We start from the raw sequence: 109959 nt of genomic DNA on the forward strand, positions 1-109959 counted from the left end.
CAATCATAACTTATATCACATATTGCTTAAACGACTCAGAGACGATCCGCTTTGACTCGTTTGCTTCATAAGACCCTTATTTAAAAGATTTAGTAGAAGCTATTCACAAAACCTACACCGATAATGATGAAGAAGTAGATTTAGAATTTGAACTTGAATCCGTAGAGCTTTCAGTGGATAAAACGGTGGTGAGCGGTCTGCTTGTAAATGAGTTAGTTGTGAATGCCTATAAGTATGCATTTGAAGGTAAAGAAAATGGTAAGCTTTCAGTTGAAATTAAAAATCTACAGGATGAGATATTTTTACGGATAGCAGATAATGGTCCGGGTTTGCCCGATGATTTCAAGAAATTGCAGGGAGAAGGATTAGGATCCATGCTAATTCAAAACTTTTCCGATCAGCTTGAGGCAGAAATGAGGGTCAACTCTGATGAACAGGGCACCGAATTTTCTTTCCGTTTTAGTGATTCGGATTAACTGCTTAAAAGCTTATTGATTTCAAGAATCTCATCCCTTGTAACGGTATGTCCCATTCCCGGGTACAATTTTTTATTTACATTGGCATTAAGGGACTTGAGCATATCTGCTGATTCATTGACCCTTTCTTTAGGAATATGGGGATCAATGTCACTGCAGCCCATAAATATCGGGGTGTTTTCAAGATCACCACTGTACTCATCGTGTGGAACAGATGTGCCAGTACCAATTAGGCCACCACTAAGAGCTATCAATCCGGCATATTTTTTGGGATGGCGAGCCACAAATTCAGAAGCCAAGCACGCGCCCTGAGAAAACCCCAGGATATAAATCTGATCTTCAGAAATTCCTTCTGCTTTTAAGTCCTGAACAATGTCAAAAATCTTTTGCAACCCGGATGACAAACCCGGCTGATTCTGATCTGATGGTGCCATAAATGAATTTGGATACCAGGTATTTCCACTAGCTTGCGGAGCTCGGAGCGTAAGTTTCAGATCGGTATCTAATTCATTAGCCAGCGGAAGAATACTTTGTGCCGTTGCACCCCGTCCGTGAATCATGATCATGGCAGCGTCGGCTTCAGATGTATCAACGCCACCTGTTACTATTTGGGTTGTTTGATGTGGGCCTTCAAATTTGGTGCTTTCTGTTGCTCTAAATAAATTCATGAGTGTGGCAATTTGATTTAAATTCTTGGGAATAATTCACTCTGACGCTGAGCGTCAGGAGCGAGTTTACAGTGCTGTACTTTTGACTTGATTCATGCTTTGGTGGCCAATTTAATTTCAGGTAGCATTTGCTCAATACGATCCCTTTTGGATTCCAGCCATGGTGGCAGTATCAATGTTTCGCCGAGATGTTCGAACTCTTCATCAACAGTATAACCGGGATCATCCGAAGCCATCTCAAATAAAACGCCGGCCGGAATTCGATAATACACTGAATTAAACCAGTGACGATCAATGATCTGTGTAGGATTCAACCCTTTCTTACCTACTTTTTGGCGGAGCTCATCCAGCTCTTCTTTATTCTCGGCACGGTACGCAATATGATGAACGATGCCCCTTCCATTTTTACCGTACTCAGGTTGCTTTGCTTTCTCGATAATTACATACCGGCCAATGGGAGCATCGGTTTCATAGAGCGTTTGATTACCATTTTCGGCAGTTTCTTTAAAACCAAACAAATCACCCAATAAAATTGCAGTATGCTGTTTTTCAGTGAGCAACATCCGTGCCCCCCAGAAACCCCGTATGGTATGTTCGGCAGGAACGATGTAGTCTACATTTTCTACCTTGGGTTTTGCCTCACCCTCAAAAACAATATCCAGTTCCAATCCATCCGGATCTTCAAAGCGGAGAGCTTTGCGTCCGAATACATCAACCACTTCGTAAGAAATGTCATTTTCACTTAGGCGAACTTCCCAATAATCTTCGGACCCTTCAGGCACTTGTAGTCCAACATTTATCACTTCTCCAACTCCTGCTTCTCCTTTTTGAGCATTTGGCCACGGGAAGAAAGTCAGGCTTGAACCGGGTTCGGCCGCCTGATTTCCATAAAACAAATGGTAAGTACCGGGATCATCTTGGTTTACGGATTTCTTGACCAGCCGCATTCCTAAAATTTCAGTATAAAATGCAGCATTCCGTTGTGCATCCCCGGCAAGTACGGTAATGTGATGTATTCCTTTATGATGTTCCATAATTATGATGTTTTGTTTGTTTTGCTATCACAACGCTAATATACGATTTATCATTCATTAGTTTAATGTTAAACTAATTTGTTTTATTTATGGAGTTGATAGGGTGTATGAGCTGAATCTTTGGCTTACCAAAGTTGCCGAGGAAAAGGGTGGGGAATATGATGGATGGGGTGCACCAATTTAGTTCCAATCTTCATACCTTTTGATAACAATAAATATGCCATCAAAAAAATTAGTAAATGAACATTTACGCCGTCATTATTCTGGCAACCATTGCCATTGATTTTATTCTTGACCTCACCTCCAATTATCTAAATCTCAAATCCCTTTCCAAAGAACTTCCTGATGAATTTGAGGGCGTATATGACGAGGATACCTACGCCAAATCACAGGAATACACTAAAGTGCGGACTAAGTTTGGCTTCCTTACCGGTGGATTTGATTTGGCTGTTGTATTGGGATTCTGGTTTTCCGGAGGGTTCAACTGGCTGGATGAGATTGTACGGGCCTGGGGCTATGGAGAGCTGGTAACCGGCTTGTTCTATATTGGCATATTGATCTTGGCAAAAACCATCATTAACCTGCCATTTAGTATCTATTCTACTTTTGTGATCGAAGAGCGATTTGGCTTCAACAAAACAACTCCCAAAACTTTTGTCATGGATATGGTGAAAGGAGTTGGTTTGAGTTTGCTAATCGGGACCCCACTTTTGGCCGGTATTTTATGGTTTTTCATGTATGCCGGAGATTTGGCTTGGCTATATGCCTGGGGAGTGGTTACCGCTTTTACACTCATTATGCAGTACGTGGCTCCGACTTGGATCATGCCGCTCTTCAATGACTTTACACCCTTGGAAGAAGGTGAACTGAGAACGGCAATTGAGGAATACGCGGAGAATGTAGACTTTCCGCTTCAGGGGCTCTTCGTGATTGATGGCTCCAAGCGTTCTAGTAAGTCAAATGCGTTTTTTACAGGATTTGGAAAGAATAAAAGAGTGGCATTGTATGATACGCTCATCGAGAATCACACCAATGATGAGCTGGTGGCTGTACTCGCACATGAAATTGGTCACTATAAGAAAAAGCATATCGTAAAAGGCATGGTGACAAGCATTCTGCAAACCGGGGTAATGTTTTTCCTGCTTTCCATTTTCCTAAATGCGGAAGGATTGTTTGAAGCATTTTATATGGAAGAAATCTCGGTATATGCCGGACTCATTTTCTTCGGAATGCTTTATGCTCCAATTGATATGATCTTGTCCGTTTTCATGCAGATCCTATCCCGTAAACATGAATTTGAGGCGGACGAATTTGCAGCAGTTACGACTGAAAAACCGGGCGATATGATCTCTACATTGAAGAAACTCTCCAAAGACAATCTCTCAAATTTAACACCACACTGGTTTTATGTATGGCTGAATTATTCACATCCACCGGTTCTGGAGCGCATCAGGGCAATAAAAGAGTTATGAGCTGCTGCTTCCGGGTGAGTTAGATAGCGTGAACTTTAGTTCGAACATAGTTCCGGTACCATTACCTCTGGAGCCATATTTATAATCAGCGCCCAATTGTTGTGCAAGGGTATCGATCAATTCCATACCAAGGGAAGTCTTCCCCTCAGCTGGCGTTGAATCATCAAAGCCGCTTCCGTCATCTAAAAGACGTAATAAAACATTATCAGATGAATACTTAAGCGTAATAGCGATTTCTCCCTTTTCCCGGTTTTCAAAGGCGTGTTTAAGAGAATTTGTTACCACTTCATTCACAATTAAACTGCAGGGCACCGCTTGATTGATATTGAGTTCGACCGGGTCAAGGTCAAATTCGGTATGAATCCTATCACCATTTCCAAGCGTTTCTATAATGGTTTGAGTAAGGTTTATGAGCCCCTCATCAAAGGAAATATTGGAAAAACTGTGAGCTTTATATAGTTGCTCATGTATGCCGGCCATCGATTTTATTCGGAGGGTACTGTCCAACAATTTCTTTTGAAATTCTTTATCCGTCTCTTTAAAAGCCTGTAATTGCAGCAACCCCGAAATAACAGCAAGGTTGTTTTTTACCCGATGATGGATTTCAGCCAATAGCGTTTCTTTTTCTGTTAAGGAGTTTTCAAGTTCTTTTTGATGAACCCTTAATTCCCGTTCAAGACCATGTTGCTCGATAATGGTATTCTGCAAACCACTAAAAAGCATGGGCATAAAAATTACGGCCATTATACTTAAGAGTATGGAATTTCCTGATATCAAAATCCAGGATATAACCTGGAAGCTATCTCTGAGTGGATATTCCACCATGTTATTATAAATGAAGAATGCGTGTAATACGCAAATGCCTACATTGACACCAATCGTAATTTTTCCGGCTTTGGGGGGTAGAATTAGCAAAGCAAAAACAGTGACTCCAAATAAGTAGGTAATCCCGGCACCGTGTTGACCCATAAAAAATATCAGCGATGTGGCTACGATATAGAGAAGCCCAAGGAAAAAATATTTCCGTACCGTAATACCGATATTTTGGAAAAGTGCGACAAAAATAATGGTAGCTGAAAAAACAAAATACGCAATAGCCAAACCGGTCAATTCCATGAAGTAAGTCATAATCATGGAGGGGATCAGTAGAATCAGCGCAAGTGGCAGCAGGTAAAGGATGATGGTGTAGAAGAGATTATTTCTCCAATAATCGAGTCCATCGGCGAGAGTAAGGCCTCTCATGAAATTTCTTCGAACTATCAACTTATATTTTTGCCATAACCTAACCATAAACCAATGTAAAATTCTTAGCGCTAACTAAACAAAGAAACTGAATTTTTACCGATTTCATTTAAAATATTACCCAAGTTTTCTATGAAGCATGTTATAACAAATAAAAGAGGATGGTTTAAAAATTGTTTATTTTTGTAGGGAAATAATTAAGACGGATTATGAAGAAAAGACACATAGAGACGATCGCCATTCATGGGAGCATGAAAGTTGAAAAAAGGGAAAACGATACCGTTGTTCCCGGAATTGAGGTTTCAACGATTTATGAACATCGGGGTGGGGGCTACACCGAAGGAGACGATAAATATATTCGGTTGTCTAACCCAAATCGTACGCAGTTAGAAAATGTAATTGCTGAATTGGAGGCGGGAGATCATAGTGCTGTTTTTGCTTCAGGGATGGCTGCAATTTCATCGGTATTCCAAACGGTAGAACACGGAGCTCATGTATTGGTAGCCAATGATGTGTATTTTGGAACAAGGAAACTGATGTGGGAGTTTGCTGAAAAATGGAATCTGAAGGTGGATTTCATAGATATGACGGATTTAGAAATAGTGAGTTCATCTCTAAAAGAAAACACAAAATTACTTTGGCTGGAAACTCCCTCAAATCCACGCCTGCTTATCACGGATGTGCGGGCTGTAAGTAAATTAGCCAAACAAAAAGGAGCTTTAGTTGCTGTAGATAATACCTGGCCGACTCCCTACAATATGCGTCCGCTGAAATTGGGAGCAGATATTTCGGTTCACTCCACCACAAAATACCTGGGCGGACACAGTGATATCTTAGGCGGAGCAGTTATCACGAGTGATGAGGAACTTTTTGAAAAAATCAGGTTGGTACAACGGGTTCAGGGAGCAGTTCCTTCACCAAGAGATTGTTGGTTGCTGAGTCGAAGTATCCGGTCTTTTCCCTATCGGATGCGGGCCCACAATGAAAACGCCCGAAAAGTAGCTGACTTTTTAAGTAAGCATCATAACATTGAAGTCGTCTATTATCCCGGCCTTGAAACCCATGAAGGACACGATATTGCCAAAGCACAAATGGATGATTTTGGCGGCATGATTTCTTTCTTGATTGAAGGAGGTGCGAAAGAAGCGGTAGAAATAGTAGGGAAATCAAAACTTATAAAAGCGGCTACCAGTTTAGGTGGTATCGAAAGTATTTGGGAGCACCGGAAATCGTCAGAAGGTGAAGAATCCCCTACACCGGATAATTTAATTCGCTTGAGTGTTGGCCTGGAACATCCCGAGGATATAATTGCCGATCTTGAACAGGCGTTATCGTAATTGAAGGCGAAATAATTTTAATCTATTAAGTAAACCCGATGATTTTTAAGAAAACACTAATAACCGTTTTTACACTTTTTATTTCAGCTGCCGGTTGTGCTCAAGATGTGCAAGAAACATCCCAATCCACTGAAGAACAGCAAGTAAATGCCAAAGAATTATTTGATTGGGTTTCTATGGAAGAAGCGCAAAAATTGGCTGGAGAACATGACAAAAAAGTGCTGGTTTATATCAATGCCACTTGGTGTGGTTACTGTAAAAAGATGGAACGTGAAGTATTTACAGTAGAAAAAGTTCAAGAGAAAACCGAAGAACACTTTTACCCGGTATGGATTGATATTGATGTTGAGGATGAGTTTTTAACCTTTCGGGGAAGGGAACTGAGTCAAAGAGAATTTGCCGGTGCGATGCGTGCTACAGGCACCCCAACTTTTATTTTCATTGATTCGGAAGGAGAAATTATTGCGGGTCAGCCCGGTTTTATCCCGGAAGAGATGTATGTTCAGATTTTAGATTATGTTGGTACAAATGCTTATCAAGATCAAAGCTTTTCCGAATTTGCAGAAATGCAGTCCGATAGCTAACCAAATCCTTTAAACAAAAAAGGGAAAAGCGACCAAGCCTTTCCCCTTATCTCTATGGATCTAATAAGATAATTGTTTATTCAGATACAGCTACTTCATCATTAAGTGCATTTCCTTTGATAGTATATAAGAGGGAGACGGCTATAATTAGCACTTGAAATTCCATTCCTCGTCCGCCGTTGTTACCCATATTTATAGAATTCCAGCCGTATTGGGCATGGACCATGGCAATAGCTCCAATCATAACTATGGTAAAGATGATGCCTGCTACACGGGTAGCCCATTCAGGTCCGAAGCCACCCCATAACATTAGTAATGCACCACCAACTTCAACAATACCTAACATTAAGACCATAGCAGTGGGCATTCCCATTGCTGCTGCCATATCACCAGCGGCGGTTATTTTTGGCAGCCCGTGATAAATAAATATAGCTGCGAGTGAAAGTCTTGGTAACCAATGTGCTATTCCGGATAATTTGTTTAACTGATTCATATTTAACTCCTTGTAATTTCTGTTAATAGTTTGAGTAACAGACGTTTTGGAGATGGAAAGTCTTAAAAAAAAGCTAATTAGTAGAAGATGTGGTGTTGAATCAATTCAAATTAAAATCATTTGATAATAGATCACATAAATACCGGCCAAGATCAGCAAAGAGCCGGTGATTTTGCCCATATGGGGAAGCAGCTTTCGCAAATACTTCATAAAAAAATCTTTAGCAAAGGTGGAGAGTAGTATAGCAGTAACCATCATAAGACTAATTCCCACAAAATAGGCGAGAATATAACTTCCACCTAAGATAATGGAAGGAGCCGTCAGGGCTTGGGTAGCAACGGCAAGAAACAGGGGGAATAGACACCCAAGCGCGCCAATAGCATATCCAATGCCGAAAACGAAAGCCTCTTTAGTTTCAGAGTTTTGGTTTCGCTGATTTATATTGACTGAGAAAGCTACATTTTTACCTGCAATCATGAGTATTCCAAGAATGATGAGGACCACTCCCATCCCTATAGTCACCCATTTCATATAAGCTTTCAAAATTTGACTGGCAACGATGATGAGTATACCTGCGAGGGCATAAACGACTAATATTCCCAAAATGCTAATTCCGGCTAATTTTAAGCCGCGATAAAGCCTTGCCTTGAATTCAGGTTGGTTTTGGGAATTTCTTGAGATATAGGACACAATATATCCGGGAAGCAGTGCCACTGCACAAGGGGCAAAAAAAGCGACTACCCCCTGAAGAAAAGAAAAATAGATGAATTCCATCTGTTGGGTTTAAAAGGTATTGGTTTGTTGGTTAATTGGCAGCCATTGATTATAAAGTACCAAATAACCAACAACCATTAACGAATAACTAATTTAAAAGCTCATCAAACAGCGTACGATATTCATCAGCGCTAAGAGCCATTTTGTTTTTACGGAAGGCAATTTCTCCGTCACGGTTCACCCCAACGGTTGTGGCCTGACTTTCTACGCCATAGTCGAGCATAATATTGGGCAATCCTCGTGTAACCGGAAATGTGAATCCTTTTTCCTCGGCCAGTTCGCGCATAGTTTCTTCATCGTCGGTTGGGTCTATACCTATGGCAACTAAGGTTAGCCGATCCTCATACTCAGGATATACTTCGGTGAGCACCGGCCAGTTTTGTGCACAAATAGGGCACCAGGAAGCAGTAAAATAGATAACAACAGGTTTTCCTTCTTGCAGAGATTCGTCTAAACTAATGGTGTCTCCTGAGACCGTTGTAACTTCAAAAGAAGGCACTTTTTCAGCTTCGGAGTTTTCAGAATTTGATTTTTCTTGCTTTGTGTTACAGGCTCCAAGTAAGAGCAAAGTGGCTGTAATGAAAAAGGTGCTTCGTAATAATTTAGTGGTCATAAGTTAAATCCAGTTTTTAGGTTTAAATGGTTTGATGAGGTGGCCATTAACAATCTTACTTAAGAAAATTTTATTGTAAAAAAGGAACCTGCCTTTCCATTGTATTTTCAGGAATAAATTTTTTAGATGAAAAGCCCAAAGTAGATCCATAGGCAAGGTGAACAGCCAAAGTCACAATTAAATAATGGAGAGTAGAAGAGAGATAAAGAGGGTGAGAGCTATCCAGTAACTGGGCATTACCAATTCCAAAAAATCCCCAGCCAATTACAGGACTGTAAACAAGCATCATGAAAAGCCATAATACCAAGGCAAAAAGGATGCCTCTGATAATTGAAAAGTTACGCTCAAAGGCGTAGACAAATACCAATGCCCAAAGTGTTCCATAAGAATAATGTAAAATTACAGACAAAACCTTACTCTCTATCCCCAGGTTAAATAGAAAAGCTGCAGCCGGATGTATATTTGTTGGCGAAAGGCCAAATACCATCATCAAGACATTCATGACTATATCCATTGCAAAGGTCGCAATAATTCCTATAATAATTGTTTTAAACCATTTCATATTTGTATTAATTAATCAGGGTACTGCTCGACCCTTTTTTGATGTTGGGTGAAAACTCTATTTCAATAGACAGATGATCAGATTCCGGCATTATCAACTCCCCTTCAATTTGGGCCAGTAAATTTTTGATAAGGCTAATTCGCAACGTTGGTTTGTCGGTGGTATTCAGGGGGTTTGAAACCCCGGGCTGTTCCGAGGTGATTTTAAGACAAAGCGAATCGTTTTTGGATATGATCTGCAATTCTAATTCCAATCTCTTGTCATCTTCTGATCGTTCAGTGCACAGGTAAAAAGCAATTTCATTGAGTAAAAGTCCCAGCGGAACAGCTTGATTGATATTCAGTGATTGTGAAGTGTTTTGATCCTTAACCTTAACAGATGCAATATTTGATAAAGATAGTCTTAGATGTTCTCCAAGTTTTGCAAGGTATTTTGAAGTATCAATTTCAGAAAATGAATCTGATTGATATAGGAGTTCATGAATAATTGCCATCGACTTAATTCGGGAGCGACTTTCTGATAGAGCAGGATGCGTACTTTCACCCATCATTTCCTGTAGTTCGAGAAGCCCGGTAATAACAGCCATGTTATTTTTAACTCGGTGATGTACCTCAGACAGTAAAGTCTCTTTTTCCTTAAGTGTATGGGTTAGCTTAAACTGTTTCTCTTTCAATTCTGTAATATCAATAGAGTGAACGTGAAGCCCCTTTTCTTCCGATAGAAAGTGCACGGCCTGTTGGTAGTAACTTTCATCCACCTCAACTTCATAAAGCAAAGTTTTATCGGATCCTGAAGTTATATCGTGTAATCGAGATCCCAGTTCTTTTAGAAATGGATGCGAAAGCCCTTGTTTCTTCAAATTTGGAAACAATGCATTAGTAGCTTGATTAACAAAATCCACTTCACACCTGACGTTCAGGTTAAGAACCGGAAATTGATTTAGTTTGGGAAACATGGCCAGGTAATCCCGTTCCTCCAGCAGGCTCTGCATATTTTTAATATTCTTTATGCCTCTGACGGTATATATCACGCCAATCAAAACAATTAAAATTCCTAAAAGAACGGTAAACCAAAGTGAGTACCGCTTTAGTAAAAATAGAATTCCTGAACTACCGGAGATCATTGATCTTACATAGTTGTTCAACTTTTGATTCTTTCTTTGCAATAAAGCAACAGGGTCTTGCTCTGAGGCTCCGGCTACGTTTGATGTTGCAAGAAGTGAGTCAATAAGGGCCTTTCTCTCATTGGTTACTGCCATTATTTGGCTCCATGTTCCCTTTATCTGTTGAATTTCAGAAGTGTGTCCAAAGAAAGAAAAGATTCTAATTAGCCCTGTAATTTCATTGGGATGAATATCCTCAGGGTCAAATTCACGAAATATTAAATCAGTATTAGGATTGTCACTTAGTAATTCATTGATTACCTCGGTAGTATTTTCTCTTTCTTTTACTGATGTTTCATAGTCTTCTAAAAATTGCTCATCTCCAGATTCAAAATAGTTAAGCACAGATTCTACACTCTCTCCATTACTTTGAGACCAGCGGACCAATATTTTATTTAGATCGCCGGTAGAAGTAAGCATATTGATGGCAAAAGTAGTCAAGACAACCAATAAGCTGGCTGCTACGATGAATGTGGTAACAACCATTAAGTGCCGTTGGGATGTCCCAGTATTTTGACTTGGTACCGGGGATTTGTGGTCCATAATAAAGTAGCTTCCAAAAATGAATATATTATATTGATGAGGGACTGCACGTTATTCTTACTTTATTTGGAATTTGAATTCTAAAAAGATAGTTATCTAAGTAAGAATGAAGATATTCAAGTCGTCAATAAATGGAATAATAACACACCAGCTTAGCAATGGAAGAAGGAGCTACTACACAAAAGCCGGCAATTGAAAACACGGACAAATATAGTTTTCGATATAGTAGAAAAGAGTTGACTGAAAAATTCAAGAAAGTCAGGGGTTTTACGGAAGAAATTACAGGCCCGCTTGAAATTGAAGATTTTGTGATACAGGTAACGGAAAATGCAAGTCCGGCTAAATGGCACCTGGCTCATACCACCTGGTTTTTCGAGACTTTTTTGCTTGAGAAAGAACTTGATGACTATGATCCTATTCATCCCCAATACAGTTATTTATTCAATTCCTATTATTTGCAAACCGGCGTGCCCCATTGCAGAGCCCGGCGCGGAAATATTTCACGCCCCACGGTAAAACAAGTTTTTGAGTATCGGGAAAGCATCAATGAGCATGTGGTCAACCTTATCAAAAATGCAACTGACCAACAATACGAAAAATGGGCTCCTATCATTGAGATTGGCATTCATCACGAGCAGCAACATCAGGAATTGCTGATGACCGACCTGAAATATATGTTTGCCCAAAACCCGCTGAATGTTGCATACAAAAAAGTTGAAAGACCAAGAGTACAATCAGTTCCGGAATTAAGCTGGACCTCATTTAAAGAGGGAGTATATGAAGTCGGCCATAAGGGCAATGATTTTGGATACGACAATGAATTCCCCCGGCATAAAACGTATATCCACGATTTTGAATTAGCCAACCGTTTGGTGACTAATGCAGAGTTTATAAAATTCATTGAATCTGGGGTTTATAGTGAGCCAAAATGGTGGCTGGATGAGGGATTCTCAACCGTACGGGATGATAATTGGAATGCCCCATTGTATTGGGAGAAGAAAGACGGCGAATGGTGGCATTACACACTATGCGGTATGCAGAAAGTTGACCCAAATGAGCCGGTAACGCATGTCAGTTATTTTGAGGCCGATGCCTATGCTCGTTGGAAAGGCTGTCGATTACCCACCGAACAAGAATGGGAGGTGGCAGCGGAATCGTTACCGATAAATGGAGCTTTTGCTGACGCTGGCAATCTCCATCCGGTAGCACTACAAAATGCCGACGAAGGATTACAGCAAATGTTTGGTGAGGTTTGGCAATGGACACGAAGTTCGTATGCTCCATATCCTGGATATAAACCACTGCCGGGTGCACTGGGAGAATACAATGGTAAATTTATGTGTAACCAATACGTATTAAGAGGCGGTTCTTGTGCTACCTCAAAATCTCATTTCCGAAAAACATATCGGAATTTTTTCCATGCTAATGAGCGCTGGCAATTTACCGGCATTAGATTAGCTAAATAATTAGTACACGAAATTTTTAAAAAGAGGCATATGTCCATAGCAGTTTTGGAAGGGGTAAAGAAGAAGTCTCAATTTTATAATGATGTAATTGAGGGACTGCAAAAATCTCAAAAAACAATACCGAGTAAATATTTTTATGATAAGTGGGGTTCCGAGCTATTTGAAAAAATTTGTGAGCTTGATGAATACTACCTAACGCGAACTGAGCTTTCCATTATGAAGCAAAATATAGATGAAATTGCCAGAAAGCTCGGTTCCGATATTCAACTCGTTGAATTGGGAAGTGGAAGTAGCCTGAAAACCAGGATGTTGTTAAATAACTTGCCGAATATTCACTCTTATGTCCCTGTAGATATTTCTGATGATTTTTTAGCTGATGTAGCTGACGAACTTCAGGCTGAATATCCTGAGCTAAATATCATTCCGGTTGCGGCTGACTATACCCGCCCTTTTGAACTTCCTGTTAAGGAATCACAAACACGACGCATTGCTTATTATCCCGGCTCAACCATCGGAAACTTCACTAAAGAAGAAGCCGGTAGATTCATCGCTTTGATTGCGGACTTAATTGAGGATGAGGGGGGACTATTAATAGGCTTTGATTTATTAAAAGATGAGGAAACCCTGATAGCCGCTTATGATGACAAACAAGGTGTGACCGCCGAATTTAATAAGAACATTCTTCGAAGAATAAATAATGAACTGGAAGCAGATTTCGACCTGGATGCATTTGAGCACAAAGCGGTTTTCAATGAAGAAAAAAGCCGAATTGAGATGCATTTAGTCAGCATCACTGATCAAACAGTAGAGATCCTAAATTCAGCGATACATTTTGAAAAAGGCGAGACCATTCATACTGAAAACTCGCACAAATATTCCTTAGCGTCATTCAGGAAACTTACCAAAGGTCACTTTCACCCCGTAAAAACATGGATGGATAAAGATGAAATGTTTGCGGTACAGTTTTTGGAAAAGTGATTCTTAAAAATTTCAGTAAGAATATTGAAATAGGCAGCTTCCATAATATTCAAATACTAAATAGATAATGGATAAAAGATGACTGATACAAATTCAGATTTTTCAAAATTGAAAGCTTTATATGTAAACTGCACACTAAAAAAATCGCCAAAGGAAAGCCACACCCGGACACTGATTGATGTTTCCATGAATATTATGGAGAAAGAAGGAGTAGATGCAGAGTGCATTCGGTTGGTGGATCATGATGTGGCCTTTGGGGTATATCCGGATATGAAGGAACATGGAGCAGACAAAGACGAATGGCCGGAACTTTGGAAGAAAGTGGATGCATCTGACATCTTAATTATTGGAACCCCTATTTGGCTGGGAGAAAAATCATCGGTGGCTACACAGCTGATTGAACGTTTATACGCCATGAGCGGCCTGCAAAATGAGAAAGGCCAATATAAATTTTACGGTAAAGCAGGAGGATGCTTGGTGACCGGGAATGAAGATGGTATCAAACATTGTGCGATGGGAATTTTATATGCCCTTCAGCATGTAGGTTACAGCATTCCGCCACAGGCCGATGCCGGTTGGATCGGGGAAGCCGGACCTGGACCAAGTTATGGGGATGAAAGTGAAAATGGCCCGGTGGGTTTTGATAATGAATTCACCAAACGAAATACTACTTTCATGACCTACAACCTGTTACATTTGGCTAACATGTTAAAAGAAAATGGCGGATATCCGAGCTATGGCAATTCACGACAGGACTGGGATGACGGTACCCGCTGGAATTTTGAAAATCCGGAATACAGGTAGAAATAATGAAAAGCAAAAAAGTTGAATTTGAAGGAAGTCAGGGTGAGAAACTTTCGGCTCGAATTGATGAACCTGATGAAGGAGTAAAAAAAGGAGCGGTTTTGTTTGCTCACTGCTTCACGTGCAGCAAAAATCTGAAAGCCGTCGGAAGAATAAGTGATGCTTTAACCGATCAGGGAATGGGGGTGTTTAGGTTTGATTTTACTGGCCTGGGCGAAAGTGAAGGAGATTTTGCGGATACTAATTTTTCCTCAAATGTGGAAGATTTAATTAAAGCGTCGGAGTATATGGCTACAGAATTTCATGCCCCGCGTATGCTAATCGGACATTCTTTAGGTGGTGCGGCTGTGTTGCAGGCGGCTGGATTGATTAACTCTGTGGAAGCAGTTGCCACTATTGGTGCACCTTGCAATCCCAAACACGTAGCACATCATTTAGTAGATAAAAGGGAAGAAATTGAAGAGAAGGGAGAAGCGAGAGTGAACCTTGCAGGACGTATATTCACCATAAAAAAGCAATTCCTCGATGACCTGAATGAGCAGAATATGGATAATATCATCCAAAACTTAGGAAAAGCTTTATTGATTTTTCATTCACCTATAGATAAAACCGTAGGGATCGATAATGCTGCCCATATCTACAAATTAGCCAAACACCCCAAAAGCTTTATCTCCCTTGATGATGCAGATCACTTATTGACCAACGAAGACGATGCACGGTATGTGGGAAAAGTTGCCGGTGCCTGGGCTGAGCGTTATTTATGATCTGTTCAATAATTAGCCAATCGCCAATCAGGTAAAGTAGGATTTTTGAGGCTCAGCGATCATTTTTATCACCTGTTAGTTAGAATAAATAGATGATCCGGGATAAAAATCAGCGAAAGCAAACCAATATCCATTATATGATTTTGTAGATTTGAGTTTTTCACCCTCTCTGGGACCACTTACAGCTTCACCAAAAATAGTCCAATGGTTGCCTTCACTGTCTTTCATAATTACAGGCAGTTCATCTTGAACAGGTTCAAAGCTAAGCTCAGTACCATCGCTCAGGGTTCTTGAGAAAGAGGCTACAAAATTAAGATCAGAACTACCGGCAATAACCAAATTTCTGTTGTCATAACTTTCTTGAATAACTTCAATATCACTGCTTAAATCTTTGATCGGGTATATTCTTGGTTTCGTGTCTTCACCCTTAAAAGTTTTAGGCATTATAGCATGAACTTGTGCTTTATTTGGAAGTCTGTTGTCAAATCTTTTGGGTTCAAAAATGAAACGGCTATTATCGGTTATATACGACTCTCCGTAAGCAAATCTATCATACGGCCTACTGAAACCGGTTTCAGTGCTTAATACTCTCGCATCAGGATATAGCTTTTGCCAAGTTTTCCAGTCAGTTTGTATAGTTTGAATGAGTTCACCTTCCTGGCCAATTAATTCACCATTCACTGATCTCATTTGCATTTGAGACCATCTTGAACCGGTATTCCGATCGTACATAATTAAGTTATTTCTGAACAACAGCCCTGAGACTCCAAATTCATTTACCTGGTTGTTGATTTCTCTTTTATAGGTGATGCCTGTTCCCGTCAGAGGACAATAGGTTAGTGAATAATGCAACTCACCTGCTTGGTCATTTACTATTTCATGCCAATCCATTACTTCATGAGGATAAAGCCGTACCTCATTACCAACTTTAATGCCAAGAACCAATCGGTCGTCGCTAACATAGTCAGCTTCGAAAGCATTTATAAATTTAGGATTATCAATAGATGGAATGCCATCTTGACCTGGGCCGCCATCAATTACTTCATCCTGAGGAATCAGCCACTCTCTATCACCATTATTGTTGTTATTATTATCATTATCGTCTACAACTCGCCGGTTATCAGATTCTACTGTATCACAGGCAGTAAACTGCATGAAAATTAAGGCAAAGAATAGAAGGAAGGAGGTTATTCGATAATTTGTTTTATGCATGGGACCAGGGTTTATATGAAAGTTGCATTATAGATGAGACTCAACGACATTTTCTTACGTATAAAACCTTGTAGTAAGATTAAGGCAATTGAAAACATCCATAGAGATAGAGAAATGACAAAAACTAAAGTTGCAGCAAAATGGTAAAGAAGATTAAATTAGTTTTGATGGCTTTTATATTTATGGGGATCACATCAACATTTGCGATAGGGCAGACCTGTAGCTGTGCCGGTGCCCCATTAGTGAATTCACAGTCGTTAGGAGCAGTTGAAAAAGGGAACCTTGTGATTGGGCTTACAACAGATTTTAATAATATTGATCAACTTTATACCGGTTCCAAGGAACTCAAAAATCGATCTTCCAAGAGAGAAACATTTACAACATTAGTTGAAGCCAATTATGGTTTGAGTTCAAGGATAACCTTGAGCGGGACTTTTTCTTACGTGCAAAAAACACGTACCACAGGATTGCAAAATTCAAGTAATTCCCAAGAGTTAGAAACAACCGGTATCGGAGATGCTTTAGTTATGCTGAAATACAGTTTAATTAAGCCCTCACTTTGGAAGCCATATCAACTTATGGCAGGAGGAGGTATGAAGATTCCTTTTGCAACAAACTCACTTAAAGCCAATGGATTAGCATTAAATGCCGATATGCAGCCGGGAACAGGTTCATGGGACGGAGTTGGCTGGATGTTATTTTCATATACCGTCCGGTCTTTAGATCTGAATGTATATACCATGAATTCCTATAAACGTACTACCCCCGCAAGCAGATTTAGTCAAGATGATGAGTACAAATTTGGAAATGAATTTAATTCTATGCTCGGAATATTAAAGCCCGCTTTCGATTCATTTTCTTACTCCCTTCAACTAAAATTTCGAACTGCAGAAGCCGATCAACGAAACGGTTCAAAAATGCCCAGCACCGGTGGTGAATGGCTCAATATTGTACCAGGTATAGGTTATTCATTTACAGACAGGCTTTCAATGCAAGTATCAGGTGAGGTTCCTCTCTATCAAAATGTAAATGGAACCCAGCCTACTACTACGTATATAGTGCGTGCATCTATGTTTTTTAGCCTCGACAAAGCCAATACCGGTTTCAGTTTCGGACTCCCAAATAATAATTGAATGCTATGAAAGAATTGAAAATTATATCACTGACATTGATTGCTGGATTTCTCATGCTTAGTTCTACAGAAATATTTCCGCAGAGTGAGAATAAAGATATTGAATGGGTAAGCTTGGAAGAAGCAGTATCTATGGCTGAAGAAAATTCGAAAAAGATTATGCTTTTTATGGAGGCTGATTGGTGCTCGCTATGCAAAAAAATGAAAGCAGAGATATTTCCTCTTTCAGAAATTCAGCAAAAAATAGATAGCTCTTTTTATGCTGTTCGGATTGATATCGAATCTAATGATGATGTGAATTATAAAAGCCAAAAGTGGACAAAAAAAGAATTGAGTCAAGAGTTTGGGCTTTATGCCACCCCAACTTTTATTTTTCTTGAAAGCGACCAGTCAATAATAGGCAATAAGGCGGGTTATATGGATCAGGATGAGTTTATAAAACTGCTGAGCTACATATCAGATGAAAAATATCTTGAAGGGGATTTCGAAAACTTTCAAAACAATTAACGACATCTTAAGTCTATCTTTTATTTGCTGGATGAATTAGTAGAGTCTCTACCAAATTTAGTGCCTGCAATAAGTTGTTGATAGGCGTGTACCATCGTTTTTTTTGACGCCCCAAAATAGAACATGGTAAAAATCACCAAATTTATAAAATTCATTTTTAGATAAGAATTCTCTTCATACTTTCGTGCAGATACGATCACATCATCAGCTAATATTTTGAAAGTACCTCTGTCCCTAAGCCTACTGATCATTTCAAAATCTTCCATGATCTCATAATTTCTAAAACCACTCAGTTCTTCAAAAACATCCCGCTTAATAAATAGAGTTTGATCACCTCCACGACACATAAGCCGATCGAAGCGGGTAAACCAGGCATTAATCTTTAACAACCAACGGTCGGAATTAAATTTAAATCGATAACAACCAGATTCCGCTCCATTTTGAATAGCATTGAGTATGTCGGAAGTAAACGATGTAGGTGGAATAGAGTCAGCATGAACGAAGTATAAAATATCTCCCGAAGTTTGTTTGGCACCAAGATTCATTTGTGCAGCACGTCCTTTTTCTTGGGAGATAATGCACTTATAACCTGCATTTCTAACCCTTTTAACCGTATCATCGGAGCTTTGACCATCTACTACTAAGATATCAGCCACAGCGCTACCGGCATGCTTTTTAAGATATATCAAAAGCTCCTCGATACTGCCAGATTCATTATAAGTGGGGATGATGATACTGATTTCCATGAGACAGTATTTATTCTTTAGAAAGGGTAATTGGGCCAAACCAAGCCAGCGTTGATTCACCAGTATTGTCTGAATCAGTCATAATAGTAATACCCGTGATCTCCCGCGGGTCCTCACCAAAAGCTTTACGGTAATCTTCCACAATATTTCGTTTTAGGGTAATCCATTTCCCGGATGTTTCATTTCCGGAATTTACCACAATATATTGTACCCAACTGGTAAAGGGACTTTCGGCTATAGTACCCACTTCCTCCTTACTTGCCCAAACATAATTAAGGGAGCGAAGGGGGATCTCAAAAGAAGTAAAAGCCTTATAGGCTCTATATTTGAGTTTCTGTCCAAAAGGTAATTCACTCACAGGATAGTCGAAGGTGATGTAAATTCGGGCTACGAAATCATCTCCATCTTTTTCAGTAAGATCCCCGGATTCAAGTACTTCCTCAATTTTCCATTCCCATTCGAGATAGCTGAATTCAAATGGATCTGCTTTTATGGATGTGGTGACACTTGATATCGCTTGTTCACTGCTTGCTCTAATAATTGGAGAACCATCCTCTTTTTGATCAAGCCGGTAAACAGCTTCTTTTTTGTTTCCAAATGGTTCGTACCGTAAAATACGAGCATTTTTATTATCAGGGTCAAAATCAGCAGGGTTGAGAATGAACTGTTGAATACTGTCTGCTTTTAACTCTACAGGCGATTGAGCAATTGCTGAGTTAGAAAATAAAATGCCAATTAAAATGATAGAAAATAAATTAAAGGAAGTTATTCTATAGAGCATGACAAATGATTACATCCGGTTTTCAGTTGAAAACGTAGTTGGTAATTGGTTGGATGGATTGGTATCCAAAAAACTTACCAATTTTTGATGTAAGACTTATTATGGTGAAGACGTCAAAACAGAAAGAGGAAAAAATAACAAATCCATGATTCTGTCTTTATTAATGCTAACAATGTTCAGTATAGGTACATCTCCTGCTATCCAGAACTCCTCACAAGATTCATTGGATCGTTTAAACTATACGGAACTTTCTATGGAATTGGTGAGGTCTGTTAGGGATGGGAGGGAAACAGATCCCATCACGCAAAAATTAGCAACGGTTACACCTGATACACTTCTTGCTGACTTAGATACAGAGTCAAAGAAAAAAGCTTTTTGGCTGAATATTTACAACGCTTATGTGCAGATCATTTTGCTCGAAGATCCGGAGTTATTTGAAGACAGAAACAGCTGGTTCGGATATAATTTTTTCACTTCTCCGCAAGTGGTGATAGCCGGTAAAGAGTTGAGCTTTGATGACATCGAACACGGAATTATGCGGCGCTCCAAGATTAAACTTTTGATGGGGTATCTTGACCAGTGGTTTGTAGATGATTTTATAAAACGCTTTTGGTGGGATGAATTAGATCCCAGGATTCATTTTGCATTGAACTGTGGGGCGGCCAGTTGTCCATATATCGCTGTCTATGATCCGGACAGAGTTAATGAACAGCTTGATATTACTACAAAAAATTATCTAAAAAGTACTACCGACTATTATCCTGAGAAGCAAGAAGTGGAAGTTAATCGACTGATGAGCTGGTTTCGGGCTGATTTTGGCGGATCTACCGGGGCTATAGAAATGCTGAAGGAATACGATATCATCCCAGAAAATGCCGATCCCTCCATCTCTTACAAAGAATACGACTGGACACTTGAACTTGGAAACTACCAGGATATTTAGTGCGGATTGAATGATTAAAGAAGTCTCTTCACATACCGCTATAATTTATTTCAGCCTTACGCCCTGGCAAGAGGCACAAGGTAAATCTTTCATAGCAGGTGCATCCTTTCAAAAAAACCTTCGGATTGCTCGACTCTTGTGGAATCATTCCAAAAGCCAGATCGAAAAGTCAGGAATTCCATATTTCCTGTTTGATGAACACAATCAAAAAGGGGAGACGTTTGGGGGGAAATTTGTATCAGCTTTTGAGGCAGTATTTAGCCAGGGATTCGATCATGTAATTGCAGTGGGAAATGATACGCCAAGATTGCAATCCCAGCATATTCTGGAGGCTGCGGAAAAATTAGAGCAAGGCGCTTCGGAAGTAGTTTTAGGTCCTGCCACGGATGGCGGAACCTGGCTCATGTGCTTCAGCCAAAAAGCATTCAACCCGGAATTGATCGAAAATCTGGCCTGGACTTCCGGGGATCTTTTGAATTCTATTTTTGAGGAATTGGGCTCATCCCAAAAGATCTCTTTACTCGAACAATTTGACGACGTTGACAATGAGCAAGACCTCAAGAAATTTCTTGAAATCTCAGAGAATGAAGAATTTCTGCTTTCTCTGAAAAAGAATATCCAGAGTATAATCGAGCACGTCCTGTTTGTTTTTTACGCCTTTCAAATTCCCTACAAAGATTTTGATCTAAGCTACCATTTCCTGTTAAGAGCTCCTCCATCCACATCTGATTCCTTCCTTCAAAAATAATAGTCAATACAAAACCTGCGGCTATAATTCACTATGCAGTAGCCGCGATTTCATTTTTAATCAGATGTAACATGGAAAAATCTATATTTGCTACTATCTTACTATGGCTATGGGCGGCCACTTTGTTTGCCCAATCCGGACTTGAGATCACTGTGGTAGATCGGGAAGACGGTCGGCCGGTTTCAAATATCGAGCTCATTATCACCAATCAGAATATCGGCTTTTCCGAAACGGAAATGACGGATGAGCAGGGAAAGGTTCGGCTCACGAATCTATCGACGACCGGTGAATATGTGGTCAACATTCCGGAGGACAGTGACTATTATGGGCTTTCCTCAGATCCGCTGGAACTACGCTCAAATCAAACCAGAAGTATTACCATGGTGATCGCCTCTAAAAGCACTGTAACATTAGATGAGATTACTGTTCTGGCACCAATCACCAGAATTAATACTATTAATGCTGAAGTAGCCTCGGAATTGAGCAGTGCAGAACTGGAAAGCTTACCAATAGAGGCACGGGATATAAATAAAGCCTTGTATAGATTACCAAATGTTACACCGGCAACCGGTTTTTTCCCTGAAGCGCCAACGGTTAGTATCAACGGGGCAAATTCGCTATACACCAATTACCTGATCGACGGGATGGATAACAACGAGCAATTTTTGGGCGGACCCAAATTTCCTATCCCCACCGGGTTTTTGCAGAATGTGACGGTGATGACCAATAATTACTCCACAGAATATGGACTTTCCGGAAATGGGGTGTTCAACATCACGACCAAATCAGGGGGCAATGAGCTTGAGGGTGAAGCCTTTTATGTTGTTCGTCCCGGCGCGGTAGTAGATGGACAGTCAGATTTTGCCCAGCGTGATCTTTCAGGTAACCAGGTTAAGGAAGGATTTCAGCGACATCAATTCGGGTTTGGAATCGGTGGACTAATCAAAGAGGATAAAACATTTTACTACATTAACGCCGAGCAAATCTTTGACCTGAAAGATAATTTGTTGAGTTCTCCACAGCTTGGCGTGAATGAAACCGTGCCTGGACAAAATCGCTTTACCTTGCTTTCGGGGAGATTGGATCACAACTGGGGACCTAATTTCCGTTCTTCACTTCGGGTAAATTCCGGATTGATCAATATTGAACGTCAAGGCGGAGGATTGGATGGCGGACTAACTTTCCCTTCAGCCGGAAACAGTCAGGACCGAAATTCCTTTCTGGCTGCACTGAAAAACAGCTATCGAATTGGTGGGTGGAGTGGAGAAACCAACCTGCAATATTCTCGTTTCCGATGGAATTACAGCAACCCAAATAATCCGGACAGTCCGGCAGCAACGGTTTTAGGTCCATCCGGACAAACCATTGCTGTAGTTGGAAATCCCGGATTTGAATTCGACAATATAGAAAATACTGTTCAGGTTCAGCAGAATTTCATCCTGCAAAAAAACAATCATACTTTTAAAGTAGGAGCAAGTGTGTTGAGTGCAAATCATGCGCTGCTCGGAGGTGGAAATGAATTTGGGAATTATACCCTGCAGCTCAACCAATCTCAGCTTGATGCATTGCGGAATCAAAATCTGGGCTCATCACTGAACATTGAGGATCTGCCTGTTGGTGCACAAGTGTTGAATTATGCGGTGGAATTGAGACCAACCCGCTTCGGAACCAACCAAAACATCTACAGCTTTTATGTGGAAGACCTGTACTCGGTGAATTCAAATCTAAACCTAACCTTTGGTCTTCGATACGATTATGATAACCTGTCAGCTGGTGGAGGGGATGATGGCGACTACAATAACATCGCGCCCAGATTTAATTTCAATTATAAACTGAATAGCCGCAGCAGTTTCCGTGGTGGCTATGGTATTTTCTATGATAAGATCGTGTATTCGGTACATAGTGATGCTCTTCAGCAAAATTCAACCGCCGCTGATTTTAGAATTCAGTTGCAATCGCTGATTGACCAGGGAATTTTACCCCAAGATACCGACCTGGATGCCGTTACTTTTAATGGGAATGTGTCAGCTGGGATCAATAATGCCCCGTTTCCTAACGGACCCACTTCGCAGGAGATCTCAGCTGACCGCAATTATATCTTCAGCAACTCGCTGCGTATCTTAAATCCCGATGGATATGATAATCCGTACACGCATCAGTTTTCGCTGGGCTATCAGCGACAGTTGGGAGAGGATAAGTTATTCTATGTAGATCTGATGCATTCTCGTTCTGAAAACCTGTTTCGCTTGCCAGACCTCAATGCTCCGGCGCCATATCCGCTGGATGATCCGAACAATGTAAACGTACGCACCCAGCAGGAAGCTGATCTGACCCGCCCGGTTCCGATCTATTCCGATCAAAATGGAACCTACAGCATTGTGGATGGTGATACGCTCCGTGGAATTGGGCGAAATGTGGTGATGACGGAAACGGCAGGTCAGTCTCGCTATTGGGCGGCCAGTTTAAACCTTCAAAAATCCCGACTGGATGATAATTTTTCCTACCGGATCTCCTACACCTTATCGCAACTTCGTAATAACACCGAAGACATCAACTTCCGCGCACAGGATGCCAATAATTTTGAAGACGAATGGGGCCCCTCCATCAACGACCGCACGCACGTGATCAGTGGGATTTTTAGTTGGTATGCCTTGGATGGATTTTCAGTTAATATGGCCACGTTCATGCAAAGTGGTCAGCCCATCAACCGTATTCCGGATGCTGAAGTCTATGGAACCACGGACCTGAATGGCGATGGCCGCGCTTTTGGTGATGCCTATGTGGGCAACAGCGACCGAAGTCCCGGCGAATCCCGAAACAGTGATCGCTTGCCCTGGGCTACTACTTTTGATATGGGAATCCAGTACCAGGCTCCTTTTGGCAACGGACAAAAACTGGAAGTCCGGGCAGATATTTTCAATATCTTCAACACGCAAAACCTGAGCGGCTACGCCAACAACGCCACCCAAAGTAATCAGATACAGGTAGGCCCCGCTGATTCAGGATTGCTGGTGAGAAAGAATGCGAGTCCGCCAAGACAAATTCAGTTTTCTATCAGATATTTGTTTTAGTTAAGCCAAATGTAGAACCTGCGAGGGTCTGAATAGACCTCGCAGCGTTCGGTTAAAGGCATCGTGCCTGCCGTAACGCTCGCAGGAGCTATCGCACGCTGCGAGGTTACTCAGTTTGATAACCGGATTCATGAAAAGATAGAGTATAAGTAATTCCTCCCTTGAGGGAGGTGACGGACTGAACGAATGTGAAGTCTGGCGGAGGGTGTAAGCCAAGGGCAAGGTTGCTGAATTCGAACAATATTCTCCTTGGTACCAACACCTCTCCCCGCTAAAGCGGTACTCTCCTCAAGTAGAGACTTTTTCTTGTTATTCAAACATAACAATATGAATATGATCAAATTCCCAATAACCAATTCCGAATAATCAAAATACATGCCCCGATTTCATCTTTTCCTAATAATCATTCTCCTAACCACTTTAGGAGCCTGTTCTCAAAATTCACCACAAAACGACCCCCGCGATTTAAGCTGGGAGGAAGTTGAAGAAGAGGCCAAAAATTCCAAAGTCACCATGATGATGTGGATGGGAGATCCGCTCATCAACGAGTATATGAATGGCTACGTGAAGCCGCAGGTGAAAGAGCGATTGGGTATCGACCTCGAGATTGTGAATGGTCAGGGTACGCAAATTGTGTCCACGTTGATGTCTGAGTTGGAAAGCGGTCGGGCAGAGAGTCAGATCGATATGATGTGGATCAACGGGGAAACTTTTTATCAGCTTCGACAGATCGATGGGTTGTTTGGCCCTTTTACGGAATCACTCCCGAATATGCACTACGTGGATTTGGAGAATCCATTTATCGGCATCGATTTTCAGCAGCCGGTGGATGGTTATGAAGCACCGTGGGGAAATGTGCAATTCACGCTGATCTATGATCCGGACCAGGTAAATAGTCCGCCCCAAGATTTCGAGGAATTTCAGCAGTGGGTGCGACAAAATCCCCGAAAGTTTACCATTCCAACCGATTTCTCCGGAATTACCTTACTTAAATCCTGGATGTTGGCTATGCCCGAAAATCCCGATGTGTTTTATGGGGAATTTGATGAAGCAATCTATCAGGAATACAGCACCCGGCTCTGGGAAGAGATCAACGCGATAAAATCCGATTTCTGGCGAAACGGAGAGACTTTCCCGAATAGTGTAGCGCAGCTGCATCAACTATTTTCCAACGGTGAGGTCGCCTTCACCATGAGTAACAACGACAGCGAGGTAGATAATAAGATTACAGAAGGTGTTTTTCCTGAAGACAGTCGCGGTTATGTTCTTGAATCGGGAACTATTCAGAATTCCCATTTTTTGGGGATCGCTAAGCTATCCTCGAATAAAGCCGGTGCGATGGCTGTCATCAATTTCATGATTTCACCGGAAGCCCAATTTGAGAAAATGAAACCCCAAGTGTGGGGCGATGGTACTGTGCTCTCCATGGAAAAAATACCGGAAGAATGGCAGCAAAAATTCAGTGAAATCCCAGGACGAAAACAAGCACCGGAACGCATAGAAATTCAAGAAAAAGCCCTGCAAGAACCCGATCCCGAATACATGATCCGACTTTTTGAAGATTTTAGGGAGTTTGTGGTGGATGAATAGAATTTATACTTGAAGCAACCTCGCAACGCCCGATAGGACCTGCGAGCGTTGTGGATAGATAGTTCGCTAATAACCGAACGCTACGAGGACCGTTGGACGCTCGTAGGTTCTGCAATTTGTTTTAATTTTATCTACTGTGGTTGAAAATTTGAAAACAATAAAGAATAGTCTTCCCTCGAGGGAAGTGCCGGACTGAACGAATGTGAAGTCTGGCGATGGGTGTAAGCCAGGAGGAAGGTTGCTGAAATTTGGCAACGTTCTTCTTGGAGTCAACACCTCTCACAACCAATCAGGAACAACTGATTGGTTGATCTCTCCTCGAGGAGAGACTTTCTAATATTATTTTACTTGATATAATATGCCCAAAAAACTAATCATAGCACTGTTCATTTCCCTGATCCTACTGCCGCTTGGGCTGGCATTGGGATACTCATTCCTGTATAGCATTGGGGCAGTTGGGTTGCTGAGCGATGGTCTAACGCTGGACCATTGGGTTGAGCTTTTTCGGGGAGAGTTCCTGAGCTCCATCTTGTATTCGCTGTGGATCGCAATGGTTTCGGCTTCGATCGCTTTATTCCTGGCGCTGATCTTTTTATTTACGCTTCGGAATCATTTCGAAAAACCAGGCACTTATAGATTACTTTTTCTGCCACTGACAATTCCTCCCATTGTAGTAGGATTTATCATTTTTCAGATGTATTCGGGGAGTGGGATTTTATCGAGGCTGTTCTATCATTTAGGAATTGTTTCCGGCACACAAGAATTTCCCGTGATGGTTCAAGATCCATATGGAATCGGAATAATATTGGCGCATATTTTCATCGTATTTCCATTCTTTCTGCTGGTATTGCTGAATGTCTATAAAAATGAAAATCTGGCTGAGATCGAACGGGTGGCTCGTTCATTGGGAGCGTATAGAAATACGATCATTTGGAAATTACATCTTCCCATCTTAATGCGCGGGATCTTTCCTTTGTTCATCCTGTATATAATCTTTTTTATGGGAGCCTATGATATCCCACTGTTGCTGGGGCAGTCATCCCCTCAAATGATTTCTGTATTAATACTCGAAAAACTTCAGCGCTTCAATCTTGGTGATATTCCCGTAGCCTATTCGATGGCTGTTTGGTATGCATTAATTTGTATTGCAACCATTTCCTACCTGTTGATGAAGTACCGAAAGAAGGAGGCATTATGAGCAGAAAACTGACACTTGGAATCCTTTTGCTAAGCTTTATCATTCCGTTTGGTTTGCTGGTATATCTCTCATTTTCAACACAGTGGTATTACCCCTCATTGATTTCACATCCATTCACTTTAAGTCACTGGGAATCTTTTGTTACGGGAAGTTCTGGCTTGTTTAAAAGTGCAGGCTTATCCGTTTTTATTTCGCTGACGGTCAGTTTTATTGCAACGACATGTGGGTTTTTCATAAGCCGGGGAATAGCGTATCACACAAAAAGCCGGTGGTGGTTGGTTTCGGCCTACTTTCCTTATGTGATTGCCCCAGTGGTGCTTGCGGTAATGTTGAATTATTATTTTCTACAAATTGGATTTTCCGGAACGCTTATTGGGGTGATTGCAGCTCAGTTGTTGATCACCTTACCTTATGCAGTCATTTTCTTTTATGGATACTGGAATCAAAACATAAGTAACCTTGAAAACCTGGTGGCTACGATGGGAGGAAATTTCCTACAAAAAGTGAAACATGCGAGTTTGCCATCGGCCAAAGGATTACTGGTAATTTGTTTTTTTCAATGCTACTTGATCTCCTGGTTTGAATACGGACTCACCCAATTTATTGGCATCGGAAAAGTGGAGACACTGACTATTTTGGTGTATCGTTTTGTGGCTGAATCTAATCCCTATTTAGCGGCTTTGGCTGGGACAATTCTCATTGTTCCACCCATTATCTTGTTAATTGTGAACCGAAAATTCATTTTTCAAAAAGGCTGGAGCCTGTAATATGATCGAAGTTAAAAATCTGAGCAAATCATTTGGAGATGAAAAGGTGCTGAAGGAACTTAGTTTCACCCATCAGAAACATCAGACGCTTTCTATTTTGGGGGAGTCAGGCAGCGGTAAAAGTACTTTGTTAAAAATTATGGCCGGTTTATTGGATGAATTCACAGGTGATATTCAGGTGGATGAGAAATCAATAGGACATCTGAAACCGCAAGATCGTGGAGCGGTATATTTGTATCAGGAACCGTTATTGTTTACGCATTTAAATGTGGAGGAAAACATCGCTTTTGGATTGAGGATCAAGGGTGAAGATTCCGAACGAGTAGCAGCGGAAACAGCCCGAATGATCCAGCAGCTTAAGCTGACTGGTCAGGAGAAGAAATATCCGAATCAGCTTTCCGGTGGACAAAAACAGCGGGTGGCTTTTGGACGGGCATTCATCATTCACCCCAGAATATTACTGCTTGATGAACCCTTTGCCAGCCTGGATCCCGGCACACGAGAGGAAATGCAAATTCTCTTCAAAGAGATCGCCGAAAAGGAAAAAATCACCAGTTTATTCGTTACCCACGACCTGAAAGAAGCCCTCATGACCGGCGATCGTTTCGGGATGATGATCGACGGAAAACTTAAAGTCTACGAAAGCCGAGAAGACTTCATCGAAGATTCCGGAACCGGCGTAAAACAGGAAATTGAATTTTGGAGAAATTTGAAGTGATTGAAATATGAGATTAGTATCCTGTATAGGAGAATTCTTCCCTTGCCTGTCCCGTACACCTTAGTGTCGGGGAGGGAAGTTCCGGACTGAACGAATGTGAAGTCTGGCGATGGGTGTTGGTGCCAAAGGTGACTTTATGGTAGTCAAGCTCGGTAATTCTTGGCAACAACACCTCTCACAATCAATACGGGAACAGTCTTAATTTAAAAATGGGATAGCAACCCAAAAAATTGTCATCCTGAGCGCTTTCTAAGTTTTAATTTTGAAGATTGTGTGCCGCGAAGGATCTCAAAGTCTCAATAAACTTTGATGTTGTTTTCAGTTTGAGACTCTTCGCGTAAATCAGTTTTATTCAATACTAATTTTGAGACGCTCAGAGTGACAACAATTATTCATTCAACCTAAAAACATGAATCCAGAAAAATCCATTGCCATAATCTTAGGAAGCGCATTCGAAGGTAGTTTCGCAGAGCGACTTCAACTCAAAGAAGAAAAAGTTGAAACCAAATTTGGTGAGATTACCTTATACCGCTCGGAATTGAGAAAAGATCGTCCCGCTTATGTAATTTTTCGCCACGGACTTCCACATTCGTTGTTGCCTAATCAAATTAATTACCGCGCTCAGGCAGCAGCTCTTATGAAAGTAAACTGCGGAGCATTGCTCATCAACAGTTCAGTAGGGGTGATGGATGCGGATCTTCCGTTGTACCAACCCATGCTTGTTACCGACCTGATGATGCCGGAGAACCGACTTCCGGATGGGTCAACTTGCACCATGTTTCCCAAGCCATCTGAAAATCACGGACACTTGCTTATTAAAGATGGATTGTTTTCATCGGCTTTAAATACCTGGCTTATTGATCAACACGAAGGAGAAATTCATCAGGCCAAAAAAGGAGTTATATTTGTCTATGCCGGCGGACCGAGAGGAAAAACACCTGCCGAAAACCGGATGTGGGCAGAGTTCGGTGGGCAAGTTAATTCGATGACGCTGGCTCCCGAAGTGGTATTGGCGAATGAATTAGAGATCCCAACGACAGCGTTGGTTGTTGGGCATAAATACTCGGTTCCTGATGTTGAGAATCCGAAGCAAGATGAAATTGGAGCAACACTTGAGAATGCCAGATCTGCCACCGAAAAGATTCTATTCTCTTTTTTGATGAAAGGAGAACCTGTGGATTTCCAAAACGAAATGTATCGCTTTAAAGATGAGTGAGTTTTCTAAAGAAAAGCTGTTACAAATTCTTGAGGAAAATATTCCTGAGATCTCTTTAACTGGAGAGATCGAGAAGCTAAGTGGTGGAAATATCAATGTTGTATGGAGGGCAAAAGGGGAGCATAAGAATGTGATCATCAAATATGCGCCACCCCATATTGCAACCAATCCCGATGTCCCGCTAAGTAATTCTCGTATTGATTTTGAAGCGAATGCACTGAAGCTGTATAACGATAGCGAGAGATTGAAAGATATTGCAAGTTCAAAAATTCGTCCGCCTGAACTGTATTTTTTTGACGGAGAACGCTCGCTTATTGTCATGGAAGATGTGGGGGATTTACAGGAACTGAGTTCGGGAGTTTTGGCCTCCGGTTCACCCCAAAAAATAGGAGAGCGGTTAGGGATATTTATTGGTGATCTTCATCGGATTACTTTTCGGGATGAGGCGTTTGGCCGAGACTTCCATAACCTTGAAATCCAAAAAGTTCGTAATCAGTTGCAGTATCAGCCGGCGTGGGAATATGCGGGATTGGATAATGAAAAGCTGGAGGAGGAGATCAAAAAGAGAAGTCAGGATCTGGGAAATAGCTTGCTTGAAAAAGGAAAATGCCTAGTGATGGGAGATCTGTGGCCGCCATCAATATTTGTGGGAAAGAGGAACCAAATTCGGCTTATTGACTGGGAATTTGTGCATTTTGGTCGCCCGCTGCAGGATGTAGCTCATTTTGCGGCACATTGTTGGATGCAGGGACAAGTGGAGAAATCCACATACTATGGCTCCGCATGGGAAAATCTCTGGACGTCATTTTTAAAGGGCTATAAAGTTAGCACAAGTTCATTATATGGTGAGCTTTTGAATAAGCGAGAGTTGGAAGATATTGGTGTACATATTGGTGCAGAAATTTTGATACGAACTTTTGGCTCGTTTAAGAATGGTTATCTTTATGAGTCGTATGAAATAGACCACGAATTACTGCAAGGAGCAAAGGAACAAGCATTAAGATTTATTCTGGATGCTGAGGCAATTCGAAGAGAGTTTGGTTTTTAGAAATTAATTTTTCACTTCTACTTCATTCCAAAAAGCCACATAATTCTTAATCTTTTTTGCGGCATCTTTAGGTTCGGGATAAAACCAAGCGGCATTTTTATTTTCCTCGCCATCAATCTCGATGGTATAGTAGGAAGCGGTTCCCTTCCATGGACAAACTGTGTTATAATCGGAGGATTTGAAGTGTTCTTTGTTTATGGAATTTGCCGGGAAGTCGTGGTTTCCTTCAATAATAATGGTGTCATCACTTTCGGCTAAAACAGTGTTGTTCCAAATAGCTTTCATAAATAGTTTCTTAAGATTAGTAATTATAGCCTCTCATTTCCTCTTCATTGGTTGCAACACCGAGTCCAAGTACCATTCGATTTACAAAATTAAAATAGCTGATAACAAGTGTGGCATCTAAAATTGCCCGATCCGATAATCCCAATTCCTTTAAAGGTTTAAGATCTTGTTGTTCATCAATTTCATGAGACTTTTTGGTGAGTTTCTCTGCAAGCCTACACAGTTGCAAGTCAAGTTCAGATAATTCGATGTCTGAAAAATCTCGTCTAAGTTGGTTCACTTTTTGCTCGTCTCTCCAATAATGATTTAGGGCCTCCGCATGATGAAGCTGACAGTATTCACATTTATTAGCAGCAGAGACTACTACCGCCATCATTTCCCGTTGTGCTCGTTTCAGCGGAGATTTACCGAACATCACCTGCATATACAAATCCATGTGGGCGGTGATGGATTCCGGATTCAGGCTTTGGATTTTATGTACCATCGCCAGTTTACCACGGCTTTTGGTGAGGTCTTCATAAATTTTTTTCAGATTACCGGTAGCATTTTTCGGTTCAATAACTTCAATAAATGGCATGAGTTTCAGTTTAGTCCAATGGTTTTAGATTCTGTAATATAGTTGGTATCAGTTCCGAAATGGTAGGATGAATATGAACCGCCCGACTGATAACCGTGTAGGGCTGATCAGCATACATGATATCTAACAGGGAATGGATGATCTCGTCGCCATCAATGCCCACAATAGTGGCACCGAGAATTTTCTTACTATCTGCATCAACCAAGATCTTTATGAATCCTTTAGTTTCGCCTCGTTCTTTGGCCCGGGCTATGCGCGACATTTCACGATACCCGATTAACACATTCTTTTTAGATTCCTGAGCTTCGTATTCATACATCCCGATATGGCTAAGAGAGGGGTCCGTATAAAGTGAATAATTTAGAATTCGATCCGAGACTTTGCGGGGATCGTTATCAAAAAGATTTGCGGCTACGATCTCAAAGTCGTTGTAGGCAGTATGGGTGAAGGCCCCTATTCCATTTACATCGCCCAAAGCCCAAATGCCCTCTACACTGGTTTGAAGCGTGTCATCAGTAGAAATATAGTTTCGGTTATTGAGCTCAATATCGGTATGCTCCAAGCCAAGATCATCTGAATTGGGACGCCTGCCAGTAGCCACCAACAGATGGGTTCCTTTAACTTGGGGAGAACCGCTTGCACAATCAATATTCACGATTATTTCATTCTTAGATTGTGAAGCACTTATACATTTTGAGTTCAACCTGAATGTAATGCCTTCCTCTTCCAGAATTTCACGTACCGTTTTTGAAGTTTCCGGATCTTCACGTCCAATAATTTCTTCTCCTTGCTCAATAATAGTCACTTGGCTACCGAACCTCCGGAACATTTGCCCAAATTCAAGCCCGATATAACTTCCGCCCACAATGACCAGGTGTTCGGGGACTTTCTCTAATTCCATGACCTCTGCATTCGTCATATAATCCACTTCCTGTAAGGCGGGAGGTACAAAAGGCCGAGCCCCGGTATTAATAAAGATTTTTTCTGCGGTTAATAATCTATTACCAACTTGAAGCGTATAATTGTCAGTAAATCGGGCGTGGCCTTCAATTACAGTCAGGTTTTCGGTCTCTCTCAACCAGCCCTCTACACCTTCAGTCGAATTTTTAACCAACTTCTCTTTGCGTGCTTTAACTTTTTTAAGATTTACGCTGATATCTCCACTGATCTCTACACCAAACTCATCACCCCGACGAGCCATATATACTGCCCGGGCACTCGCTACCATTGCTTTTGTTGGTGTACAGCCGGTATTCACACAAGTCCCGCCAAATTTATCTCTTTCGATGACAGCGGTTTTCAATCCTTCAGCTGCGCAGCGGGCTGCAAGTGAGGGACCTGCTTGTCCGGTTCCAATTACAATTGCATCAAAAGTTTCCATATTGATTTATTATTGAGTATAAATTTCAGTTTCAGGCCAAAAAACCAACCAGGCAAAGGCGAAGTAATCTCCGAAGATCAATTGCTCTAATTGTTGTCCTTCCAGGGGACCATCTATGGCCATTCCGGAGATATTCCATTTTGATCCTGTTTGATCGTCGGTAATATTACCATCATAATATGAGAAAGTGAGTGTTTGATCATTTACCATTCTGTCAAATGCACCGGTAGTTCCATCTTTACGTGATTGTGAAATTTTAGAGGCATCCATGGCCGAGCGGGCGCCATCAGTATGAAAAACGACAATCGGTTTATTGTCAATTTCATCATGAATGATTTTTTGATCTTGTGTAATAGAAAAGGGATAAGCTTTTTGCTGATCATCAACCCGAACACCCACCACTTTTTGCATTGGTTTAAGCCTGTCATCTTCAGGCTCATCCATAAAAAGAGGGGTGTTATTAATATCATCATAACCTACGTAAGGGTTTTTGCCGTATGGTCTGTTATGCCCCGTTTCCTTAGAAAGTACGCTACCTTCAGGATACGCCTCACGGAATTGTTCAAATGACATAAGCTGGCTGGGCAGGATCTTGAGTTTGGTTCCGGTGTAATCTCCAACAAGGGCCTCGCCTGTAAATTGCTGCCATAGAGATTCTGTTTTGCGGTCGAACATGATCATATCGGAATGACGCAGGAAACCGGATACACCAAAGTTATGCGTATTTCCATCAATGCGGCGATCAAAAACGATTGCTGAATAGCAAAGAGGACAAAAGGTGACTAACACCGGAGTATCTTCAATCTGATCATTCACAATTTCATGCCAAATTAAAATTTGCAGGGGATAAGCTCGTGAAGTACCATTGAGCTGAAAAGCGATCACAGGTTCTTCAGCATTCAACCAAGAGTCAGCCTCTTCAAATGAAACAAACTTTGGATTGTTGATCGCAGGAATTCCATCCTTAGGAGGTCCACCCGATTTCAATGAGTTTAAATCGATACTCTTTTTTGTGAAATTGGTTTCCCAATCCCTAAATTCTTGTCCATTAGCATTATTTAGAGAACATACCATTACAACTAAAAACAAAGCAGTCAAAACACTATTATAAGAGATATATTTCATTGGCCTCTAAACTTTAATTTTGAAAATATTTAGAATGATCAACTGGTTTAAAAGACGCAGCCAATCTTCAAATTCTTACCAAACCAACGAGGAGTGGATATCGGCTTTAAAACCCCCTCCTGAAGATGCTGCTATCCAACAGCTTCGGAATCATTTGGTAAAAGGCCTTAAAGCTTCCCTTTATAAATATGTAGATCGGGAACTGGATAATTTTGTGGAAGACATTGCCCAGGATTCGGTTTTAAAAATTTTAGATAAGTATGACACGTTCCGGGGCGAGAGTAAGTTTACGACCTGGGCCATGAAGGTTGCTGTAAGAGAGGGATATTCTGAGCTTCGTAAAAAGCGATATAACGATATTTCTCTGGAACAATATAGCAGCTACAATCCCGACGAAAAAGAAGCAGTAGAAATTGAGCATGAGCAAGCCGGTCCCGACCAATTGACGCATGAATCGATGGTGGTGCAAAAGGTGATGAAGATCATGGAGGAAGAACTCACGAAAAAGCAGCAAAAAGTACTTCAGCTTTTAATGATAGATCAAATACCCATGACCGTAGTATCAGAAATGATGGACAGTAACCGAAATGCGATCTACAAATTGGTGCATGATGCCCGCCTGAAATTAAAGAACCGGATGGAAGTGGAAGGAATGGATCCGGAAGAAATTTTAAATGAGATGTAAGAAGTTTTTGAGATATCGCATCTGAACTGCAAATACACAAAATGATGAAATTGAATAAAGACGTTTTAAAAAAAATACTGAGTAAATTACCACAAACCCATGAAGAAGAAATTGGGTGCGACGATTGCTTTGAAGAATTGCACACTTTTGCTGAAATGGAATTGGAGGGTAAATCACCCGAAAAAGCTATGCCGCTAATTAAAGAGCATCTGGATAATTGCGGTGAATGTCGACAGGAATACCAGGCTTTGCTTGAAGCTATTAAAGTACTGAATGATAAATAGCGTTCGGCTGTAGTGAATTTGATTAAAGACCTGTCAGGTCTTTTTTTATCCAATAGAAATATTGGAGTTTACGAGAGGGGGCTAAATGACTAAAACTTCGCTTAAATAAGAAAGTAAGATCTTGGGGAACCGGCTCATCTAAGTAGTGTATTATTTCTTACGAACTATAACCATTACTATTAAAAATTATTACCATGAATTTTACTATTTATAACGAAGAGAACGCACCGGAAGATGCAAAACCATTTCTAAAAGGAGCCAAAGAAAAATTTGGGTTCGTACCAAATTTATTGGGCGAATTTGCAGAAGCACCCGCTGTGTTAGAGGGATATCTTAAACTGGATGAAATTATAGGTAAGACCGATTTCACCCCACAAGAACAACAGCTGGCAATCCTCGCCGTAAGTATTGAAAATGAATGCCACTACTGCTCAGCTATTCATTCAACCGTTTTAAAAAATCAGCTGAATACGGATGAGAATATTGTTAATTCGGTGCGAAACGGAGATCCGCTTCCTGATGCTAAACTAAATGCATTAGTGAATTATACGCGCAAAGCAGTTGAAAAACGAGGACACGTATCTGAGGGTGACTTGGAAGCTTTTCTTAGTGCCGGTTATTCCAAGAAAAATGCGCTGGAGATCAACTTGATCATTGCACTGAAAACAATCAGCAACTACACCAATCACTTAGCTGATACGCCACTTGATGAAGCCTTCCAACCGGAAGCTATAGAATTTGAGACGGCTTAAAACCTCTCAATAATTACAAGTCTAAGCTTGTAATTCTTCTACTCGTTCAAACCCCGGTCACTTGTGGCCGGGGTTTCTTTTTAATTTTATGTTATTTTGAGGGGACGGACTAAATCTAATACCATTTTATATGAGACTCTTTAGTAAAATTATAATGACTTCAAGCGCTGTTCTTTTTATACTCATGGGACTCGGGATCAGCTTCTTCCCTCAAGAAACCGGACGAATTTTTGGAACAGCCTCTCAGTATGGCATGGACCTGCTGATCATGAAAATGGTGGGGGCACTTTTGTTCGGTTTTGGGGTGATTAACTTTATGGCCCGGCGAAGTCCGATTGGCGGTATTTATGGTAGGTCTATTGTGATGGGTAATTTGATGATGACCCTAATCATAGGTGCTCAATTTTTGAAATTTGTCTTCCGTCAAGATGCGGTGGCCGGTCAGGTTTGGATCATTGGAATTCTTTTCATTCTGTTTTCGCTTGGTTTTATAAAACTCTTTTTCACCTCACCCGTGGAAGAGTAATTTTTGGGGGTGAGCTTTTCTTTTCGATAGTGTTAGGTGAATTTGAGGTAAAATATCACCTTGTTGTCATAGCGAGTCAATTATTTCGAACCACTCCGTGACTATCAATTACAGATGAATATTAAATTACTCTGTACGCCCCACCAGTTCTCACTTCGGCCTTAGAAAAAAGTGTTAAAAAAACGAACGGAATGTAGCGTTAAGAAAGAAATCATACCGCACGGGTGGTTGATTGAAGGCAAGCCCCGAGAAGGGGCATTGATTTCTTTTAGTGGAATGAAGGGCGTTTTAGCACTTTTTTCGCAGCCGGGGGTTTTTGTTTCTTTTGGCGGTCCAAAAGAAAGGGGAAGTGCGGAGAGACAAAATATTTAGCCCCGAATCTGTATTTATCAGTTTTATAGTTAATAAAAATGTAGAAAATAAGTCTGTCACCTCCTCAATGGTGTTGCCGGTGTGTGGTTGAATTTTTTTACTAAGGAAGACACGCATCACCAATTTTCTATCTAACATACGTTAATGTATATTCCTGAGTCAGAGTTATTTAGAAGATCAAAAGAGAAATATTATGCCAAGAACAGTCAAAGCACCGACAGGATCTGAACTAAACTGCAAAAGCTGGCTCACGGAAGCTCCTTTTCGAATGATCCAGAATAACCTCGATCCTGATGTAGCTGAGAAACCGGAAGAATTGGTTGTTTATGGAGGTATCGGCCGTGCCGCAAGAAACTGGGAAAGCTTCGATAAAATCCTGGAATCCCTAAAATCCATGAGTGATGAAGAAACGCTGCTGGTGCAATCCGGGAAACCGGTTGGGATTTTCAAAACCCACAAAGATGCTCCGCGCGTATTGATTGCCAACTCTAACCTCGTTCCCAAATGGGCGAACTGGGATCACTTCAACGAACTCGATAAAAAAGGCTTGATGATGTATGGACAGATGACCGCAGGTTCGTGGATCTATATCGGAAGTCAGGGCATTGTACAGGGGACCTATGAAACCTTTGTATCTATGGCTAAGAAGTATTTTGGGGGTGATTTATCCGGAAAATGGATTCTCACCGCAGGACTTGGCGGAATGGGTGGAGCTCAGCCACTGGCAGCAAAAATGGCCGGGGCGAGCATGCTGGCCGTGGAATGCCGGGAATCCCGCATCGACATGAGATTGAAGACGGGCTATGTAGATAAAAAAGCAACTTCACTGGATGAAGCTCTTAAAATCATCAACAAATCAGTGGAGGAGAATAAGCCCGTCACAGTAGGTTTACATGGAAATGCTGCGGATATTTATCCAAAATTGTTAGAAAGAAATGACATCCCCGATGCGGTAACCGATCAAACGAGCGCACACGACCCGTTAAACGGGTATTTGCCCATAGGAATGAGTGTGTTGGAATGGGAGGAAAAGCAGAAAACGCATCCCAAAGAAGTGATAGAACAAGCCCGAAAGTCTATTGCCGTACAAGTGCGGGCGATGCTGGAATTCCAGGAAAAAGGTTTGCCGGTGTTTGACTATGGAAATAATATCCGACAGGAAGCTTTTGATGTGGGGGTAAAAAATGCCTTTGCCATCCCTGGATTTGTACCGGAATATATTCGTCCGCTTTTTTGCAAAGGCATTGGCCCGTTTCGCTGGGTGGCGCTTTCGGGAGATCCGGAGGATATCTATAAAACTGATGAAAAAGTGAAAGAGCTTATTCCAGATGATTCTCACCTCCACAACTGGCTGGATATGGCCAAAGATCAAATTCAGTTCCAGGGATTGCCGTCCCGAATTTGTTGGGTGGGATTGGGACAGCGCCATAAACTTGGATTGGCCTTCAATGAAATGGTCAGAAACGGTGAGCTAAAAGCACCTGTGGTTATTGGCCGCGACCACTTGGATTCCGGGTCGGTTGCAAGTCCCAATCGCGAAACCGAAGGGATGAAAGATGGTTCGGATGCCGTCTCTGACTGGCCCATTTTGAATGCGTTGTTGAATACATCTTCCGGAGCCACTTGGGTCTCATTCCATCATGGCGGCGGCGTTGGAATGGGCTTCTCTCAACATGCCGGACTCGTAATTGTGTGCGATGGAACCGAAGAAGCTGACCGAAGATTAGAGCGCGTCCTTTGGAACGACCCTGCCAGCGGAGTTATGCGCCATGCGGATGCGGGTTATGAAATTGCGGTCGATTGTGCGAAAGAACATCAACTCAAACTGCCGTTTAATAGATAATAAATAGCAGAAAGCAATTTTACTTTGGATATTTAAAATTATTTATAATTTTTAAAGCAGTTACTTCGGGGTAAAGTAAAAAAGGAAGGACTAAGTAGGCATAATTTTAGTTTGAAGGAATAAACTAAACATGAACAATACACTTAGTACTTATGACACATTTAGAAAAAAATTCAAATAATAACACCAAGCACCAAGCACCAAGCACCAAGCACCGAATATATCGAAGCGATTAAAAGGCTAACGCCGCGTGAAGTGGAAGTGTTAGATTTGACAGGGGTAGGTCATACCTGTAAAGAAATTGGGGAACAATTATTCATTTCAAAACGAACGGTTCATAAACACAGAGAGAATATTAGAAAAAAACTGGGATTGAGTGGATTCAATTCTGTAATGAAATGGTATCAAAAAAAGCCATAGTGCGTAAAATAATACGTAGTAGTACGTATTTCATGGGATTTTTATTTCTTACTTATTAGTTCAAAACCTGTGCTCAAGTAATAAGTATAATGTTAGAAAAAACTTCCAACATATTTTTTATCGTTTCAGGACTAATAATTGTATTAGGAATAACCTTAGTTTTACAAAGAAATAGTACAATCAATGAAAAAAAGGAAGTAGCTCCTAAAAAAGAGATTTATGAGGTTGAACTATCGAAATCAGAAGTTGTACTTGAAGAGTTACTGTCAGATACAACTTTAAATTATTATCGAAATAAAAATTTAGAATCTGAGATTGTAATTATACATACTTTAAGAGCACTTTCTTGTCATAACTGCCCTCATGACAATAAATTCATAGTTGAATATCTTGACAAAAAAGAAAAGAGTTTTAATCAAATGATCTGGTTTTTAGATCAGATCAATTCTTTCTCAATAAACGCTGCGTCACAGCATTCTCTGGATAGAAATTATTTGATTGGTTTTCATGATAAATACAGACCCATTTTTTTAGTTAATAATAGACTATGGGATCGTTCAATTCTAATCTTCAAAGATGGAAAGATTAAAAAAAGGATTTTACTTCCATATAATCTTGAGTTTAAATCAGATAGTTTACTCACTGTCATCAATAATAAAATAGAAGAGGTATAAATAAAATGAAAAGTAAAATTAAGTTTTTAGTTAGTTGTGTAGTATTAGCATTAAGCCTTTCATTTATGGGTATTAGTGCCAGTACAGTAGAAGTTACAGGTAACTGTTTAAATTGTGGATCATTTCAAGGATGTTATGAGGGTGACTCATATTTAAACTTGACTCATATTTAAACTGTGGTTATTCTTCATGTGAAATTGTACCTGGCTGGCCTCCCTGTGAGGTTGATGGTTATGGTATATGTAGTGGCGCTCCAGGAGATTGTATTCCTGTCGAGTAACAATAGTTTCTATAAATGAGTATGAAATATTTACTAATATTAGCAATTGTACTTACAGAGAGTATTGGTTTTGATCTTAACCTTCAGACCAATACTCTTTTTAAGTTTGAAGGTGAATTAAAAAATGGTGAGCCTATGGGAATTCCTATACATGTAAGCTCATTCAGTGACGGGAGTTTTGTACTTTATGAACATGATATACAGGGGTTGAAAGTTTTTGATAGATCAGGGAAGTTGATTGATACGTTATCGAGAAGAGGAAGAGGACCGGGAGAGCTTATAGAAATCGATCATATTTTTGTAGATAATAACGATCAACTTTTAGTGGTGGACCATGTACAATTAAAACTTTCTTCATTAAAGAGAAATCAAGAGTCGAATGACCATTTCATTTTTGAAACACGTCCTCGTGTTCGAAGTATTCATCAAAAAAAAGATGGAAGTTATATTTTGGCCTCTAAAAAATATTGGGGTCCTGATATGCTTAATAACCGGAAGTTATATCATTTTATGAGTAGTAATTTTCAGCTGTCTGATGATGGAATAATTGAGTCTGGAGATTTAAGTAAGGAAGGTCCTGGCTCTCTTTCAGATATAGTAATGAGTGGAAGTACTCGTTTAACCGATAATTCAATTTTAACGATGAATGATGACTTGGTTGTTGCACCGATGTTATATAATGGGGAGATATTGGTATTTGAAAATGAAACCAATTATGTGACCAACTATACTATTCAAACTTCCGATTATGGTCCGGCTTATGAAGAATACTCTGATTCAAAACCTCTTGATTATGAACTGATAGAAAGTGAGGGCATTAATATGATTTCCAATCAAAAAGGGCGAAGAAGTTTTTATCACTTCAATAAGAGCTTAGGGTTATTCCGGTTGAATTCAGGGGAGATCATTCACTTTGTACAAACCCAAAAAGACAATAGAGCTGCTTTAATGGTTGAAGTTTTAGACAAAGAAGCCAATGAAGTTTTAGGTGTTCAAGAGTTAGAGAAAGTGGGAGACCTATATATTGAAGAAAATATAAAAAAAGGCTCAAAGCATGGTTATATCGAGCTGAACTTTCACCATGTAGACAAGAACAATCGCTTGTATGTGTCCCGTTTTGGTGATAATCATCAACCCGAATTACACGTTATACAGTTAGATATTACCACTAATTGATTTCTATATCTCCCCTTAACCAAGCCTGATAGAAATATTGCAAATCTATCAGGCTTTTTATTTTATATACTGATCTTTAACTGAAGCTGTCAGCTTCTATAGGTCCTCGTAGTATTCAACCGCAACGCTCGCAAGACCTAACGGATGCTGCGAAGCTGTCCCAAAGATGTGATTTGTGTGGCTATGCTTTAGGTTGTAATGCCAATTATTTGATTTTTGCTATATTGCATCAGATTAAAACAAAGGAGGAAGTGTCATGATCAAAGAAAAAATTCAGGAAGAAGTACTTAAGCTATCCAAAAAAGACCGAGCTGAACTAGCTCGTCTATTGATTGAAAGCCTTCCTGTTGAAAGGAAATATGAATCTGAGGAAGCATGGGCAAAAGAACTGAAAAGAAGAATAGATCAGTATGAAAGTGGAGAAGGCTCATCAACCTCGTGGAGTGAGGTAAAAAAAAATGCCAAAGCAATGCTTGATAAATGAGTAAAATTGCTCTTGAAATTAGAAGTCAAGCTGAAGATGAATTCTATGACACTATTGATTACTATAAAGACATCGATCCATCTCTTGCTGATGACTTTATTATAGAATTTGAAAAATTTTTAGAGAAAATTTTAGCTTTTCCTGAAGCAGATCATCCATATCTATATCTATATCAATCAAAAAGGATAATACTTGATCGTTTCCCATACTCCATTGTTTATAAGGTTTATGGAGATGAAAAAGTTGTGGTGTATGCTGTATTTCATATGAGAAGAAAGCCTGGATATTGGAAAGAACGACTTAAATAAAGTTATATGGCCAATCTCTTAATCCAAAATATATCACAAATTGCCACCCCAAAACCGGCGGCATATCGAGGTTCTGAACTTCGAAGTTTAAAGGTATATGAAAATGCCGCAATTTATATTTCCGATGGAGTAATCAAAGCACTTGGGAAACTTTCTCAGGTGCTGGAACAGGTAGAAGGCCACCCTGAAATTCTGGATGCAGAGGGGAAAGCAGCAGTGCCGGGATTTGTGGATTCCCATTCTCACCTAGTGTTTGGAGGGAACCGCGCCGATGAATTTGCCATGCGTTCGGCAGGGATGAGCTACGAGGAAATAGCCGAGCAGGGCGGCGGTATCGTCTCAACCGTTGAAGCTACCCGGAAAGCTTCCAAAGAAGAATTAAAGAACCTGGCTCGCATTCGGCTGCAAAAAGCATTGAAGCAGGGCATTACCACTATGGAAATAAAAAGTGGGTATGGCCTGGATCTGGAAACGGAACGTAAAATGCTGGAAGTCATTAACGAGCTGAAGGAAGAGCAACCGATTGAGCTTACATCGACCTTTCTTGGAGCCCATGCAGTTCCAAAAAATTCAACTAAAGAGAAATATTTAGCAGAAGTTTTAGAAATGATTCCCGAGATAGCGGAATTAGCGGAGTATTGCGATGTGTTTTGTGAGAAGGGATACTTTACAGTAGAAGAAACACGAAAAGTATTCAGGAAAGGGGTCGAACACGGACTCAAACCTAAACTTCACACCAACCAATTCAACGATATCGGTGGAGTGGAGATGGCTATCGAACTCGGAGCCGTTTCGGTGGATCATCTGGAAGTATTGAGTGATGAGGATGTGCAGCGTTTGTCCCGAAGCGAAACAGTAGCTACACTGTTACCGGGCGTCTCCTACTTTTTGAACATTCCCTATTCCCCCGCCCGAAAACTACTGAATGCCGGCGCCTTGGTTGTTTTGGCAACAGACTTCAATCCCGGTTCCTCTATGACTATTTCCATGCAATTGTTGATGAGCATGGCATGTACCAAAATGGGGATGTCGGTGGAAGAAGCTCTTTGCTGTGCTACTCAAAACGGGGCAAAGGCTTTGGAAAAAAGTAAATTGGGCGCCATTGCCCCGGGCTTTCAAGCAGATATCTTGTTATTAGATACAGACAATTACAAAGATCTGGCCTATTTCTTTGGGGAAAATCACGTGCATACGGTCATCAAAAAAGGAAAGAAAGTATGGGAATTGAGAGGATAGAACATCTTTTAAATCCGGTTAAAGATGGATTCCGGAAGCTTCGATCGCATGATAAACATGATCATTGGCTGGTTCAGGAAATATTATTTGAAAATCGGGACTATGATCAAGCCACTAATGTGTTAGTTGGATGTCCACAGCATGAAGGGGTCCAACGAAATAATGGGCGAATTGGGGCAGCGGAGGCCCCCAATAAAATCCGGGAACAGCTGTATAAAATGCAGATTGCTACGGGTGAACCGGTGAAATTATTTGACGCGGGCAACATCAAAACGGATTATTATGATATGTCAGATGATATCGATTTGATGAGTACTCAAAAGGAAGACTCTTTGGATGTAATTCATAATGCGCTGACGAAAGTTGTGTCTGAGTTTTTGAGGAATGGAAAAAAAGTGGTTGTACTGGGGGGAGGCAATGATATTTCCTATGCAGATGTTCGCGCGCTGGCGGAAGTTGAACGCGATATTTCAGTCATCAATATAGATGCTCATTTGGATATGCGTATGGCCGAGGAAATGACGAGTGGTACACCCTATCGAAAAGCCATTGAAGATCATTATTTGGTGCCGCATCATTTTTATGAATTTGGGATTCGCAGGGAATCGAATGGAGCTTTTTATTTGAATAATGCGAGAGAGCAGGGGGTTAATATTCATTTGATGAATGAATTAGTTCTGAAGGGGGTAGAGTCGACATTCCACCGCATATTGAGGCAAATCGGAAACCGCCCACTTTTCCTGGGATTGGATATGGATTCCATCCAAGCTTCGGATGCGCCGGGGGTAAGTGCTTCGTCACCCAGTGGTTTATCAGGGAGAGAAGTAAATCAGTGTATCCATCACGCCAAACAAAAAGAAAACCTAAAGGTGTTTGAGATTACTGAGGTGAATCCAAAATACGATGTGGATAACCGAACAGTGAAGTTAGCTGCGCAGTTTATATTTGCTTTTCTATTTGGATGAGGGATGAATACAGGTATAGTTTATTTCAACGGATATTCATTTCATCTTAATAAAATTATGTTAGTATGGAGTAATAGGTTGGTGAGCGTATTTACTTAAGTGTTATAATCTTAAAAAGAAGTCATTAAGAGGTTAAAAGTATAATTTTTAGACTATAGTCTGTTTAAAAAGTTGCTTGTTATCAATAGGTTCACACGCCAATAAAAAGAGTTCGGCTACATTTAACCAGATAAGATGATCAAAAGAAAAGACATTCAAGAACTTTTCGGTAAAGTTGTAAGACAAGAGAGGTTATCTTTGGGCTTGACCCAGTCTGAATTAGCTGAAAAATCAAATTTAGATAATACTTATATCTCCCAGATTGAAAGGGGACTGGCCAATCCAAGTATTTTTACTTTGTATAAAATTTCAGATTCATTGAACCTCACCGAGTCTGAGGTGTTCAATAGAATGAGAACTCCATTAATTTCAAGCGGAGAAAAAGTAACCAGCAATATTGACGAGCTTGAAATTATATATAACGCTGTTGTTAAGTTAGATGCCAGTTTATTACTGACTACCACTCACGATGATGAATACCGAGTAATTTATTGCAATGATGCTTTTCTGTCATTTATTAAAAGTGAAAGAAAACAGGTTATTGGAAGAAAGTTGATTGATATTTTAGCTGACGGTACAAATAATGATAAGCTTATTAACTTCCTGGATCAGTTGAAGGAGGATACCTCAAAAAGTGATTTTATCACGAGATCAAATGGAAATGGAGATCAAATACAGCTGGAAATAAATGCTTCACCAATAGTTAGCAAAACAGAACCGGTAGAGCAGCAATTATTTATCCTGAAGAAAAAATATTATGACATAAATAAAACTTCCAAAGTTGATGAAACAACAAAAAAGTATAAGCTACTTTTAAATGAGACAAATCATCGCGTAAAGAATAATCTTTCTATTATTGTTGGAATTATAGATGTAAGTCTTTTTGAGGTTGAAGATGAATCGGTGAAGTCAATTTTACAGGATACTCAATTACGAATAAGTTCTATTGCTCATATTCATGAACTATTAGTAAATGCGGATGATCATAACAGGTTGGGTATAAAAGATTATTTGGATAAACTGTCAAACGTAATTTCAAATACATACGACTATAAGGACGGGGTTGAACTTTCAACCAGTATTGGTGTAGAGGATTTAGGTATCAATCAAGTCATTACTTTTGGATTGTTGAGCAATGAGCTAATGACTAATTCGTACAAATATGCTTTTCCGAGACAGCAGAGAGGGGATATAGAATTAGAGATGAGCTATAACCAAAACGGAAAAATTAAATTTAGGTATGAAGATAACGGAGTCGGTTTTGATAAATCATATTTCGACCAAACCGACTCACTGGGATTCAACCTGATTCATACATTTTTAGATCAGCTACAAGCTAATAATGTTTATGTGAATACAACGGATGGCTTTAAGTTGAGTTTTGAAGTAGATAGAGTGGACTGAAAAAATGGTGTTTACCAGAAATAGATAAGTTTATTCCCAGACAACGGTAGTCCCCACATCTTTACCATCTACCACAATTTTCTTCAAGTTTTCTTTCTCATTCATATTGAAAACAATAATAGGGGTTTTATTTTCCCGACAGAGGGTAAAAGCCGTTAAATCCATAACGGATAAACGTCGTTTGAGAACTTCATCCCCCGTAATACGATCAAATTTTTTGGCATCTCCGTTTTTCTCGGGATCAGAATCATAAATGCCTTCTACGCGGGTACCCTTGAGAATTACATCGGCTTCAATTTCAATGGCACGGAGTGAACCTGCAGTATCGGTTGTAAAATAAGGATTACCAGTTCCGGCTCCGAAAATAACGACTCTCCCTTTTTCAAGGTGACGTATAGCGCGCCGCCGGATATAAGGTTCAGCAATAGCTTCCATGCGAATGGCACTCATCAGTCTTGTTTGTACACTGATTTGCTCAAGAGCATCCTGAAGCGCCATACTGTTGATCATGGTGGCAAGCATGCCCATATAATCTCCCTGTACACGATCCATACCTTGAGTAGCTCCTTTCACTCCCCGAAAAATATTACCGCCTCCAATAACTACCGAAACCTGAACTCCGGCTTCCTGAATAGATTTAATTTCTTTGGCGTATTCGCTGAGTATATCAGCATCAATTCCATGTCCTTGTTCACCTAAAAGAGCTTCTCCGCTTACCTTAAGCAGTACTCTGTTGTATTTATTTCCCACGTTTTCCGGTTTTATAAATTATAAGACAAAAAAAAGGCTGTCAATTCTGACAGCCTTAAGGTAAAAAAATTTTGTTAAGCGTTTTCGCCAAGTTGTAAGCGATGAAACGACTTAACGAGCGGTGCGTCATTTTGTTCGAGGTATTCCTGAACAGAAAGACTATTGTCTTTCACAAATTTTTGTTCAAGCAATACTCGCTCTTCGTAAAAGCGCCGTAATTTCCCTTTGGCAGCTTGCTCGGCAATATGCTCAGGTTTGCCTTCATTCAGTAACTGGTCTTTAGCAATTTCGAGTTCTTTCTCAACAAGAGAAGTATCAACACCGTCGCGGGTTACTGAAAGTGGCTTCATAGCTGCAATCTGCATAGCTACATTTTTACCGATTTCATCATCAGTAAGTTCACCTGCAAATTCTGTAAGCACCCCCAGTTGGTTTCCAGGATGGATGTAGTCAATCAATGTTCCGTCGGTAGTCATCAACACAACGTTATTGATTTCAATTTTTTCACCGATTTTACCAACCATTTCTTCCAAAAGCTTTTCAACGGTAAGTCCGTCTATTTCAATAGCCAGAAGATCATCAACATTATCAACATCGTTTTCGAAAGCAGCGTCAAGGAAGGTCTTAGCATCGTCCTGGAATTCTTCATTGCGGGCAACGAAGTCCGTTTCACAGTTGATTTCAATCATAGTAGCTTTAGACTTATCATCAGAAATTCGGCTTAATATTAATCCCTGATTAGCTTCACGATCTGCTCTTTTTTCGGAAACTTTTTGTCCTTTCTTGCGAAGATTTTCAACGGCTTGGTCGAAGTCGCCATTCGCTTCGGAGAGAGCTTTTTTGCAATCCATCATGCCCGCTCCGGTCATATCTCTAAGTTTTTTTACGTCAGCAGCAGAAATACTCATTTTTATTCTGAATAGTATTTAAAGTTGAAATTATTCTTCTTCGTCATTGCTGTCAGCATCAGCTTTTGCGTCTGCTTCTTCAGCTTTTTTGTCTTTGCCTTTATTTTTGCGGCGAGAGCGAAGTTTAGTTCCTCTTATAGCATCTTTAATATCGACGGAATCGTCTGAGTCTCCCTTAGCTTCGGCAGCAGCTTGTTCCATAGTATCTTCTTCTTGTTGGGCCTCACGCTCTGCAGCGCCTTCAATAATAGCGTCCGCAACTTGTGTGGTAATCAATTGAATAGTTCGAGCCGAATCATCATTACAAGGCACAATAAAATCCGGAACATCAGGGTCACTATTGGTATCAACCATCGCAATAATTGGAATATGAAGTTTGATGGCTTCTTTCACAGCAAGGTGTTCTTTGTTGATGTCTACAACAAAAATAGCGCCGGGCAGACGTCCCATATTTTTAATACCACCTAAAGCAGCATCAAGTTTGTCTTGCTCACGCTGAAGCATCAATCCTTCTTTCTTGGTGAGTTCGTCAAAAGTACCATCAGTTTTCATTTTTTCGATTTCTTCCATACGCGAAATACTCTTACGAACGGTACTAAAGTTTGTAAGCATTCCACCCATCCACCGTTGAGTAATGTAAGGCATTCCACACCGGAGGGCTTCCGTGGTAATAATTTCAGTAGATTGCTTTTTGGTACCTACAAAAAGAATTGTTTTACCTGCCCGAGAAAGTTGTTGAACCTGATCGAGGGCTTCTTGTAGATAATTCTGAGTTTTTTTAAGGTCAATGATGTGAATCCCGTTTCGCTCCATAAAGATGAAGTCTTTCATTTTAGGATTCCATCGGCGGGTAAGGTGACCGAAGTGTGCGCCTGATTTAAGCAGGTCTTGAATTGATGCAGCTTTTGCCATAATTATATATGTGTTATTTAGGTTAATCCTCTATGCGGGTCAATCCCGAGCGTTAATCCTGAGTCAAAGCCCAGAACACCAAACGCAGGGTCGCCACATATGTGTGATTTGTTTTGTGAATAGTTATTGGTTAAAAGTGTAGTGGTTATTCGCAAATCGAATAACCACTTTCAAATAACGAATAACGGAATTATCGTTTAGAGAACTGGAATTTCTTACGAGCTTTGGGCTGACCGTATTTCTTACGCTCTACCATTCTGTCATCTCGTGTAAGAAGGCCGTGTCCTTTAAGAATATCGTGCATATCCTCGTTCTCTCCGTCTAAAGCGCGGGCAAGAGCGTGGGAGATGGCACCGGCTTGTCCGGTACTTCCGCCGCCACGTACGGTAATTTTAATATCGTACTTGCCTTCAGTTTCGGTAACAGACATTGGAAACAATGCAATGTTACGACGTGCTTTTACAGGAAAATATTCTTCAATTGGTTTGTGATTGACGAGAACTTCACCGTTACCCGGTTTGATATATAGTCGGGCGGTTGCAGTTTTTCTTCGTCCTATGTAATTCGCTTGTGCCATTTAATTTGTTTGGATGGATTAAAGCTCGATGATTTCTGGTTCTTGTGCAGTATGCGGATGTACCGGACCTGCGTAAACTCTCAAGTTGGTGGCAATTTTACGCCCCAATTTGTTTTTAGGAAGCATGCCTTTAACAGCATTAGTTACAAGTGATGTTGGATCTTTTTCCATCATCTCTTCAGCTGTGGTAAATCGTTCACCGCCAGGATAGAAAGTGTGACGGAAATAAGTTTTATCCGTCATCTTCTTACCGGTCAATTTCACCTTCTCGGAATTGATAACAATAACGTTATCACCGGTGTCCATATGTGGGGTGAAGGTTGGCTTGTGCTTGCCTCTCAAAATTTTTGCAATCTCACTACTCAAGCGGCCCAAGGGCTGATCTTCTGCGTCAAAGAGCACCCATTTCTTTTCAATGTCGTCAGGTTTCGCTGAGTATGTCTTAAAACTTAATGTGTCCACGATTATACTCGTTTGTTTTTGTCATTTTGGAAAGTCGAATAAGATAGAAGTTATTCTCGTAGATATCAATATTAGATTTCATAAAAGTTTGAAATAGAATCAAAGCTACTAATTCAGTTTTTAAGTTTTAGGGATTAATATTTCATCTGAATAAACCGACGGGTTTGCCTCTCTTAAATTGTAAGCACTGCGCATGACCTCTCCGTAAGCCCCGGCACTCCGAATGGCAATAAGATCACCTCGTTCTACTTCCGGTATCGATACATCTTTTCGGAAGGTGTCAGAGCTTTCACAAATAGGGCCAACCACATCGTATATTTTTTCTTCTTTGGAGCTAGTTAATACATCTATACGATGAGCTGCTTGGTATAAAGCCGGTCGGATGAGTTCGGTCATACCGGCATCAACAATAGCAAAATTCTTGGAAATACCCTTTTTGGTATATAACACTTTAGTAATCAAACTTCCTGACTGCCCAATAACAGATCGACCGAGTTCAAAATGGAGTTGTTGATGGTTTTTGAGTTCTATATTCTCCTCAAATAAACCGAAGAATTTTTCAAAATCAGGTACTGAGCTATCATTGGGGTGTTCATAGTTAATGCCAAAGCCCCCGCCTACATTTATCACAGTAAGCTTAAAGCCTTTCGATTCTATATGCTCATTCAGAGAATTCGCTTTTGAACACAATTCCCGAAAAGGGTCAAACTTCTCGATTTGGGAGCCGATGTGAAAATGGATACCGACTAATTCAAGATTTTCGAGTTCCGGAAGCTTGTCCAAAACTAAATCAAGTTCAGATTCATTGATCCCAAACTTATTTTCATTTAAACCGGTAGTGATATATTTATGAGTATCGGCCTCCACATTGGGATTGATACGGAGTGCGATTCGGGCTTGCTTTCCATGTTGTTCAGCTAACTCATTCAGCACCTCTAATTCCTGAGGAGACTCACAATTAAAGCAGAATATATCATGCTTCAGGCCGAGTTCAATTTCTTCATCACTTTTACCCACACCGGCAAAGGCAATTTCATTCGGGAAAAAGCCAGAGTTAATGGCACGCTGTATTTCACCACCACTTACACAGTCGGCTCCCAGCCCCGATGCTTTAATGATCTCTAAAATCTTGGGTTGATTGTTGGACTTCAAAGCAAAATGTACGCGGTAGCCTTTCGAAAGTCCGTATTTCTTGATCTGCTCAAGAGTAGCATTCAATACATCGAGATCGTAATAATAGAACGGTGTTTTTTGGTTTTTGAAAAAGTCGGTGACTTCCGAAGGAAACATTAAGATCAGTTTAAAAGTGAATGAGTGAATTTTAGAGCATCAAAGATAACGAAATTTGAACCACCGATTAATCAGATTTATTGATTGCATAGATTTTCAAAATCATAAATCATCCATCAAAAATCATAACATTTTACGTTTGACCAAACACTAAAAAGCCGGTATTATTGTTAACGATTTGAACGATCTGCCAAATCTCGAAAACTTCGAGAGTGGAGGAACCAAAAGTGGGGCGAATTCCAAGTTTGGAAAGGGCATCTATCAGCTCTAGCCCGTCAGCTAACTTCGCAGGCATTGATAGAAGATTGAGCGTAAATGTGCGTTTTCGGTCTTCGCTTCTAAAATAAATTTTTACCGAAAACAAAGTGACATTTGCATGGATTTAGGACAAAACTCCCTACTTAGCGCCAATAAATTTACCATTCCTGAAAGTATTCACTCAGCCCCGGGGATCTCATTAAAAGGAAAATTAATAAAATCAGTTTTGTTGAGTACTGATCTTACTTACATCCAAAATTTGGATATGGATGCGGTAATGATTCTCAATCCTTTTGAAAAATCGAACGAATTGGACGAAGTAATTATCCAGTTTAGCAATAAACCCGTGTTTTGTGATGTCGGTGGTGGTTTTTTGCGGGAAGAGCAGACTATGCGATTGGCAAGGGGAGCCTTTGAAGTAGGTGCTGCCGGGGTTTTGATTTCTAAACCTACAGCCCCTGAAATTATCAGGCGAGTTAAACAGCAAATTCAAGGGGAGTTGATTTATACAGTTATGTTTGAGGGAGAACCAATTCGAGAATTGGTTGATGCCGGTGTGGATATGTTCAATGTTTCAACGGGAGAAACCACTTCGGAAACAGTAGCTGAAATTAGGACGTTTTTACCTGATGTCGCCATCATGGCCAATGGAGGTCCGCACAATTCAACAATCCGGGAAACTATTTCAAATGGTGCCGACGCCATAGTCTTAAATCCACCTACAGCCACTGAAATCTTGCGATCTGTATTTGATAACTACCGAAATAACAGGGGATAAACCGTTACTTCAGGAAGAGCAGAAGAGATGGAATGTTATTCCTGAAAAAGTTATTCTAAATAGCTAATCACTTACAAAACTTTAAAGCAATGGATGTTTTCTCGGCCGCCCCACATCATGATGTACTCGTTTTAGTCGTTCAGATAGGTGTTTTATTATTAGTAGCCCGCGCACTTGGTGAAGTTGCTCAACGGCTCAATCAGCCGTCAGTAGTCGGAGAAATTTTAGCCGGTATTATTCTCGGTCCTTCACTAATCGCAGGGTTTGTTCCGGGACTTGGAGAATGGATCGTTCCACAAAGTGAAGTTCAGGGTCATTTATTAGAAGTAGTGAGTTTAATTGGGGCTATGTTTTTGCTGCTGATTACAGGACTTGAGACGGATATTCGACTCATTAAAAGGCACGCCCGTACCGCAATGGGTGTATCAGGCGGGGGAATTATTGTAACCTTTGCAACCGGATTTGTTTTGGGACAGAACCTCCCTGATTTTCTGTTAGCCGACACCAATGAGCGCCTTGTCTTTTCTCTTTTTGTGGCAACAGCGATGTCCATATCAGCTATTCCGGTGATTGCCAAAGTTCTTATGGATCTCAATTTAATGCGGAGAGATGTAGGCCAAACGATTATTGCGGCAGGCATGAGTGATGATACCATCGGGTGGATGTTGCTATCAATTGTAGCCGGAATTGCCAGTGGAGAGTCGGTTACTGCAGGTAGTGTATTTCAAATTGTAGGAAGTGTGCTCGCATTTATGCTGGTAAGTTTTACTGTTGGCCGATGGATGGTGAAGAAATTATTGAATTACGTTCAGGATCAAGTCAAAAGTACTGACCAGCTGTTAACCTTAGTGGTGGTTTTAACATTTTTATGGGGAGCAATCACTCAAGCGTTGAACCTGGAGGCTGTTTTAGGAGCCTTTGTTATGGGGATTATATTTGGGATGATGCCCCGCCTGCCCGATGAAGTTCACCACAAACTGGAAAGCATAGCACTTGGAATTTTTGCCCCGATATTTTTTGCTACGGCAGGATTGAAAGTAAATGTAATCAATTTGTTTGAGCCGAGACTGTTGATCATTACCGGAATTGTGATATTTATAGCGACCTTCGGAAAAGTTGCCGGAACCTACTTTGGAGCGCGGTTCATAGGAAAGAAAGATCACTGGACGTCTCTAAGTTTTGGCGCAGGACTCAATGCCCGCGGTGCTATGGAAATTATTATTGCTACCATTGGTTTAAGGTTGGGAATCTTATCTCAGGATATGTTTTCCATTATAGTGGTTATGGCCATGGCTACCTCACTGATGGCCCCTTCAGCATTGAAGTGGGTGCTGAGTAAAGTGGAGATTGGAGCTGAAGAAGAGGAACGGCTCAAAAAAGAAGAAATGGAAGCTGAGAGTATTGTAGCAGGCATTCACCGTGTTCTATTACCAGTTCGCCGCAGAGATACTGATCCCGAAAAACTATTAACCCAATCTATTGAATCACAAATTTTAGCTCGTTTGGGAAAACAAAATCATTTATCAGTGACTTTGATGACTGTAGCTCAACAAGGAAATAAACAGGAATGTGAAAAATATCTCGATGAACTTGGGGAATTGTTTGGTGAAATTGAAGTCACCAAAAAAGTAGTAGCTGATGTAAAAGCTGATAAAGCCATCTTAGAAGAAGTAGAAAAAGATTATGATTTACTGGTGTTGGGCGCCACTGAAAAAGATCCAAACCGGCGACATTTATTCAGTCCGCTAATCGATTATATGGTAAGAGTAGCTCCATGTCCTGTAATGATCGTACAGCCGGATGAAGATCCTGATAGCTGGAAACCCAAGCGAATATTGGTCCCCACCAACGGTACAGCTGCTTCAAATAATGCAGCGGAGTTGGCTTTTTCTCTGGCCAAAGACAACCAGACTTGCGAAGTAACAGGCATGAATGTTATAGAAGAAGAAAGGAGAGCGGATCGACCTTATAAAATTGGAGGAGGCACAACTTCCGGGAAAAAAGAAATAGCTCGCGGAATAGTTCAGGAGTTAAAAGAAAGGGGGGAGGCCTATAATGTAATCACTGAAGCGGTAGTAGAAGAAGGAAGCGAGGTTGAAGACGTAGTTCATGAATTTGTATTAAGGAATGAAATTGATCTAATGATACTTGGTACAAATATAAGACCTGGATCACATAGATTATATCTGGGTCCCCGTGTGGAAAACATGCTTGAGCATGCCGAGTGTCCTGTAATTATATTTAATACCTAAAATTCATTTTGTAGTTACACACATGTTTGATACTATTTATCAAAATAACGCAACAGATAAATATTTAAATGTGTACCATTAAAAACTATGAGGTTGGTACGGATAACGATCTCAAATTAAGATCAAAATTTACGTATGAAGCATAAAAAATTAGCTAAAGAATTAGGGCTTTCGGATGTATATGCCATTGCAACTGGAGCCATGTTCAGTTCAGGTTTTTTCCTATTACCGGGTTTAGCGGCAGCAGAAACGGGGCCATCCGTAGTTTTAGCCTACTTAGTATCAGGTATCATTGTTTTACCAACCATGTTTAGTGTTGCCGAGCTGGCCACAGCTCTTCCCCGATCAGGTGGTACCTACTATATTATCGATCGAAGCCTTGGCCCTATGTTAGGGACTATTGGAGGATTTGGATCCTGGCTGGCACTCGTTCTCAAAAGCGCATTTGCTCTCATTGGAATGGGCGCCTATATCTCTATTTTCTATGAAGTAGATATTTTATATGTAGCCATATTTCTGACTATTGTTTTCGGAATTTTGAATATTGTTGGGGCCAAAGAAACCACATGGCTCCAAAAAGTATTAGTGGCTGCGTTGGTTACTATCATGTTCTTCTATATCATCCAGGGAGTTTTTGAAATATTTTCGATGGATGTTGTTGCTGTAGCTCAAAGGCAGTTTACTCCATTCTTTACCGAAGGTGTTTTTGGGTTTTTTGCGACTGTGGGAATGGTTTTTGTTTCTTATGCAGGACTCACCAAAGTAGCAAGTATAGCCGAAGAGGTAAAAGATCCTGATCGTAATATTCCACTTGGAATGTTTTTGGCTATTGGTACCGCAGTTGTAGTGTATGTGGTAGGTGTATATATAATGGTAGCCCTGCTTGACCCTGCCGCTTTCCGAGAAGATCTGACCCCGGTGGCCACAGCAGGAGAAGTATTTTTAGATTGGCTGCCTGAACCGGGCGGGCTCATTTTAGTAGTTATTGCCGCCGTCGCTGCTTTTGCTTCTACGGGAAATGCCGGGATTATGTCTGCTTCAAGATATCCCATGGCTATGGCGAGAGATAAACTGATTAATAAGCATTTTGCTGCGGTTGGAAAACTTGGAACTCCGCACTGGTCCGTGATTGGAACAGTTGCCTTGATGCTATTTTTCTTGTTGGCTTTCAATGTAGCTGAAGTGGCAAAATTAGCTTCTGCCTTTCAATTATTACTGTTTGGCTTATTGAATTTAGCAGTAATTGTGATGCGCGAAAGTAAGATCGAGGAATACGATCCGGGTTTTAATTCTCCTTGGTATCCGTGGATTCAGATCATAGGAGTGATTCTTTCCATTATTCTTATTTTTGAAATGGGTATTCTTTCGATACTGTTTACGGTAGCTGTATCAGCTGCATCAATTATATGGTATAAATATTATGCCCAGGATAAAGTAGAGCGACAAGGAGCTATTTTCCACGTTCACGCCCGTCTTGGAGAGAATAAAGATCAGGGACTGGAAGGTGAAATGAGAGGGATACTTCGTGAAAAAGGACTGCGACAAGAAGATCCCTATGAAGAGCTTGTGTCAAGGGCAGATGTATTGGAATATGATTCCGATGCCGACTACAAGGAAATGATGGAGGAAGCCTCAGCAAAACTATCTGACAAGCTCGGTATTAGTAAAGAAGAAATGACACAGATGTTCATGACGGCCGATGATTATTCGGCAATATCCATAGCTGATGGGGTAGCACTGAATCATGCTCGTATTGCCAAGAATACCTCTCCCGAATTGGTATTGATTCGAATTAAAGACGGAATGGAAAATGAGCGTATCATAACTACAAATTCCGATAAAAAAGATGACAAGAGTAAATTACACTCTATTATTTTCTTTGTGAGTTCAAAAGAAAACACGGGACAGCACTTGCGTATTCTTGCTCATCTTGCAGAGATGGTGGGTTCGAAGTCATTTCTTGAGAGATGGTGTAAAGCTGAAAATGAAGAAGAGCTCAGAGAAATTCTACTGCGTGACGAACGCTTCATCCGTATTACGCTAAATCCGGATGATGAGACGCAGCAATTCATAGGTAAGATGATCAAGGAAGTATCGCTTCCCGGTCAAAGCCTGATTACAATTATACGACGTGGCGGAGAAATTAAAATACCGCATGGCATAACTGTTCTTCAGGAAGGAGACGAGTTGTCAGTAATCGGTGAAGTTGAGGATATCAACGAGCTCAAGAAACTGCTTAAAAACTAACTCGACAGTTTACAATGATCAGTAAACAGTAACCAATGATCTCTCTCGATGATATGATCCAAACTCCACGCTAAACCTTCAACCTCGCTCCGCGTCGGAACGAGGTTGAGTCTGGCCTTTCTCAAACTTTAGATGACGTTCCTGTATCAAATCTTTCCGTTCATTTTTCTTGATAAAAAACGAACCATCCCGAAAAAATCGGGACAAGGCGATCGAAAAAACAGCTAAAGCTGACTCCATTACACTAAAAGAAATCAATGCTCCTTAATGTGCAAGGTTCGTTTCTTAGAATCTCAGCGGTATGATTTCTTTCTTAACGCTATTTTTTCTAAGGCCGGTAGGAACATCCAAGATTGAGCAAGGAAAGTTTTACTCTGAACTTGAACCTGTTTCAAGCGTCTCGCTTGGAACAATATCCTATTTACCCAGCTTCTCCAAAATCTCATTAAAAGTAAGCGAATCTTCCTCGCTTTCTTTCATATTTCGAAGCGTAAATTTACCCTCGTTCAGTTCATTATCCCCGATGATGATCGTATAACGAGCATTTTCCCGATCGGCATCTTTCATCTGGGCTTTCATGGATCTTGATTTGTAGTCCATGGTAGCTGAAAGTCCTGCCTCTCTGGTTTTGGGAAGATGGGTAAGAGCAAATCTTCGGGCCGCATCACCTAACGTCACAAAATATACATCCACTGATTTTTCTTCAGCCAGTTCAATATCCAATTCCTCACAGGCTATCATCAGTCGCTCCATGCCTGCTGCAAAACCTACGGCGGGGGTAGGTTGGCCTCCAATTTCTTCCACGAGCAGATCGTAGCGGCCCCCACCCGCCAAGGCATCCTGTGAGCCAAGATCAGGGGAGATAAGCTCAAACGCGGTACGCGTGTAATAATCCATGCCACGCACTAAATGGGGATCAAGTGTGTAGTTGATTCCAAGCTGATCTAAATACTCTTTTATTTTGTCAAAATGTGAATCCGATTCCTCATTCAGATAATCCTGAATAACGGGAGCATTTTTGATGTACTCCTGATCTTGTTCTTCTTTTGAATCCAAAATACGCAATGGATTTTTCTCAAAGCGTATTTGAGAAACTTCACTCATTTTGTCGAGATTGGGTCGTAAATAATCTCGCAAGGCTTCCTTATAAGCTTCACGGCTTTCGGGATCTCCGATGGAATTCAATTTCAACTCAAAATTATCAATACCAATACGTTGATAGACCCGTATCATCAAAGCAATAATTTCTACATCAGCAACCGGATCATCACTGCCAATCACTTCTGCCCCAAATTGGTGAAACTGTCGCTGCCGGCCTTTTTGAGGTTTTTCTGCCCGGAACATTGGCCCGATGTAATATAATTTCTGTGAACCGCCGCGCTGTTCTAAATGATGCTCCACATAGGAACGGACAACCGGTGCCGTGAGCTCGGGTCGTAAAACATAATGGCTGTCTCCCTTTTCAAACGCAAAAATCTCCTTGGAGACAATGTCCGTCAACTGGCCGATTCCACGAACAATCAGCTCCGTCTGCTCCAAAATGGGTGTACGGATTTCTTCGAAATTAAACTTTGCCGCTTCTTCATGAATGATGTTCTCCAATGCCCTCCATTTTGGGGATTCATCGGGGAGAATATCTACCATTCCAACGTGAGAAGTGTACTTGGGTTTTGCCATGTGTGTGTTTGGGTTGAATGAAGTGAGATCAATTTAATATCGCTCCAAAGATAAGGGGAGCGGGGGAGAGTTTCTTAGAGGAATTTCGTTTTGATATCAGCCCAGATCTTATTCACTTCTTCGGAGACGTTGAATAGCAAAATGCCGGTGCTATATATGATTGTAATGGCGACTGAACGAAGAAGAATATCAGTATATAGATTGCCAATTCTATCTACTTGTAGGGACCCCCATAAAATGAATCCGCTCAGCATAATCACAGTTAAAAGTTTAGGTGAAAGAGGTTGCATCTGGAATTTGATCCATACATAAATGCCTTTGATGAGATTGTAGACAAACAAGGAAATAGCAGTAGCTGTTGCGGCACCTGCAATACCATACATAGGGATTAGAAGATAATTGAGAATAATAGATACAATAACCAGAAAGATCATAGAAACCAGATCAAACCGGTAATATTTTGAATTTAAGATGATACCTCCGTTGATTCCGGCCGCCATGTCGATAAGTTTAGAAAGCCCAATTATGATGATTACAGCAGAAGTATTAGCATAGTTTTCAGGGAGTATATCGTTAATATTGTGCAAGTTGGCGACGACTCCAATAAAGATCAGGAATCCCGGGACCAACTGGTTAAGAGAAGTACTTTTGTAAATTTTATGGATCTCAGGGTAATTTTTATCTTTTAGATATTTGGAGATCAATGGACTCGCAATTTTCCCAATAGATCTTTGGGGTACTGCAATTATACTTCCTACATAAAAAGCGATAGCATAGATGCCGGTTTCCGTAAGTCCGGCAAGAGATCCCAGCATGATGATGTCAATATTATTCACAATGAGGGTGGTCATTCCTCCAAGCACCGCAAACAAGCCATAATTGGCCATTCTTTTTACCAAGGTCGTCTTTAAGTAAACAAAATTGGGTTTCAAGAACAGCTCTTTTTTGACAAACAAGAACAGCAACATCATCAGTGGCTGAGCTAAGTAAGAGCCTACAAATCCTATCATAAACTGGTAGAACGTGATCCAGTCGAGCCAAAATAATACTAAAAGAAGAATGGCGATTACCCTGAGAATGATCTCACTTACAACGGATCCAGGAACGGAATGAAGTCGGGCCCGGATGTAACTGTTAAGCACTTCAAAGTAAAGAATGCCAAAAACCAGCGGTATAAGGAACCAATAATATTCGGTGAAAAGAGGTGAGTCAGAATAATAGTTTAGAAGTAGTCCATCAAAAAAGAAAACAACAACCAGAAATAGCAGGAATCCGACCAGTGGAATGGTAAGGGTCAAAAAAAGAAAACCATTATGCTTCTTATCTGAATTCTCGAAATAAGGAAAAAAGCGAATAGCTGTGTTTTTCATCCCGAGGTGGGCAAACTGGGAGAAAATAAAAGAAACCGAAAGCAGAAGTCGTGTTAGCCCATATTCATCAGGCTCCAAAAAATTGGGATATAGATAAAGAGTAGAAATAAATCCCAACCCAATCCCAATGTAGGTGATGATGGAATTTATGATGCCTTGTGTTTTTATGATGCCCACGAAAGTTCCATTTTAATTCTCTAAATATCTTAGGTCAATTTCCAGCTCTTCCATTGCCGTTCTCCAACGTATGTCGTTTTGTGCATAAATGGGACGGGGTGGGCGCAAATTTGAAAGTGCCCAATTCAGAGTTTCTTCATCAAGTTCAATATCTAAATGATCGGAGAGTTCAGATAATTGTTGTTTAGATTTTCTGCAAAGGTGTTCATGTTTAATAGAAATAAACCGGTTACCAAATAATTTCTGTCCGTCCGAAATCATTTTATTATTCCATTCTTTCCAAAGCAGTAATAGTTTGTAATAGGCTGGTTTTTCCTTTAGTGCCGACCTACCAGTTTGGTCTAAATAGGTGTGTACTAATTTTTCTTGGCTCCATGAATTAAATCCCTTTTTGAGGCTGAAAAAATAATCGGGATCAGTATTCTCAAATTGTAAACTTTTTGTTGGTTTAAGGTAATCAAGAATCATGGCCACTTTACCCCGGAATGTTTGGCGTTTAAAGCGGATGCCAAAAATATGTGAAGTGACAAATCTTAGTGGGTTCTTATAAATATGTATTAGATGAGAATCAGGAGCAATATCAAAGAGTTCTTCCAAAAGGAAAGTGGCTCTGACAAATTTAAGCAGAGTTTGTTCGGATGAATTAACAAGATATTTTAAATAGGCTTTGTGGTGATCATTAAATTCATTTTTAGAAAGTTCTAAATGATAGTTTTTTGGGGCTCCGTAGTTAAAATAATCAGGATCGATAGGCAAGTCTTTCTCTTTAATAAAACTTTTGCGGAAAGCACGAATCCTGTGATTCAGGTCAAAATTTTTTTCTCCACTACCTCCCCCTATGGTTTTATTTGCAGCACTTAGAGGTTCATAAAAGGCTTTTAACTCGGTTTGTTCCGAGAGTATATCAAATAAAATGGTAGTACCAGAACGTCGTAAACCAATTATAAAAATATTCATGGTTAATAGGGGTCTATTTATCTGTGATGTCTTTGATGGATTGAATTTGAGCAGTTGTTAAAAAAATTTCTTTCTTTGATTCATTTACTGGGTTACTCAAATATTTTTTTAAAGTTGAAAGAGGAATAGAAGGTAGTTCCAAGAACTCCAGTAATTGTCTGACAGATTTAGTATTTGAAAATAAATCCTCTGATGTTATAGTTAACACCTCATGATCTTCTTTAAAAGTCTCGATAAAATCATTCGTAGATTTCCAGAGCCATGCAATTTTTTCTTCAACCGAATATGATTCCCAGCTCTCCGGGTTTTCAACATCCTTAATGCGTCCTTCATCATATATATCCTGTTCGGAATACCAGTTTCTTACCATTCCACTTTTTACAAAATCGACCGGCTGGCGAATCAAGTGAATAAACTTAGCATTGGGATATAATTTTGCAATTTGATGTGCAAAAAAAGTTACTCGATTGTTCGTCTCAATGAAAATATTATTGTTTATATAAGCATTCCTAATTAATTCGTAACGGGCCACATCAAACATCATTTTTACTATCTCTGAACGATTGCTTTGATGCTCAAATGCATACTTGGTATGCCAGGTAAATTCCGGATGAGGGTTATGATATACTTTTATTCCCTCATGAGTTGCAAATATATTGGTCAATAACTTTGTGCCACACCTGCCTGTTGATAGTACGAAAGTTGGAGCTGCTTTTTGATGAACTTTTTCATAAACTTCAGAAGCATCACTTTCTTTAAGAGTAGCGAGGTTTCGTTGTTCTTTCAGGTTTTGATAGTGGGCTTTATTGGCTTGATAAAAACTTTTAAGAATTTGGTAGAAGGTCATAATTTTTCCTCCAAGATCTTGTCAAATTCCTGTTCAAATTTTTGAGCGGAATAATTTTCAATATTATTTCTGAGACTTGATCTATAGTTATCCAATACGGAGTCCTTTTTCCTATTCAAGCGTTTTATGATATCAATTGCCTCATCAACATTTTCGTATCGTAAGGTTTTTTCCGAAACAATTTCTGCTTGACCGCCCGAATTGTGAACTACAGGAATACATCCATTTTGTATAGCCTGTACAGTTGTAATTCCAAAGGGTTCGCGTCTCAGGCTGTGAAGGAAAAAAGCTGATTCAGCCAAAGCATTTTTGATATCATCAAACGGAGCGTTGGGATGCAAATGGACGTTGTCAATAGAATGATGGGCAATATATGATTCAATAGTATTATAGTAGGTGTTAGAATTTACAAAGCCGTATAAATGAAATTCTAATTCCGGTATTTGTTGGGCAATTTTCACTTGCTCCAGTTGTCGTTTATCAGGGGAAAATCGTCCAAGGCTAACCACTTGTCGTTTTTTTGGAGTGTTATTTTTATCCGATGAAACGTTTACCGGAGGATACATTACTTTTACTTCCTGCTTTCCTAATGGGTAGAGACTTAGTAAGGTTTCTTTTGTATAGTCAGAATTGGCAAGTTGAAGATCCCTTTTAGAAATCGATCGGTCAAAACGGTACAAATAATGTGCAATCTTAAAAAGATCACTTTTAACATCTAAAAGCTTTTTCTTATTCCCTTTTGAAAAATGAATGCTCTTTTGTGGAATAATATTTCTTTTTTTACGCGGGAAATGAACATAGCTAACCATGTTTATATCCTTGGGAAGTAAAAAGCTGGTATTATTACTATTGATGACCAAATCGTAATTTTTTAAATAAAACCTGGAAATAAAATTGAAGCATAAAATATTCCACTCAAAAGGAATTCTCAGGTTCATAAAAATATCTTTGAAAGTGAATTCAATATCCTCACCATAGGCATTTTTAATATCATCTTTGGTGATATTACTTTGGAATGAAAGTAAATCAGGTACAATACATCGTTTATTTAGTTGTTTTACCATATGGATGATGACTTGCATCCTTCCACCTCTTTGAAAACGATTTTGAATGATGGCAACTTTACGTTTATTCATGTATCCATTCTATAATTTCTTCTCCGGTATAAAATGCGGCACCTTTATTCTTAAGCTTTTTTATAAGAGAAACATATCTTTCATGCCAACCTGCAAACTTGGATTCTGAAAAATAGGTATTATGCCATAAGATGCTTAGTACACCATCAAACAAAGCAATTTCTTCAATAAGTGTGTCAATCTTTGTTTCAATACTATTCGCTGGCTCTTTTCCCATATAGCTGGGGTTTCTGAGGGTAGTGTCCATAAGTAATAATGGAATTTGCCAGTGTTTATGAGCTCGGTTTGTACTAAAATTAAACGGTTGATAGGGATAACAAAATCCGCTTCGAAATCCGATATGCTCTGCAAAACCATGCGAGGCATCATATAAAATATCAGTTTGATCTAATATATGAGGTGTGGTATTAGCGCTAAATTTTAAAAAATGGAATCTGTTTCCCACAATAGGTTGTGAAAATTCATCAAGATCGGCTTGAAATTGGGCATCATCAAAAGCAGAATTCAGGCTGCCATGTAAGCCTACTTCTGAATTTGCTTGACGTATGTGATCAAACCAAGGGGTCGCCTTTTCAAGTTTGTAATCTGCATTTCCATTTCCTTCTCGGGGTAAAAAGAAATAGGTAGAAACAACTCCTAATTGTTTCTCTAATTCCAAAATATCATCAAGGTTGTCCCAGGGATCTTTTCCTTTCCATTTATTTTTAAGGATAGAGTATGTTTTTAACAGATTGCCTCTTTTTAATTCAGCAAAGATATTTTCCAGCCAACCGGAGGATAGGTTATCAATATCGTGAGACAAGAAAACCTGTATTGGTGCAATCTGTTGTTTTCGTTGGATGTTAACCCCGGTTTTTTCAATCGCGGCTTTCAAAATATCAAAATAATAGTTGACCACCGGTAAAAGAGCAAAATCATAGTGATATTGAATACTGTTTTGATAAGGAAACCGTCCGTATTTATCTGTCTCGGTTTGATGAATTTCTTGCCAATGACTTAAAAAATAAAAGACAGAAGCTATTATATCATAATTGATACGTACATTCTCTTTCTCAACAGTGATAACATCTTGCTTCTCCTCTTGATCAAATAAAAAAGGGATATCTTTGTCCTTCCAGGAATGCCAAATAAAATATTTGGGAATAGCTTTGGTTTCTTTAAAAAAAGAAAGATTGCCTTGAAAAATTATAATATCTGCGTTTGAAGAATCTTCGTAGCCAATGGAAATTTTACGGTCAGTTTCATAAAACTGGAAAAAAGTTTCTAAAAAATATGCTGAAATATGATCAGGATTCAAGATAGTGCGTTAATACTGTGAATTTAAATCGGTATTTTTGGAAAGATAATATAATTATCACCCTAAAAGATAAATAATGGGGATTTCAATTTACCCCCATCCTTTTTTACCTTCATGAAAATTCATTAGATATAACAAATGTCAATTCAAGGAATACAAAAAGTTTTAGTACTCGCCCCCCACACCGATGATGCCGAATTAGGTTGTGGCGGAACCCTTGCCAGATTGAAAGAAGAGGGCGTTGAAATTTTTGTGGCTGCTTTTTCAACGGCAAGAGCTTCAGTTCCGGAAGGTTCAGACCCAAATGTATTGCGCAAGGAATTCATTAAATCAATGAAGATTTTGGGCGTGCCGGAAGATCATTATTTCATTTATGACTACCAGGTTCGAAAGTTGAATTACTCGCGGCAGGAAGTACTTGAAGAGATGATCAGGCTTCGAAATGAAATTCAACCTGATATGGTGCTTCTGCCTTCAGGTAACGATTTGCATCAAGATCATGAAGTAGTCCATAACGAAGGACTTCGGGCCTTTAAAGGAAATTCTATTTGGGGATATGAACTTCCCTGGAATCATGTAACATTTAATACACAGGCTTTTGTGACGCTCGAGAAAAAGCACATGGAAAAGAAATGGGAAATGATGGCAATTTACGAATCGCAGTTTAAAAAACAGCGCGATTATTTCACCAAAGAATTTATATATGGATTAGCAAAAGTGCGCGGGGTACAGGTAAGTGCCGATTATGCTGAATCTTTTGAGGTAATCAGGATTAAGTGGTAATCGGTTTACTTGTTATCTAATAATATTTTTCGACTGTTTTTACCGTGATTCATTAACAAGTCTATGATGGACATATTTGATTCAAAATCACCCCAAAGCTGCTCATATTCGGGGTGTTTGAAATCGCTGTATATAAGCTTAATACCATGCTGATTTAGCATGTCTTCATTATTATACTCTTTTCCCCCACCGGTTCCTGAAAGGTAAGTGTCGACATTAACTGCTTCGCAAATGTCAATGATGAGTTGTGTCTTTTCTCCATATTCATCCAGTATATTTGATAGCCGAATTCTTTTAGTTTCAATCTCGAGGTACTCACAAATTTTCTCAATCAACGAAATGTTGAGTTCAACAAAAGAAGTTGCGTTACTAATAATCGGTTCAATCATTTCCCGAACTTCCTCATAAAAAGGAGCTTTTGCATAACTCATATGAAGTGTACGTAAGTGTTTTTTTCTCCATTTATCGGTGGCAAAGTCAACTTCCAGGAAAGAAGCTTTTCCTTTTTGCCCCTCCGGTACACTTATGGGGATTGTAAGCCAGGTTGGGCCGTTTGGCGTTTTAACTTTGTTACGGGCGGAAAAGCTTTGCCCTCGAGGATATTGAACGCTATCCAGAAAGACAAATACATCCGAATGAATGATTTTATAGAAATAACCTAGCCATGGGATATAGTTTGGTTGGTGAATAGATAAAATCTTATTTGAGTGGGGGGATGGGGTCATTTTGTTGAAATTCTTTTAACAGAGATTCAAACTTCTCTTTTATTTCCGGCTGCTTGGTATAACGATTTACCGGAAAGGTTTTGGGAAGCTTTTTAGTTTTTTGGAAATCGTAATTGTATAAATCTTGTACTTTTTGTTTTAGGCGATCTAAAAAGGCAGCAGGTTTACCACAAAGCTCATCGTAGTGAATGAACAGTTGGTTATCATGAGAATCACGGAGTTTATTCAATTCTTGATAATAGAATTTTTTAAGGTAGTGAAGCTGTCCTGCAATTTGTGGGTAGGCAGCAAGGTCCTTGATTTCATCATATTCCGGGGGGACATAACTCCACCATTTTCCGGGATCATCATAAAACTTTACCCGGGCATTCAGGTTAGAAATAGCTACATCCAGGGGGTCTCGTTCTACATATACCCACAGTGTTTTTTTTAACAGTTCATCAAGTTTTGAAATATGATATGAACCATAAATATTTTTAAAAATAAACCCGTTTTCTGCATATGCTTCAATATTAGCCAATACCCTTTTCAGCCCATCCCAATCTATGTCAGCTTCATATTCTTGAGCATTAGTAATGCTTTCAAAACTATCTTTATTTAGCCAGTTACGCCAAAAATAGCCGAACTCATGTATGTCAGTTAATGATTCTGTAGCCCCATAATCTGACTTAAACTGAGGGGTTTTATCTTTACCAATAAGTGTATCCGATAATTTCAATCCATGCAGTGGCGCGCTCCAAAACCGGGCTGTTATATTATTGATGTATCCGATTTTTAAGCCGTGAGCTATAATTTGAGTGAGAAGTGTAGTACCTGAACGAGGTAATCCGATGACAAATATAAGGGGATGATCAATTTCAAGGTCCTCATACTCCTGTTGCTCTTTTGTTTCTAAAACCCGATTCATCCCTTCCAGGAAGGATTCCTCCTTCTCAGATTTCCTGTATTTTTTAGTACGTTGTTTATTAAGCTTTTTAAAGTCGTTGGTCATGGTCAGGCGGTAATTAAGTCATCCATAATCTGTTCAAGCTGATGGGTAAGGTAACGAAAGTCATATTGATTAATAACTTCTTGGTTTGGACTAATCTCTAATTCTTCATTCACAAGCTGAAGAATATATTCCTGTATTCCTTTACTATCTTGATGAGAGAAGAACTGACCAATATTTGCTTTTTGGACCAACTGAGCTGCACTTCCGTTTAAAGGACCAATTCCTAGAATTGGGTTTTCTGAAGTCATATACTCAAAAATTTTGGTAGAAAGAACAAATATACTGTTTTTCGTTTTTCCAATTACAAGAAGCAAAAGATCCGCACTTTGAACCCGTTCCATCATCTCGTCATGGGGAATATAGCCTTGGAAATTCACTTCTATAGAATCCACTGCAGATATAATTTCATTTTTTATATTCGGATCAATACTTCCAAAAAACTCAAAAAACATGTCCCTGGCTTTTTTCGGATGATTTTCTTCAATCTCTTTCAGAGCTTCAATAAACGCTGAGGGATATTGATTAGCCTTCAAACTTCCAAAATACCTGATGGTGAATTTGTTGTTTTTGGAAGATGATCGTTCAGTTTTGATGATATGATCCGGATCAAAGCCATTGGGTATTACCGTTGATTTATCTGCAATCTTTTCTTCATGTTCCGGGAAAAAGCCGTTGTTCACCAAAGTGATGTGGTCGGCTGCCCTGAGTGTCTTCGCTTCCAGTTTATTGTTTTTTTTTCGGGCTCTTGGGCTTTGGGGATTATCGTCGTAATAATAAATGTTGGTCCAGGGATCACGGAAATCGGCCAGCCAGGGAAGTCCGCTCCAGTTTGCAAGCTTCTTTGCAATCAAATTTGTGGTGGGGGGCGGTGAAGTGGAAAGGATCAAGTCAGGATTTTCTTCTTTAATGATCTTCTTGCCCATAGGTACGGCAAACCATTTCCAGGTGAATTTAGCATCCGGAATCATCAGGTTGAGCCGAGCCCATACGGCCAGTTTCGATTTCCAATCTTTATCCTTTTGATAAAAAATGGAGGGATTACTGGTTTTGGAAGAATCTTTATTCCCCGAGGAGATGAGTTCGGTTGGTTCAATAATATTTGAACGATATACTTTACATTGATTTAAGATGGGATCGTCCGGTTCATCTTTCATTCCGGAAGAAGCTTCTTTTGTAGTCAAAATGACGACGTCCCATCCGGACTTGAGTAAGTATTTTACGAACCGTGAAATTCGATATGTCCCCACCCCGGCAAAAGGATACCAGTAGTAACTTACGATTAAGACTTTTTTTCCAGCCACGTTATTCGCGGTTTTTGAACCAGGTGAAACCCCAGAAACCAGCAATTAATAATTGAGAGATCAAGGCGAACCAAGCTAATCTCACGCCAAGCACATAGGTGTCGGGCAAGAAACGCAGCTCAATCGTATGCTCTCCGGCGGGAACTTGAAGTCCACGTACGAAATAGTTGGTTTTATAAATGGGGATCACTTCACCGTTAAGGGTAGCTGTCCAACCGGCGGGATAATACGTTTCACTCAACACGAGGAATCCCGGTTCAGAACGGGAGACTTCAAGGGTGATCTCTGGGCCCGTGTATTCCGTTACTTCCACAGAAGAGGTAGTATCAGGTGATGTTTCAAGCTGATCGGAAGTTTCAACGACAGCGGTAGTGGCGAAATCAAGTTGGCCGGGCATCAGGTAGTTGAATGCTTTGCGGGGTTCCTGAGCCGTTATCACTGAATCCACAAAAAAGGCTTTGGGAAGAACGTTTTGGTTTTCAAAAACTCTTCCTTGCTGATCTTGAAATACCTGTTCAAAACCAGGAAGTGGTAGATTTTGAGAATAAGTGACATACTTGACATTCATGAGATTCAGCAGGTCAGGATTAAAGTTTTGGCTTTGAATATTAAGTGGCCCATCTCCATACATTACATCTTGTATAATGCTGAGTTTGGCTCCAGAATACCCACCAATAACAGGGTAAAAGTAAGCCGGAGTAGCGCTACTGTAAGGATCTCTAATTAATGGAAGCACGCGATATGGATAAATAGTTTCTTCTGAAATTCTGTCTTGAATAAAAGTGTCCATTTCACGTCGCTGGGACTCTAAAATTTGTTCAAGGCTCGTGTTTCCATCTATAACTGAATCTTCAGGAATATAGCGTTTATCTACGCTGATCATGTCAATGGCTACAATCAAAACAAAGCCAAATAATGCTGCACTAACCGTGATTTTTCCTGCAAATGCAAGATACATCAGGCCCGCTGCTATGGCGATGATAATGGTGAACCGGAATACATCAGACTTAGCTTTGTCCTCACGGTCAGGAACCAGCTGTGTATTTACATAGCTTTGAGCTCGTTGTTGCACCTGAGGATTGCTGGGTTGCACCTGATTCTGCTGAGCTATTTGATTAGCGATATTTTGAACTTCACCCGGACGAGTAAAATCGGCAGAGTTCACTTGAATGAATAAGAGAACAATCACGGCTCCTACAATTCCCATGGGCAGATAAAGCTGGCTCAGACCTTTCTTCTTTTTTGATATGAAATCAATAAACCAATCGAGCCCAAAAACAGCGACTATGGTATAACAAAATGCTGTGTAAGAAAGCCAGGTTTCAGGGGCTCGAAATTTGTCGAAAAAGGGAATATAATCGAAGGCAAATTCATTCAGCAGTCTGAAATTTCCGCCCCAAGAAAAAAGAATACCAAGCGTACCGGCAGCAAAAAATACATATGTGATTTTGCTGCGCTCTCTAAATAAAGCCATCAGGATAAAGGGAAGGCTCAATGCCCCGAAGTAATGTGGGCCGGAAGTGAAAGATTTGGGTCCCCAGTATTCCGGGGAAGCCCCACCAAAATAATTTGGTATAATCAGTGTAATGGTCTCCCATATTCCTTGCGACCAAGCGAAGGCATAACTGGTAGTTAACCCAGTGGAATTGTCAAGAGCAGAACCGCCCCTTAGACTATATTGTGAAAATTCTTGTAGAGTAAGAAATTTTTGAGCGTGCCCCATTATTCCAAGAATTCCACCAAGAATCAATATCCCTGCAGTAATGGTCCACGGTTTTAGCTGGTTTTTCTTGAAGGCCGACCAAGTATCGAATACAAATAAAAATCCTAATAAATAAAATATATAATAGGTGATTTGCGGATGACTCGCCCGTAGTTCCAGAGTTAATGCAACAGAAAATAGTAGCAGGCCGGGTAATTTTTTCTCTTTGCGAGTAAGCAACCAATAACCAGCTATAAGCCAGGGGACCAGTGCCAGTGCTTTGAATTTAGTGTTATGTCCTGCTAATATGATTACAGGAATATAGGTGGTAAGCCCATACATTAAACTTCCAAACACAGAAGTTAAAACGCGGAAATTCATCAACGTGAGTAGGAAATACATTCCAGCTAACATTACCCAATATTGGAAAGCAGGAAATATACCTTGAAACACCCTGGGAAAATCACTTAAATGAGGTACCGCATCTTTTGTAGACACCACGAAGGAAGGCATTCCTCCAAACATATTGTTTACCCAAAGCGGCTCTTTTTCATAGGTTTCTCGGTAATCGATGACCGATTCAGCTGCAGCACGCCACTGAGTGGTATCATGCCGTTGAAATTCCTTGCCGCCAATGGTGGTGGCCGTAAAAAGGAAAAAAGGAATCAAAAACAAGATGAGCAGCGCTACAATATGTTGGCGCGATTCCGGAAGTTTGGAAAAAAAATCCTGGGATGGAGCAGAAGATTGTGAGGTCATAAGAAAAAAGGTTTATTCGATCACTTTAGGAACGCGGAAATAGTCGCTATCGGCATCGGGGGCATTTTTAAGTGCATCCTCATGGGAGAGGGGTTGTTTTGCCTCGTCTTTTCGGAGGCGGCTTTCTAAGTCAATGACATGCTCAAGTGGTTCCACATTCTCGGTATCCACTTCATTAAGCTGATCCATGTAACTCAGGATGTTGTTCATGTCGCCGGCAAAAGATTTCACTTCTTCAGGGGTAAGCTGAAGTCGGGCAAGGTTAGCAATGTATTTAACGTCTTTTTCTGTAACGGACATATCAATCTTTGGTTAATTTATTGAAGCTGAATTTAAGAAACATTGTTTGAAAGATTAATCGATTTTTAAAATAACTGGAAATCGTACTTATTGGGGATTTTCAGTCAGTAGTAATTCAATTTATTTTATGAAGAGGAGATAGGTCTAAAAATTGACGTACCACCTCCAGTTGGCACCGAGCCCGCACTATGTTATGCTTAGGATACTCACAGTGGTAGTAGGTATTGCCATTTAAGTAATCAGTTAAAAACCGGGTTCCCATAATCAAAGCCATATAGGGCGCTGCATATGGAAGGTAGGTGCGTTCCGATTTAGTGAACCATGACTCAGATGCAGAAAGAAAGCCATCTAAAAAAGCATTATGGTATTCTTTCCTGAGTTCTATTTGATCTAGGTTTGGTTCATCTTCGGGAGTAGTTGGAACCAAAGTGCGTAAGCAATCACCTACATCAAAATGGATAATGCCGGGCATCACGGTATCTAAGTCAACTACGCAACGAGCTCTACCGGAGTCATCAAAAAGAAGGTTGTTGAACTTGGAGTCGTTGTGAGTGATTCTGGTCGGAATTTCACCGCTTTGGAAAGCATGCTCAAGGGGTAAAAGCAGTCGGGTATATTCCTTTGTTTTATCAATTAAAGAAAGGATCTCGGCGACATCAACATGAGTAGTTTTTAAAGACTGTTGTAGTTGACTATGACGATATTCCAGAGAATGAAATTGGGGAATGGTGACTGACAGTTGATCAGGGTTTAAGGGGGATAAAGCTTTTATAAAAAGTGAGAAGGCTTTGCCTGCTTCATGAACCATGTCAATATTCTTCGGAGACTCGAAACCTTTTAAGTGATCTTTAAAGGAATAGATTCGCCATGCTTTTTCATTATTCTGAAAAAACAGTTCCCCGGTTTTGGCAGGTATGATTTCAAGACTTTCGTAAGGTGAATCCTTATAGGCTTGGGATAAAGTATCGGTAACCAGTTTAATATTTTCCATGAGTGCACTTACATCTTGGAAAACACGGGTGTTTATTTGTTGCAGTAAATAGGAATCATCGGCGGTTGAAATTTTATAGGAAGAATGAATCAATCCTGACTTGAGGTGCGCAACAGATATATTTTCTGAAGAAACAGGGTATGAGTGCAGTACCTTTTGGATGTGTTCCATTTCTTTAGAATTCATCCGGGTAGACCCATGATTCGTGAAGTTCTTCAAGTTTCTGATTTACCCAGTTATTGTCTTCACTGTAAGTGACTCCAAACCATTCACTATTGGTTGGAATAACCGATATTTGTACTCCTTTGTCCATCAAAATGGAAAGCACTTCAGCGAGATAAAATTCAGCATTACTGCCGGGTGAGAGGTTCTGATAAAATTCATGAAACCCTTCACGAACTGACTCAAAAACAAAAGGAGTAAAGCCCATTAAATTCATGGAAACCAAGTCATCCGGGTTGAGCTCTCTTTGTTCACTATTAGTTTCCGAAACTATAGTGCCATTCTTTCTTTCTATGGATTTCAGCTCTTTTATTTCTTTTAGATGTCCTTTCCCATCGATATTACACAGTCCACGCGATACTGAACCATGCGGACTTAAGGTATTTCCCACTTCATATCCAATTATAAAAGCGTTGTTTTCATTCTTATCCATCATGATCAGCTTGTTGTATGCTTTTTGGATTGCCCCCCGACCATAAAAGTCATCAGCATTCACCATAGCAAATGGCTCGTCAATTTCCGGTTCGGCCATCCATAATGCGTGTGCAGTGCCCCAGGGTTTTGTTCTTTCCTCAGGTACCTCAAATTCATCTGGTAAGGCATCAAGTTCCTGGAAGACGGAGACGATATTAATTTGATCTTGCCACTTTTCCTGCAACACAGTATTGAACTCCGCTTCTATCTCTTCCCGAATTACACACACTACTTTATTGAATCCGGCTTTGACTGCATCATAAATGGTGTAATCCATAATAAGATGATCATGTGGGCCAAAGGTTGAGAATTGCTTGGTTCCGCCATATCGGCTTCCCATTCCTGCTGCTAAAATGACAAGTGAGGGCATAGTGTTTGTATATTGTGTATTCGATTAAATGGGTTTAAGTTTTTTCTGCAATTAGGTACATATAGCACAAAATCTGAGTTTGGCAGTTGTATTATATATTGAGCTTACGCCGGCAGTCAGACAAAGTCCTCCCTTGAGGGAGGTGCCAGACTGAGCGGATGCGAAGTCTGGCGGAGGGTGTTGGTGCCAAGGCCAAACATTACCTTTAAAGTCTGATTTTCCCTAATAGCTTTAATTCTGAGTTGTATTAGGCTGAACTATCTTTGGCACCAACACCCCTCATCCCGAAAAAATCGGGACAGGAACAACTGACTGATTTATCTCCCCTCCCCGATGGTCGGGACGCAAGCGCAAGGGGAGTCTTCACTTTCTTAACATTTGTCAATAAATTATCTAACATCTACTAGGATGACAACTTTAGAAGGTTTATGTCGAAATCGAATTCGTTTATTTAAAGCTTGCTACAAACTACCAATCCCCAAGGCCAAATACAGGTTTGCGATGCATCCAGTTTCCGTCAGTAAAATCGGGGATTTCCTGGGGCGTCCCACCTTCTCGGATAGATATTTCTGAAAGAGGTGTTATTACACGCATCACGGCAGCGTCATATACATCTATTACGGCAGGTGCATTTTCCTTAACGCTTTCCACAAAAGCCCTGTCGAGGAAATAATCCATTCCGCCATGTCCCCCGCCGACGGCAATCTCTCCATATTTCTTCCAGAGTTCATGATCATATTTTTCAAACCAAACTTCCCAATCATCCCATTGGTGATTAGGTGAAGCACCTTCAGAATGTATTCTTCGGGTGTGATAATCGAATTCTGCTAAGCCCTTCACGCCTTGAACCCTAAATCCAAGTGAATATGGGCGCGGTAAGTTGGTATCATGGGTGAGGATGATAGTCTCCCCATTGGCTGTTGAAATATGAGAAGTCACAATATCGCCGAGCTTCCAGTCAATATTTTCGTAGGGGTGATTTTCACCACCTTCAGGATGATCGAGCACAAACTGATGGAGTCCCTTAGATTTGGTGGCAAAAGAGGAAATAGAAGTCAGCCGATTTCCGCGATTCACATCCAGCATATTATTCAATGGTCCAAGACCGTGTGTGGGATACAACTCTCCATTTCTGCGGATAGAATGCTTGGTTCGCCAGCGGGCTTCCCCATAACTGTCTTCCCCAAATTTAAGTCCCCCATCTCCATCATTGAATTTAACCCTGCGTAAATCATGTTGATAGCCGCCTCGTAAGTGTACAAGTTCACCAAATACATTATCTCTAACCATATTCAGTACAGCCATCACATCTCTGCGGTAGTTTACATTTTCAAGGAAAAAGAGATGGGTGCCCGTTTCCTGATGGGTTCGAACCAGTTCCCAACACTCATCAATCGAAAAGGCACCGGAGACTTCAACCCCGGTATAGATTCCACTCTTCATCGCAGCCAGGCACATGGGCGTATGCCATTTCCAATTCGTGGCAATAATCACCCCATCCAGGTCTTCCTTCTCCAGCATATCCATAAAGGCGTAATCATCTCCGGTATAAACAGTCGGCTCAGGTTTTTCTTTAGTTTTAAAAATTTCCTTGGTTTTGATGATGGCTTCGGGATCGATGTCGCAAATAGCTGGGCAGGTTACACCATCATAGGAAAGCAGGTTATTAACATGATTTCTGCCCCGCAGTCCGGTTCCTATAAAACCGATTCTCACATCGTTGACTGTTTTCAGAGAACTTGCATTTACGAAGGAGGGAAGCGTCAAACTTCCAGCTGCAAGAACAGAAGCTGATTTGAGGAATTTACGTCGTGTGAAGTCGCTCATTGAAACTTAGTTTTAGTTAAGTGATTTTGGATAATGATAGCAGCCCCAATAAATACCAGGGTCAAGATTCCGGCTGTAATGTAATTTCCATATAAGAAACTTCCGGTTCCAATTAAAGCTGAATATGTGCCGATACATCCCACAAACACCATTAGGATACTGCGGGGAACGCCCCATTCCCGGGTTTCAGGAATTGCTTCACCGCGATCTTTGGCTTCATTAATGAGTTTGCGCCAGCCGGGACCGCCGGGGTGTGTCAATTCATAGAATTTCTTTTGAGTTTCATAAGATTCCGGCTTGGTTACAAAAGCTGTGATAATCCAGACTATCGAAGTGATGCCAACAGCCAAAAGCAGCTTCACCGTGAATCCATCGATATAGGTGGTGGCCATTGCATCATCACTCACAAACAGCACCAATACGAAAGCGACAATAGTACCGCTGATCATAGCTGCAACTTCGGTGATTGCATTTATTCGCCACCAAAACCATCGAAGCAGATATATAGCCCCTGTTCCTGCTCCTGATAGTAACAGAATATTGAAAGCCTGAGTCGCATCTCTTAGCAAAAACAAAGCAAAGGCACCGGAAATAACCATCAGCAGGACGGTTGAAAGGCGTCCCATACGAACCAATTCCTTCTCGGAGGCATCGGGATTTATAAACCGGTTATAAAAATCGTGCACCAGGTAGGATGATCCCCAGTTCAAGTGGGTACTAATGGTGGACATAAATGCTGCGATCAGTGAAGCGGTCACCAAGCCGAGCCATCCCGGAGAAAGCAAAGTCATCATTACAGGATAAGCGATATCGTTGCCAAGGTATTGTTCGTCGATGTTAGGGAACACTTCATGAATAGATTCTAAACTCGGGAAGAGAACAAGCGAGGCTAAAGCAACGATAATCCAGGGCCAGGGACGCAAAGCATAATGAGCCACATTAAAAAGGAGCGTAGCGCCTACGGCATGCGTTTCATCTTTAGCGGCCAACATGCGCTGAGCGATATAACCACCTCCGCCCGGTTCTGAGCCCGGATACCAAACCGCCCACCATTGAACGGCAATAGGAATGATAAACATGGAAATAACCAGTGACGGATTATTCATATTGGGAAATAGGTCCAGCTTTCCCTCAAGATTCGGATGCTCGAAAAGAGCCGTCAAAGATCCAATTTCCGGCTGATTGATAGCAACATAAGCTGCGTAAAAAGCTCCCACCATAGCAATCCCAAATTGGAAGAAGTCCGTCCATATAACCCCTTTGATTCCCCCCAAGGCTGAATACAATACAATGATGGTAGAGCCGCCTACTACGATAATCCAAGGAGCAAGGCCAAACATGACGGAACCGATTTTAATAGCAGCCAGGGTCACGGTGCCCATAATCAGGCAGTTAAATAATACTCCAAGGTAGATAGCCCGAAACCCCCGCAGAAAAGAAGCTGCTTTACCGCTGTACCGGATTTCATAAAACTCCAGGTCTGTCAATACATTCGATCTTCGCCAAAGCCGGGCGTAGATAAAGACCGTCACCATCCCCGTAATCAGGAACGACCACCACACCCAATTTCGGGCCACACCGCCTTCGCGCACCAGACCGGTGACTAAGTTCGGGGTGTCGGCAGAGAAGGTGGTAGCCACCATAGAAACCCCCAGCAGCCACCATGGCATACTTCTTCCCCCAAGAAAAAACTGTTCCTGACTTTTACCGGCTGTTTTAGATGACCACAATCCAATGATAATTACAACAGCAAAAAAGACAGCAAGGATGGTCCAGTCTAAGGAATGAAGGAGCATGTTTGATTCAATGATAAATTTCGGTTTAGATCATCTTTAACAGATCAATCAAATATTGCCCCTATAAAAAGAGATTCTGAGGGAAAATGCCAGTGGAGATTTTGTCTTCAAGATGCTCCCTCATACTCAATTATGAATTTTTTATTTTTGTACATTCTTTTGATAACCTTTACTAGGAGTGTTATATCTCGTTACTCTTATTCTAATTTTCTTCGGTTTGTTGGATTAAGAAATTCCATAGTCTAATGGACTGGAATAAGAATTATTTAATGATGTCGAGCAGGGCATCAAAGGCATAAACCTGATTTCTTTTCTGCCCTGTTATTTCCCGGATAATTCCTGCTTTCTCAAATTTCTTGGTCAAATTGTAAATGGTTTGGGTACTGGGTTGTTCGAGTCTTTGTGGAATTTCCTTTCCAGAGATGATCGGCCGTTCAAATAGTAGATCAAGAAATACCTGGGCATATTGAGAGTTCATCGTTACAATTTCTTCTTTCACCCACCCATAGAGTTCATACATACTTACCACTTTTGCCTGCATGTGTATGGCCGTCTCTTTCACCGCTACCAAGAAAAAGTTAACCCAGGCATCCCAATCCCTTTCACGGTCAACCAACCGCAAAGCTTCGTAATACTCAGACCGGTGCTGTTCAAAATACTCACTGATATAAAAATAGGGGTAGGGGATCATTTCCTGTTCAAACATAATAATAGGAATCATAAGCCTTCCCACCCGGCCGTTTCCATCCATAAAAGGGTGAATGGCCTCAAACTGGTAATGCGCAATTGCTACCTTTACCAATAAATCCATGTCTGATTCGTGCACAAACTCAACCCAGTTTTTCATAAGCCCGGTGATGTCATCCGGTTTAGGGGGGATATATGCTGCCTCATCCACTTTACTTCCCGGTTTGCCAAGATGAACCGTTGCCCTTCTGAAATTACCGGGATCTTTTTCCTTTCCCCGTACCGAAGAAAGCAATGTTCGATGAAGCGCCTTTACGAGATTTTCTCCTGAAGGCTTTTGCTTTAAATACTCTATGGATTCATAGATTGCCTGCCGGTAATTCAATACTTCTAAAATGTCGGGATCTTCTTCTTTGCGCTCTCCGGCTTCATATCGCAGGATTTCTTCAACGGTGGTTTGCGTACCCTCAATTTTTGAACTGGCTACCGCCTCTTTATTCAATAGTGGCCCTACAATTAAATTGGGATTTATAACATCCCGATACATCCTGCCCTTTAGTTCACCCACCGCATGGTAAGCCTCAGTGATCAGCTTCAACGGAGGCTGAACAACCTTCTCAGGAGGTAATAAAGGAAGATTGTGATACTTAATGTTTTCCATATTCTAATGGGTTGGATTATAAAATATCTTATTCTAATATATCTCGTTTTATTAGAATAAGAAAATCTATATTCAAATAGACTGGAATAAGAATTTAATAGTGTCTGTCAAACAATCGGTCAGACGGACTTGGAGCCGTCAGGCCGAAGTGCATGGAATTAATCTCGGACTCGATCTGACGGCTGATTCTATGGCCATACTTTCAAATTCTACAAAAAGCCGTCTGATCGATGATTAAGACTAAATTGTTGGCAGTAAATCCCACCTTCGATATTGAGTGTTGAATATTCATTATTCGATATTCTTGTGACCCCGCCGGGAATCGAACCCAGATCTAGGACTTAGGAGGTCCCTATTCTATCCAATTGAACTACAGGGTCATTTACAGAAAACAATTTTGGAAAAGATACGTAGCTTAGTGAAACTAATCAGCTTTGAGGTAGTAAAAACGAGCTGAAAAATTTTCCTTCAACGAATTTTAGTGTTATGCATAAATCAGTCTTTTTGTTCTTTGTTCTTTTTCTTTTCGGTGTACATGAATTAATGGCTCAAAACGTAGTAAAAGGGAGAATTATTGATGCAGAAACCGGTGAGACCCTACCCTCCGCTCACGTAATTATCAAAGACACCTACAAAGGAACTATTTCAAATCAGGATGGTGAATTCAGCCTGCAGGTCCAGGAATTTCCCGTCACCTTGGTGGTTCGGTTTATAGGATTTGAAAGTCAGGAGAAAACCATTACAGAAAATTCAGGTCCGGTAGAGTTTGTGTTAAAGCCGTCTGTTGCTGAAATGGGGGAGATTGTGGTAACCGGCGAAGACCCTGCTATAGCTATCATGAAGGAAGTTATCCGTCGGAAAAAGATTTGGCGGGCGAATCTAAGAACGTATGTTGCTGAAGCGTATACCCGTCAGCAATTAAAGAATGATACTTCTATAGTTTCGATATCGGAGAGTGTATCTACGGTGTATTGGGATAAGGAAAGGGGTACCCGGGAGGTATTGAAGTCTAAAAGGCAGACGGCTAATATTGATGAAGGAACAAATTTTGCGGGGGTCAGTTATTTGCCCAATTTTTACGATGATAATTTAGATATTGCTGGGTTCAATGTGGTGGGAGTTACGCACCCGGATGCTTTATCCTATTATGACTTTCAGCTGGAAGATATAAATGCTCTTGATGGTCAGGTAGTATATGAGCTATCGGTGACTTCAGGCCGAAAGCTACAGCCGTTGTTTGAAGGCACTATTTATGTACTTGGGGAAGAATATGCACTGCTGGAAGTGGATTTGAAACCCAATTCCGTGATTAGTTTTCCACCCCCCATTCAGGATTTTAACCTGACCTACTCTCAGCAATTCAGCAATTTTGGCGGTGAGTTTTGGCTGCCTGTCGATGTCAGAATTAACGGGGTTGTTGAAGTTGGAATTGTTGGATTGAGATTCCCTGCTATTGGATTCAAGCAAGTAGCAAAACTCAATGATTACAATGTAAACACCTTACTGCCCGATTCTTTATTTAAACAATTTGAGACTTTTAGTGTGGATTCCACAACTATCAATTCAGGGGACTCTCTTTTTGTGAGCGAGGTGGAAATGATTCCCTTAGATAGTGAAGAGAAACAGGCTTACCAAAGTCTGGACAGTACCGCTACGTTAGAAAAAGCATTCAAGCCAAAAGGATTTTTCACCCGTTTTATTGACTGGGACGAAGATGATAACAGCGGATCAATATCAGTAAAAAGCAGCGGGGGAAGCAGTTCAGGGAGAGCGAACCGAAGTGGAAGCTCATCTTCTTCAAACCGATCCTTGCTTTCCAAACTTACCCAAAATACGACGCCTTTAGCTCGCTATAACCGAGTGGATGCCTTATATCTGGGACTAAAAAGGGAGAGGAGTTTTTTCGACTATAGATTAACCACTTCTGCTTTTGGGGGATATAGTACAGGATACGATGACGGCATATTCTCGTATGGTGGAACATTAACTTGGCGACCGCTGAAGGAAACCAGGCGGTTTTTAATCTATGGTGGGTATGAAGCCGGAACCGAAACGAGGTACAATTCCGATATGTTTAGCCCGGTCTTGACGAGCTTCACCGCAGTGTTTGGCTATGCCGACTACTTTGATTACTACCGAAATGAGGGGGTAGAATTTGGCGTGCAGCATTATCTAAGGGGATATGGAAGTATCAAACTAAGTTATAATTATGAACAGCATTCCTCTATTTCATACAAAACCAGCCACGATATAGCCGGAAGAAATAATCTCCAGCGACCGAATAGTTATATAGATGAAGGAAATTTGGGATCGATTTTTCTTTCACTGTCTAATGGCAGCGATCGAAAAGGATTTGGAGCTATTGGTGCGAACGACTATGCATTTTCTATAGAACACTCAGCAGGGTTTTTGGGAAGTGACTGGGATTTCACACGTTTCAAAATTGATCTATACCGTCGCTACGAAACGTTCTATCAACGCCGGTTTTTCCCTAATACCCTTGATATGCGATTTAATGCGGGGACGTACATCGGAGACCTCCCTATCCAAAAAAATGAGGTATTGGATGTAGCACAGGGAGTATTTACTCCATTTGGCGCATTCAGGGCAAAAAGGTTTATTCCATACGAGGGAGCAAGTTATGTTGCGTTAAATGCAGAGCACAATTTTAAAAGTGTACCACTTGAACTATTAGGATGGCGAAATGCAACGAAAACGGGTTTAAGTGTCATTGCTTTTGGGGGTATTGGTCGTACTTGGGTTAAAGATTCTCAAATAACAGAATTCAATAACAGATATGGATTCGGTCCTTCCCTAACAAATGACTGGCACATGGAGGCAGGCTTATCCTTAAGCAACATATTTAATCTATTCCGGGTTGATGTTGCCTACAGAATTGATGAACCGGGCGTATTTGCAGGGGTAAGCATTGCACGCTTCTTTTGATAACTGAATCAATTCTCGCGTTTACCAGTTGCTCTACTCTATCCTATCGCAAGCGTCTTGCTTGTGTGATATTCAGACAAGATAAGATACATTGAAACAGTCAATTTTGGTTCAAGCGGGACGCTTCGACCAGTCATTGGTAGAACTCTTCAAAGTACACTATTCACAAATATTTCTTTAACAGGTAAAACGTTCAATTAGTTATTAAGCTCAATTGCAGAAATTGATACCCATAAAAAAGGCTCACTGCCGAAAAGCAGTGAGCCTGATTAATTTCGCTAAGTATTCAGCTTAGTTGTTAGGCTGATACTTTAGTGTGCTTATAGGATGTGACTCAGCACGTCGGTTTCTTTCACAACCGGGAGTATTTTCATCTTGCTCAGCTTCGGTACACTCAACAGGAGCTTTACCTAAACCGTTAGATTCGATACGGTTTTCAGAAATTCCATTATCTACGTAAAACTCAACAACTGAATTTGCACGTCGCAAGCTCAATCGGAGGTTATATTGATCGCCACCCACATGGTCAGTGTAAGCATCTACCCGAACACGGAAAGCAGGAGCGTCTTTGAGCATTTCAACATTATCCATTAGGATTGCTTCAGCATCGCTGCGAATATTTGAACGGTCGAAATCGAAGTTAACGGTTTCCAGTGCGTCTGAATCAAGGTACATTGGATCACTTGAATCATTTGGGTTGGTTCCCATATCAAGCTCCTGCATGTCGGTAAATCCGTCACCATCAGAATCAGCGTTGTTAGGATTAGTGTCATGCGTCATCACTTCATCATAATCGCTGAGTCCGTCACCATCAGAATCTGAATTGTTTGGATCAGTGTTGTAATTGTTGACTTCGTCTCCGTCTGAGAGTCCGTCACCGTCAGAATCAGCATTTAATGGATCAGTATTGTATGAATTAACTTCATCTCCATCAGAAAGGCCGTCTCCATCAGAATCAGCATTTAATGGATCGGTTTCATACTCATTTACTTCCTCACCATCAGAAAGGCCATCACCATCGGTGTCTGCCATTAATGGATTGGTTTCATATTCGTAAAGTTCTAAGTAATCGTTAAGACCATCTTGATCGGTATCTAAACCGCGAAGGGTTTCTTCGTCAAGAGATCGGAGGTATTCGAGTGTGCGTTCTGAAGGATCCAGTAATTCTTGAGAGCCGGAGCAACTTGCAAAAAATACTACCGCCAACATCAGAAAAACATTTGGTATCAGTGATTTTAAATTAGTCATCTTCGTTGATTTCTATTGTGATTAATTTTTAGGTGCATTCCAGAACAAAATAGCAGTTTGATAATGAATTAAAAAGACTTTTTTTACAATTCCTGTAATAAAATACCTTTGCCCTTAAAAGAAATTTTAAGAAATAAACATTGATACAGGGTGTTATTTTGATTTAAAAATATATATTTTAGCCAGCCTTTCGGGGCTATAGCTCAGCTGGCTAGAGCGTCGCGCTGGCAGCGCGAAGGTCCGGGGTTCGAATCCCCGTAGCTCCACAAAAGCTCCTTTCACAATGTGAGGGAGCTTTTTTTGTATATACAAGTATAGGAATACGTTTGGTTTAATTACATAGTATAAGGTGCCATTATTTAAAGCTTGTTTGTGTGCTTCTAATATTTTAAAATATTTAAGAATTTCTAACGGGAGGAAAAATGAACAGTAAAGCGATTAAATATTACGTTTTTATTGTAGTGTTGGGTGTGTTAAATGTTACCCCCTTTAATGAGGCAAAGGCTCAAAGAATAAATCTTTCCATCGAGCAAAGCGCTACTTTAGAAAATGCACAAGTATTTAGTTTAACGAATCTGGGAATGGATAAGAACGGTTCAGGTCCCATGTTAATATCTGGTTTTTTGGAGAATTTGACAGCTGAAGAGATTACTAATTTATATTTTGATATTGAAATAAGCGCTTCTCAGGTAGGAAATATTGTAGAATTTAGTTCAGATCCGAATTACCCATTTTCTCTTCAACCGAATCAATCTATTTATGTAACCAATAATGACTTGGCCCGCGAGCAGATACCCGGTATTCGGGAAAGTCTGAAATTGACAGGTGGTTTAACTACAGAAGGAGAGAATTTTATTAATGACTTATCCGGGTCAACCACATTGCCGAGTGATATTTACACGGTACAGGTTACAGTATTCCAGGAAACCGATGCAGAAGGAAGAGTGAATTTAGCACAAGCCGGAACTGAAATTGGGGGAAATTTTAAAGCCGGTTCTGATGAAAGGGAAATTTACCTGAAAGCACCTGGAAATGTGGTCGGTTCAGAAACCAATATCTCCAACAATTTTCCTCAGTTTAGTTGGGAAGGCGATAACAGTACTACCTATCGCTTATTGGTAGTTAAAGACAATGGTATAGATAGCCCGGAATCTTTATTACAAGGAGCTAAAAGTTCAAGTCCTACAAATGCCACGGATGGAGCGGGATCTTTATTAGAGTTTGAGCATCTGGATGTGAACATTCAGGGAACGTCCTTTCAGTATCCTTCATCAGGTGCACAAGCACTTGAGCGGGGTGATACCTATTTTTGGCAGGTAGTAAATACCGTGCAGTCCAATACAGAATCTGAACAGATAACTTCCGAAATTTGGACATTTACCTTAACCGGTCCCAGAGGAGTCACAGATAATCCCCCGATGTCTCAGGAAGTTGTGGAAGCTATAGTAACGATAATAGGACAAGAGGAGTTTGAAAGGTTACAAGAAAATGGGTTTCAGTTAGCTTCAATACAATATGATGGGCAAGATTTTACTGGTGCTTCAGCTACAGTAAAACTGGAGGAGATTTTGCAAAAAATCCGGAATGAGGAAATTATAATTGGTGATAATCGATAAATTGGTATGAACACGTTTAGAAAGTTCATTTATGCAGGTGTTTTGGCGTTCATATTTTTTGGTATGGCCTCAGAAGAACTGGCAGCATTTCAACAAACTGAACGACATATTGGAATAGTCAGAAAGTTTAAGCCGGATGTTACCGTACAAAACCTGAATATTGGAAAGTTGGATACACTTACTTTAGATAATTTAGGGGAAAAACTTTTTTCCGGAGATAGCTTGTTTACCGCACAAGGAGCTTATGCTTTAGTACTTTTCATGGATAATAGCGTGGCTAAGGTTAAACCTAACTCATTGTTGCGGATTACCGGTGATGTTGGAACGACAAGTAAAGAGAGTAATACTAGAATTAATTTGAACAAAGGGGAGGTATTCCTTGAAGTACAACCACAGGGTAATAATGACTTTGAGGTCGCCACTTCCCGCTCATTGGCTTCTGTAAAAGGTACTAATTTCGGATCTCGATCTAATGGTTATACTTGGGTGGAAGAAGGACAAGTGGATTTGATGGCACTAAATTCCGGAGATACCCAATCGTTATTCTCCAATATGTTCGGAACAGTAGATGAAGATGGAGAGAATGTGAATTCCGGTACCTTGTCGGACGAGGAGTTGGCAGAATTGTATGAAGGTTATGAAGAGATGGATCAAAATTTTGTTGAAAAAGAGATGATCCTGAGGTTCCGCGATGAAAATGGACAAATCCGGGAAATTAGAATAAATCTTTTTGAACAGGAACAAAACTAATTGGTTTGTTTAAATAAAAAGAAACAATGTTTAAAAGGGTATTTGAAAAAATTATTTTTTGCACGGTATTGTCGTTGGCAATATGGGGAAACGTACAGGCTCAGTATAATGTACAACATCAAGCGCCTGTTGCTTTAGAAAGAAGTACAGCCAACACCTTGGAATTTGCCGTTCCGGGGATTTCACAAGGTGATATACAGCAAGCTCGTCTTTTTTACCGGTATGATGGTGATTTTAGCTACCAGCAAATGGAAGTGAATTATCAAAATGGAACTTTCAGAGCAAGTTTTGATATCCAAAATGAGAATGCAAGCGTAGTTGAATATTATTTTGAAGTTACACTACTATCGGGCGAGACCGTCTATTACCCAAATACTTCTCCCCAAGATAATCCGGTTGAAGTGGAGATTGTGGATACTTTAGAGGATGAAAAGCCACTCTTAGAGGAAATTGATTACACTATACTTTCTCCAACTTCGGGCAATGGGGTCACTAAAGATGATGTTCTGATTGCCATCGCGCTATTTTATGATAAAAATAATCTGGAACCCGGGGAGTTTCGGCTTTATCTGGATGAAAAAGATATTACCTCTGATGCGGATACCAGTGCATACTACATCTACTATATCCCTCAGAACTTAAATACCGGGCGCCACCGTGTGGCTTTGGAGTACGAAGGAGAGGATGAAGTTTACCGTGTTGTAGAATGGAACTTTGCGGTAGTAGCTCCCGGACAAGAAACGTTTACCGGTTTTGGTCCAAGCAATGCCCCTCAAATTTCAGCAGAATTAGCAGCTCGTAACCAGGTTATTTCAGGGAATACTAACAACGCCTACACCGGCAGAACCCGAATTTCAGGCCGATATGGGAACTGGAGATATAGTGCAAATGGCTATTTAACCTCTCAGGAGTCTGACCGCCTTCAACCACAAAACAGGTATGGTGTCAATGTATCCTATGGTAACTTGTTCAACTTTGAAGCCGGGCACGTATATCCATCCATGAGTCAATTTACTATTTCGGGGAGAAGAATACATGGAGTTAATACATCTCTTCATCTTCTGGAGGAAAAGTTAAACCTGCAGTTTATATATGGGGAACTTGAACGAGGTGTTACAAACCTCTACGACAGTTTAGTGGTAGAAGAAGTAGTAAACAGCAATGGGCAGGTTGTGGACAATAATTATTTCTCTCCTATGATGAGAGTGGTCGCGGAACATTTCAGCGTAAGATAACCGGTGGACGCATTGGAATTGGTAACGAAGATAAATTTCAGATTGGGTTTCATGCCGTAAAAGTGCAGGACGATACGACTTCCATCTTAAATATCCGCGATTACCGAGATATTTTAAATTCAAATGAAGTCATTAGCAATAATCTGACGCAACCACAAAGAGACAGTCTCTCGCAGGACCCGGATAAGCTGCAAATCAGAGGAGGTGCTGTACAGCCCAAGGATAATGTAGTTGCCGGAACCGATCTAAAAATGAATTTCTTGAATAATCGGCTTCGTTTTGAATCTGAAGCAGTTATTAGTGCATTAAATGATAACATCTATGGCGGACCACTTACGGTTGAACGTGCAGAAGAGTTAGGCTTCGATATAAATAATAGTACAGCGAATCTTTTGGATCAGCTTTCCTGGCTTATCATTGTAAATGAAAATATGAACACACTGCCACTGAAGCTGGAAGAAGAGGAAGAAGGGGAGGACTTAAACACCAGTGCTTTTTTCCCGACAAGTATTTTAGCCGGAAATAGCCAAGTTTCTTATCGCCATCCAAATAATAACTTGAGAATACAATATCGGTGGATAGGTCCCAATTTTTATTCTTTAGCCAATTCAACAGTTCGTAAAGATGTAGCAGGATTTACTATTACAGATCGATTGAATATGCTTTCCAACAGAGTTTATTTAACCTTGGGATATGAAAACTTAAATGACAATGTGAGTGGTACTCGCAGGGCAACAACGAATACCATAACGTACAGAGCCAATGCCAGCTGGTATCCCGTTGATATTAATCTCCCTCGTATTAGTACAGGAATCAGATTTAGAACCCGAGACAATGATGTGGCAAGAGAAAACTTTTTATTGCCGGACGATCTTCAAAATTCTGCCGTCCAAAATGTAATACAAGAACGTCGTACCATAAACGGGCAAGATTCTTTGGTCACTGTTGTCACACCGGCGCCAAGGCTGAATAAATCTTTCAGCTTCAATACATCCATTACACAACAATTCAATTTCTTTGATGCCAGAAATGATGTGTCACTCAGTTTTAACACATTAAATACCAACGATGAAGTTTTTGCTTACGGAGATGTAAATAGCAGTTCATTTGCACTCAGCATGACCTCTCGATTTCACGGCTTACCGCTGGAAACACAAGTTGGTATGAATTATAATAGTACCGAAGCTGGAAGTGGACAAAATGAGATTAATATTACCGGCTTTTATGTGGGAGGAAATTATAGGTTATTAGAAAATGCATTGGTTGTGAATGGAAGAGTAGCAGTGACCAATAACTCAGTGTCTTCAAGACCGCTGCAGATTATGGATTACGACGACCCTGATACTCCACGCGATGATTATTATGTTCTCGGAGAAGTTGGTGAAGAAATTGATTACCAGACTTATGTATTACAAGCCAGTGCCAGATATAATATTGATGATTACCACGCCCTCGTGTTTGATGCAAATTTCACCAATGTAAGCGGAGGAAATCGTGCCAACGACCGAATTGTTCAGCTTCGTTATGTATTTAGCTTTTAGGTAAATGGCTAAGAAAAAAAAGAAAAAAAAGGGATTCCTTTACATTTCCCTGATAGCTATATCTGCTTTTATATTATCTTTTATTCTGATCAATTTTTATCCAATCCAGGTTTTAGAGCTTAATTTTAAAGATCAGCTTTTTGAGTGGCGGGGCCTCCTCGATGTTTCTGATTCTCCCACCGTTTTAGTAGCAATAAGCCAAAAAGCTGATGAGGAAATTCCCGAAAAATATCCCTGGCCCACCAGTGTTCATGCCCGGTTAGTAGAGAATTTAAATCAGGCAGGAGCAAAAGTGATTGCGTTTGATGTTCTTTTTGAAGGACGTGATAGCTATGACGCTAAAAATGACACTCTTTTTGCCGAGGCCATTAAAAAACATGGAAATGTTATTCTGGCCGGAGAGCTGAATAAAACGACCGGTGATAATGCTGAGTTAACGGAACCACAATTTCCGATCGATATACTTCAGCAAAGTAATCCAAACCGCACTGCATTAGTGCGGGTCATCCCTGATCTGGATGGGGCTATCAGAACATATAATTTTGGGCATATCTATGAAGCGGACAGTAAAAATTATTATAGATTGGGGATAGAAGTCATCAAGGAATACCTGGATATACCCTATGAGGAGATTGATGAAACAAGGCCCAACCCCGGCAGTGAATATTTTAAACTGGGGCATATGATGTGTTAAAAGACGGGCCAAATTCTTTTATGATTAACTATTACGGCCCTGACGGTTCTCAGCAATCTGACTCTGTTGGAGTGTTTCCAACCGTATCTTATGAAGAAGTTATAGATGATTCGGGCTATACTACCGTATTTGAAAAGGAATTGGATTTTGGGGTGAATACCTTTGATGATCCCATGATAGGACATCTAAGCCAGGGAACTTTTGAAGATAAAATCGTAATAGTTGGTTCTAGTATGCCCACTCTAAGAGACTTTTATTCTACTCCCTTTGCCGGTGATGAAAAGCTTCTTCCCGGATATCAAATTCATGCCAATGCCATCCAAACTATTTTAGATAGCAACTATATAGAGCGGTTCCGAGGGTGGTATTCGTTGCTAATCATGCTGGTGTTTTGCTTTCTGATTACCCTTACAAACAGGTTTGCTAATGCAACTTATGGATGGGTTCTGGCCCTCTTTTTAGGCGGCGGCTACATGTTTTTGACTTACTGGGTTTTTGTGAATCTCAATATAATGATGTTTTTAACGGGACCCATGTTGGCGGTTTTTGTTACCCAGGTAGGAATGGTCAGTTACGAATATTATGTGGAACAAAAAGAGAAGCGACGCATTCGGGGCATGTTCTCCTCTTATGTATCCCCGGAGTTAGTAAATCAGATGATAGAATCCGGTGAAGAGCCCCAGTTGGGTGGAGAAGAAAAATATATTACGGCCTTTTTCAGTGATATTGTGTCTTTTTCGACCTTTTCCGAGAAACTGGAAGCCAAAGAATTGGTACAGTTAATTAATGAGTATTTATCTGCTATGACAGAAATACTCAACACCAGGGAAGGCACTCTGGATAAATACATTGGAGATGCGATAGTGTCGTTTTTTGGGGCCCCGGTATTTGTCAAAGATCATGCACTGCAAGCGTGTATATCCTCACAATTAATGCACAAGAAACTTGCAGAATTACGTACGAAATGGGAAGAGGACGGATGGCCCGAGATTGTGGTCAATATGCAGCACCGGATTGGAATTAACACCGGAGAAATGGTAACGGGGAATATGGGCTCAAGCCGGCGCTTCAATTACACCATGATGGGCGATAATGTAAACCTTGCTGCCCGGTGTGAAAGTGGAGCGAAGCAATATGGGGTGTTTACAATGGTGACAGAAGCTACTAAACAGGAGGCTGAAAAATTTGGTAATGATTGTGTGTTCAGGCTGCTTGATAATATTGTTGTAAAAGGCCGTACTCAGCCTGTAAAAGTGTACGAAATAGCAGATCTGAGAGAAGATGCTGACGACAAACTATTCGAATGTATCAACTTTTATGAAGAGGGGATGGAGTTGTATTTCAATCAGGAGTGGGATGAAGCTATTAGTAAATTTAAGAAGTCAGCAGAACTGGAGCGGCATGAACCAAATCCATCAAATATTTTTATTGAGCGGTGTGAAATGATGAAAGAAGATCCTCCGGGCGACGATTGGAACGGGGTCTTTATAATGAAGAGCAAATAAAAAATGCGGAGAGAGAGGGATTCGAACCCTCGATACCTCGTTAGAGGTATACTCCCTTAGCAGGGGAGCGCTTTCAGCCACTCAGCCACCTCTCCGGTTATTTCAAAGGGCAACAAATATAGGGAGCTTTCATGACTAATGGCAACTTTTTCAGCCGTAATAATAAGGAAGTTTTCCAGTTGGTTTATTGAACCAAAGACAAGCCTTTTGAAGGGAGTTTAATGATAAAAGTAGTGCCTTGTTGTTTCTTAGATTTTATTTGAAGCTCACCATTTTGCAGGGCAATCATTTCTTTACATATCAATAGCCCCAATCCGGAACCTTTTTCATTTTGTGTGCCGCTGCGAGAAACATTTGAGTCTATTTGCAATAATTGCTCAACCATATCTTTATCCATGCCTATTCCGTTATCCTGCACTTCCAAAAATTGGAATGATCCGTCTTTGTAAACTTTAACTGAAACGCTACCGCCCGGTTCAGTAAACTTAATGGCATTAGAAATTAAATTTCTAAGGATAGTTTTCAACATATTTCTATCGGCATGTACACTAGATTGAGTCTTTGATTCAAAAGTTAGCTCAATATCTTTTTGTTGGGCGGTGTCATCAAATAATTCCAGAACTTGTACAACTAACTCATTTATGTTGATTGATTCAGGTTTGGGCTTCATCTTCCCGTTCTGCAAAGATGCCCAATTAAGTAAATCTTCTACAAAACTATGTAAAGACCGTGCTGAAGAATAAAGGTGTTGTACATTTTCTTTAAGCTCAGAATCCTTTTTATCATCCACATCCATTAATATTAATTCCGTAAGCCCAACCAGTCCTTGAAATGGGTTTCGGAGATCGTGTGCAATGAGTGAGAAAAATTTATCTTTGGTTTGGTTACTTTCTTCCAGTTCAGCTGCCTGCTTTTTAATGATTTGATTTTTTTTCTGAAGGTCTTTTTTCTCCTGACGGAGTTCCGCTGTCTGATTTTGGATGACTTGCTCTAACTCTTTTTGCTTACTGAGTAAGTATTTATAGCGAATTTGAGTAGCTCCATAGTATCCCCCTGCAATTAATAATATCATAATTAAAAGAAACCAAGGTTCCTCGTATATATAAGGCTGAACTGTAATGGTGGCAATGGCAGGATTATCACTCCAAATCCCATCGTTACTTGCTGATATTACCCTGAAATCATAGGTTCCGGCAGGAATATTTTGATAGGTAGCATTGCGCGTTCCGGCTACTTCATTCCAACTATTTTCATACCCTTCTAACCGGTATCGAAATCGTGTTTTCTGCGTAGAAGGATACGTTAGGGCATGGAAAAGAACAGTAAAACTCTTAGTGCCTCTTTCTATCAGTATCTCATTGGTGTTATAGGAATTCCCTGCAGCGTTTACTCCTTGAATAATGACATTTGGAGCAACAGAATCTGATGTACTAACTTCACGAGAAAAAATTGCCACCCCTTCCTGTGTTGCAAACCAAAACCGGCCATCTTCTGTACGTAAACCGGCTTCCTGAAAAGAACCATTGGCCTCAGGATTTCGCATGCCTTCTTCACTTCCAAAATGTAAGAGGGTGAATATTTCGGTTTCATTGTCAAGATAGGCAATGAGCTCTTTCTTATGGATTTTGAAGATTCCCCGGTTTGATGACATCCAAAGCCAGTCGTTTTCATCTTGGGATATCCAGTGAATAATATGATCAGGAAGGCCATCTTCCTGATTTATATACTGAATTTCCCCGTTTCTAAGACGGTTAAGTCCATTATTTTCGGTTCCGATCCAAATAGTTTCTGGATCTTTTTCATCGATATAAATAGAGCGAATATTATTTGAAGATAATCCCTGCTCGGTAGTATAGTTGGTAAATTCTCCATCATGGAAACGAGCAACTCCACCATCTAAACTGCCGGACCAAATGGCTCCGTCAGGGGCTTGTGTTATGTATCTTATTTTAACTCCTGCCAATCCATCATCTTCATTATAAACAGTTTGTTTCTTGGTAATGGGGTCAAATTTGATCAAACCATCGTAAGTGCCTAACCAAAAATTTTTATCTTTATCAGAATAAATAGCACGGATGTTATTAATCTCTACATTATTGCCGGGCTGATAATTTTCTATATCTGTATCTGTAATTTTGTCTAAGCCATTTTCGTGATGACCAACCCAAATATTCCCATTTTTATCCTCTCCAATAGTATGAACAATATCTGAAGCAAGGCCATCATCTGAGGTATAATTCGTTATGCCATTTTCTGTAATAAGGTTCAGTCCCGCTCCCCGGGTTCCTACCCAATAACGTCCCCGGCTATCTTCAAAAAGTCCGAGTATATTATTTCCAGAAAGTCCCTCTTGGGTGCCAATATTTTTAACTCTGCTTTTACTTACAATTATTAATCCATTTCGGTTGGTTCCAAACCAGAAGTTGCCTTCGCGATCTTCAAAAATACTATTAAATCGATAATCTGATATTTCAGGTATAGCAGTAAAGGGTTGAATAGTATTATTTCTAAGCAGCCCTAAAGACCCTAAAGTACCGATGAGCCATAGATTATCTTCTGAATCCCTATGAAACTGTACATAAACTTCATCAGGTTTAAGATTGCTTTTTTCCATCTTTACAGCAACTTCCTCTTGCAGGTAAAAAAGTTAACTTGAAGAGGTGAGAAGTGTTATATCTGCATCTTCATAAATTGTGTAGATGGCATAGCCATCAGTGGCTTCATATTTTTGAGGAATATGGAATTGTCCCTCATGTAATTCGTATAAACCATGATAAGTGCCTACAATAATATTGCCACTCGTATTTCTTTTAACCTCCAAAAACCGATTATCATCGGAGATGGCCTTCATTTTATATTCTTTAATTAGTTGGCCGGTTTTTGAGAAGTGCAACAACCCATTATTGGTAGCTACCCAAATAGTTTTATCACGGTCTTCATATAAACTGTGTACCTGGTTTTGTCCGGGAGTTCTGCCCTCGTAGAATTTCCTGAAACTACCTTCCTCAAATACATATAATCCCGCATTAGTAACCAAAAACATCCGGTTACCAGAGAAAGTGTGAATTTGGGTCAAATCTGAATCAGTAAAGCCCTCCTGACTTCCGAAATGTTGTATTTGATCATTAGAAAATAACATAACCCCGCCATATTCGAGGGGCACCCATAAGCTGTCATTGTTTTGAAAATATACGTCTGTAGTTCGGTTGTGAGGCATTTCAGAAGTATTCGAGTAGTTGAATACTTCAAAATTCAACCCGTCAAATTTTACCAACCCATCATAAGTGCTAATCCATATAAACCCAACGCTGTCTTGCGCAATTTGCCCCACTGTATTAACAGGAAGGCCATCCTCGAGGGTCCATTGTTTAGCAGTCAGGGTATCCTGAGGTGGCAGAAATGAAAACTGAAAGGCATATATGTTTGTGCCAAGGCAAAATAAAATCAATAAAAGAAAGCCTCTTTTAAACATATCTTAATTGATTATAAAACCGAGCAACCTTTCTAAAATCCCGGTAAAATCATTAGTCGTTTTCTTTATCAATTACATAAATCTGAGAAAGATTCCGTCCTTCCTGCGCGTAATCCAATCCATATCCAAGCACAAAAGCATTCGGAATTTCAAATCCAACATAATCAATTTGAACATCGAATTTAGTAGCCTCTTTTTTATGTAAAAGGGAGCAGACAGAAACGGAGGCCGGATTTTCTTCTTTCATTCTTTTAACCATGTAATTCATGGACAACCCGGTGTCGATAATGTCCTCAACCAATATTACATGTCGGCCCTCAATTTTGGCGTCAATATGTTTTAGCTCAGTTACCTGTCCGGATGAAACTTTTTCATCCCCGTAACTGCTAAGCTTCATGAAATCAACCTCACAAGGTATGCTCACATGCCGCATAATATCTGCCAGAAAGATAAAAGCTCCGTTCAAAATTCCAATAAAAATGGGTTTTTTGTCCGCAAAGTCTTTGTCCAGTTGTTCCCCAAGCTGGCTTATTCGTTCGTCAATTTGCTGCCTGTTAATGAAGATTTTGAATTGTTCTCCATTGCAAGTAACAGTATCAGGTTGGTAAAAAGATGCACTCATAGTAAAATGTTAATCGTCAATATGGTGTTAGTGTTGTAATCTATTTTGGCTAATTCAGAGATATTTCCCCATTGTTGATTTGTCGGCAGCTCAGGGTATATGATGGCATAAATAGTACTATCTGAACCGCACAATACCAAAGCTTTTTCCCGGGTTGAAGTGGAAATTTTTCTGTTTGTAAGATGTTTTGAAATTTTTTGATTCCCTTCCATACCCAAGGGCTGAAAAGAATCCCCTTCGTTCCATGTTCTCAAAGTTAAAGGCCAGCTGAGCTTAGTGTAATCCAGGGCTAAATCAGCGTTGGTTTCAATATTCTTTTGTTTTGATATGGAAAGTCTGTCATTCGCCCATCCTGATGCAACATCATTTTCGGTAATAGATATTTCAGCCTGGTTACTTTTTTTGGCTTTAATGAGTTTTGCTTTATTCCTGTCGCGAATTAATTCGAAGTCGCCGATCTTTAAACTTTTGCCTGTTTGCACGTATTCAATTTCAGCAAGATCGGTAAGCTGCTGTTTAGAGTATGTTCCCTTTAATCCCGACTCATCTAAAAAATGTTTTATCACAGCCGGCTTTATTAATTCCGGTAATTCAGAAAATGCCGTAAGATCGATTCCTATGCCCGAGGAAACGCTATCAGTTATATACCGAATACTGTCTTCAAAGGACTCGGCATAGCCAGGCAAGCTCAGGATATTTTTATGCCAGCCGGGAAACAGCTTATCGGCCTTTTCGGTGAATTCATTACGAATATAATTCCGGGCATAATCTGATTTCAGGTTGCTTTTATCTATTCGATAGGGTACTGCTTCAGCTTCACAGAAAGCAAGGATTTTTTCTTTGCTGAAGGGTAGGAGCGGCCTGAAAAGTTGGCCGTCCCAAACATCCATTCCCTTCCAGGCTGTTGGGGAACTTCCCCGTAGTATTTTTTGGAGGATCGTTTCAACCTGATCGTCTTTATGATGCGCGGTAATAATTCCATCTGCAGTATGTGCGACTTTTAGATCTCTGAAAAACTGGTACCGTTGTTCACGGGCCCAATTCTGGAAGTTTTTTCCTTGATTTTTATCGGGTGTAATCTGGATGGAGCAGCATTCAAATCCCCAGGCAAAAGATATTTGTTCTACCAGTTCTTGGTCTTTATCAGACTGTTTTCCGCGTTTGTTGTAATTCACATGGACCACTAAACAATCAACCTGTAGCTGGTGGAGCAGATAAAGTAGAGCCATGGAGTCGGGCCCGCCACTCACTCCAATAATGAAAAAGGGGTTTTCTTCAAAGTAATCGGCAAGGCGATCAGACAGGTGTTTTTTAAAGATATTTGAAATGGATTTTGCCATGAGAAAAAGTAAGAGCTTAGGGGGAGAATATCGAATAATGAATTGGGAAATTGGGTTCGATATTCGAAAAAATCCATCTATCTTCGGGCTGAATTTTAAAGCAAACATCTACGCTCACATGTTTCCTGATAAACCATGGATCTATGAACACGACGAACCTCTCACCCGATATTCTTTAGGGCAGGAGGGAGAGAATCCGTTGATTTGTTTTGGGGTGAATCCCAGTACGGCCAAACCCAATGATTTAGATCCGACTGTGGCATCGGTTGCTCGTTTTGCGCGAGATCATGGATATGACGGGTGGCTTATGTTTAATCTCTATCCACAGCGAGCTACCAATCCGGATAAGATGCACAAGAAATTCCAGAAAAAAATCCACCTTAAAAATGTAGAAGAAATAGAAAATCAGATTCGGGGATTAAATTCCGATGTATGGTGTGCATGGGGAACGTTGATTGAAAAGCGGTCGTATTTATCTCGCTGTTTGCAGGATATTAATGATGTATTAAAATCTGAAAAGTGCAACTATTTCACCCGGGGCAGAATTTCAAAAGCGGGACATCCTCACCATCCGTTGTACCTAAAAAAAACAGCTCCGCCGGAAGCTTTTGATCTGGAAAAATACGTTCAGGAAGTTCTATAACAGATCAACCTTAATTTTGGAAAGTATTACGCTCAATAAGTTCCCTGGCACTGGTTAAGGCAGAATCGGAAATTTCAGCTCCACTCATAAGGCTGGCAATTTCGTGGATATGCTCTTCGTCAGATAGCGGAATGATTCGGGATACTGTGCGGTCGTCTTCCTCTACTTTTGCCACTTTATAATGTTTATGGGCCTGACTGGCTATCTGCGGCTGGTGAGTAATAGCGATGATTTGACAATGTTCAGAAAGGTTACGCATTGTTCGGCCTACTTTCTCTGAAATTTCACCGCTTATCCCGGTATCGATTTCATCAAAAATCATAACGGGGAGGCTTTGTTCTTTGGCTAAGATTGATTTCAAAGCCAGCATCACCCGGCTAATTTCACCACCCGAAGCAATTTTTGCCAGTGGCTTAGGTTCTTCTCCTTTATTGGTAGAAATGTAGATTCTGATGTCATCACAACCATATTCGGTACACTCAACGGATTGCCCGTCAACTTCAATCCAGCCTTTGTTGGAGTACATCCAGTCAACCCGAACATCCAGGTTTGAATGCGGAATGCCAACCTTGGCCAATTCTTGTTGAATGGCTTCAGCCAATTTCTTGCCCACTTTAGTTCGGATACCATGAAGCTCAATGGCAGCCTTTTTCAAAATTTCAGCCTGATCCTGAATTCTTGATTCCAGTTTTTCAATTTCAAGATCGAAGTTGTCGGCTATAGAAAGTTCATGTTTGATCTCTTGCAGGTACTTAATGAGTTCAGGGATATCCCGCTGGTATTTTTTTTGAAGTCTGTTGAGCTCTGATTGTCGTTGCCGAAGTTCTTCCAGCCGTTTTGGGTTGAACTCAATACTATTACGATATCTTTCAGCAAAAGCGATGGCTTCATTTACACTGACCCGAGCCGCATTGATCTCGTTTAAATAGTTTTCAAATTCCGGCTCAATACGGGCTAAATCTTCTAAATTAAGTTTCAGGAAATTCAGCAGCTGTATAATATTCGCATCATCATGGTCGCCCATTTCTGATATAGCCGCTGCTTTTTGATCTAATACCTCTGCATTATCCAGTAGATTCATTTCTGATTCAAGCTGCTCAGTATCAATTTCAGACAAATGTGCTTCTTCTAACTCCTGCACCTGGAAGCGATATAGCTCGGTCTTTTCCTGTAATTCATGTTCCCTTTTTTTCAATGAGGATAATTCTTTTTGAAGCTCTACCATTTTTTTGTGTTCCTCTTGGTAGGCTTCTAAAACAGGTTCTACTTCTCCAAAACCATCAATAACACCGCGGTGGTTTTCTTCTTTCAATAATAACTGATGATCATGCTGACCATGCAGATCAACTAATAAATCTCCGGCGGCTTTAAGAACACTTATATTCACAGGAGTATCATTCATAAAAGCCCGGCTTCCGGTGCCTCGAATTTCCCTGCGAAGAATCAAATATTCGTTAAACTCGACTTCGTTTTCAGTGAGCAACCGCTCCAAAGTTTCATCTTCCCCAACCCAGATGGTAGCTTCAGAAATGGCTTTATCTGCTCCCTGCCTTATAACTTCTGTATCAGCACGCTCCCCAAGAATCATATTCAGCGCCCCAATGATGATAGACTTCCCGGCTCCGGTCTGTCCGGTTAAAATATTCAGTCCTTCCTCAAAATCAACTTCCAGCTCATCGATGAGGGCAAAATCTTTTATGTATAATGACTTAATCATGGGGAATTCAAAATTTAAAATGTTGTACTACGAAAGGTTCGAATTATAAATGTTAAATGCTAAGTGTTAAATGATTTTTTGCTATTACTTTGTGCAGTTTTAACGATTGCAGTTAAGATTTTTATGAGTTCTGTAACATCATTGAGATACTTTGAATAATTCAATTCTACAATTTGACTTCTGTTTAACAGCTTTAGCCAATATCGATTTTCCTGAGCTTCTTATGAAAAGATTGTCATTTTGTAAGCAAAATCCTTTCTTGTGGATGCTGCAGTTGCCTCTTCAATATTTGCACCGATGCTTGTAGCAAAGCGCAGAAGTTGCTTGGACAATACATACTCTTTGTTTTGAACAAGGATCTTGTACAACTCAACGATCGAGAGTGCAAAGTTAAAACTTTTTTCAAGGATCACATTATCATTACTCATAATTACTCCAATTTAAAATTAAAAACTAAACATTTAACATTAGTAAGAGCGATGAAAAACCAATTCCTTACAAAAAATTTTAATGCGTAAAAAAGAAGAGTTAATCTCCGTACCTTTACACCATGGAAAAGAAAGCCGGTAAAAACAGACAGTCAACTATATACGAACACACGGTGCCTGATGGGCAGCATACCGATATTCGTCTCGATAAATACATTACCTCATTTGTTGAAAATGCATCCCGAACCAAAGTGCAAGAGGCTATAAAAGATGGCTATGTAGATGTAAACGGGAAGAAAGAAAAACCTTCCTATATCATGCAGCCCGGGGATGAGATCTATATCGAATTACCCGTAGCCCCACCACCTGAGGCCAAGCCGGAAAACCTGGATCTTAATATTGTTTATGAAGATGACCAGATCATCATTGTAAATAAAGAAGCCGGAATGGTAGTCCACCCGGCTTACGGAAACTGGACCGGAACCATGGTAAACGGACTCATGTATCACGTGGATGAACTGGCGGGAGAGGAAGAAGACGAAAATCTGCGCCCGGGCATCGTCCATCGATTAGATAAAGACACCAGTGGGTTATTGGTTGTGGCTAAAGACGATCATACCCTGGCCACCTTAAGCGAGTTATTTCAAGAGAAAGATATTGAACGAACGTACTGGGCTATTGTATGGGGGACTCCGGAAAAAGAAGGAACCATAGAAGGGGATATCGGCAGATCAAAAAGAGATCGTAAATTAATGACGGTAAAACCGGAAGGTAAAGGGAAATCGGCAGTAACTCATTATAAAGTACTGGAATATTTTGATTACCTGAGTTTGGTAGAAGTAAAACTGGAGACCGGTCGAACGCATCAAATTCGGGTACATTTTGCGCATATTGGTCATCATGTATTTGGAGATCCTACTTATGGCGGCACATCCGTACGCTATGGCCCCAATACCGGATCGCGAAAATCCATGTTTCATAATCTCATCACCGGATTGGACAGGCAAGCTCTCCATGCAAAAACGTTGGGCTTCGAACATCCTGCTACAGGAGAAATGGTGACATTTGATTCCGAGCTCCCTGATGATTTTCAACATGTACTGACCATGCTCCGAGAGAATTGTAAAAGTGAATATTGATTTACTTTAATATGATACAGTACTTCAACAATATTTCTATAATTCTGTTACCTTAAGCGCATGGGATTACTAATTTTTTATTTACTGTTGGCTATTGGAGTATCATTTCTGTGCTCTATTTTGGAGGCCGTGTTACTTTCTATCTCGCCTTCTTTTGTGGCGGTAACGCAAAAAAATAATCCGGTTACCGGCAAGCTTCTCAAAGAATTAAAAGCAGATATCGATCGTCCACTTTCTGCAATTCTGAGTTTAAATACCATCGCGCATACGGTTGGTGCTGCAGGAGTTGGTGCCCAGGCACAAGTTGTGTTTGGAAATGCCTATGTAAGTGTAACTTCAGCTTTACTCACCTTGGCAATTCTCGTTTTTTCGGAAATTATCCCAAAAACACTGGGTGCTACTTATTGGAAAAAACTATCAGGCTTTGCGGCTCGCACAACGAAGTTTCTGATCCTCATTACGTATCCTTTGGTTTTATTATCACAATGGATCACAAAATGGCTTTCAAATGAAAATAACGAGCCGGCTATGAGTCGCGAAGAATTCAGTGCTATGGCTGAACTTGGATTTGAGGAAGGTATTTTTGAAGAAGGGGAGTCAAACATTTTCAAAAACCTGATACGGTTTCGGTCGCTAAAGGTTAAGGATATTATGACCCCAAGAATCGTGGTGGTGAAATTTCAGGAAGACTTAACGATCAGTGATATTCTCAGCAACAAAGATGAATTAAGGGTATCACGCATGCCCGTCTACGGTGAAAATGATGAAGATATTACCGGTTATATCCTGAAAAACGATCTGTATTATAATCTTTCTGAAGGAAATGGAGATAAAAAGCTAAGTGAAATTAAAAGGGATGTTCTCATTCTTCCTGAAACTATTTCCCTAAAAACCCTCTTCGAGCGGCTGCTTGAAAAACAAGAACACATTGCGGTTGTTGTTGACGAATACGGCGGATTTTCCGGAGTGGTGACGATGGAGGATGTGGTAGAGACTTTATTGGGAATGGAGATCGTAGATGAAATAGATGCCATCGAAGACATGCAGAAGCTGGCTCGACAAAAGTGGAGAGAACGAGCCAAGCGATTGGGAATCGTACTCCCCGAAAAATTGCAGGAAGCAGATTCTGAAAAAAATAAAGCAGCTCAAAATTAGAACAGTTTTTTGTGAACCCGCTGGGCAGCTTTAATCAGTTCATCTTCAGGAAGAACCAGATTTAATATGCGCTTTTCTTTGCTAAATGAAATTTGATCGATGGATGTGGTATCTAAAACATCAAAAATCTTAGAAGTTAGTTTTTTGGGACTGTTTATGGAACACCCGATCAGGGTAAGCAGTCCTTTCTCCTGTTCCAATGAAACATTTCCAATTTCAATAAATGCCTTGGAGAGATCTTTTAAGGCATTTGTATTTTCTAAGGTGATTGTCACAGAGGCCTCTGTTGTATTCACAGCATCCACAGCCAACCGGTGTTTTTCAAGAACAGTAAACACTTTGGTTAAAAAAGAATATCCCATCACCGTTTCGTAGGCGCTAACTGTCAGCGTCGCCATTCCCCGCTTAAAAGAAATCGCCAATACATCCGGTTCGTATTCAGAAGCTCGTATAATTTTAGTACCGGGTTCATCCGGTTCAAAAATATTTTTAACGAATACCGGAATGTTTTTTTCCTGCGCAGGTTTAAGGGTGGAAGGGTGCAATACTTTGGCTCCAAAATAGGCCATCTCGGTTGCATCAATATAACTTAACTCAGCCAAGGGTTTTGCTTCCGGAATAAAACGGGGATCGCCGGTATAAATGCCGCTTACATCCGTCCATATTTCTATGGTTTTGGCATTTATAGCTCCACCAATCAAACTGGCAGAATAGTCCGAGCCTTCAAACCCGAGCGTGGTAACCGTTTTGTCAGGAGCTTCTCCATAGAACCCACCAATGATGGGAGTAAATCCATTTTCAAGAACGGTTTCAAGCGAACCTGAATGCTGGGTGATTTTAAAAAAGTTTGGATTTGCCTGCCCGTACTCGTTATCGGTTTTAATGATTTTTCTTGCCTCAATGTGTTGCGTCATCATATTGAGGGCTAACCCACACTGGGCAAGCAGGTACGATGAAATTTGTTCACCGATCGCACTGATTGCATCGTTCATTTGCGGGGAAAGAGTCTCTTGTCGTGCTGTGTAATCCAGAAGTTTGTTAAGCTTGCCAATTTTAGCATGAAGATTCTTTAAGCAGCTTTCACGAATTAATTTATTTTTTGCATGTGGATTATTGCTCAAAAAATCCTGTACAATTTGTTCGTGCCGATCTTTGATTTCAGCAGCTATTACTTTTGCTTCTCCGAGTTTCCCATTAGCGGCTAAGTTTCCAGCTTCTACCAGTTTTCGAGTGGTTCTGGCCGTAGCAGAAACAACCACTACAGGATATTCATATTGAGCAATAATCTTTAAAACCTGCTTCCAGGTTTCATGATCTGCCATTGAGGTACCGCCAAACTTGAGTACGTTTATATCCATAAAATTGCTTAAAAATTAGGCTCAAAAATAAAAGGATTCTAAGCCTATTCCATGCTAAAAATGAGAAAAAGTTCCTGAGTACGCGTTCCCAAAGAAAATGGCTTGAAACAATGTCTGAGTAAAGTAATCTCGAAGCGTCCGAAGGACCTGCGAGCGTTACGGGCAATAAAGCTGAAAATACGAACGCTGCCCTGAAGTCTCGTGAGGCATTTGCAGGCTCTCTGGTGTATCCTTCCAACCGGTAAAAACATTCCTGAATATTATCCAAGGTTTTATGACATGAACATTAAGCAAAAGAATGTATGACCTATAATGAGGATGGAAGTCTATAAGAAAAAAGGTAGAAATGTACCGCCCGGCTGGAATTTAGGTGATTTTGAAATACCTAATTTGGGTGATTCACATTAACAGCTCTTCTCTCAATATTTGTTCAAAGCGTAAGCTTATAAAACCTTAAACATTAAAACAGGGTATATCAATGAAAAAAATACTAACGATACTATTTGCAATTGTACTGCTGCCACTTGCTGTTCAGGCACAATATGGCGGTAAAGGATCACTCGATATTAACGCCGGAATAGGTTTGGGATCAAACTTGACCGGTACAGGTATCCCAATTGGATTATCAGCTGACTATGGCATTAATGAAGAAGTTACCATAGGTGGATATGCAGGTTATGCCAGTACATCAGAAGATATTGGAATAGGTGAATGGGAATACACAAACATCATTTTTGGTGCACGTGGAACCTATCACAAAGAATTTGTAGAAAACCTCGATACATATGGCGGTGTGATGCTTGGCTATAATGTTGCCGAAGCAGAATGGAAAGGCCAGGGTAATCTTTCAGCGTCAGTTGGTGGATTTACTTATTCAGGATTTGCCGGCCTTCGTTATCATTTCACCGATAAGATTGGTGTTTATGGTGAAGTTGGATACGGCATCGCTTACCTGCAAACCGGGCTTACCGTACGAATGTAGTAATAGAAACATGCACAGCATGGTAGCTATAGTCTCGTTGACATGAAGTTGGCGGGACTTTTTTTATTGTCCCATGGTTTTATTGGATTTAGATTGAGCAAATCTAATCATTCAAATCAATATTTGGAATAGAGACTTGGTAAAGACAATGCCCTAAAAGATTTGTACCTTTCAGCCCGGAAAAAAGTAAATCCAAATTTTGATCAAATCATGAGCGATAAACTGAAAAAAACCAGAGTTGAATTTGAAACCGGTTCAGGCAAAGCCTTTCTCCACAGCCTGCCAAAATTGAAAGAACTGGGATACGATAACATTGAAAAACTGCCCTTCTCCGTTAAGATTTTATTGGAAGCGGTACTTCGAGAGTACAACGGATATACCGTCACGGAAAAAGATGTTGAGGCACTTGCCAATTACGATGCTAAAAATCCACAGGGAGAAATACCTTTTAAACCATCTCGTGTAGTTCTTCAGGATTTCACAGGTGTTCCTGCGGTAGTTGATTTGGCTGCACTTCGATCTGCTATGCAGCGAATGGGAGGCAAAGCTACAGACATTAATCCACAAGTACCCGTAGATCTGGTTATTGACCACTCTGTACAGGTTGATATGTTTGGGCAAGATGCTGCGTTGATGTTCAACGTAGAAAAAGAAATGGAGCGTAACAATGAGCGTTACGAATTCCTGAAATGGGGTAAAGAAGCTTTTGATAATTTCCGAGTAGTTCCTCCGGGACGCGGGATTGTACACCAGGTAAACCTTGAGTATTTAGGTAGAGGTGTTTTCACCCGTAAAGAGGAAGACGGCTCTGTAACAGCTTATCCTGATACTTTGGTGGGAACCGATTCACATACCACTATGATCAACGGACTTGGAATCCTCGGATGGGGTGTTGGAGGTATTGAAGCGGAAGCTGCTATGCTTGGTCAGCCTATCTCGATGTTGGTTCCTGAAGTTGTAGGAATGAAATTGACCGGGAAACTTCGTGAAGGAATTACAGCAACTGACTTGACCTTAACTGTGACTCAAATGCTTCGTCAGCATGGTGTGGTTGGTAAATTTGTAGAATTTTATGGCGACGGACTCAGCAATATGAGCCTGCCCGATCGTGCAACTATTGCGAATATGTCTCCGGAATACGGAGCAACAATGGGCTTCTTCCCAATTGATGATGAGTCGCTGAGATATATGCGACGAACAGGTCGTTCTGAAGAATTAGTAAATCTGGTTGAAAATTACACCAAAGCACAGGGCTTATTTAGAACGGATGATACTCCAGACCCGGAATTCTCATCAACGCTTGAGTTGGATCTGAGTACGGTAGAGACCTCTCTGGCCGGACCAAAACTTCCTCATGATCGCATCAAGCTGAATAACATGAAGAAGGCTTTTGAGCAGTCGCTAACCAGCGATAACCCGACGATGGGTTTCAATTTAGCTCAGGAAAAACTAGCCAACAAAGGATTATACAAGAACGGTCAGGAAATTGAGATGAAGCACGGTGATGTGGTTATTGCCGCTATCACTTCTTGCACGAATACATCTAACCCAAGTGTAATGTTAGGGGCCGGAATTGTAGCGAAGAAAGCATATGAAAAAGGACTTAAAGTTCCTCCTTATGTTAAGACTTCTCTCGCTCCGGGATCTCGAGTAGTTACAGAATACCTGAAAGAAGCGGGTCTGACTGAGTACATGGATAACCTCGGGTTTAACCTCGTTGGTTATGGATGTACAACGTGTATCGGAAACTCCGGACCATTACCTGAAGAAGTGGAACGAGCCATTAAAGAAGGCGACCTGATTGCAGCCGGAGTGCTTTCCGGGAACCGAAACTTTGAAGGCCGTATTCATCCGTGGGTGAAAGCAAATTATTTGGCATCACCACCATTGGTAGTTGCTTATGCATTGGCAGGAACCGTTGACATCGATCTGGCTACAGAGCCACTCGGCAAAGACAAAGACGGCAACGACGTATATCTGAAAGACATCTGGCCATCAACGGCTGAAATTGCAGAACACCTTGATGCTGCTATCCGCCCCGAGCTTTTTGATAAGATGTATGGAGATATTTTTGAATCTCCGACCTGGGAAGAAATTCCGGTATCCGGTGGAGATCAGTTTAACTGGAGTGAAGAATCAACCTACATTCAGGAACCTCCATTCTTTATGGGGATGAGCGAAGAACCGGAGCCGATCAAGCCTATTAAGGGTGCTCGTGCTTTGGTGAAAGTTGGCGATTCTATTACTACCGATCATATTTCTCCAGCCGGAAATATTGCTGAAGACTCACCGGCCGGTAAATACCTGAAAGTGCATGGCGTAGAGAAAGCCGATTTCAACTCCTACGGTTCTCGTCGCGGTAATGACCGTGTGATGACCCGTGGAACCTTTGCCAACGTTCGATTCAAAAATCAACTGGCTCCCGGTAAAGAGGGTGGATATACGACGTATCACCCCACCGGTGAAGTGACTACGATTTATGATGCTTCACTGAAGTACAAAGAGTCAAATACTCCGCTGGTAGCCTTAGCCGGAACCCAATATGGAACGGGATCATCTCGTGACTGGGCAGCTAAAGGAACGGCATTATTAGGAGTAGAGGCTGTGATAGCCACTTCTTATGAGCGAATTCACCGTTCTAATTTAATCCAAATGGGTGTACTTCCATTGCAGTTCAAAGAAGGTGAATCAGCTGACAGCCTTGGTCTTGACGGAACAGAAACATTTGACATCCACGTAGATGATAATGTGAAAGCACAGGATGAGATCAAAGTGACTGCTACCAAAGAAGACGGTGAAGTAATCGAGTTTATGACCGATTGCCGAATCGATACTCCGGTAGAAGTTGATTACTACAGAAATGGAGGTATTCTACATACGGTGCTTCTTGATTACCTAAAGGAAAGTAAAGCTGAGAATTAGTATCTCTCTGTAAAGTTTCTTTAACCCCTGAAATTAAAAAAGCACAGCTAAACAGCTGTGCTTTTTTTGTATCAAAAAATCTGATTTAAAGTCGCAACTTCAAACTCAAGACAAGGGGTTGCGACCCCTTGCCCCAAAGATTAGTTCATGGTCTCAATTGGAACCGGAACGCGAACAGTTCCCCAGTGAAGGTTCAAGTGTGCTTTCGTATCAGAAAGTTCGTTGAAATAAATTTCGAACCATTCTAAATCTGAACCTTCTGCAGGTTCTGCTGTAACACGAACGTAATCTTCAGTTTCATCATACTGCGTTCCCCAAGAGAGTTTCTCATTTAAAATTACTGTCCATTCATCAGAACCGGGAATGGTATACAGTGAATAGGTTCCGGCTTCGACGTGCTCGCCGCCAAACATCACATCATCAGAGAAAGTAATAGCAGTTGACTCATTTGCACCTGTTCTCCAAATGCTACCTATGGGAGCTAAGGGAGTTTCTTCTCCAAAATAAGCGCGACCTTTAAGGCCGGGGCGTCCATAGGTAACGGTGACTTCAGTGGTACCAATAGTTTGGCTTACGGAAGCATTAGGGCTGGCTCTGTTGCTGTCATTGCCACGTTCTTGTGCGAAAGTTGATTCAGTTGTCATAAAGAGCATCAAAACAACTGCAAAAATAGTAGTAATTAGTTTTTTCATTGTACCGTGTTTAATTATTGTTAGTTAGATTCAAACATAGACTCATCAATGCCCGGTAAAATTTTGAGGGCATTTTTATAATACACTTTTTTCAACACTTCATCGGGCAAATCCAATCCATACATTTTCCAAAAAGCATGTCGCCGCCGGAAATAATCAAAATATTCATCATCGCTTTCCAATACGCGAAAGTATAAATGGTATTCCTCAGGGCGATAGGTGTCTTTCCCAAATAAAAGCCGGTCCTGATACTCGATGAAAAACTCTTTTGCGAACCGTGGTTGTCGTCCGAGTTCAGCAATTATCGCGGCTGTTTCAGTATAAACATTGGGGAATTTATCTAAGTGTTCGCCCAGTCTTTCCAGGTCATTTGCCATCCATCCAAAGTGAGCGTTTATAAAGGTCGTTTCGGGATGCTTTTCAAATACATTCCACTGCTCCTGCATCACCACTTCCCAACTTGGGTAACGTGTAGAATCGCCGCGGTGGCGACTGGGGAAGTTTTTCATTTCCAGCCAGCGTTCATTGGTTTCATCAATGGGTTCCTAAAATTCAGCAGGTTCACCGGTATGGATGAGAACAGGCATTCCCAATTCTCCTGCTTTTGCCCAGACAGGATCAATGCGAGGGTCATCGGTTTGTACCCGGTTTCCATCAGAATCTAAAACTGTCAGTCCTAAATTCTTGAAGATTTTCACCCCGCGTGCTCCATTTTCATAATCTTCCTCAAGTTGAGCAACAGCTCCCTCAGTCCAGCCGGGTTCATCTATACCGTCAAAATCAATATTGGCAAACACTATAAACCGACCGGGAGCCTGTTCTTCAGCGGCATCTACCATTGCCTTGAGTGTTTCCCCGGAACGTCCGCTTAGGTTCACCAACACTTTCATGTTCAGGCTGTCCATTTCAGCAGTTGTTTGGGTGAGGTCCATGGAAGCCATTCTCCACAAGTGACTGTGAACATCAATAAAAGGATATTTGGCCGAAGTGACTTTTTCTCCCGGTACAACCAAAGTTGATTCAGGCTGGTATTCTTCGAAAGTCATCGTAGTATCAGGTTCCTGGGCCAAAGCGTGAGATACGAAGAAAATAAAGAAGAGAAAGGTGAAGGCGATATTTTTCATGCTATGAATGCTAAACTTTTTTGCGGATGAGTGACTAAGTTAACACAGGTTCATTAAAAACAAAAAGACCTCATGATAATTCATGAGGCCTAAAGTTAAATGTATAAAAGAGAGGTATTAAAACTTTGGATTATCCTTAAGTAAGTAATCAAACTCTTTCTTGAACTTGGCAATCTTGGGAGCAATTACTACAGAGCAATAACCGGCATTGGGATTATTCTCAAAATAATTTTGATGATAATTTTCGGCTATGTAATAGTTTTCAAGAGGCTGAATTTTAGTGACAATCGGATCTTCCCAAAGATCAGACTCATCTGTTTTCTTGAGCGATTTTTCTGCGATTTCCTTTTGCTCTTCATTATGATAGAAAATGACCGAACGGTATTGAGGCCCTACATCTGCACCCTGTCGATTTAAAGTGGTAGGGTTATGAGTGTGCCACAATACTTCCAAAAGTTCTTCATAGGAAATTACTTCGGGATCAAAATGAATACGGGCTACTTCGGCGTGCCCCGTATTTCCTGAAGTAACTTCTTTGTAGGAAGGATTGTCAACATGTCCACCGGAATAACCCGCCTCCACATGATCAACACCTTCTACTAATTCATACACTGCTTCGACGCACCAGAAACATCCGGCGCCAAATGTTGCTTTCTCCAATTTTTTCTCCGTTTGTTGTGCAAATAATGAGGTTGTCGCAAGACCTATAATAAGTCCTAATGTCGATAATAATTTTGCCATAATATCATATTAAATGTTATGCCCGATATTTTCACTTAAAATTTTATTCGGGATTCGTTTAACAAAAAAGAGTCCGGTTTTCGTTTCTTTTCTTTAACAATGATGTCATTTGTTGTCAGAATGTAAACATCATATAATTCATACCGAAAATTCAGTCAGCCATTCTTTCCTTAGCTTAAGATCTCATTTCTAATTACGAACTGCATCAAAAAACGGATTGAAGTATAGACTTTGGTTGAGTGGCCTATGTACCCAATGGAAAGACTACACTATACCTGAGTTCGATTAAAAGTTTCAAGAAGTTGTCATCCTTGTAGATGTTAGATAATTCGTTGACAACTACTAGTTAGTTTTTCAAATAATACGGTAAAGTCCTCCCTTGAGGGAGGTGCCGGACTGAGCGGATGCGAAGTCTGGCGGTGGGTGTTGGTGCTAAGGGCAAGACCTCTTTTACTATGCTTATTATCCCATTAGCTTTGATTTTGAGTTGTATCAAACTACACTTTCCTTGGCACCAACACCCCTCAAAATCAGTCAGGAACAACTGACTGATTTATCTCCCCTCCAGGGGAGACTTCACTTTCTTAAACTTTTGTCATCGAATTATCTAACATCTACAAGCCTATTTTGTAAATCAATATAAATCGAACTCAGGTACTATGGTAAAAGTTATGGAAAGAGAGCCTAAGTATGATGTGAATATTGAAATTGAAAGATTTCGGATTGCTAAAACGAAAGCTCACTTTTATAAACCATACCATCACCGTAAGAAGCAAGATAGATCATATCATTATTTGGGTCCCAGTCAAAAGCAGATATATATCCAAGGTGAGTAGGAAGGGTATAGATAGCAGTAGTTTCACCCGATTCATTTAGTCTAACAAGTAAATGGGGGCCATCGGAATCCCTGCGATTGGTAAGAATTACGACCTCCTCTTCTATGATTTCAAAATCGGATATATAATTATAGAAGGGGAGTCCACCGGGGGAGTTTTTAGCAGTCTCAACGGTAGCATTAAAAATTTCCTCGTTGTAAGGGAGGTCTACACTCTGTTCCCAAATTAAGTTGCCTGAAGTATCATATTTACGGAGTTCACTGAACGCTCTCAGGTACGCATAAATGTGATCGCCATCCGATCGCAAAGTGACCATATTCTTGAATAGGTTGGGAATTTCGCCACTCTTAAGTTGATTCAGGCTGGCCTGAAGATCTACCGTCTCCATGCTTTCCCCATTGGGGGTTCCAAAATAAAAGGTAGAATCCGTATCAAAATCTGTAATAGATAAAAGGGAATTTTCTGCACCAGCGGCACCAATTACGTATTTGTTTTGATCAATAGCTATAACTTCCGGCATAATAGCTGCGGATTCAAAGGTATGGTTAACGAGGAAATTTCCGTCTTGGTCAAACTGTGCAATGATACTTTGGTCGGTATCAACCACATGTATCACACCGCCGATGCTAAATATGTTGCTAATCCGGATAAACTCTCCGGGACCTCTTCCTTCTCGTCCAAATGAAGTAATGAGTTCTCCATTAGGTTCAACAAGAGCCACTTTTTTCTGCCCAAAATCAGCAATGGTGACAGTGCCGTCATCAAAGATTTCAATTTCAGAAGGTTGGGCGATATCATGAATTTCGAAATCGGTAAAAGCCTCAACATCTACGGAGTCTATAGTGATTTCGGATATTTGATTTGTTTCTTGTTGAGGTGGTTTCTCATTTGAACAACCAAGCGTTACACATACAATGAATAGCAGACCGATTATTTTTGTGTGAGTTACGTTCATATCTAAATTATTTTTTGGTAGATTGTTGTGAAAATTATAAGAGGGTAACTCTATTCCAGTGTTCCTTTGTAAACCATACCACGTAGCATGTCGGAGATGTATAATGTTTGGTCTTCCGGGTTTACAGTGAAGCCCATGAATTGGTTTTCGCCATCCGGCATACGGTAGAAAGCGGTAACTTCCCCATCGGGGTTAACTTTTGTTATATGCTGCGGATATTCACGCGTCCTGTTTCCTAACAAGTAAATATCAGATTCAATCACTTTTATTGCACTGACATAGGTTAAAAAGGGAAGGGCATTCGGCATGTTTTCAGCCGCTTCGGCAATGTCTTTCCTCAATTGTTCATTATCAGGAAGTTCCAGTTTTTTCTCCCAGATCAGGTTTCCATTCATATCATACTTTCTCAATTCACTGTAGGAATTAAGGAAGGCATAAAGGTGATGGTCACCCAAAGCTAAAATGACATTATTCTTCATGTAGTCCGGGATACGCCCATTTACGATATCATTACGGCTTGCTTCGATATCCAGGTCTTCTACCATGGAAATCTTAGCATCTCCAAAAAGGAAAGAAGAATCACTGTCGGCTTGTGCCCATTTAATCAGTTTATTGTCTTCCCCCGAAGCCCCGGTAAAATATTCCCGGTTATCAGAAAGTGCGATAGCCCCGCCCACAGCATTGCTCTCATATACAAAGTTATCGACGTAGTTTCCCTGGTAATCGAACTCTATCACTTTAAACTGACTGCCATCCACCACATTAAATAATCCGGAAGCAACAGTGAGATTGCCGGGATAAATAAATTCCGCAGGTCCACGTCCCTCTTTCCCAAATTGTGCAACAGAATCTCCTTCAGGCGTCACAAAAGTGATTTTTTTAATCTGACCGTCAGCCACGGCAATATTTCCATTTGGCAGTATAGTAATGGAACCGGGGCGAGAAATACCGTGGGATTCAAAATCCATGAATTGATAAAGCGTATCAATGGCGATTTCCTGAGGCTCTTGTGGCGTTGTAGTTTGTTTCTCTACACATCCCCAAAAGGCAAGGATGAGAATTACAGCAGGCGCTAAATATTTTAAAGGCATGAATAACTAATTGGTTACTAATTAGGTAGTAAATATTGTATTTGGGGGTTAATGTCAAGGTGGAAGCAGGTAGATTGGCTATTTAGAATCAGGAAAAGAAAATTTAATGCTTTACATTATGAAAGTGACTGATATTTTTACGATAATCATATCACTACTAATTTACATTAAACAGGGTTTTAAATTACTGGATGAGTA

General features: G+C 40.5%; 96 protein-coding genes, 3 tRNA genes, 2 pseudogenes and 1 riboswitch. Of the genes and pseudogenes, 49 read left to right on the forward strand and 52 right to left on the reverse strand.

The window, feature by feature from the left end; translation table 11 throughout:
- Positions 1 to 173: 173 nt before the first annotated feature.
- The gene (locus RI561_RS03640) at positions 174 to 476 is read left to right on the forward strand and encodes a sensor histidine kinase (protein WP_395078868.1); all 303 of its coding nucleotides are present in this window, start codon (positions 174 to 176) and stop codon (positions 474 to 476) included.
- On the opposite strand, the gene RI561_RS03645 is transcribed toward RI561_RS03640, so the two are convergent.
- Entirely contained in the window at positions 473 to 1144 is a 672-nt protein-coding gene (locus tag RI561_RS03645; RefSeq protein ID WP_395078869.1) for an alpha/beta hydrolase, read from the reverse strand. The genes RI561_RS03640 and RI561_RS03645 overlap by 4 nt on opposite strands.
- 92 nt (positions 1145 to 1236) lie before the next feature.
- Entirely contained in the window at positions 1237 to 2178 is a 942-nt protein-coding gene (locus RI561_RS03650) for a VOC family protein (protein ID WP_395078870.1), read from the reverse strand.
- 239 nt (positions 2179 to 2417) lie between these two features.
- Between RI561_RS03650 and RI561_RS03655 the strand changes: the two genes are divergently transcribed.
- Positions 2418 to 3650, forward strand: coding sequence for a M48 family metallopeptidase (locus RI561_RS03655; protein ID WP_395078871.1), 1233 nt, complete (start codon positions 2418 to 2420; stop codon positions 3648 to 3650).
- Here RI561_RS03655 and RI561_RS03660 read toward each other — a convergent pair.
- Positions 3645 to 4892 (reverse strand): sensor histidine kinase, encoded by a 1248-nt coding sequence (locus RI561_RS03660; protein WP_395078872.1) that lies wholly within the window; start codon positions 4890 to 4892, stop codon positions 3645 to 3647. The genes RI561_RS03655 and RI561_RS03660 overlap by 6 nt on opposite strands.
- A 209-nt stretch (positions 4893 to 5101) precedes the next feature.
- On the opposite strand from RI561_RS03660, the gene RI561_RS03665 reads away from it, so the two are divergent.
- A complete protein-coding gene (locus RI561_RS03665) occupies positions 5102 to 6229 on the forward strand; it encodes a trans-sulfuration enzyme family protein (protein WP_395078873.1) in 1128 nt (375 codons plus the stop codon).
- A 38-nt stretch (positions 6230 to 6267) separates the two neighbouring features.
- Positions 6268 to 6813 (forward strand): thioredoxin family protein, encoded by a 546-nt coding sequence (locus tag RI561_RS03670; RefSeq protein ID WP_395078874.1) that lies wholly within the window; start codon positions 6268 to 6270, stop codon positions 6811 to 6813.
- 76 nt (positions 6814 to 6889) lie between these two features.
- Here the strand turns inward: RI561_RS03670 and RI561_RS03675 are convergent, their stop codons facing one another.
- The 5 genes from RI561_RS03675 to RI561_RS03695 form a co-directional block, all read right to left on the reverse strand.
- Positions 6890 to 7306 (reverse strand): DoxX family protein, encoded by a 417-nt coding sequence (locus tag RI561_RS03675; protein WP_395078875.1) that lies wholly within the window; start codon positions 7304 to 7306, stop codon positions 6890 to 6892.
- A gap of 105 nt (positions 7307 to 7411) precedes the next feature.
- The gene (locus tag RI561_RS03680; protein ID WP_395078876.1) at positions 7412 to 8080 is read right to left on the reverse strand and encodes a cytochrome c biogenesis CcdA family protein; all 669 of its coding nucleotides are present in this window, start codon (positions 8078 to 8080) and stop codon (positions 7412 to 7414) included.
- 88 nt (positions 8081 to 8168) lie between these two features.
- On the reverse strand, positions 8169 to 8693 hold the full coding sequence (locus tag RI561_RS03685; RefSeq protein WP_395078877.1) for a peroxiredoxin family protein: 525 nt from the start codon (positions 8691 to 8693) through the stop codon (positions 8169 to 8171).
- Positions 8694 to 8763: 70 nt separating this feature from the next.
- The gene (locus RI561_RS03690) at positions 8764 to 9255 is read right to left on the reverse strand and encodes a DUF6789 family protein (RefSeq protein WP_395078878.1); all 492 of its coding nucleotides are present in this window, start codon (positions 9253 to 9255) and stop codon (positions 8764 to 8766) included.
- A gap of 7 nt (positions 9256 to 9262) precedes the next feature.
- On the reverse strand, positions 9263 to 10960 hold the full coding sequence (locus RI561_RS03695; RefSeq protein ID WP_395078879.1) for a histidine kinase dimerization/phosphoacceptor domain -containing protein: 1698 nt from the start codon (positions 10958 to 10960) through the stop codon (positions 9263 to 9265).
- A 158-nt stretch (positions 10961 to 11118) separates the two neighbouring features.
- Between RI561_RS03695 and egtB the strand changes: the two genes are divergently transcribed.
- The 4 genes from egtB (at position 11119) to RI561_RS03715 (ending at position 14972) form a co-directional block, all read left to right on the forward strand.
- The gene (egtB, locus tag RI561_RS03700) at positions 11119 to 12426 is read left to right on the forward strand and encodes an ergothioneine biosynthesis protein EgtB (protein ID WP_395078880.1); all 1308 of its coding nucleotides are present in this window, start codon (positions 11119 to 11121) and stop codon (positions 12424 to 12426) included.
- A gap of 30 nt (positions 12427 to 12456) precedes the next feature.
- Positions 12457 to 13404: an L-histidine N(alpha)-methyltransferase gene (egtD, locus tag RI561_RS03705; RefSeq protein ID WP_395078881.1), complete on the forward strand. Its 948-nt coding sequence runs from the start codon at positions 12457 to 12459 to the stop codon at positions 13402 to 13404.
- 78 nt (positions 13405 to 13482) lie between these two features.
- A complete protein-coding gene (locus tag RI561_RS03710; protein ID WP_395078882.1) occupies positions 13483 to 14208 on the forward strand; it encodes a flavodoxin family protein in 726 nt (241 codons plus the stop codon).
- Positions 14209 to 14213: 5 nt separating this feature from the next.
- On the forward strand, positions 14214 to 14972 hold the full coding sequence (locus RI561_RS03715; RefSeq protein WP_395078883.1) for an alpha/beta hydrolase family protein: 759 nt from the start codon (positions 14214 to 14216) through the stop codon (positions 14970 to 14972).
- 75 nt (positions 14973 to 15047) lie between these two features.
- Here the strand turns inward: RI561_RS03715 and RI561_RS03720 are convergent, their stop codons facing one another.
- On the reverse strand, positions 15048 to 16184 hold the full coding sequence (locus RI561_RS03720; RefSeq protein WP_395078884.1) for a DUF3179 domain-containing protein: 1137 nt from the start codon (positions 16182 to 16184) through the stop codon (positions 15048 to 15050).
- Positions 16185 to 16351: 167 nt separating this feature from the next.
- Between RI561_RS03720 and RI561_RS03725 the strand changes: the two genes are divergently transcribed.
- Both RI561_RS03725 and RI561_RS03730 read left to right on the forward strand, forming a co-directional pair.
- Positions 16352 to 17317, forward strand: coding sequence for a hypothetical protein (locus tag RI561_RS03725; protein ID WP_395078885.1), 966 nt, complete (start codon positions 16352 to 16354; stop codon positions 17315 to 17317).
- Between the two features lie 5 nt (positions 17318 to 17322).
- Positions 17323 to 17823, forward strand: a complete 501-nt coding sequence (locus tag RI561_RS03730; RefSeq protein ID WP_395078886.1) for a thioredoxin family protein — start codon at positions 17323 to 17325, stop codon at positions 17821 to 17823.
- A gap of 20 nt (positions 17824 to 17843) precedes the next feature.
- Here the strand turns inward: RI561_RS03730 and RI561_RS03735 are convergent, their stop codons facing one another.
- Positions 17844 to 18569: a TIGR04283 family arsenosugar biosynthesis glycosyltransferase gene (locus RI561_RS03735; RefSeq protein ID WP_395078887.1), complete on the reverse strand. Its 726-nt coding sequence runs from the start codon at positions 18567 to 18569 to the stop codon at positions 17844 to 17846.
- A gap of 10 nt (positions 18570 to 18579) precedes the next feature.
- Positions 18580 to 19350, reverse strand: a complete 771-nt coding sequence (locus RI561_RS03740; RefSeq protein ID WP_395078888.1) for a DUF3047 domain-containing protein — start codon at positions 19348 to 19350, stop codon at positions 18580 to 18582.
- Positions 19351 to 19495: 145 nt separating this feature from the next.
- Here RI561_RS03740 and RI561_RS03745 point away from each other — a divergent pair, with 145 nt between their 5' ends.
- The 9 genes from RI561_RS03745 to RI561_RS03785 all read left to right on the forward strand — a co-directional run bounded on the left by RI561_RS03745 (position 19496) and on the right by RI561_RS03785 (position 30649).
- Positions 19496 to 20293, forward strand: coding sequence for a DUF547 domain-containing protein (locus tag RI561_RS03745; protein ID WP_395078889.1), 798 nt, complete (start codon positions 19496 to 19498; stop codon positions 20291 to 20293).
- 10 nt (positions 20294 to 20303) lie between these two features.
- Entirely contained in the window at positions 20304 to 21041 is a 738-nt protein-coding gene (locus RI561_RS03750; protein ID WP_395078890.1) for a DUF2064 domain-containing protein, read from the forward strand.
- 71 nt (positions 21042 to 21112) lie between these two features.
- Positions 21113 to 24112, forward strand: a complete 3000-nt coding sequence (locus tag RI561_RS03755; protein WP_395078891.1) for a TonB-dependent receptor domain-containing protein — start codon at positions 21113 to 21115, stop codon at positions 24110 to 24112.
- Between the two features lie 375 nt (positions 24113 to 24487).
- Positions 24488 to 25702, forward strand: a complete 1215-nt coding sequence (locus tag RI561_RS03760; RefSeq protein WP_395078892.1) for an ABC transporter substrate-binding protein — start codon at positions 24488 to 24490, stop codon at positions 25700 to 25702.
- A gap of 358 nt (positions 25703 to 26060) precedes the next feature.
- Positions 26061 to 26900 carry an ABC transporter permease subunit gene (locus RI561_RS03765; protein WP_395078893.1) on the forward strand — a complete coding sequence of 280 codons (840 nt, stop codon included), beginning with the start codon at positions 26061 to 26063 and terminating at the stop codon, positions 26898 to 26900.
- Entirely contained in the window at positions 26897 to 27667 is a 771-nt protein-coding gene (locus tag RI561_RS03770; RefSeq protein WP_395078894.1) for an ABC transporter permease, read from the forward strand. The genes RI561_RS03765 and RI561_RS03770 overlap by 4 nt, the downstream gene beginning before the upstream one ends.
- Before the next feature lies 1 nt (position 27668).
- Positions 27669 to 28385, forward strand: a complete 717-nt coding sequence (locus RI561_RS03775) for an ABC transporter ATP-binding protein (RefSeq protein ID WP_395078895.1) — start codon at positions 27669 to 27671, stop codon at positions 28383 to 28385.
- A 409-nt stretch (positions 28386 to 28794) separates the two neighbouring features.
- On the forward strand, positions 28795 to 29601 hold the full coding sequence (locus RI561_RS03780) for a 5'-methylthioadenosine phosphorylase (protein WP_395078896.1): 807 nt from the start codon (positions 28795 to 28797) through the stop codon (positions 29599 to 29601).
- Positions 29594 to 30649 carry a phosphotransferase gene (locus RI561_RS03785; RefSeq protein WP_395078897.1) on the forward strand — a complete coding sequence of 352 codons (1056 nt, stop codon included), beginning with the start codon at positions 29594 to 29596 and terminating at the stop codon, positions 30647 to 30649. Before RI561_RS03780 ends, RI561_RS03785 begins: the two co-directional genes overlap by 8 nt.
- Positions 30650 to 30652: 3 nt before the next feature.
- Here the strand turns inward: RI561_RS03785 and RI561_RS03790 are convergent, their stop codons facing one another.
- The 4 genes from RI561_RS03790 to RI561_RS03805 are packed head-to-tail and all read right to left on the reverse strand — an operon-like array spanning position 30653 to position 34017.
- A complete protein-coding gene (locus RI561_RS03790) occupies positions 30653 to 30934 on the reverse strand; it encodes a DUF427 domain-containing protein (RefSeq protein ID WP_395078898.1) in 282 nt (93 codons plus the stop codon).
- Between the two features lie 16 nt (positions 30935 to 30950).
- Positions 30951 to 31511: a peroxidase-related enzyme gene (locus tag RI561_RS03795; protein ID WP_395078899.1), complete on the reverse strand. Its 561-nt coding sequence runs from the start codon at positions 31509 to 31511 to the stop codon at positions 30951 to 30953.
- 10 nt (positions 31512 to 31521) lie between these two features.
- Positions 31522 to 32892 (reverse strand): FAD-containing oxidoreductase, encoded by a 1371-nt coding sequence (locus RI561_RS03800; RefSeq protein ID WP_395078900.1) that lies wholly within the window; start codon positions 32890 to 32892, stop codon positions 31522 to 31524.
- Positions 32893 to 32901: 9 nt separating this feature from the next.
- Positions 32902 to 34017, reverse strand: a complete 1116-nt coding sequence (locus tag RI561_RS03805) for a DUF3179 domain-containing protein (protein WP_395078901.1) — start codon at positions 34015 to 34017, stop codon at positions 32902 to 32904.
- A gap of 34 nt (positions 34018 to 34051) precedes the next feature.
- Here RI561_RS03805 and RI561_RS03810 point away from each other — a divergent pair, with 34 nt between their 5' ends.
- From RI561_RS03810 to RI561_RS03870, 13 genes are all read left to right on the forward strand, one after another.
- Entirely contained in the window at positions 34052 to 34702 is a 651-nt protein-coding gene (locus RI561_RS03810) for an RNA polymerase sigma factor (RefSeq protein WP_395078902.1), read from the forward strand.
- 50 nt (positions 34703 to 34752) lie between these two features.
- Entirely contained in the window at positions 34753 to 34986 is a 234-nt protein-coding gene (locus RI561_RS03815) for a hypothetical protein (RefSeq protein ID WP_395078903.1), read from the forward strand.
- A 194-nt stretch (positions 34987 to 35180) separates the two neighbouring features.
- Positions 35181 to 35738 (forward strand): carboxymuconolactone decarboxylase family protein, encoded by a 558-nt coding sequence (locus RI561_RS03820; RefSeq protein WP_395078904.1) that lies wholly within the window; start codon positions 35181 to 35183, stop codon positions 35736 to 35738.
- Positions 35739 to 35892: 154 nt separating this feature from the next.
- A complete protein-coding gene (locus RI561_RS03825; RefSeq protein ID WP_395078905.1) occupies positions 35893 to 36264 on the forward strand; it encodes a hypothetical protein in 372 nt (123 codons plus the stop codon).
- A gap of 565 nt (positions 36265 to 36829) precedes the next feature.
- Entirely contained in the window at positions 36830 to 38479 is a 1650-nt protein-coding gene (gene hutU, locus RI561_RS03830) for a urocanate hydratase (RefSeq protein WP_395078906.1), read from the forward strand.
- A 231-nt stretch (positions 38480 to 38710) separates the two neighbouring features.
- The gene (locus RI561_RS03835; RefSeq protein ID WP_395078963.1) at positions 38711 to 38899 is read left to right on the forward strand and encodes a response regulator transcription factor; all 189 of its coding nucleotides are present in this window, start codon (positions 38711 to 38713) and stop codon (positions 38897 to 38899) included.
- Between the two features lie 89 nt (positions 38900 to 38988).
- The gene (locus RI561_RS03840; protein ID WP_395078907.1) at positions 38989 to 39573 is read left to right on the forward strand and encodes a hypothetical protein; all 585 of its coding nucleotides are present in this window, start codon (positions 38989 to 38991) and stop codon (positions 39571 to 39573) included.
- A 301-nt stretch (positions 39574 to 39874) separates the two neighbouring features.
- Positions 39875 to 41029, forward strand: coding sequence for a 6-bladed beta-propeller (locus RI561_RS03845; RefSeq protein WP_395078908.1), 1155 nt, complete (start codon positions 39875 to 39877; stop codon positions 41027 to 41029).
- A 256-nt stretch (positions 41030 to 41285) separates the two neighbouring features.
- Positions 41286 to 41513: an addiction module protein gene (locus tag RI561_RS03850; RefSeq protein ID WP_395078909.1), complete on the forward strand. Its 228-nt coding sequence runs from the start codon at positions 41286 to 41288 to the stop codon at positions 41511 to 41513.
- Positions 41510 to 41821 carry a type II toxin-antitoxin system RelE/ParE family toxin gene (locus RI561_RS03855; RefSeq protein WP_395078910.1) on the forward strand — a complete coding sequence of 104 codons (312 nt, stop codon included), beginning with the start codon at positions 41510 to 41512 and terminating at the stop codon, positions 41819 to 41821. The genes RI561_RS03850 and RI561_RS03855 overlap by 4 nt, the downstream gene beginning before the upstream one ends.
- A gap of 6 nt (positions 41822 to 41827) precedes the next feature.
- Positions 41828 to 43057 (forward strand): imidazolonepropionase, encoded by a 1230-nt coding sequence (hutI, locus tag RI561_RS03860; RefSeq protein ID WP_395078911.1) that lies wholly within the window; start codon positions 41828 to 41830, stop codon positions 43055 to 43057.
- Complete coding sequence (locus RI561_RS03865; protein ID WP_395078912.1) at positions 43039 to 44022, forward strand: formimidoylglutamase; 984 nt, start codon at positions 43039 to 43041, stop codon at positions 44020 to 44022. Before hutI ends, RI561_RS03865 begins: the two co-directional genes overlap by 19 nt.
- A gap of 234 nt (positions 44023 to 44256) precedes the next feature.
- Complete coding sequence (locus tag RI561_RS03870) at positions 44257 to 45525, forward strand: histidine kinase dimerization/phosphoacceptor domain -containing protein (protein WP_395078913.1); 1269 nt, start codon at positions 44257 to 44259, stop codon at positions 45523 to 45525.
- A gap of 30 nt (positions 45526 to 45555) precedes the next feature.
- On the opposite strand, the gene pyrH is transcribed toward RI561_RS03870, so the two are convergent.
- From pyrH to lysA, 6 genes are all read right to left on the reverse strand, one after another.
- Positions 45556 to 46275: a UMP kinase gene (gene pyrH, locus RI561_RS03875; RefSeq protein WP_395078914.1), complete on the reverse strand. Its 720-nt coding sequence runs from the start codon at positions 46273 to 46275 to the stop codon at positions 45556 to 45558.
- 74 nt (positions 46276 to 46349) lie between these two features.
- Entirely contained in the window at positions 46350 to 47183 is an 834-nt protein-coding gene (gene tsf / locus RI561_RS03880; RefSeq protein WP_395078915.1) for a translation elongation factor Ts, read from the reverse strand.
- A gap of 30 nt (positions 47184 to 47213) precedes the next feature.
- Entirely contained in the window at positions 47214 to 48095 is an 882-nt protein-coding gene (rpsB, locus tag RI561_RS03885; protein ID WP_395078916.1) for a 30S ribosomal protein S2, read from the reverse strand.
- Positions 48096 to 48285: 190 nt separating this feature from the next.
- Complete coding sequence (rpsI, locus tag RI561_RS03890) at positions 48286 to 48672, reverse strand: 30S ribosomal protein S9 (RefSeq protein ID WP_395078917.1); 387 nt, start codon at positions 48670 to 48672, stop codon at positions 48286 to 48288.
- 18 nt (positions 48673 to 48690) lie between these two features.
- Complete coding sequence (gene rplM, locus RI561_RS03895) at positions 48691 to 49134, reverse strand: 50S ribosomal protein L13 (protein ID WP_395078918.1); 444 nt, start codon at positions 49132 to 49134, stop codon at positions 48691 to 48693.
- A gap of 120 nt (positions 49135 to 49254) precedes the next feature.
- Complete coding sequence (lysA, locus tag RI561_RS03900) at positions 49255 to 50424, reverse strand: diaminopimelate decarboxylase (protein ID WP_395078919.1); 1170 nt, start codon at positions 50422 to 50424, stop codon at positions 49255 to 49257.
- 178 nt (positions 50425 to 50602) lie between these two features.
- A riboswitch (cyclic di-AMP (ydaO/yuaA leader) is annotated at positions 50603 to 50733 on the forward strand.
- Positions 50734 to 50800: 67 nt separating this feature from the next.
- On the opposite strand from lysA, the gene RI561_RS03905 reads away from it, so the two are divergent.
- From RI561_RS03905 to RI561_RS03915, 3 genes are all read left to right on the forward strand, one after another.
- Positions 50801 to 51460, forward strand: a complete 660-nt coding sequence (locus tag RI561_RS03905; protein WP_395078920.1) for a hydrolase — start codon at positions 50801 to 50803, stop codon at positions 51458 to 51460.
- A gap of 89 nt (positions 51461 to 51549) precedes the next feature.
- Positions 51550 to 53712, forward strand: coding sequence for a cation:proton antiporter (locus tag RI561_RS03910; RefSeq protein ID WP_395078921.1), 2163 nt, complete (start codon positions 51550 to 51552; stop codon positions 53710 to 53712).
- 135 nt (positions 53713 to 53847) lie between these two features.
- Positions 53848 to 55959: an amino acid permease gene (locus RI561_RS03915; RefSeq protein WP_395078922.1), complete on the forward strand. Its 2112-nt coding sequence runs from the start codon at positions 53848 to 53850 to the stop codon at positions 55957 to 55959.
- A gap of 417 nt (positions 55960 to 56376) precedes the next feature.
- On the opposite strand, the gene hisS is transcribed toward RI561_RS03915, so the two are convergent.
- The 6 genes from hisS to RI561_RS03945 all read right to left on the reverse strand — a co-directional run bounded on the left by hisS (position 56377) and on the right by RI561_RS03945 (position 63420).
- Positions 56377 to 57636 carry a histidine--tRNA ligase gene (gene hisS / locus RI561_RS03920; protein WP_395078923.1) on the reverse strand — a complete coding sequence of 420 codons (1260 nt, stop codon included), beginning with the start codon at positions 57634 to 57636 and terminating at the stop codon, positions 56377 to 56379.
- 74 nt (positions 57637 to 57710) lie between these two features.
- Positions 57711 to 59183, reverse strand: a complete 1473-nt coding sequence (locus RI561_RS03925; protein WP_395078924.1) for a lipopolysaccharide biosynthesis protein — start codon at positions 59181 to 59183, stop codon at positions 57711 to 57713.
- 12 nt (positions 59184 to 59195) lie between these two features.
- Positions 59196 to 60140: a sulfotransferase gene (locus RI561_RS03930; protein ID WP_395078925.1), complete on the reverse strand. Its 945-nt coding sequence runs from the start codon at positions 60138 to 60140 to the stop codon at positions 59196 to 59198.
- Positions 60141 to 60153: 13 nt separating this feature from the next.
- A complete protein-coding gene (locus RI561_RS03935) occupies positions 60154 to 60987 on the reverse strand; it encodes a sulfotransferase family protein (protein ID WP_395078926.1) in 834 nt (277 codons plus the stop codon).
- Positions 60984 to 62123 (reverse strand): glycosyltransferase, encoded by a 1140-nt coding sequence (locus RI561_RS03940; protein ID WP_395078927.1) that lies wholly within the window; start codon positions 62121 to 62123, stop codon positions 60984 to 60986. Before RI561_RS03940 ends, RI561_RS03935 begins: the two co-directional genes overlap by 4 nt.
- Positions 62116 to 63420 carry a DUF7033 domain-containing protein gene (locus tag RI561_RS03945; RefSeq protein WP_395078928.1) on the reverse strand — a complete coding sequence of 435 codons (1305 nt, stop codon included), beginning with the start codon at positions 63418 to 63420 and terminating at the stop codon, positions 62116 to 62118. The genes RI561_RS03940 and RI561_RS03945 overlap by 8 nt, the downstream gene beginning before the upstream one ends.
- A gap of 138 nt (positions 63421 to 63558) precedes the next feature.
- Here RI561_RS03945 and RI561_RS03950 point away from each other — a divergent pair, with 138 nt between their 5' ends.
- Positions 63559 to 64203 carry a PIG-L deacetylase family protein gene (locus RI561_RS03950; RefSeq protein WP_395078929.1) on the forward strand — a complete coding sequence of 215 codons (645 nt, stop codon included), beginning with the start codon at positions 63559 to 63561 and terminating at the stop codon, positions 64201 to 64203.
- Between the two features lie 5 nt (positions 64204 to 64208).
- Here the strand turns inward: RI561_RS03950 and RI561_RS03955 are convergent, their stop codons facing one another.
- From RI561_RS03955 to RI561_RS04005, 11 genes are all read right to left on the reverse strand, one after another.
- Entirely contained in the window at positions 64209 to 64928 is a 720-nt protein-coding gene (locus RI561_RS03955) for a WbqC family protein (RefSeq protein ID WP_395078930.1), read from the reverse strand.
- Positions 64903 to 65919: a sulfotransferase gene (locus RI561_RS03960; protein ID WP_395078931.1), complete on the reverse strand. Its 1017-nt coding sequence runs from the start codon at positions 65917 to 65919 to the stop codon at positions 64903 to 64905. Before RI561_RS03960 ends, RI561_RS03955 begins: the two co-directional genes overlap by 26 nt.
- Positions 65920 to 65921: 2 nt before the next feature.
- A complete protein-coding gene (locus RI561_RS03965) occupies positions 65922 to 67220 on the reverse strand; it encodes a glycosyltransferase (RefSeq protein WP_395078932.1) in 1299 nt (432 codons plus the stop codon).
- Position 67221: 1 nt separating this feature from the next.
- Positions 67222 to 69681: a YfhO family protein gene (locus RI561_RS03970; protein ID WP_395078933.1), complete on the reverse strand. Its 2460-nt coding sequence runs from the start codon at positions 69679 to 69681 to the stop codon at positions 67222 to 67224.
- 12 nt (positions 69682 to 69693) lie between these two features.
- Positions 69694 to 69981 carry an Asp-tRNA(Asn)/Glu-tRNA(Gln) amidotransferase subunit GatC gene (gene gatC, locus RI561_RS03975; protein ID WP_395078934.1) on the reverse strand — a complete coding sequence of 96 codons (288 nt, stop codon included), beginning with the start codon at positions 69979 to 69981 and terminating at the stop codon, positions 69694 to 69696.
- A 115-nt stretch (positions 69982 to 70096) separates the two neighbouring features.
- On the reverse strand, positions 70097 to 71158 hold the full coding sequence (locus RI561_RS03980) for a phosphotransferase enzyme family protein (RefSeq protein WP_395078935.1): 1062 nt from the start codon (positions 71156 to 71158) through the stop codon (positions 70097 to 70099).
- On the reverse strand, positions 71148 to 72038 hold the full coding sequence (locus tag RI561_RS03985; RefSeq protein ID WP_395078936.1) for an NDP-sugar synthase: 891 nt from the start codon (positions 72036 to 72038) through the stop codon (positions 71148 to 71150). The genes RI561_RS03980 and RI561_RS03985 overlap by 11 nt, the downstream gene beginning before the upstream one ends.
- 468 nt (positions 72039 to 72506) lie before the next feature.
- A complete protein-coding gene (locus tag RI561_RS03990; protein WP_395078937.1) occupies positions 72507 to 73865 on the reverse strand; it encodes a Gfo/Idh/MocA family oxidoreductase in 1359 nt (452 codons plus the stop codon).
- Complete coding sequence (locus tag RI561_RS03995; protein WP_395078938.1) at positions 73862 to 75661, reverse strand: sodium:solute symporter family protein; 1800 nt, start codon at positions 75659 to 75661, stop codon at positions 73862 to 73864. The genes RI561_RS03990 and RI561_RS03995 overlap by 4 nt, the downstream gene beginning before the upstream one ends.
- Positions 75662 to 75923: 262 nt before the next feature.
- Positions 75924 to 77009 (reverse strand): Fic family protein, encoded by a 1086-nt coding sequence (locus RI561_RS04000; RefSeq protein WP_395078939.1) that lies wholly within the window; start codon positions 77007 to 77009, stop codon positions 75924 to 75926.
- A gap of 307 nt (positions 77010 to 77316) precedes the next feature.
- A tRNA-Arg gene (locus RI561_RS04005) sits at positions 77317 to 77389 on the reverse strand.
- Between the two features lie 106 nt (positions 77390 to 77495).
- Between RI561_RS04005 and RI561_RS04010 the strand changes: the two genes are divergently transcribed.
- Entirely contained in the window at positions 77496 to 79955 is a 2460-nt protein-coding gene (locus RI561_RS04010; protein ID WP_395078940.1) for a DUF5686 family protein, read from the forward strand.
- Between the two features lie 291 nt (positions 79956 to 80246).
- Here the strand turns inward: RI561_RS04010 and RI561_RS04015 are convergent, their stop codons facing one another.
- Complete coding sequence (locus RI561_RS04015) at positions 80247 to 81203, reverse strand: OmpA family protein (RefSeq protein WP_395078941.1); 957 nt, start codon at positions 81201 to 81203, stop codon at positions 80247 to 80249.
- Between the two features lie 192 nt (positions 81204 to 81395).
- On the opposite strand from RI561_RS04015, the gene RI561_RS04020 reads away from it, so the two are divergent.
- The 7 genes from RI561_RS04020 to RI561_RS04050 all read left to right on the forward strand — a co-directional run bounded on the left by RI561_RS04020 (position 81396) and on the right by RI561_RS04050 (position 88544).
- Positions 81396 to 81469: transfer RNA gene (locus RI561_RS04020), tRNA-Ala, on the forward strand.
- A gap of 156 nt (positions 81470 to 81625) precedes the next feature.
- On the forward strand, positions 81626 to 82819 hold the full coding sequence (locus RI561_RS04025; RefSeq protein ID WP_395078942.1) for a hypothetical protein: 1194 nt from the start codon (positions 81626 to 81628) through the stop codon (positions 82817 to 82819).
- Between the two features lie 6 nt (positions 82820 to 82825).
- Entirely contained in the window at positions 82826 to 83569 is a 744-nt protein-coding gene (locus RI561_RS04030) for a FecR domain-containing protein (protein ID WP_395078943.1), read from the forward strand.
- Positions 83570 to 83595: 26 nt separating this feature from the next.
- Entirely contained in the window at positions 83596 to 84804 is a 1209-nt protein-coding gene (locus RI561_RS04035) for a hypothetical protein (protein ID WP_395078944.1), read from the forward strand.
- A gap of 62 nt (positions 84805 to 84866) precedes the next feature.
- Positions 84867 to 86345 (forward strand): hypothetical protein, encoded by a 1479-nt coding sequence (locus RI561_RS04040; protein WP_395078945.1) that lies wholly within the window; start codon positions 84867 to 84869, stop codon positions 86343 to 86345.
- Positions 86346 to 86349: 4 nt separating this feature from the next.
- Positions 86350 to 87039: a CHASE2 domain-containing protein gene (locus RI561_RS04045; RefSeq protein ID WP_395078946.1), complete on the forward strand. Its 690-nt coding sequence runs from the start codon at positions 86350 to 86352 to the stop codon at positions 87037 to 87039.
- Positions 87040 to 87059: 20 nt separating this feature from the next.
- Entirely contained in the window at positions 87060 to 88544 is a 1485-nt protein-coding gene (locus tag RI561_RS04050; protein ID WP_395078947.1) for an adenylate/guanylate cyclase domain-containing protein, read from the forward strand.
- Between the two features lie 6 nt (positions 88545 to 88550).
- On the opposite strand, the gene RI561_RS04055 is transcribed toward RI561_RS04050, so the two are convergent.
- From RI561_RS04055 to tilS, 5 genes are all read right to left on the reverse strand, one after another.
- A tRNA-Ser gene (locus RI561_RS04055) sits at positions 88551 to 88639 on the reverse strand.
- 89 nt (positions 88640 to 88728) lie between these two features.
- Complete coding sequence (locus RI561_RS04060) at positions 88729 to 91158, reverse strand: two-component regulator propeller domain-containing protein (protein ID WP_395078948.1); 2430 nt, start codon at positions 91156 to 91158, stop codon at positions 88729 to 88731.
- A gap of 33 nt (positions 91159 to 91191) precedes the next feature.
- Complete coding sequence (locus RI561_RS04065) at positions 91192 to 92016, reverse strand: two-component regulator propeller domain-containing protein (RefSeq protein WP_395078949.1); 825 nt, start codon at positions 92014 to 92016, stop codon at positions 91192 to 91194.
- A 52-nt stretch (positions 92017 to 92068) separates the two neighbouring features.
- Positions 92069 to 92638, reverse strand: coding sequence for a hypoxanthine phosphoribosyltransferase (gene hpt, locus RI561_RS04070; protein WP_395078950.1), 570 nt, complete (start codon positions 92636 to 92638; stop codon positions 92069 to 92071).
- Positions 92635 to 93978: a tRNA lysidine(34) synthetase TilS gene (gene tilS / locus RI561_RS04075; RefSeq protein ID WP_395078951.1), complete on the reverse strand. Its 1344-nt coding sequence runs from the start codon at positions 93976 to 93978 to the stop codon at positions 92635 to 92637. The genes hpt and tilS overlap by 4 nt, the downstream gene beginning before the upstream one ends.
- On the opposite strand from tilS, the gene RI561_RS04080 reads away from it, so the two are divergent.
- Positions 93977 to 94621 (forward strand): DUF1643 domain-containing protein, encoded by a 645-nt coding sequence (locus RI561_RS04080; protein WP_395078952.1) that lies wholly within the window; start codon positions 93977 to 93979, stop codon positions 94619 to 94621. The two genes, tilS and RI561_RS04080, sit on opposite strands and share 2 nt — an antisense overlap.
- A gap of 10 nt (positions 94622 to 94631) precedes the next feature.
- Here RI561_RS04080 and recN read toward each other — a convergent pair whose 3' ends face one another.
- Together recN and RI561_RS04090 are read right to left on the reverse strand one after the other, a co-directional pair.
- Positions 94632 to 96338 carry a DNA repair protein RecN gene (recN, locus tag RI561_RS04085; protein WP_395078953.1) on the reverse strand — a complete coding sequence of 569 codons (1707 nt, stop codon included), beginning with the start codon at positions 96336 to 96338 and terminating at the stop codon, positions 94632 to 94634.
- A gap of 59 nt (positions 96339 to 96397) precedes the next feature.
- Positions 96398 to 96766 (reverse strand): annotated as a pseudogene (locus RI561_RS04090) (four helix bundle protein).
- 122 nt (positions 96767 to 96888) lie between these two features.
- Between RI561_RS04090 and RI561_RS04095 the strand changes: the two are divergent.
- Together RI561_RS04095 and RI561_RS04100 are read left to right on the forward strand one after the other, a co-directional pair.
- The gene (locus RI561_RS04095; protein WP_395078954.1) at positions 96889 to 97905 is read left to right on the forward strand and encodes an RluA family pseudouridine synthase; all 1017 of its coding nucleotides are present in this window, start codon (positions 96889 to 96891) and stop codon (positions 97903 to 97905) included.
- A 60-nt stretch (positions 97906 to 97965) separates the two neighbouring features.
- A complete protein-coding gene (locus RI561_RS04100; protein ID WP_395078955.1) occupies positions 97966 to 99060 on the forward strand; it encodes a CNNM domain-containing protein in 1095 nt (364 codons plus the stop codon).
- Here the strand turns inward: RI561_RS04100 and RI561_RS04105 are convergent.
- Entirely contained in the window at positions 99057 to 100418 is a 1362-nt protein-coding gene (locus RI561_RS04105; protein ID WP_395078956.1) for an aspartate kinase, read from the reverse strand. The two genes, RI561_RS04100 and RI561_RS04105, sit on opposite strands and share 4 nt — an antisense overlap.
- A 478-nt stretch (positions 100419 to 100896) precedes the next feature.
- On the opposite strand from RI561_RS04105, the gene RI561_RS04110 reads away from it, so the two are divergent.
- Together RI561_RS04110 and acnA are read left to right on the forward strand one after the other, a co-directional pair.
- A complete protein-coding gene (locus RI561_RS04110; RefSeq protein WP_395078957.1) occupies positions 100897 to 101400 on the forward strand; it encodes a DUF6646 family protein in 504 nt (167 codons plus the stop codon).
- Positions 101401 to 101610: 210 nt separating this feature from the next.
- Positions 101611 to 104322 (forward strand): aconitate hydratase AcnA, encoded by a 2712-nt coding sequence (gene acnA / locus RI561_RS04115; RefSeq protein WP_395078958.1) that lies wholly within the window; start codon positions 101611 to 101613, stop codon positions 104320 to 104322.
- 140 nt (positions 104323 to 104462) lie between these two features.
- Here acnA and RI561_RS04120 read toward each other — a convergent pair whose 3' ends face one another.
- The 5 genes and pseudogenes from RI561_RS04120 to RI561_RS04140 form a co-directional block, all read right to left on the reverse strand.
- Complete coding sequence (locus RI561_RS04120) at positions 104463 to 105014, reverse strand: DUF2911 domain-containing protein (RefSeq protein ID WP_395078959.1); 552 nt, start codon at positions 105012 to 105014, stop codon at positions 104463 to 104465.
- Between the two features lie 20 nt (positions 105015 to 105034).
- Positions 105035 to 106138: pseudogene (locus tag RI561_RS04125) on the reverse strand (amidohydrolase family protein).
- Between the two features lie 117 nt (positions 106139 to 106255).
- A complete protein-coding gene (gene msrA, locus RI561_RS04130; RefSeq protein WP_395078960.1) occupies positions 106256 to 106879 on the reverse strand; it encodes a peptide-methionine (S)-S-oxide reductase MsrA in 624 nt (207 codons plus the stop codon).
- Positions 106880 to 107605: 726 nt separating this feature from the next.
- Entirely contained in the window at positions 107606 to 108670 is a 1065-nt protein-coding gene (locus tag RI561_RS04135; protein ID WP_395078961.1) for a 6-bladed beta-propeller, read from the reverse strand.
- Positions 108671 to 108720: 50 nt separating this feature from the next.
- A complete protein-coding gene (locus tag RI561_RS04140) occupies positions 108721 to 109761 on the reverse strand; it encodes a hypothetical protein (protein ID WP_395078962.1) in 1041 nt (346 codons plus the stop codon).
- Positions 109762 to 109959 lie beyond the last annotated feature (198 nt).

The sequence above is a fragment of the Gracilimonas sp. genome (assembly GCF_031581265.1).
Lineage (GTDB): Bacteria > Bacteroidota > Rhodothermia > Balneolales > Balneolaceae > Gracilimonas.

What these genes read in the sequence shown, in the direction of transcription:
- RI561_RS03655 (WP_395078871.1), top strand. Translation starts at nt 2,418, where the DNA reads ATGAACATTTACGCCGTCATTATTCTGGCAACCATTGCCATTGATTTT.
- RI561_RS03910 (WP_395078921.1), top strand. Translation starts at nt 51,550, where the DNA reads ATGGATGTTTTCTCGGCCGCCCCACATCATGATGTACTCGTTTTAGTC.
- RI561_RS04120 (WP_395078959.1), bottom strand. Translation starts at nt 105,014, where the DNA reads ATGAAAAAACTAATTACTACTATTTTTGCAGTTGTTTTGATGCTCTTT.
- RI561_RS03735 (WP_395078887.1), bottom strand. Translation starts at nt 18,569, where the DNA reads ATGGAAATCAGTATCATCATCCCCACTTATAATGAATCTGGCAGTATC.
- hpt (WP_395078950.1), bottom strand. Translation starts at nt 92,638, where the DNA reads ATGAGTGCATCTTTTTACCAACCTGATACTGTTACTTGCAATGGAGAA.
- RI561_RS04015 (WP_395078941.1), bottom strand. Translation starts at nt 81,203, where the DNA reads ATGACTAATTTAAAATCACTGATACCAAATGTTTTTCTGATGTTGGCG.
- hutU (WP_395078906.1), top strand. Translation starts at nt 36,830, where the DNA reads ATGCCAAGAACAGTCAAAGCACCGACAGGATCTGAACTAAACTGCAAA.
- RI561_RS03660 (WP_395078872.1), bottom strand. Translation starts at nt 4,892, where the DNA reads ATGAGAGGCCTTACTCTCGCCGATGGACTCGATTATTGGAGAAATAAT.
- RI561_RS03935 (WP_395078926.1), bottom strand. Translation starts at nt 60,987, where the DNA reads ATGACCTTCTACCAAATTCTTAAAAGTTTTTATCAAGCCAATAAAGCC.
- RI561_RS03905 (WP_395078920.1), top strand. Translation starts at nt 50,801, where the DNA reads ATGGATTTAGGACAAAACTCCCTACTTAGCGCCAATAAATTTACCATT.
- RI561_RS04030 (WP_395078943.1), top strand. Translation starts at nt 82,826, where the DNA reads ATGAACACGTTTAGAAAGTTCATTTATGCAGGTGTTTTGGCGTTCATA.
- gatC (WP_395078934.1), bottom strand. Translation starts at nt 69,981, where the DNA reads ATGTCCGTTACAGAAAAAGACGTTAAATACATTGCTAACCTTGCCCGA.
- RI561_RS03770 (WP_395078894.1), top strand. Translation starts at nt 26,897, where the DNA reads ATGAGCAGAAAACTGACACTTGGAATCCTTTTGCTAAGCTTTATCATT.
- RI561_RS03680 (WP_395078876.1), bottom strand. Translation starts at nt 8,080, where the DNA reads ATGGAATTCATCTATTTTTCTTTTCTTCAGGGGGTAGTCGCTTTTTTT.
- RI561_RS04100 (WP_395078955.1), top strand. Translation starts at nt 97,966, where the DNA reads ATGGGATTACTAATTTTTTATTTACTGTTGGCTATTGGAGTATCATTT.
- RI561_RS04095 (WP_395078954.1), top strand. Translation starts at nt 96,889, where the DNA reads ATGGAAAAGAAAGCCGGTAAAAACAGACAGTCAACTATATACGAACAC.
- RI561_RS03780 (WP_395078896.1), top strand. Translation starts at nt 28,795, where the DNA reads ATGAATCCAGAAAAATCCATTGCCATAATCTTAGGAAGCGCATTCGAA.
- RI561_RS03755 (WP_395078891.1), top strand. Translation starts at nt 21,113, where the DNA reads ATGGAAAAATCTATATTTGCTACTATCTTACTATGGCTATGGGCGGCC.
- RI561_RS03940 (WP_395078927.1), bottom strand. Translation starts at nt 62,123, where the DNA reads ATGAATAAACGTAAAGTTGCCATCATTCAAAATCGTTTTCAAAGAGGT.
- RI561_RS03865 (WP_395078912.1), top strand. Translation starts at nt 43,039, where the DNA reads ATGGGAATTGAGAGGATAGAACATCTTTTAAATCCGGTTAAAGATGGA.
- tilS (WP_395078951.1), bottom strand. Translation starts at nt 93,978, where the DNA reads ATGGCAAAATCCATTTCAAATATCTTTAAAAAACACCTGTCTGATCGC.
- RI561_RS03675 (WP_395078875.1), bottom strand. Translation starts at nt 7,306, where the DNA reads ATGAATCAGTTAAACAAATTATCCGGAATAGCACATTGGTTACCAAGA.
- rpsI (WP_395078917.1), bottom strand. Translation starts at nt 48,672, where the DNA reads ATGGCACAAGCGAATTACATAGGACGAAGAAAAACTGCAACCGCCCGA.
- RI561_RS03950 (WP_395078929.1), top strand. Translation starts at nt 63,559, where the DNA reads ATGTCAATTCAAGGAATACAAAAAGTTTTAGTACTCGCCCCCCACACC.
- lysA (WP_395078919.1), bottom strand. Translation starts at nt 50,424, where the DNA reads ATGTTTCCTTCGGAAGTCACCGACTTTTTCAAAAACCAAAAAACACCG.
- RI561_RS03800 (WP_395078900.1), bottom strand. Translation starts at nt 32,892, where the DNA reads ATGGAAACTTTTGATGCAATTGTAATTGGAACCGGACAAGCAGGTCCC.
- RI561_RS03915 (WP_395078922.1), top strand. Translation starts at nt 53,848, where the DNA reads ATGAAGCATAAAAAATTAGCTAAAGAATTAGGGCTTTCGGATGTATAT.
- RI561_RS03740 (WP_395078888.1), bottom strand. Translation starts at nt 19,350, where the DNA reads ATGCTCTATAGAATAACTTCCTTTAATTTATTTTCTATCATTTTAATT.
- RI561_RS03980 (WP_395078935.1), bottom strand. Translation starts at nt 71,158, where the DNA reads ATGAATTCTAAAGAAATGGAACACATCCAAAAGGTACTGCACTCATAC.
- RI561_RS03750 (WP_395078890.1), top strand. Translation starts at nt 20,304, where the DNA reads ATGATTAAAGAAGTCTCTTCACATACCGCTATAATTTATTTCAGCCTT.
- RI561_RS04140 (WP_395078962.1), bottom strand. Translation starts at nt 109,761, where the DNA reads ATGCCTTTAAAATATTTAGCGCCTGCTGTAATTCTCATCCTTGCCTTT.
- RI561_RS03855 (WP_395078910.1), top strand. Translation starts at nt 41,510, where the DNA reads ATGAGTAAAATTGCTCTTGAAATTAGAAGTCAAGCTGAAGATGAATTC.
- RI561_RS03695 (WP_395078879.1), bottom strand. Translation starts at nt 10,960, where the DNA reads ATGGACCACAAATCCCCGGTACCAAGTCAAAATACTGGGACATCCCAA.
- RI561_RS03840 (WP_395078907.1), top strand. Translation starts at nt 38,989, where the DNA reads ATGTTAGAAAAAACTTCCAACATATTTTTTATCGTTTCAGGACTAATA.
- RI561_RS03685 (WP_395078877.1), bottom strand. Translation starts at nt 8,693, where the DNA reads ATGACCACTAAATTATTACGAAGCACCTTTTTCATTACAGCCACTTTG.
- RI561_RS03645 (WP_395078869.1), bottom strand. Translation starts at nt 1,144, where the DNA reads ATGAATTTATTTAGAGCAACAGAAAGCACCAAATTTGAAGGCCCACAT.
- RI561_RS03955 (WP_395078930.1), bottom strand. Translation starts at nt 64,928, where the DNA reads ATGACCCCATCCCCCCACTCAAATAAGATTTTATCTATTCACCAACCA.
- RI561_RS03760 (WP_395078892.1), top strand. Translation starts at nt 24,488, where the DNA reads ATGCCCCGATTTCATCTTTTCCTAATAATCATTCTCCTAACCACTTTA.
- RI561_RS03825 (WP_395078905.1), top strand. Translation starts at nt 35,893, where the DNA reads ATGACTTCAAGCGCTGTTCTTTTTATACTCATGGGACTCGGGATCAGC.
- RI561_RS03715 (WP_395078883.1), top strand. Translation starts at nt 14,214, where the DNA reads ATGAAAAGCAAAAAAGTTGAATTTGAAGGAAGTCAGGGTGAGAAACTT.
- RI561_RS03710 (WP_395078882.1), top strand. Translation starts at nt 13,483, where the DNA reads ATGACTGATACAAATTCAGATTTTTCAAAATTGAAAGCTTTATATGTA.
- RI561_RS03870 (WP_395078913.1), top strand. Translation starts at nt 44,257, where the DNA reads ATGATCAAAAGAAAAGACATTCAAGAACTTTTCGGTAAAGTTGTAAGA.
- RI561_RS04010 (WP_395078940.1), top strand. Translation starts at nt 77,496, where the DNA reads ATGCATAAATCAGTCTTTTTGTTCTTTGTTCTTTTTCTTTTCGGTGTA.
- RI561_RS04025 (WP_395078942.1), top strand. Translation starts at nt 81,626, where the DNA reads ATGAACAGTAAAGCGATTAAATATTACGTTTTTATTGTAGTGTTGGGT.
- RI561_RS03765 (WP_395078893.1), top strand. Translation starts at nt 26,061, where the DNA reads ATGCCCAAAAAACTAATCATAGCACTGTTCATTTCCCTGATCCTACTG.
- RI561_RS03720 (WP_395078884.1), bottom strand. Translation starts at nt 16,184, where the DNA reads ATGCATAAAACAAATTATCGAATAACCTCCTTCCTTCTATTCTTTGCC.
- RI561_RS03775 (WP_395078895.1), top strand. Translation starts at nt 27,669, where the DNA reads ATGATCGAAGTTAAAAATCTGAGCAAATCATTTGGAGATGAAAAGGTG.
- RI561_RS03990 (WP_395078937.1), bottom strand. Translation starts at nt 73,865, where the DNA reads ATGAGCGACTTCACACGACGTAAATTCCTCAAATCAGCTTCTGTTCTT.
- RI561_RS04110 (WP_395078957.1), top strand. Translation starts at nt 100,897, where the DNA reads ATGAAAAAAATACTAACGATACTATTTGCAATTGTACTGCTGCCACTT.
- RI561_RS04080 (WP_395078952.1), top strand. Translation starts at nt 93,977, where the DNA reads ATGAGAAAAAGTAAGAGCTTAGGGGGAGAATATCGAATAATGAATTGG.
- acnA (WP_395078958.1), top strand. Translation starts at nt 101,611, where the DNA reads ATGAGCGATAAACTGAAAAAAACCAGAGTTGAATTTGAAACCGGTTCA.
- hutI (WP_395078911.1), top strand. Translation starts at nt 41,828, where the DNA reads ATGGCCAATCTCTTAATCCAAAATATATCACAAATTGCCACCCCAAAA.
- egtD (WP_395078881.1), top strand. Translation starts at nt 12,457, where the DNA reads ATGTCCATAGCAGTTTTGGAAGGGGTAAAGAAGAAGTCTCAATTTTAT.
- RI561_RS03670 (WP_395078874.1), top strand. Translation starts at nt 6,268, where the DNA reads ATGATTTTTAAGAAAACACTAATAACCGTTTTTACACTTTTTATTTCA.
- RI561_RS03810 (WP_395078902.1), top strand. Translation starts at nt 34,052, where the DNA reads ATGATCAACTGGTTTAAAAGACGCAGCCAATCTTCAAATTCTTACCAA.
- RI561_RS03790 (WP_395078898.1), bottom strand. Translation starts at nt 30,934, where the DNA reads ATGAAAGCTATTTGGAACAACACTGTTTTAGCCGAAAGTGATGACACC.
- RI561_RS03785 (WP_395078897.1), top strand. Translation starts at nt 29,594, where the DNA reads ATGAGTGAGTTTTCTAAAGAAAAGCTGTTACAAATTCTTGAGGAAAAT.
- RI561_RS04060 (WP_395078948.1), bottom strand. Translation starts at nt 91,158, where the DNA reads ATGGAAAAAAGCAATCTTAAACCTGATGAAGTTTATGTACAGTTTCAT.
- RI561_RS03730 (WP_395078886.1), top strand. Translation starts at nt 17,323, where the DNA reads ATGAAAGAATTGAAAATTATATCACTGACATTGATTGCTGGATTTCTC.
- RI561_RS03995 (WP_395078938.1), bottom strand. Translation starts at nt 75,661, where the DNA reads ATGCTCCTTCATTCCTTAGACTGGACCATCCTTGCTGTCTTTTTTGCT.
- RI561_RS03805 (WP_395078901.1), bottom strand. Translation starts at nt 34,017, where the DNA reads ATGAAATATATCTCTTATAATAGTGTTTTGACTGCTTTGTTTTTAGTT.
- RI561_RS04050 (WP_395078947.1), top strand. Translation starts at nt 87,060, where the DNA reads ATGATTAACTATTACGGCCCTGACGGTTCTCAGCAATCTGACTCTGTT.
- RI561_RS03820 (WP_395078904.1), top strand. Translation starts at nt 35,181, where the DNA reads ATGAATTTTACTATTTATAACGAAGAGAACGCACCGGAAGATGCAAAA.
- rpsB (WP_395078916.1), bottom strand. Translation starts at nt 48,095, where the DNA reads ATGGCAAAAGCTGCATCAATTCAAGACCTGCTTAAATCAGGCGCACAC.
- RI561_RS03745 (WP_395078889.1), top strand. Translation starts at nt 19,496, where the DNA reads ATGATTCTGTCTTTATTAATGCTAACAATGTTCAGTATAGGTACATCT.
- RI561_RS03795 (WP_395078899.1), bottom strand. Translation starts at nt 31,511, where the DNA reads ATGCCATTTATTGAAGTTATTGAACCGAAAAATGCTACCGGTAATCTG.
- RI561_RS03930 (WP_395078925.1), bottom strand. Translation starts at nt 60,140, where the DNA reads ATGAATATTTTTATAATTGGTTTACGACGTTCTGGTACTACCATTTTA.
- egtB (WP_395078880.1), top strand. Translation starts at nt 11,119, where the DNA reads ATGGAAGAAGGAGCTACTACACAAAAGCCGGCAATTGAAAACACGGAC.
- RI561_RS03665 (WP_395078873.1), top strand. Translation starts at nt 5,102, where the DNA reads ATGAAGAAAAGACACATAGAGACGATCGCCATTCATGGGAGCATGAAA.
- tsf (WP_395078915.1), bottom strand. Translation starts at nt 47,183, where the DNA reads ATGAGTATTTCTGCTGCTGACGTAAAAAAACTTAGAGATATGACCGGA.
- RI561_RS03850 (WP_395078909.1), top strand. Translation starts at nt 41,286, where the DNA reads ATGATCAAAGAAAAAATTCAGGAAGAAGTACTTAAGCTATCCAAAAAA.
- RI561_RS03725 (WP_395078885.1), top strand. Translation starts at nt 16,352, where the DNA reads ATGGCTTTTATATTTATGGGGATCACATCAACATTTGCGATAGGGCAG.
- RI561_RS04035 (WP_395078944.1), top strand. Translation starts at nt 83,596, where the DNA reads ATGTTTAAAAGGGTATTTGAAAAAATTATTTTTTGCACGGTATTGTCG.
- RI561_RS04065 (WP_395078949.1), bottom strand. Translation starts at nt 92,016, where the DNA reads ATGTTTAAAAGAGGCTTTCTTTTATTGATTTTATTTTGCCTTGGCACA.
- RI561_RS04045 (WP_395078946.1), top strand. Translation starts at nt 86,350, where the DNA reads ATGGCTAAGAAAAAAAAGAAAAAAAAGGGATTCCTTTACATTTCCCTG.
- RI561_RS04000 (WP_395078939.1), bottom strand. Translation starts at nt 77,009, where the DNA reads ATGGAAAACATTAAGTATCACAATCTTCCTTTATTACCTCCTGAGAAG.
- RI561_RS03845 (WP_395078908.1), top strand. Translation starts at nt 39,875, where the DNA reads ATGAAATATTTACTAATATTAGCAATTGTACTTACAGAGAGTATTGGT.
- RI561_RS03650 (WP_395078870.1), bottom strand. Translation starts at nt 2,178, where the DNA reads ATGGAACATCATAAAGGAATACATCACATTACCGTACTTGCCGGGGAT.
- RI561_RS03970 (WP_395078933.1), bottom strand. Translation starts at nt 69,681, where the DNA reads ATGACCTCACAATCTTCTGCTCCATCCCAGGATTTTTTTTCCAAACTT.
- RI561_RS03985 (WP_395078936.1), bottom strand. Translation starts at nt 72,038, where the DNA reads ATGCCCTCACTTGTCATTTTAGCAGCAGGAATGGGAAGCCGATATGGC.
- hisS (WP_395078923.1), bottom strand. Translation starts at nt 57,636, where the DNA reads ATGGCAAAACCCAAGTACACTTCTCACGTTGGAATGGTAGATATTCTC.
- RI561_RS04135 (WP_395078961.1), bottom strand. Translation starts at nt 108,670, where the DNA reads ATGAACGTAACTCACACAAAAATAATCGGTCTGCTATTCATTGTATGT.
- recN (WP_395078953.1), bottom strand. Translation starts at nt 96,338, where the DNA reads ATGATTAAGTCATTATACATAAAAGATTTTGCCCTCATCGATGAGCTG.
- RI561_RS04105 (WP_395078956.1), bottom strand. Translation starts at nt 100,418, where the DNA reads ATGGATATAAACGTACTCAAGTTTGGCGGTACCTCAATGGCAGATCAT.
- RI561_RS03960 (WP_395078931.1), bottom strand. Translation starts at nt 65,919, where the DNA reads ATGACCAACGACTTTAAAAAGCTTAATAAACAACGTACTAAAAAATAC.
- RI561_RS03690 (WP_395078878.1), bottom strand. Translation starts at nt 9,255, where the DNA reads ATGAAATGGTTTAAAACAATTATTATAGGAATTATTGCGACCTTTGCA.
- msrA (WP_395078960.1), bottom strand. Translation starts at nt 106,879, where the DNA reads ATGGCAAAATTATTATCGACATTAGGACTTATTATAGGTCTTGCGACA.